Raw genomic sequence first — 103403 nt, 5'->3', positions numbered from 1 at the left:
CCACCCATCACAGGAGCCGACACCCGCGAGGAGTTGACCAGCCCGCCAGTCTGCGGAGCCGACGCGGTGACGTAGCTGCCGTCGCTGCCGTACAGCGAGCCGACCCTGTCCGCTGAGACGACGATCGGCTTCTCGATTGCCGCCTTAGGCGGAGGCGGTACCGCCCGCTCGCCCTGGCTGGCCCTGCCCGTGCCCTTACTCGAGCTCGTCGACCCGGCCTTGCCCTTGGACTTCGTCGAGGAAGAGCGCGGCGACGGAACCGCCTGTTCACCCTGAGAGCCACGTCCTGACCCGGACGTGGCGCTATTAGCAGCGACCACCGCATTCGCCAGATCTGAGACGGAGCCGGACAGGTCGTCGATCGACGTCGACACCGTGTCTGACATCGAGGTGACCGTCTGGCCGAGCTCGTTGCTGCCCTCAACCCAGCCCGCCGTCATGGCCTTGCCTACGTCGCCGACGTTCGCGACCACCTGTGTGAGGCTGCCCGACTGGCCGAGCGTCTGCGTCAGCGCGGACGTGGCCGACGTCAAGCCACTGGCCACGCCGTACCGCGTCTGATCGAGCACGGAGGTCACCTTGTCGACCTTTAGCGCTGCCTGCGGCGAGTACACCTCGAGTCCAAAGTCGGCCGCGACCTGGCCGAGCAACTGGATCGCCCTCGGCCTGAACTGCTGCTCATACGGGATAAACGCCTCTGTCGCGCCGGTGCCGCTGCTGCCTTCGCCGTACAGGACCGTCGGCTTCGACACCAGCGCAGGAGGCTGAGGACGCAGGCCGCCCGCAGCGTAGGCGGTGATCCCGCCTGCCGCATACCGGTCGATCGCGCCGGCTGCCCGGTTGCGCTGCTCGCTCGTCCGGTTGTTCTGGGTGATCCGCTGCTCGATCGTGAGAGTGACTGTCTTGTCCTTCACCGACGCGAGCGCCGCCTTGGCCAACTCGACTTGCGCCTTGAGTTGGGATATCTCCGCGTTCAGCCTGGACTTGCGCTCCTTGGTGAGGTCCGGGTCCTTCAGCTCCTTCTTGGCGTCGGCTAGCCGGGACTGGAGGGCCGCGATGTCCGTGGTGATCGACGACCGGTATTCCTTGATCAGCGCCGGGTCGCCGAGCTGACGCAGCGCCTCGCCCTTCGCCTGGAGGAGCTTCGTGATCTCGGACGTGATCTGCGAACGCCGTTCCTTGGTCAGGTTCGGGTCGTCGAGCAGCGTCATCGCCTTGTCGAGCTTCTGCTGAATGTCGGCGATGTCGGCCTTCAGCTTCAGCGACCGCGACGTCTCGTCCGCCTTGTTCTTGAGCTCGGTCAGCTTGTCGATCCCGGCGTTCGCGCCGGCGACGATCCGCTTGCCGAGCTCCTCCGCGCCGGGCACGTTCTGCATCGCCTGGCCGATGTTGCGGACCACCTCCAGGACCCGGATACCGATGCCGGTGATCGCGTTCGTCACCCCGGACATGCCCGCAGCGATGGTGGCACCAGCCCGCAGCGTCGCCGTAACCATCGTGCCGAAGAACGCGACCACCTTCGACAACCCGTTGATCGCCAGCGGGATAGCCGCCAGCAGGCCGTTCAAGACGGCGCCGATCGCGGTCCGGTTCTCACTGATCGTCCGCCCCAGCTCCGAAAAGGCGCTCCCAAGCTCCTTCAAGAAGCCCTTGATGTCGATCTGCCCGACGATGTCGCTGAACCCGCCCATCAGCGACGGGATCGAGTCACCCAGGTCCTTCAGCCCGCGGCCCAGGTCACGTACGAACTGCTCCAGTGGGACACGGGCCAGGCTGAACCCGCGCTCCAGGTTCGGCGCCACATCCTTGCCGACGTCGCGGGCCGTCGAGCGCACCTGATCCAGCACGGACAGCAGCGGCCGGCTCGACTGCGCCATCTCTCGCATCAGGTCCACGCCCAGGACGCGGAACTGCTCCTTCAGCTTCTCCGCTTCCCGGTTCGCCTCCTCCACACGCTTCTGGTGGGCTTTCGACCAGCTCTTGTCCACCTTCTCGACGAAGAACAAGCTTTGGACGCCGAGCGTGGTCAAGCCTGCGCCGATGCTGGTCACCATCGACGCCGCTGTCACGCTGCCGATCGCGGGACCGATCGCCACCGCCGCGGCGGCCAGTCCGGTCAGCATGGCGGGTCCAGCGGTCTTCGAAAGGCTTTCAGCGAACGACTCGCCCGCCGTGGCGCCGAAGTCCGCAAGCTTAGGCAGCGCCGACTTGGTGTCGACATCCACCTTGGCCTTCGCGGTCTGGCCGTCAATCTTGCTCAGCTCGGCGTCGATCGCCTTCAGTTCGGCCATCGCCAGCTTCACATCAGCCCGCACCAGCGGGTCGGCCTCCATGTGGCCCAGCTCTTCGAGCGCCTTCGCCACCTCAGCCGTGCGCGCCAAAGCCTCCTCGGCGCTGATGTCGATGCCGATCCGCTTCGACGACAGCGACTCCAGCTCCTTGCGTAGCTGCGCCATCCGAATGTCGGCCGCGGAGGAGTCCGCATCGATCTTGATTTTCGGGAGTCGCTTCGACGCCGCCTCGAGCCGCCTGCGCATCTCATCCGCGCTGCCGCCAGTCTCCAGAAGCTGCCTGGATAGGCCCTCGGTGCTGCGCTTGGCCTGCCCCATCCCTGCGACGTAGTCGGAGACTTTGGCTCGCAACGCGACCGAAACACTGCGATCCGCCATCGGGCCCCCCGCCAGTCAGGTCACGAAATGGGTCGAATGGGGCTGGTGAGCCATTGGAACGTGTCATCATCGCGCAAGGTCGGGGGCCATCGGCAACAGGAAGGGAATCCCCCATGCTCAAAGTTCAGCTTGCCACGCTTGGATGCGCTGGCGCTCTGGCCGCTGGCTGTAGCGGCTCCGGCGCTCCACAGTCAGCCCAGACCGCCACGGTCACGGTGACCGCAGAACCCACCGTTGCCACGGAGAAGCAGCCCGCACTGATAAAGATCGGCAGTCAGCACCCGTTTAATGACAGCGACAGCACCGGGACCATGACCGTCCTGAAATTCCGGCAGCCGTTCCCATCGCGCTTCCCGCCCGACCGCGCCGGCTACGAGTTCGCGGGCATCGAGATCCGCCAATGCTTCAAGACCATCAGCGCCAAGGAGGGAATTTCGGTCGGCTGGGAACCCTGGAGTCTCACCTACAAGAACGGCACGATCGTGGACCCGCCGAGTTCATGGTCTGCCGACCACTTCTCTGTACCGCTCTACCCGCGCGACCGACCTGTGCGTGCAGGGCAATGCGTTCGCGGATGGATCCCGTACGAGGTTCCCAAGGGCAAGAAACCGTCCACTGTCGCGTACACGCTGCCCGCCTCGGATACACAAGCTGCCATGCAGGTGGAATGGACTGTCCGCTAAGACGTCTGCTCGATCTGCCAGATCTTCGCCTGAGGGCGTAGTGAGCCCTTCTTGTCGGCTTCTTCCTGCGCCTCGATCCGGGCGTCGCAGGCGTAGCATCGCCGCGGCGTCGGAACATGGTAGGTGTGGGCTGGCCCGCCATCTTGCATGGCGGTCGTCTCTACGAGGTCCATCTTGCAGCCTGGGCATTTGCCTGCCAGCCAGCGCCTATAGGCCGCTGCCCAGGCGTAGTCCTCTTCCAGCCATTCGGCATCCCACACCGTTTCGATCTGGGTGATCTCGCCCGTGTCAGCATCCCTGTGAATGGTGGTGACGGCTCTCTGTTGCCGCCCCAGCAGTTTCGACCTGGGTACGCCCCAGGCCGCGGCTACTTCGAGTTCCTCTTGGAGCCCTGGAGCACTGCGGAGGCGGTGAACGAGTTTGGGATATCAAGCCCCAGGATGTTGACGGCGCTCGCCGCCTGGTACAGGGCGCTGTACTGCGCGGTGGTGAGGATGTCGACGAGTTCGCCGGCCTCCGCCTCGGTCATCGGGTGGGAGACGCAGCAGGCGGCGATCAGCGCCACCCCGTAGGTCTCCCAGTTGACGTCCACGTTCGGGCTCTGCTCGAGCTGCTCCTCGGTGGGCGGATGCCTGGCCACCAGATCTGAGTGCTCGCGCCTGGTGAGGCCGCGGAACTTGAACACTTCGGAGTGCTCGCGCATCTCGGCCTGCAGCGCCTGGATACGGCGCGCGATCTCGGCAGCCTCAGCGCTGCCGCCTGCCAGCGTGCCGGACGAGGGCTGATCACGCGCCGCCGCCAACTCCCGCTCGAGGTCTTCGAACTCGGCCTGAAGGTCTCCTGCGAGGCACAGGCTGACGGTCTTCTCTGGCCGCCTGACCTTGGCCTTGAGGTCGTCGACTGCGCTCACGCGGCCACCGTCACCTCTCGCAGGTACGGCCCGCTGGGGAAGAGCTTGGTCTGCGCGCGGTCGTAGCTTTCGGCCTCAGGCGCGATCTCCGAGGGCTCGCCGCAGGTCACGGTGTAGATGGCCACCTTCTGTCCTGCCGCGTACGCCGTGGCGTAGGAGATGCCGCGCCGGACCACGAAGTAGCCCGGGGTGCCGTTCGTCATGACGGACCACATGCGGTCATAGAGCGAGGTGTCGTCCCTGAAGAATTCGAGATCGATCTTGGCCTGGGTGCGGCCGGGACCGGTGAAGGTCTGGATCGAGGCGAGGGTGTCGCCCTTCACCTCGCCCTGGTCGATACTGATCTTCAGGCCGGACGCAGTGATCACCGTCTCACACGCAACGATGCCGACCGCGGTCAGCTCGGCAACCGTGGGCGCCGAAAGTACGGCCACGGTCGGTACGAACGTGGCCTTGGTGTTCCCGTCGCTCAAACGCTTCATTTTCGGCCTACTCCTTCACTTCACGGGCAGGCCGAGCGGCGGCCTTGCTGGTCTTGGTGTCGCCGGACTCCTCCGGCTGGGACTCGGCGAGCTCGGGCTCCTCGCCGGGGTCTGGAATGTGTTCGACGACTTCCACGAGGTGCTTCCAGAACGGGAGGGCCGTCTCGTCGATCTCGAACTCGCGGCAGGCGCGGTCACGCACCTTCAGGCGGGCCATCAGTACTACTTCCGGAGGATCGCGACGGACACGGTCGTGGTCGGCGAGAACGCGAGCGGGATCCGCCCGTCGGCCGGATCGACGTGGTCGGGCAGCATCGGGATCATCAGGTCGCTGGTGGCGCCGACCGTGTACGTCTTGACGGGCTTGGCGGCGCCGTACGCGGTGTTGCCGACCGGGGTGATCGTCCCGGTCGTGGACGCGCCGGCACCGTTCTTGATGTGGATGAAGCCGCCTTCGACGTACAGGAGCCGGTCTCCGCCGCCGGCGACGTTCGTGTACGACGGGGTCAGCCCGGCAGCGGTGATCGCCTGCGAGGTATCGATGTTGGCCATGCGGACTCTCCTCGGGGCATGCCAAAGGGCCCGCACACGCTGAGTGCCGGGCTGGATCAGATGGAAGAGGTCAGGTCAGTCGGAGCGGCTGAGCCATTGCGAGGTAGCCAGCCAAGTGGCGACAGAGGTGTCGTCGCGGCGCACCGGCTGCGAAGCCTCTTGGATGGCGGGCCACACCCGGCGTCCCGCCACCGTGGGGACGCCGGTCAGCAGGACGCCGGCGACCTTGTCGTGCGCCCACGCCGCCTGATCCGGGCTGCCGCCGACCGCGGTCAGCTGGTAGCGCAGGTCGGTGGGCGCGTTGTTGAGCACGTCACGCTCGAATGAGCTCTTGATCCCCGCGTCCGGGTAGAACACGACGTACGGCATGGCCGCGTCTGGCGGGGCTTGAGCCCAGTAGATCGCCAGCGTGATCGGGACGCCCGAGCGGACCATCGCCAGCAGCCCGTTGACGAGCGCCAGGGAAGGCAGCGTCACAGCAACTCCCTGACCATCTCGTCCAGGTCCTTGATGAACTTGGGCTCCTGCTTGATCACGGCCCGCGCGCCGTCCCAGTGGGGCGGCTGATTCCGCGAGCCGTATTCGAACCCGGGCCCCATCCCGCCCTGCGGCAGCCCGGACTCGGGTCCGACCTCCCAAAGGACTTCCTCGGCCGTCGGGATCTGCTCCGTGGTGATCGCCTTCGGGTAGTGCTTGCCGTGACGCCTCGCAGTCTCCGTGGCGTTCTCACGCCACTGATCCCGCAGCTGTTCCGCGTGCTTCTTCACGATGGGGTAGGTCTTGCGTGCTGCCTCGTGCTCGGCGTTGTCCAGGTAGCGGACGATGTCGAGGAGTTCGCTGGCGTCGAGATCGAACGACATCAGCCCTCCTTGTCCTCGACAAGCAGCCGCCTAGCGGTTGCCGTACCGGCGAGGCTGATGCCGATCACCTCGAGGTTGCGCCCCACCAGCCAGGAATCATCCGAGACGGTCACCCGCAACCGATCCTCGCGTTTCACCTGCCCAGAGGCGTCCCAGGGCAGCACAGCCACGTACTGGCCCAGCGTCACCTCACGTTCGCCCCACTCCGTCTCCGAGGAGGAGCGGGGCTTCACACGGCATCTGCCGGTGTAGATCGTGGTCCACGGCTGCACGAGCTGGCCCGTGTCGTTGTCGAGCACCGGGTCGCCGTCCTTGCGCTCTACCGTGCAGGTGTCCCGCATGAGCTGGAGCGCCGCGGTACGGCCGGCGGCCAGGACGCTTTCGACGCTCACGCCTGCATCACCGAGAACGCCCCGGTCCGATAGGTGCGCAAGGCGTCCTTGTGATCTCGGGTCATGGAGGCGCCGCCGACTGTCTCGGTGGCGAACGTCCGCGAGTAGTCGTCGATCGACTCCGAGCGGAGCCCGTCCACGTTGGTGACGTTGACGCTAGCCAGTTCCAGCACTACATCCACGATGTCGTCCGGGATCACCTGGTAGCCGTGGCTGTAGGTGAGGCGGACGCGGGGCGCCCACACGCCCAGGACGCGGCTCCATGGCCAGCCGGTGACGCGGGTCCGCACGTAGAAGGGGTGGCCGCGGGTGAGCTGGTTGCCGATCCGGAGGTAGTCGGAGCCTTCGACCATGGGCAGGTCTGGGGCGCCGAAGTCGCCCAGTTCGACCACGGTCAGCGGGTGCGTCTGGTCGACGACCAGTGGCCGCTGCGGCACGTTGAGGACGCGGTCCCCGCCAGGCATGTCGATCGTGTCGTCAGCGACGAACGACAGGGTTTGCCGGGTGTAGGCGCGCACCCGGGCCGATGCCCGCCGGATGGCCACCTCAGCTTGGGCTCCAGGGAGCGTCCGGCCGAGGTATGCCTCGAGGTCAGCGGTTGTGGCGAGCGGAGGCAGGGACATGATTGCCTCCGCTCACGTGTTGATGATCTCGTCCAGGCGGGCCAGGAGCGTGCTGCGGGGCTTGCCTCGTGCAGCCTCAGCTTCGGCGGCCTGCCGTGCCCGTTCGGGGTCGTCGCCGACCCAGGCCAGGACCTGTTTGGCGGTCCCCTCGATATTCAGGACCTCGCCCTGCTCGCCTTCCGGGTCGGTCTGTTCCGGCTCGCTGCCAGTGCCCGGGTCGGACGCGGCGGTGAGAGGGCGCACCGGGGCGTCCTGCGCCACGAGCTGATCGGCGAGCGCCCCGTCGATCTCCTGTCCCTGCTTGAAGCTGAAGCACACCATGCCCAGATAGGTCGTGAAGTCTGCCGTAGCGACGACCGTCATTGTGATTTCCCTCCGGGACAGGACGGGCCCATCGCGGGCCCGTCCTCACGGCCTATCAGGCGACGTGCTCGACGATGACGCCGCGCTTGAACAGGGCGGCGTCTCCGGTGAGGCTGTCGGACGGGACGCCGTAGTCGCCGACCCAGCTCCACGAGGTGGCCAGAACCTGCTGGAGGCGGTCCTGCGGCGGCCGGACGATCAGGGCGACGTCTACACCCGCCGCAGCGTTGATCATGGAGATCTCGGGCACGTCCTCGACGCCGGTCCCTGCGATGAGGGAACCCATGTTCTCGAACGGGGCCGCCACCAGGGCGTTGCCGCCGATCACGATGGGCCGGTGCACGTTCAGCGTGCCCGCAGAGCCGCCCAGCAGGGTCGGCGTCTCGTTGTTGCGGACCCAGTCGATGCCGCCGAACCGTCCGATCGACAGGTCGCGGAAGATCGGCGAGTCGACTCGGCCCTGCAGCGCCTGCTTGAAGTCGCTGTCGTCGAACAGCTGCGCCTCGGTGTCCGGGTCGATGTGGGCGACGTAGTAGCCGCTCAGGGTCGGCACGTTCATCTTGCGCAACCTTGCGACCGCGGCGCGGAAGAGCTTGAACGTGGCGCCGTCGTTGGAGGCGGCCAGGTCGAACGCCGACATCTTGGCGTTCGGCCGGACGCTGAACGGCGCGTTCGCCGCGACCACCCAGTCGCCCACGACATCGGCTCGGGCGGTGCCGAGCGTCAGGGTCTTGGTGGAGGTGTTGACGCCGGTCACCGTGTTGGTGGTGCCGGTGCCGGAACCGGCCGCGCCAATCGTCACGGTCAGCGGGTTGGCGCCAGAAACGGGGGTGGGGACGCCGTTGACCAGCACCGTCTCGAAGCCGTCCGTGGACTGCACCACGATGCTCGTGTCCGACCCTGCCGCAGCCGTGGCCCAGGTGCGGCCACCCGCGTACGCCTTGTACAGCTTGTTGCGGGAGACCTGGTTGATCGACTGGCCAGCATTGACGCCGAGCGTCTGCACGTCGGCCACGTACTTGCTGGCCAGCGCCATCGCCGAGTACAGCATGTTCGTGTCGACGGAGTTGCCGAACTGGTCCATGGTGACGGACCACTGCTCGATGCCGTACGTCGCGGCGGACACGTCCGAGCCGGTGATCGCAGTGGTCGCGGGAGCGAGCAGGCCCTTGCGGGTGAAGGTCTTGGTGTCGCCGACGTTGGCCATCCACGGCTCGACGTCAGCGATCATCGGGAACAGGAACTCGGGGATCAGCGCCTCGCGGAACACCCTGTCGAGCAGGCCGTTCTGCAGCATCGCCATGATTCCGGCGGGCACGTGTGACCGCACGTCATGGCGGCCGAGGTCGAACCAGGCCCGCGGGCGGGCGGTCTGCGTGGTCATGGATTACTCCTGTGTGATTTCGATGGACACGAGGTCCGGATGCTGCGCGGCCACCTGTTCGAGGCCGAGCAGAGCGGTTTGGGCGATAGCCGACACGGCAGCGCACACGCGGCCGTCCAAGACGTGGCCCTCGTGTCCGTCGACCTCGATGGAGGTATGTCCGTCGCCCAGCCGGGCGCGGATGCGGATCACCAGCGGGGCCGTACGCCCAGCTTCTGCAGCTCGGCGTCCAGGGTGGCCTTGTCGGCGGTGCGGAAGTCGAGCGGCCCGGGCTCCTTGCGGGATCCCTGCGATGGGTCAGGCTTGGGTTTGGGCTTCTTGGCCTGCTCCTCCGTCACCGGCGCCGACTTGCGCAGGTGCGGCTTGCGCTCGAGCAGCGCCTCCAGGTCGGCTTTGATCGACTCGACGTCAACCTCGCCGTCCTCGCCCGCGTAGTCGGCGAGCTTGAGGAAGGCGTGTGCGTCCTCGGGGTCGGCGAACTGGCCGGCGGCCATCGCCTTAACTTCGGCCTGCACTGCTCGAGCAAGAGCGGCCTGGACGCGGGCCTCTGCCGCTTCGGCGCGCTTGTCGGCCTGATCGGCGCGCTGGGTGAGCTTCTCGGTCTCGGACTTGTCCTTGTCCTCGAACTCGGCCAGCCTTTTCGCCTGCTCAGCTGCCTGCTTTCGCTGGTCAGCCAGGGCCTTCTTCAGGTCGGATGCTTCCTTCTTGGCCCGGTTGCGTTCGGCCCGGGTTTCGGCGAGCGCCTTCTTGCCCGCTTCGCCGAGGCCGTCGTCGGACTTCGCGTCCACTTCGGTATCGGCCTCATCGGCGGTGTCGGCGTCGTCGGTTTCCGTGGCGTCGGTGTCGCTGCTCTGCTCGGACGTCGCGTCCTCGTCGTGCCGCTGCAGGTCGAACCACGGGTTGTACATGGTGGACGTCGCGTCCATCGGGGTGGGTGCCATCGCGGCATGCCCTCTCATCGTGATTTGAGGGCACGCGGGAATGCGCACCCCGGGATCCTCGCGTCTGTGCGCGAGGAAGCTTCAGAGGATGTATCCGTGCCGTCTGAGCTGCTCGATCGCGGCAGCCCGGTCATCGGCGTTGTCTCGGATGATCTGCTCCGACGTCGGCCTGGCCTCACGTGGGCTGCGTTTGCGCCCGCGGATGCCGGTCCGGGTGAACTCGCGCTCCCCCGCGACGTAGACACCACGGCGGGCATTCACCACCCGGCCGATGTCCGCGCCGGCACGGATAGCCTCGGCCGCGGCCATGCCGAATGCCGCGTCCTGCTGCTCTCGGGTCAGCCCACGAAACACCTGCTGCGGCGTCTCGCCCGGCAGATCGCCCGTCCCGTCGTGGACGACCGCAAGGTGGTAGCAGTCGCAGCGGTCGTGCCGGGCGAAGCCCTCCGACCAGGGGTAGGTCTTGCCCGCCAGGACGATGCACCGGCTACACGAGGGCAGCCGCATCATACGGATGTAGGTGGTGAACCGCCGGTTCGCGGTGATCCCGGCGCCGACCGCGGCGCGGCCAGCGTCAGGGATCTCGGTAGCGATGATCCGGGTCAGCGACGCCAGACCGGAGCGCAGCGCCTCCTGATCGTCGGCGCCGCGTGCCACCAGGCCTGCCGTACGGAGTGCGGGCTGCATCAAGAGCGTCGCCAGGTCCCGGCCATCTGCTCCGCGTCCCGCGAACCCGAACGGGTCGACCTGCGCCCGCAACGGCCCGCTGGCGCCCTGCTCCTTCGCGACCAGCCGCAGGTACGGCATGGCCAGCCGCGCCGCCCTCAATTGGCCGCCGGTCAGCAGGTCCACGATCTGAGCGAGCAGATCCATCCACTGCTTGATCACACTGGCCGCCGCCAACTCGCCCCACAAGCTCTGCGCCTGCTCGGCGGTAGCGCGAACGATCTGCTGCTGGGCCACGTAGTGGGCGTCAGCCACCTGCTGCAGCGCCACCGTTCACCCCTGCCGGCTGGAGGTCGGGAGGCTGTGGTCCGACAGGCTCAGGAGGCGGCTTCGGGCCAGTCAACGCGGCCAGATCGCCCGCCATAACCCGCTCGAACGCCGACTCGGCAGCTTTGGTGTCCTCTTCCTGCATGCGGTCAATCTGCGCCTGGGTGTAACCGAGGTCCTCACGCGTCTGCCGCAACGGCACGATCTTGCTGGTGTACAGCTTCATCGCCGCGTCCGCCTTCTGCGCAACGGTCGGGGTAGAAGCGTCGCGCCACAGCGTCTCCAGACTCCTGGCGTCATCCGGCACCTCACCGTCGCGGATCAGCAACGCCAGGCGCATGACCTTCTCCCAGGAGCCGCCCCAAGCGCGCTGCTTGCGTTCGGCGCGCTTGACCAGCCGGGACTCGTCGGAGCGGATCGCGTCAGCGGAGGCAGGGTTGTCGGTGGCGTGGCCGAGGAACCTGGACGGCAGACCCGCAAGCGAGGCGACCATCATCGCCAGCAGCCGCAGCGTCTCGTGGAAGTTGTTCAGCGACGCCTCGGGGAACTGGCCGAGCTCGACCCCGTCATCTTTCTTGTTCTTGGCGATCGCCCAGATCCGGCCCGCGATCCGCTTCAACGCCGAGACGGGGCGGCCTTGCTCGTCCTCGAAGTCCTCCGGCCCGACGCCGATCGCGTACCGGCGCGGGATGGCGTGGAACTCGGCCGAGATCATCATGTCCGTGGCGATCTTGCAGGCGGCATCCGAGATCGGGATCACCGGCTTGAGCTCCGACACACCACCAGGCCGCTTCAACCGAGGCCGGTTCACGATCGGGACAACGCACACCTGTCCCAGGCCGTGATCGTCGCGAGGGTTGTCCGGGTCCTCGACCCAGTTGCTCTTCTCGTCCTTCACGAACCAGACAGTCGAGCTCGGCAGATAGAGGGTGGCGTGATCGATCTTGCGATCGTCGTCCTCCTCCACCCACCGCTTCACCGCCGCAGCAACCGCACGCGTACGCGGGTCATACTCGGCGTGCACCTCGAGCGGCGACTCCACCGTGATGATCGGCGTCTCAGCGTCGTCCTCGTTCGCGCCGACGATCACATAGCTGCGCTTCATCACCAGCGCGTCCACGTGCGCCTGCTGCGACTGCTCGTCCAGGTCGTTGGCCTGCCAGATCCGCCACAACCCGGCATCCGCGTCGGCCTGCTTACCGAACCGGAACCCCTCGACGTCGAGGCGCTCCTCCACGGAGTCCACGACCAGACGCGGCCACTCGATGACGACCTGCCGGACACGCTCATCCAGCTCCTGGATCAGCTCCGGCGCCATGTACGACAGGGCCTGCTCGCCCTCGTAGTACTCATCCAGCCTGCGGAGCTCCTTCAGCTCCTTGTCATGGCACTTGACGAGGTGCTTCAGCCACTCCATCTCCGAGCGGGCCATGCTCACCTCATCTCATGATGATCACCTTGGCGGGAGCAGTACGGACGCGGAACAAACCGGCGGCCTGGGCGTCGCCCGCAGCCTCATGTGCCAAGACAGAACAGACCGTGAGGTCGATCTTCTGGGTATGGCTGGCCTTCGCCAGCACGTACCGCTGGCCGGGCCTTGGAGCCTTCCGGGTGTTCCGGATGTGGATCGCAGTGAAGGGGCATCCGTCCTGGGTGAACGGTGAATCGGCTTTGCCCACGTCCACGTGCAGCCGCTCGCAGGCAGCGTGCATCTGCACCGGCCGGAACGTCGACCAGCGGATGACCACTCTGTCGCCGTACCGCTCCGCCCACGCGTCGATCTCCGACGCCCACCAGGGCGGGTCGATGTAGGCGCGCACAACCTTGAAGCGGGTCATCAACTCATCGAACGCCGCAGCCACCTCGAGGCGCGGCACCTGGCCGCCATAGGCTGCCGGGTCCCACACAGTCGGCCGGCGATCAGGGCCGAACGTCGGAGTGAACTGGTGGCCGTCCGCCGTCTCTCCGCGGATCCCGGTCCAGTCGTCGGAGTCCGACCCGTCCATGCCGAGCACGATAACCGAGCCGTCCGGCACGTCCCGTGCAAGCGCCCGTCGATCCCACGCATCCGCCTCGATGAAATGGCCCGCGCCGTACACGATCCTGTTGCCGAAGAACCGCTCAGCCTGCGCCGGATCACGCTCGATCAGGTCAGCTGCTTCGGCCTCGATCGAATCCAGGTCGACGTGGCCGCCGTTCTCCTTCAGAGCCTCGCCATACACAGCCCGGTGGATCTTCCTACGCTCGACCTTGTTCCGGTAGGACAGGTGCGGAGGAGGCTGGACGAACTGCCGGTAGATGTCCTTCGCCGACGACTCGAACTGCTGTTGCGCCACCGAATTCTCGGACGGATCCCAGGCGTTCGTCGTCAGCGACGCCCGCCCGCCCATGCCCGCGAGTCCGCGGTACTGGGTGTCGGCGACCTTGGTCATCTTGTTGGATATCGTCCACAGCCCGACCTCGTCCTGCGGCACGAAGGTGACCCGCTGGCCGAGTCGGGACTGTGCCGACGACGTCACCGTGTCGACCCGTCCGCCGCTCGGGAGCCGGATGAACTCCTCGCCCGTCTTCGGGATCAGATCCGCCAGCGGCCCCAGCTCGATCATCGGCCGGAGCGCGCCATAGATGTTGTCCGTCTGCTCCTCGGACACCGCGGTGATCTGGATCAGCGGCGTGGGCCACGACATGCCCATCGGCTCGCCCCGCTCGTACGGGTACTCCCAGCCACAGCCGCAGCCGAAATCGGAGCACGAATACCCGTCGTCGCGGCCAGCCCAGCCGGCGAACAATGCAGGCCCGACACCCTCGACGCAGACGTGCGCCGCAGTATGAGGTCCCTTGCCTAGCTTCTGCGGGCCGGCGAGCAGGCCACGCCGGTAGACGAACGCCGGACCCAGAATCGGATCCTCCGGCTGCCACACCGCATCGCCGCGCACCATGTAGAACGCGGCGAAGTACCGCAGCTGGTAGTCGTAGAGGGCGAATTGGTCGCCGCGGCGGAACCCATCCGGGATCACACAGTGCGCCTCGATCCACGCCGGCGCCACGAGCAGCGGACGCGGGCTACGCTCCCCCGCCATCGATGGCCTTCAACCGGTCACGCATGGACCTGGCCGACGCCGTGCGTGCTGTCTTCGCCGTCCGCTTCTCCGCCACCTCGTTGGCGGCGATCCGCCACCGGTTCCGCAGCATGCCCTGCGTCGACAACCCCAGCGAGTCCAGATACTGGCGAACCACCTTCTGGAGTTCGACCGACGACTTCGGCTGCTCAGCCCGCGCGAGCATCCTCACGCACATGGCGACCTCGTACAGCTGGCCCAACCGCTCCCACATGATCGCCTGCGGTTTGGTCCACAGGTCGGCCCACAGCTCCCACTCGCGGCCATCTGCCTCCAGCAGCGGCCACTCAGGCGGATCGCCTGGGCGCCCCTCCGCAGGGAGCGTCGTCCACGTCGCCGCATCTCCTGGCCGTTCACGCCGCAGCGCATTCGGGTCCGGCGGAGGGCCAGACACCACGCGAGCTCCACCTTTGGGCATTTCGCACTCCCTACCAGCCGCATCGCGCAGCATTGAGGAACGGCCAAGCATCGCGCGAGGCCGCAACATTTATGAATCAAGGTGACAGTCAGTCACCCTCTGAACCCGTCTGACCAAGGGCAGCGCTGGCCCGCGGTCCAGGACGTTTCCGCAGGTCGGGGCATCCCCCCACGTCTCCGCAGGTCAGAGGTCGTGCGTGATGGGTGTCGGTTTCAGCCGATGAGCGCCAGCTGTTCGCCTCCGCCGCGGTTGTTCTTGCGGGTGTTGCATTGGAGGTGTGCCAGTTGGACGTTCGCGGGGTCGTGTAGTCCGCCCTTGGTGAGTGGGATGACGTGGTCGAGGCTTGGGCTCATGGGGTCGGGCCATGCCAAGGCTGGGGCGACCCGCTTGCGGCACAGGCCACAGGTCCACTTGTCTCGTTCGGCTATCTCGGAGAAGCGGACTGGGTCTCCTGTGCTGGCCTGCTTCTTGAGTGCGCGCCTGCGGTGGTATCGCTCGCGGCGTGCGTCGCCCCATTCCTCTCGGACCTCTTTGCCGGCGGCACGGTACTTTCGGTGGGAATGGATCTTGCCGTGCGCTTCGCAGCAGCAGTACTGCCGCTTGCTCTTGGGCTGGAAGACCACGTCGCACTCTTCGAGCGCGCACGTTCGCTCTGGGTGCGGCTCAAGTAAGACCTGGCCTCGGGCAACGTCACTGCACCGCTTCGAGCAGTACTTAGCCTGCGATGCGCGGTATGTCATGTCCGCCTTGCAGATTGGGCACGACCGCGGAGTCCAGCGAGGAACGCCCGGACGGCGTCGCGCCCAGTCCGCGCATGACGTGCTGCAGCACTTGCTCTTGAGGGTGAGGTGAGAGATGTCGGCTCCGCATGCCAGGCAACTGCGCGATTCAATGGCGCGCTGCTCTCGGCGGCGGGCTCTCCGACCGCACTGGATGGTGCAGTAAATCGCCCGGCCTCTGCCGTTCCTTGGCGGGAGTGGTTCTCCGCATTCTTTGCATGCGGGCACGTCAACGGTAGGGTCCGTCATGTCGTCCTGGTCCAATCAGGTCGGCCACGCCCGGGGAGTGTTAGCGCACTCGCCCGGGTTCCTTATGGGGTTGTCACTCCAGCATCGCAGGTACCACCGACAAATCCGGATGGATCAGCCTTCGCTCTGCTCTCGCCCGTCGAGGCTGTGGTGGGCCAACCTCGATCGGCCCGCCTACCTGCCGGGTGGGATGAGGATGGCGTGGCCGCGCTGGATGCCGAGTACTTGCGCGACCTGCTCCGGGTAGTTGCGCAGTGCGGGCTCGCTCACGTACCGGATCTGGTCTACGGCGTGGCGGTCGTGCCGGCAGTCGTCGCAGAGCAGGTCTTCTTCGGTTGCCTTGCGGATGCAGCGGTACCCGTGGGGGCGCGTGCAGGTGCAGCGGAAGCGGGGATCGTAGGTGAGAAGGTCGGCGCTCGCATCCAAGCCGGTCAGGTGAGGGGCGGCAGGCATGAGATCGCCTTGGACTCGGAGTGGGTAGCAGCGTGTTCGCCGCCCCGGCTGAGTAGCTTGTGGCCCTCGTCGTCGAGGTCGTACACCTTCAGCTTGGCCTTGAAGCCGCGGATGGTCTTCACGATCTCGAGTCGGGCTGTGTTCTCCGGGTGGAGGCCTTCGCTGCGGCACCAGTCGAGGACCGCTCGATGCTCCGGGGTGTCCACCCAGTCGCGGGTGCAGCGGTTGCCTGGGGTGTCGAGGTCGTTCGGGTCGAACAGCATCACGGTGGTCATGTCGTCACATCGCGGCAGCGGGATGGCCAGTGCCACAGGTCGACGCAGTCGGGGCCGTCCTGCTGGCGTACGCCGGCGGCGAAAGACATTCCACCGGGGTGCAGCACGGTGAGGGTGACCGTCGTCGGCTCGGGTTCGAGATCGTAGGGCTGGGATCGGGTCACGCTCGTGACGATGGCGGCACGACACGGATCCCTGTATGTGAGGTAGTGGACGACGGCGCCCACGGTCGGCTCAGTCATCGCGCTATCTCCCCGATTCAGGACCCGCATCAGTGTCCGCCTGCCTGCTGGACCCCGAAGCCGAGCCACCCGTTGAGGATGGAGGCGTAGAGGATGCCGGAGAACAGCATCACGCTCGCCAGCCAGATGCCGACGTGGGTCAGCACACCGAGCCGCTCCTGGTTGGACTCTGCCTGCCACACGTAAAGCAGGCCGTTGACTGCGCCGATGCTGCCCAGGCCTGAGCAGATGAAGGCGAGGCCCAGCAGAATGTGGAACGCGACGTTGAGGAAGCTCATCGGTCACCTGCCGCCGAAGGCCAGCCGGGGCATGAGAAGTGGCCCGGCACGGGCACGTCCACATGCCCATCCCACTCGTGTGCCGTGTGTTGCTTGCTCATCGACCAGTCCCGGCATGCGGCGGTCGAGATGGGCGGCGTCCAGCCGAGAGCGATCAGCAGTTCGCTTGTGGCGTCCGAGATCCGCGGGACAGCGGCCAGCTCGGCGTCCTCTACGGACCACACGCACAGGTCCAGCGTGGCCTCAGGGATGTCGTGGTCTACACCCAGTTTCAACGTGAGGTTTCGGATGCCGTTGGCGATGTCGATGTCGCCGAGACGGACACGGTAGGTGCCAGGTCCGCCGGAAATACTGAGCTTGCGTTCGGTCATATGGTCTCCCGGAATGTGAGCGCCCCGAGCCGGGAGACTCGGGGCGCTCTGACCTGAGGTAGCGAACCGCAGGATCTTGGTGGGGTCTAGCTGTGGATCAGCCCGGTCTGGGCGAGTGTCAGCAGGAACAAGCCCGCGCAGAGCAGGACGAGCACCCATGACTTCTGTACGCCGGCGACGACAGCTGCAGAGAGGAAGGCGACGAGGGCGAGGAGTAGGAGGACGTCCATGTGGATCTCCGTTTCCTGGCGTAACGCTGCGTGAGGCCGGTCCCCGTGATGGCGGTTACCCGCCCGTGCGGACGGCCAAGTTTTCGCACGTCAGATCGTTGATTACCGAGTGTGATTAGCGGGCGTTCCAGCCGCCTGGTTGAGCCCGCCCAGTGGCCTGCTTGTGATGTAGCGAGCACAAGCCCCGCCCATACTTCGGGTCGTTCGGGTCGAGTCCGCGACGCTCGAGCTCTTTGCGGTCGATCGGGTGATGGTCGGCGTCCGTGGATGGCTCTGTGCAGCCCTGTTCGGCTGTGCAGATCGGGTCGCGGGCTAGCACGACCTTACGGAAGCGCTCGCGGTGCGTGGAGCCGTAGCCGCGCTGTGAGGCGCTGCCGCGGGCACGCTCGGCCTCTCGCTTGTGGTCGTCGCACCGGCCGCCCGAGCAGAGCTGAGGGCAGCCCGGTTTGCTGCACACGCGGAGGGCGGGCATCAGGTGTCCGCTATCTGGATCCAGCCGTCGATCACGGTCTCGGTGCGTCCGTCGATCTCAAGGTCGATCTTGTAGAACCAGGAGCTCGGGTACTGGGTCACGGAGGTCGGGATGACGATCTCGACCTTGCCCGTAGCAGCATCGACGATCGTGAGACCGGAGCCCTCGGACCGCTGAATGACTGTCGGATCATCGTCGTCGATCGACGTGTCCCGCTTGATGACGGCGGTGACCGTGCCCGAGCTGATGTTGAGCGGCAGGTTGTTCGCGGTGATCTGCCACTGCTTGGCCGTGTCGTCTCTCTGAGACATGGGCACGTTGACAGTCGAGGCCATGGCGTCCCCCGTTTCAGATGAGATGACCGCCGAGGTCTCGGTCGATCAAGTGTCCGCCCAACTCGCCGGAGACGATGGCGCCGCCGAGCGACGGGCCGATCAGCGTGCCGCCGAGGTGCGGCGGCAGCTCGGACGGGGCGTTGAGTAGCTTCGTGCGGGCGATCACCACGGCGTAGGTGTGCGCGACGGCGTTGGCCAGGTGAGCAGCCTCCGCTGTGCCGACCGCGGCGATGCTCGTGTCCGCTTGGACAGCGGCGACCTTGCTTGCCGTGCTGGACCCGTACACGGCTGTAGAGCACACGCAGGAGGCAGGCAAGGTCTTGGAGGCGATCGCGGTACCGAACGCGGCCAGAGGCGCTACAGACGTGCCGACAGCCACCTTGAACGCAGTAGAGGCGGAGACTGCGGTGAGGTAGCCGGTGCCGGCCGCGGGAGCCACCTTGCGGGCAGTGCCGGCAGCGGTGGTCGCCAGGAAGGCGCTGCCGAAGCTGGGAGCGACCTTCCTCGCCGTGCTCGCCGAAGTGACCGCGAGGCTGGCCGTACCGGATCCGGGAGCCTTCTTGCTCGCCGTGCTCACGCCCGCCGCGGCGATGGTGCTCGAAGCCGCGGCCTTCGCGGTCTTGGTTGGTGTGCTCGACGTGGCGACAGCGGCGAGAGGCGCCCTGGCTGCCGCTACCGTCACCTTCTTGGCGGTCGCCGAGCTGGAGGCTACGGCTGCACATCGTGCGGTAACGGGGGCGACCTTGACCGCGGTGGCCGTGCTTGTGATCGCCGCGGCGCTGTTGCCGGTGACAGCGTGGCCAGCAGCAGCGGGTGTGAGCATGACCAGCGCCATCACGGCGTTGGACATGCTGACCTGGGAGGTGGCCGTGTAGGAGTGGGCGCCGGAGGTGACGGTGGCGTTAGAGTCGGCGACTTCCTGGCTCAGCCAGGGTGACCCGGCTGCGGCGTTGTTGTTGAGGTCGACGATCTCGCTGAGTGCGGCGTCCGCTGTCCAGTCGGCGTTTTTCGCGCCGGCGTTGGTGGACCTGTCGGCGTAGAAGGCGACAGCCCACTCTGTAGCCGTCGCAGCAGTCACCGACGGGGTCGTGTGGGTGGTGCGGTTGACCGTCTCACCAGCTGAGGAGTGCTCGCCAGACGCGACCGGGGTCGTGGCATCGGTCCCCGAGTAGGCGACCATCGACATCGTGGTCTTGGCCGATGTCGTCCAGGACGGCGTGTACGAGGCCGGTTCGGAGCTCGCCACGCGCACATACAGGAACCCGCGGCAGTTGCTGCCCACAGGCGCGTCGAGCTGCGTCCAGCCCGACAGGGTGAAGCCGCTGATCGCGTCTCCGAAGACGGCCCACAGCAGCAGGCAGTCGCCGTTCTGCACACCAGTCGGGACATTGATCGTGGTCGATGTCGAGCCGACCGTGGTCTGCTGGGTGGTCGGGGTGCCGCGGCGGGCGATCGCCATGACTAGATGCCGGTGGCGTCCAGGACGATGGCGCTGGCCGCGACAGTGATCTGGCCCTGAGCTCCGAAGACCTCGGGGATCACCTTCTGGAAGTAGCCCTCGCCGCCGCCCACGGCAGTGATGTCCACGGCTGAACCGCCGCTGCTGGTCGACACCTTGAACGAGTTGGTCGTGGAGCTGACCACGTAGTAGACCGCGCCCTCGGTCAGCCCGGTCGGCAGGGTTTCGGCGAAGACGTTGAAGAGGATCACCCTGTCGCCGTCGGACAGGCCGTGAGCAACGGAGAACACGGCGTCGTTGGACAGTGTCGTGTCGACGCTGAAGAAGCCCTTCACGGTGCCGTTGAGCGGCGCCCAGCCGAGATAGCCCGAGGTGCCCGGCCCTGCCGAGTTCCAGAAGGTGAGGAAGCCGTACGTGCCGCTGGGGACGTCGAACGTGAGGGCGCCGGAGTTGGACTTCTGCCCGGACGCGGCAGCGCCCCACGTGACCGCCTGGCGGGCGTAAGCGGGAGAACCGCCCGTCGCCTCGGTGCTGGCCGGCGTGCCGCCCGTCCCCGGAGTGCCGTCCGAGGGCGGTGCGGTGGTGAGCGTGTTCACGCCGATGTACTTGATGCCAGCCGAGATGGACTCGTCGAGGCCATCCAGGGCCACGTTGCGGGCAGCGTCGTTGAACGGCATTGAGACCTCCTGGCAGGCGGAGCGGTTACGGGTTGGGCACGACGCCTGCGAAGGGTCGTCGAAGCGGGAGACGATCAGTCCGTGGCGGACTGGGCAAAGTTGATCGAGGCGATAGCCGGGCTCGTAGGCGCAGTGGCGTGGCCAGTAGCGGTCGTGCTCGCGGTGTGGCTGGTGATGCGCAGGCACAGGGATGCGTTCGGGCGGCTGATCGACCGGGTCAGTTCCCTGCAGTTTCCCGGCGGGCAGATCGACCTCAACGCGGTCGTTGAAGAGCGGAAGGCCGAGGTGGCCGAACTCGTCAACCGCGTTGCCGGGAAGGGCCTCGACTCCGAAGAACTCCGAGCCGCGGCTAGGGACCTTGCCGAGGCGGCGGAGGGGCTCGGCCGGGCCCGTACGGCTGCCGAGGCTTACCCCTGGCAGTACCTGTCGGCAGATCAGGGCAGGATTCTTGAGCTGCTCTCAGAGGGGACGTCGGACCCCGTGGAAATCGCTAGAAGGCTCGGGCTTGCGCCCGCCGCCGTGAGCTACGACCTTCGGCGCATGTACTCGGCGTTGGATCTGAAAGCCCTGCATGAGATGTCTTCGGCGGCCAAGCGGGACGCCGAATCATCGGAGAAGGACCGCACGGGCTGATCAGCCGTCTGCCTGGGTGCGCGGCACCCGGCCGAAGTCCTCGCCCACGATCGGAGCTTCTTTACCCCAGGCGACTGGCGATCACGCGAACGGCTGTTCGAGAATGCCGGGGTGGAGAAGCGCCGCGTCACCTTGCATAACTGGTTCAACGGGCCCGATGAGCCGGGCGGCCGAGTCTTCCCCCACGGCGACCCGCTCGACTACTGGACCGTCACCAAGATGCACGCCCGCTACCTAGCGCCAGCAGTACGGCCAGGGCCAGCGCCGCGGCGTTTCGACCTGCGAGCGTACGTGGTCGATTTGGACGGGTCCGAAGCGCTGCACCTGCCCGACCTGCAAGAGATCCTGCTGTACCAGGAGCCCGGCGGGTGGTGGTTCCTCAAGCAGGCGGACGAGAAGTACCTCAAAGGGATCGAGCAGTTCCGGCTGGAGTAGTACCGGGCGGTCCGGCCGACGTGCAGATCAAAACCGGCCGCCCGGAGGCTCAGGTGGCGCGCTGCGGCGCTTGGTCGAGGGCGAGCAGCCTTGCGATCGAAATGGCGCGGTGTCGCTGGGTTTCACTACGGCGTGGCCGTAACGCTGCGAGGGTCATGCTCTGACGCTGTCACAGCAGGTCAAGGCCGGTTTTGCGCACCGACGCGGACGGCTGCGCATGCACGCGTCTCTGCGCAGATATACGCGCAACGAGGCCACCAGCGATCGTTATGGGCTCGTGATGGACGGGCCTACTCGTCCCGGCGGTGCCAGGAATCCGCAGGCGTATGGAAATCTCAGGCGAGCTTCACTTCAACGCCGTAGCAGGCGCGCATGAGGAACTCCAGATGCTGGGCCACCTTGTCGGCCTGAACGCGGGCCGGGAACCGGCTCAGGGCCTGCTCTAGCAGGGCCTGACAGAACTCGCTCTCCCGGCCCGGCAGGTCACTGCCAACCCAGTTGCTGTCGTCCAGCGTGTAGATCATCTCTGCGTTGGAGTCCGAATACACCAGGCACGGCCGATGAGGTGGGATGAAGCCACGCCGTTCCAGCTCCGCTGCTGGCGCTATGCACAGCCTGGCGTCTTCAAGGTCCATCAGGATGCCCTTGACGATCGTCGCTGCCCGGTCAGGCTCGTCGGCGAAAGCCTCATCACGCATGAGTGCGGCCTGCAAGAGTTGCGCCGCGCCCGTCTTGGGGATCATCAGCGCTGCTCCTTGCCGAGCACCTCGGGCAGCTCCGCCATCACGCCACGCTCGCAGGCGTCTTGACTTCGGCGGCGTACGTGACGTCCACCCTGTCCCCGCATTCGGGGCAGGAGTACTCGTTCGTGACGCTGCGGGCGGTCTTCTGGACGAACCTTCCGAGGCGCAGGCGGGTGCCGCACGAGCAGACCAGCGCGAGTTTCAAACTGCTCGCGAAGATGCCCGGCTTGCCGGAGGCGAGCGCCTCGAGGTCCACGTCCTGCGTGAACGTGATCGTGAGCTGCGTGCGAGGCTTGCGCCTGAACGGGATGCGCATCAGTCACGCATCCCGAGATCGCGCTCCAGGCCTTCCGTCCACTGCCGCTCCTGGTGAGCCCGCTGCTTCTTCGCCCGCTCCGCAGTACGGAAGATCTTGGCGAACCGGGCCTCGTTCAACTCCGAGGTGGCAGCAATCGACATGACACACAGCGCGGCGAACACCATGAACAGCACGAAGGCGATGCCGACGAACCGCCAATCGCCGAACCACATCGCGCAGGCGGCCATGCCGAGCATGACCACAGCGGTCCAGATGGCGCGCTTCATGTACTTGGCGGACAGCTTCCGCAGGGCGTCGCGTTCGATGTCTGTGAGCTTTTCGTCAGGCATGACGGTCTCCACGGGGGGTTGCAGGGGGTCAAGGTGCGGCCCAGCCCTGACCCCCCGGAGAGGGCGGGCCGCACGATCGTGGGGGCGGTGTCGGCCCGGTCTTCCGCCTGGACCCTCGACCTTTCGGGAGACCAGGCCGACACCTGGGGGCTCTACGCAGCAACGGGGAAGTGACTGCGGAGCTCACGCCGCTCTCCCGCCGGAGAGAGGGCGCGTATCGGGATGTATAGGGGTATCTAGGCGGCGCGGGTGACCCGCTTGTCGGTGCCCGAGGTGCGCACCGCGGCCTCGTAGGCAAGCAGCTCGGCCGCGTCCACGTCAGCGAGATTGAACAACAGCCGGCGCGGCGGGCAGCCCTCCAGAGGCGCGAGGTAGCCCTTTCGGATCCACCCGTCGATCGCGCCCACGGATACGCCCTTCACCTCTGCCGCCTGGGCTCGGGTGACGTACCGTTCCCCGTCCGGACCGACATGGACTTGGAGGCGCATTTCCACCCCCCAGAAACGCGAAATGCCCGCCGCCGGGAATTCCGGTCAGCGGGCACAAAAGATCCGTCTGCGCCATAGTCTGCACCGCAGGTCAGGGGCTTGGCAAGCTGAGGATCATCGCGGCGTGTTGCGACACCCTAAACCTCACCGGGAGGCAGACCACGACGCACTCTCTTCGGCGAGTTGGCGGGCGTGGTCAACGAAGTAGAGCGGCCTATTGCGGCGACTTCCCGCCAGCGGCTTGAGTTGCCCACGGTGAGCCCACGCGCGCACCGTGGCTGAACTGAGGCCGAGCATCCGGGCGATTGCTGCAGCGGAAGCGACCTCCGGCGAGTTGGGCCGATTCAGCACCTTCGAGAGCGACGGCATGCGTTCACTGAGGTTCGCGACCGTGATCCATCGCGGATCGGGGGCACCGTGAGTCTTCCTCATGCAGGCGATGTGCCTCATGAGCGCGGGGGCTGCCTCGAAGTACTCGCTGTTGCCCTTGCGTAGACGCATGTACTGATCGTGTCTGCGCGCTTCCACCGATCGGTCGCCGGGTTCGAACGCAAGGATCTCATCAGGGACCAGGTCCGCGAATCGGTCCTTCGGGTTCATGGTCGTGCCGATCTTGATGAGTTCGCCTCGGCGGATGTAGTAGACGATGGACTGCTGCGCTTCTCCCCAGATTGGGAGGCCGAGGTCCGCGATAGGTTCCCGCTCCGACTGCCTCCGCGGCTTGCGGTTCGGCAGCTTGCCGAGCTTCGTAGCGATCGCGACAGCGGACTCGTCTATGTCAACACCGGCGGCAACCATCTCGCCGAGAATGGATGCGACCCTGCCGAAATCGGGATCGTCCACATCAATCAGGTCGAGGATCTTCGCCATGGTAGGCCGGATGCCTGCCTCCTCGTCGAAGAGGTCCTCTGGTGTGTAGCAGTTTCGCTGCTCGCGGCCAGGACTAATGTGTGACACGTCGACTCCTTGTTAGTCGGCCATGCCCCGGGACGGTTGCCGCCGTCGCCGGGGCCTCGTGCCCCTACAGTCTCTCAGGCCACACCGACAAAAGCCTCTGAACCCGTTTCCGCTACTCGGCGCTTAATCCCGGCGTGTCCGATCTGAGCAGCATCTCGCCGAGGCGGACTCTCTGCTCGGGTGTGAGCCGTACTGGCCAGACCGCGGGCAGAAGCATGACGTCGCCGTCGGGCATGTCGATGAGATCGACCGGGAACGGAGGAGAAGAGATCACGATGCACCCATTGTCCCACCTCAGGACGCCTTGCGGGTCTGCTTCGCCTCTTCGGCGAGGTCCTGGTACTCCGACAATTTGAGGACCCGTTCGCAGTCCCGCATGCGGCAGACGACCTTGTCCTCGCCCACCTTCCGCTCCAAGGTGAGCCCTCCGCACTCCGTACAGCGGACGCCCTTCAGCCGTTCGACGACCACCTCGGACGGGTCGTAGCGGACGAGCCTGCCGTACCAGGACTGCACCTCGCCGCCAAATGCTTGCGCCATCCCTTCGTGGGCGAGGATGCGTTCGGCGCGGGCGACCAGCCACGCCACGCCCAGCGTGATCGCATCCGCCAGATGGCCGGAGCGGGCCCACGTGTCGCGGCCTAGGTAGGCGCCCTTCCACGAGCGGAGCCAGCTCTCCATCTCGTCCAGGTCCTCGATCGTCGGCGAGAGCGTGCCCGGGTCGTCGGATCGGGACACCTTCGCCTGGTCGGTCTGGCCGCGGAACCCGTCCGACTCTCGCAGGTAGACGCAGGCGGCGCCGTCGAGCTTGGACAGCTTCGCCTTCACGTCGTAGACGCAGGACGGGCAGTAGACGGGCTCACCGTAGACGGCGTGTGGGAGACGCGGTTCGGCCGGCGCGATCGGCTCCTCATGCCAGATGAGCGGCGCATGCCACCCAACGACAGCCCGATGGTAGTCGGCGAGGTCGTGCTGGTGCTTGATGAGAGCGGCTTCGTGAGCGCGGACCTTGCGCCGCAGGCCGTTCATGCAGCTTCCGCAGCAAAGGGCTTCGAGGTCGATGAGCATGCTGGGCCTCCCCGATCAGTACGCTGTACGGGAGACCTCTGTGGCTGGAGAGTCTGGCGAGGGTGGAGTTGAAGGCGGTCCTGTCTTCGTGGGGGCAGGGCCGCCTTTGCCTTGTGATCAGCTTAGTGCTGAGAAACCGCAGGTGGCATTCCCGGCTAGCTGCGATTCCTCCGAATCAGCCAGCCGACAGCATCTCCCCCACCTAGCTTTAGTCCTGTGACTCTCGCCCCGTGCTTGGCCAAGACCGATCTGACTGCCGAAGAGCAGCGGTACCTCGATGAACTGCCAGATGGGGCGAACGTCGTCGAACCGGTCGCGGAGTGCTGGCTCTGGGATGGCCACCCAGGGCAACACATGACCCTCGGGCAGGCATGTGGTGATGAAGGCTTCGAGTGGTGGATCCGCTGGGGCGAGCAGGATCGTGGCGTTGAGCGAGTTGCGATGTGCCCGACTAAGGAACGCGGATCCGGCCGCCTGTGCTTGCTCCCCGCCGGGCACTGGGGAGAGCACGACTTCGGCGGATAGCCATTGGCTGCCGTAAAAGTCACTCGCTCTGCTGCTCTGGCCCGACGAAGGCCTGCGCCTGCTCGTCCCACACGAGCACGTTGGGGCTGTGGTCGAAGCACCAAGGGCCGCCCTCCCCGATGAACACCAGAGTGCCGTCCGGGGGCTGGCCACAGACGAGGCAGCGCAATGGTTCCGGCTCGGGTTCGAGAGCCTGACGGGTGATCTCCTCGGCCTCGGCGATCACCATGCGGGCTTTGGCCCGCTGGGACATGCGCTCCTCCCAGGTGCTCACGATAAGTCCGGGTAGACGCACAGATACTGCACCGATGGTCAGCACCGCTGGCGGCAGCAACATCAGCGCGCCAACGTACGCCCCAACGCCTGATCCCACGAGGACGGCGACGCCACCCTTGTTGATGACGCGTTTCGGTTTGGAGGGCGCGACGGGCGCCGAAGGAAGAGACTCCCACAACATGCTGCAATCCGGGCATCTCCACGGCTCGTTGCCGGCCGTGTCGGGGCGGGCGCACTGGTGGCTGCTCAAGGTGTCGTTCCTGCCGGAGCCCACCAGCTCAACGGCCATGAAGGGTGCTGTTCGGCGATATGGCCGCGAGCGTGGTCGGATACCTCGCCCAGCTTCGCGTGGAAGCGGTCGCCGCAGGAGCACTCGAACCTGCCCCACCCGGTCGGCTCCTCGCGGACGAACCCGTTGTCGTCCACCCACGTCCAAGTGTCCTGCTCAAGAAGCCAGAGGTCGGTCACGTCTCCTCCAGTAGATCGGTCTGTCCTTCAATCTCCCACGCGCGGCACTCCTGTGACGCGCTCGTCGGGCTTGAGCGGTCCTTCAGGCCAGCCGGTGATCGTCCGGGATCGACGGTAAACAGAACGAGCCCGGCGTGGTTGGGGTGCAGTCGCACGCTCCCGGATTCTCCTCGTGCCAGCGTTCCCAGGACGTGTACTGAGGGTCCCAGTAGCGGCGGATGCACTCCTCCAAGCTGAGGGCCGGTTTGGGGTTGGCCAGGGCGTCGCGGACAACCTGCTGGCGCTCCTGCTCCCACGTCTCCGCCGTGTACGGCGGCAGGCCCGCGTCTTTTCGCCTCCACACGAAGATCGAGTGCGGCTCGGATGTGCGCAGCGGCGGGCAGTTCTTCATGTTGCAGGCCAGGTGCGCGATCCGAAGATTGTCCAGGTCGTCACTGCCCTCAGCTCCGCCTCCACGCCAAAGGATGTGATCGACGCTTGGCGATACGGGATGGGGCCAGCGGACCGTATTGTCCACGTGGCGTCGGCAGAATCCGCACACCCAGCCGTCCCGGTCTCCGAGCTTGTTGCGGAACGCGGCCGTGAATCTCCGGCTCACGATTCCCGCTCAGGCCAGCCGTACTCTCGTGCGAGCCGCTCCATCTGTCGGCGGTTGGCGATGGTGTTCAGCCACAGCACCACACCGTTCGCGGCAACCATGACGACCACCACCGCGACGTTGACCAGAGCCCAGAAGGCGTCATCGCTCATGGTGTCGCACCTTCCATGACGCCTCTAGCCACCCGGGGATCTCGAAGTCTCCCCGGCATCCGCACGCGCACCCGTCCAACACACCCCGGTTGATCAGGCGCCGCGCCTTCGACAGAACCAGCTTGAACGGAACACCCAACGCGTCGGCGATCTCCGTAGTGTCCGCCAACCTCCGCTCGCTGTCGTGGACGGCTTGGACGGCCGCGAGGAAGGCTTCGTTGGGGATGTCGGATGTCTTCATAGGACGGTCCGGAGCCGCACGGGCACGATCTTGTGCAGGTTGTCGCGGACGAAGGCGTGCCACTCGTCCATGTCGACGCCAGTCGGGTCGGCCGGGGTCAGACGTTCGAACAGCCACGAGTCGACATCAGCGGACGGCGCGTCGATCTCGGCGAGCGGGCATTGGTGTCCGGCCACATGGCACTCGTGGCATTCCATGTCGGCCGCGGCATCGTGCCCAGCACAGACGAACGTCGGCCCGACATGCTCGTGGACGCAGCCCGTGATCAGGAGCCGTTGCGCGGCCACCAGGCAGCGCCTGCGGGACTCCGAGTGGACGCCGCTGCATTGCAAGGTGATCGGCCAGCCCTCGCTGACGTGCTGCCGGAGTCTGTCGAGTTCGGTCAACGCTCCTCCTAGGCCTGCAGCACTTCGGCCGCATGCGTGAGGACACTGGCGATCGTGACGCGGTCGACGTCGGGTAGGCGCCTATGGACTTCGCTGATCAGGGCTTCCCGAACGCCGCTGGACGGGACTTCGCCGGCGTCGGCGGCTCGCTCGCGGTTCAGTCCGAGCTGCCTGTTCAGGGAGTCGACGAAGGGCTGCATGCCGTTCTCTTCGCCGTGCGGCGTACGGTCGAGGACTTCCCCCCAGTCGCGGAACGCGCGGTGGACGTGCTTCATCGTGAGCAGTTCAGGCATCGTGCCCCTCCAGGAGATCACCCTGTCCTTCGCAGTCTCCTCCAGGACGGACCCGTGCGAGCCGTACCCGCTGCCGTGATGTGATGCCGAGCCGCTTTCGGCAGGTGGGTCCGAGTTCGTACCCGAGAGAAACGTCTTCGGTGAGGGGACGGTGGCAGCAGCGGCAGCGGGCAACCGTTCCGCTCCCGGGAACGGCTGGGACATCGAGGTCGAGGAGGCTATCCACGGCGACGACGCCAAGCCAGTCGCTCGTGCGTCTCGGCAGTTCGCCGCCAACTCTCCTCCGCCTTTCGCCAGTTCTCTTCGGCGACCTTCCAGTGGGCCGCCGCTGCTTCCCAACTCTCGGTTGCGGCGTTCCAGTTGCGGACGCTCTCCCGCCCCCACTTCTCCACGAGCACGAAGGCGACGACCATAAAGCTGAGTAGGGCGACGCCTCCGACAACCAGCCAGATCACGACGCGTCCTCCCGGACGTCCAGCCCTAGCTCTCCACGCAGGCGCGACAGCCTGTCCCGCTGCCAGCAGCTCAGACTGGACTCGCCTGTCAGGGCTCTCATCTGCTCGGTACCGGATTGGTGGACGGCGGCGAGGATGCGCAGCCACACCGCGTCCACCCACTTGGTGACGCTGTGGACGACATGGCGATCGGGCGTGGCTCCGTCTCTCCCGACACTGGACGGGCAGCCAACCTCTACCAGCGGGTAGGAGTAGCGGCCGATCAGCAGGTCGCAGCGAGGGTGTTCGTCGATGCCCGACCTGATCGCTGCTTCGGCTTCTCCGGGAGAGTCGAACTCGCCGAACGTCAACGCTGGATCGTGCGACAGGCACAGGATGCGGTAGGTGCTGCTCACCTCTGCTCCTCGGGTAGGGCTGACGCCTCCGGCGGCAGGCTGGAGAGGATCACGTCGTACGGATCACGTCGAAGGTAGTCGTCGTAGACGCGGGCGAACGGGCAGTCCACAAGGTAGACCTCAAGGCGGTACACCTGCTCAGGGTCGATGCCCTCGGAGCGGCACCACGCCAGGATGTGCGAGTCTCCACGCCATCGCTCGTCGCGGGCGTCGAACACCACGAGCGGCTCAATCGTGGAGGTCATCGTCTGGTCCTCCTGCGCTGGCGTCGGTGATACTCGGACTTGAAGCAGCGGCGCCGCGCCTTCTCGGCCAGGAGGTCGTCCAGGGTCTTGCCCACCACGATCACGTTGTTGAGCCATGACCTAGCGAAGCGTGTGGACTCTGCGGGCAGCACGATCGTGTAGGTCGGGAGCCACGACAGAGGCATTTCGAAGGTCTCATCTTGGGCGAACGTCAGGTCGCTGACCACGTCGCTTCCGATCGGCCGCCAATGGGGCTGCTCACCCTCCGGCGGCGTCACGGCGAAGTAGGCGGTCACGCCCTCCTGAAGGTTCGGCACCACCAGACGGCCTGAGGTCGCCTCGTCGACGAACGTCATCGTCGGCTCGGCGCCCAGGAACCCGTCGAACGTCGGGTCTGGCTCGTCTGGAGCCCACCGCATCGCCTCCTCCGACACGCTGCAGTCCTCCAGGCAGGCGTCGATAGCGGCCAGGACACCGTCAGAGTTGGACACGGTCACCATCCTCCTCCCCGCTGCCGTCGAGAGCGGCGAGAGTCCTGCACCTGAACGACCCGCAGCCCTGGCATACGCCGTCGTTGACGCACGGGTTCGGGGTGCGGTCGAGTACGTGACCGTCCACGTCGCAGCGGTGGATGTGGTGGAGTCCGCGGACCCGAGAGAGAGCCGCTTCCGCCGCCTTGAGCCGCTCCTGGACGGTTGGCCGGCGCGGCTCCACCTCCTCCCCCATCTCGACCCGGTGTGCCCGGTGTGCATCCCTCTGGACTCGCCCAAGGTCCTTCGGGTTGGACTCCCAGTTGCCGCACCGGCAGCGCAGGATCGACCCTCCGCCCGCCTGATGCCACTGGGTGGCGATGTGCTTACGGGCGCCCACGTCCGGCCTCCCCGCTTGCCTTGTCCGCCCACCTGTTGGCCGTGTGGCCGCAGTCGTACTCGACGCTGATCCGCCCGCGGTGTTCGCTTCTGGAGTCCCAGCGTCCCCGCTCACATGAGGGGCACGCCTTCCAGCATCCGTCCTCGTGGGCGCCGTCGACGTCTCCGCAGTCGCTGCATGCCAGCGTGCAGGAGGTGGAGTGGCTGCCGCCGCGGTGGCCGCACTCTGGCGCCGGGCAGGCAGGCCCGTTCAAGGTGACCATCAGGCGCTCCATCACCCACTCGGCTGCGGCGATCCGGTCACCGTCCGGGCGGGCATCGCGTTCAGGGCTCGGCGGACCCAACTCTGCACGGAGCGCCTCTGCCGCCTCGCGCAGACGGTCAAGGGCGGACTCGGCCTTCTCGGCGCGTTCCCGCCACGCCTGAAGTTCCTCGTCTCGTACGGCGGCGCACACTTCGGCCGCCTCGTTGCAGGTCGGCATTCGGAGCGCTGGTTCGCCGTCTCCGGCGATGAAGCGGATCGTCATCGTCTTGTCCACGCGGTCGGCGGGACTCAGGTCGGTGTCGCCGGCATACCGGCCGCGGACGAACCAAGGGGACGGGCCGGTGAATTTGGCAGCGAGCGCTTCGGCGTACCGCTGGCGGAGGTCATCGGTCACGGCGGGCCTCCTGTTCGGCTCGCGAGGCGGCCCTGGAGAAGGCCAGGTACGCACTGACCACACCAAGGATGAAGTAGGCCGCCGACTCAGGCCATCTGTGGATGAGCGCGAACCTCGCAGCCGCCTCGCACAGCATGTACGCGAGATCGGCGAGCAGCCCGAGGATGGTCAGCGACGCGGCAAAGCTCACCCGCTGGCGGAGGTCGTCAGCCATGGCGTCTCCTCCACGGCCAGAGCGCGCGAACGACCGCCTTGACGCGTCGCCATTCCATCGCCTCACGACGGGCTCGAAGCTCCTCCACCCAGAACTCCATCTCGCGATCCTTGGCCACCTCGTATGCCTCCGGGAAGTGAACTCTGAGGACGTTCCAGTCTTCGGGTGTCAGCTCCTGCACCGGCATGAGCGGCGGGATCGGCAACGCGCCCACCCTTGAATCCTGGACCCGCTCAGTGTCAGCGATGATCTGCGCACACCCGGCACAGTGTCTGGTCTCCTCATCCGACATCATCGCCCCCTCTCGGGCAGGGCGGCGCGGAGGCGTGCTGCGGCGGCCAACACGTTCGGGCCTCGGAACAGGTACTCGCGGAGGTCTTCAGCGGAGACGACGACCAAGCCCGCGCCGGCGAGTGCGTCTACGGCGATCCTGGCGGCGTATTCGGCCTCTGCTCCGGACAGGTACAGGAGGTGGCCGCGTTGCGCCTGCTCGAGCGCTGACGGCTTCAGGCGGAGCGCGAAGTGCTGACGTAGGGCGGCCTCGATCACCTTGGCGGTAGTCACGGTCTTCTCCGCTCTGCTGCGGTCCAGCCAGGCGTTGGCCTCCTCGATGTCCGCCTGCTGAGCGGCGGAGAGAACTTCAGGCTTCTTCCACACGGCCTTCTCCTATCTGGCGGGCGATACGGGCGGCGTCCTGTCCCGCATGCTGGCCCGCGAGAGCCCACTCCACGGGATCGACAGCGAGGATGGCGGCGGCAATCTGCTCGGCGGTCTCTCGCCGTACCTGGGAGGCGATGCCGGAGAGAGCGGCTTCCAGGGTTGCCCTTACCAGGTCCTCGCGGCCGGCTCCCGCCACCCAGGCGCACTCGTGAGCGCGGACAGCAGCCTGTACGGCATCCTCAGAGATCGTCGCCTTTGAGTCTGCTGACACTGTGTCGGCTCCCTCAAAGGGAGTCTCAAAGGCGGACTGGCGGGCTTCCTCGGGGATGTCGGCCATGTCAGAACCCCACCCTCTCCTTGATCCATGCCAGGTGGTCGATGGTCTTGAACGCGGCAGCGTCGTCCCACGTCTTTCGGGCGCGCTTGATCGCGTCCTTGCGCCAGCCGCGCTGGAACGGGCGCTCGTGCCGCTCCCCTTCGGTCCAGGAGTCGCCGCAGGCGCAGCACGTCCACGTGCAGCCGTACCAGGCGGCGTCGCGGCCGGAGAACCGGCGCCGCTGCTTGCAGGTCGGGCAGTAGCGGACAGCCCGTGACAGGTACTCGGGAGGTGTGCAGACGATCGCCGTGGGCGTCTCTCGCTGCTCTGGCGCGGTCACGACTCCCCCTTCGGAGCGTTGGCCAGCAGGTTCTCGGCGCTCTCGGGCAGCTCGTTCAGGCTGGAGCACCACTTCAGCGCGATCACGTACGCCGGGTCGACGTAGGCCCGCTCGTCGGTCGGCCCGATCCCCATGCGCCGCTCGGTGTCTTGGCGGACGAGGTCAGCCCACAGGAGCGCTTCCCGGTAGGCGGAGCACAGGGCGTACATGGCGGAGGTCAGATCAGCGAGAGGAGGAGGCGGGAAAGACATCTCAGCGCTCCTCTCGGTGCGGCAGGTACTTCATCGGCCGGTCCCCGCGGCAAGGCGCCAACGCCGGGTCGTCTGGGTGGACGCCGTTGGCCACGGCCATCTCCCGGTAGTCGTCGTACAGCTCGACCGTGGAATGGACACCGGAGTAGTCGGCGAAGCTCATGCGCACCGAGAGGTTGTCGGAGGCGCCGCGCAGCAGGAAGCCGGCGCACGTCTTCGGGTGCTCGCTGCCGGAGGTGTGGCAGGCGAACTTCGTGGTCGCCAGGTCGTAGGCGGTGCGGGCGGAGTGGCGGAAAGCCTCGGGCGGGAACACCCCGACAGGGGAGTCTCTCCGCCACGGGCAGGACGGGCAGGGGCGGGTCTGGAAGCAGCGACCGCCACCGACGAGGGAGACGACCTGCCACTCTCCGTCTCCACCGTCGTGGACACCGACCACTTCGGGCTTGTCGGCCATGGGTCAGCCCTCCCTGTAGCTGTCGAGGTATTCGTCGCCCTCACCCACGGTGCCGGCGAGGAGACGCTGAACGAGGGCGGCTTCCCACGAGCCGGGCCGCCCTTCGATGAGGGTGTAGGAGCCCTCGGGCTGGGAGGCGGCAACGGTGGCGAGGATCGCGGCCAGCCAGCCGGGGAAGTCGCCTTCGAGCGCCACGGCGGCTTTCAGTGCGTCTACGGCCTGGCGTCCATGCGGGGTGTCAGTGATGCGGGCCATCGGCTCAGCCCTCCTCGGAGGAGTCGGCGACGCGGGTGGCGTACAGCTGGTCGCGTGCGTAGGCGAGCGCCTCCCGGATGGCGATCTCAGCGGCCTTGGTCTGGGCGAGTGAGCCGCCGTTGGCGGACAGGTGCAGCGACCAGCCAGCGAGGACCTGGTCCATCAGCTCGGCGGGAACCTCGGGCGTGGTGTTGGTCATCGGTGGGACCTTTCTTGATCGCTTGGGGGTCTGGTCTTTGGTGCTCTCCTCCGCCTGCCGAGGCGTGTCCGGCCGTACCGGAAGAAGAGAGCTGGGGCAGGTCACGTCAGCAGCGTGTAGAGGATCGCGATGACGCCGACGGTGGCGAGGATGAGCACCAGCGCGAACACGATCATGTTGAAGGCGGTGGGTTCACGGCTCATCTGGTCGGCCCCTCGGAGGAGTCTGCGACGCTCGCTCCGCCGTCGATGTACTCCCAGATCCACTCTTCCCAGTGCTTGTGGGTCGCCTCGCTTCGCTTCTCGTCGGTCCACGAGTTCCACTCGGCGACAGGGATGCCGGTGTCGATGATGTCGGCCTGCTCGCAGTTCGCGATGCCGATGCTCAGGCTGACGCTGAGCTTGATCGTCTCTTCGTCGCTCATCACTGAATCCTTTGGTCGTTGAGCGTTGGGATACGGGTGGCCCGGCAGGGAGAGACGGGCCAGAGGGTCAGCAGCGGTTCTGGGCTCGCATCGCCTTGGCGGCGCGTTCACTGCCGAGGGTGATCGTGTCGATGTCCTCCCGGGCCTCAGGGTCACCCTTGGCGGCGAAACGCTTGGTGATACTCAGCGCTGCCACCTGCCGTTCAAGCTTTCGGCCCTCCGGGGTGAGAGCGTCGTCGGAGTTGTGGGCGTGACGGGACATGATCGGGATCTCCTTGGGTTGGGTGTTGGCCCGACAGGGAGAGCCGGGCCAGAGGGGGTCAGGCGCTCTGGAGCGAGTTGACGATCTGCTCCCACTCCGCCCGATCGGCGAGGATCAGCGTCTCCATCTCTCCGTCTTCCAGCCACGGCAGGTGACCGAAGAGCAGGGAGCGGCGGGATAGGTCTCGCATCAACACGCTCGCGGCCCACTCCTCGCCTCGCTCGCGCAGGATCTTCTTCGACGCGACCACGGCACAGGGGTCCACGAAACGGCTCTTGGCCGCCTCCGCCTGCCCCTGCACAGCGAGATCTGCGAGCTGTTCGGGTGAGAGCGTGGTCCGCATCTCGGTTCTCCTTGGTCGTCGAGGGGGTTGAGAGGGGGTCAGGCGTCGTCGTCTGGCGGGTCTTCATCGGCCTCATCGTCGTACTCCTCGTTGCACTCTTCGCAGCCGTCCTTCGGCTGGCCCTCGTGATCGGGACAGAGCTCAACAACTCGCAGGTCTTCCCGATCGGCGTCGGGGTCGTCGCTCTCCCGAATGATCTCGGCGAGTCGCTCGTTGGCCGCCTGGAGTGAGTAGAGGTCGTGCTCGGTGAATCCGCCGTCGTTCTCGGTCCAGATGCCGTACTCGGTCATGTCTGCTCCTTAGCGGTTGAAGTAGTCGGCGATGGCGTTGCGGAGGGACTGCATGGCCTCGCGCTTCGTGGGGATCGGGTCGCTGTGGCTGTACAGGTCGCTCGGAGTGGCGACGATCCAGCCGGAGAAGTCGGCGCCGTCGCGCTTGTAGAACCGCTGAGCGGTGGCAATGACCTCGGCGTCGTACCGCTCGTAGACGGTCTCGGCCACCTGGCGCGGGTGCTCAGCCTCGGCAGGGTCGGAGATCCAGAGGGCGATGACGCGACCGTTGCCGAGGTCCACGATGTGGACGTGATCGGCGTCGTATGGGACTCGATCGGCAGTCATGGTCTTCATCACTTCTCCCTGCAACTCACCTTGTTTCGATACTCAGTACCGTAATCGCTGAAACCGAGACGCGCAATAGAGTTTCGCTACTCAGTCTCATGATTTTTACTTGAGTCTCGCTACTGAGTTTCGTATCCTCATCCCATGGATGCTCTCGATCGCCTCGAACAGGCCGACGACCAGTGGACGGCCGCCGAAGAGACCGCCGCCAAACTCAAGGCGGAACTCTTCGATGCGTTCGCTGAAGCAGTCCGCGAAGGGCATACGCCCGACGACCTCGCCGCCCGACTGAAGGCCCGCAAGACGCCCAAGCAAGTCGACGCCGGGCTGACGTTCAGCGGCGCGTACATCCGCCGCAAGGTTCGCGAGAGCGGCGCTCCAGCACTGCGCACCGGACCGAAGCCCCGCCTGAAGCCCGCCGGCGAGTAGCCCGTCACACCGACTCCCCGAGCGCCCGTGCAGTGCAGCCCCGACAGAAGTCCTCACCATCTCGGGTGGACCAGCCGTACCGGAGGCTGATCTGCTGCTGGGCTGTCTCCACGTCCGAGACGTCGCGGACGTGGCACCAGGCGTCGCAGTCGTCGCCGTCGCAGCGGAACGCGATCCCGTCGAGGCTCATCGGGGCGCCTCCCCGAACTGCTCCAGGACCTTGGCGTAGGCGTCGTCCTTGACCGGCCAGAAGTCGCCCTTCGCGTCCTTGACGATCCAGTCGCCGAAGCGGACCCGCTCGTAGCCGGACGGCGTCCAGATGGTGAGCCCGTCCAGGATGTGATCTGCGTCGAAGTGGGGCTTGGCGTCGGCCCACTTCCACCACGGCCATATCAGCTGGCCGTTCTCGCGGGTGAGTTGACGGGCCTCGACCTCGACCGGCCCCTTGCGGTAGGTGCTCATTGCGTTCGGCTCCTCTCTCGAATGTCGACTTACAAGTTCTTGATCGACATCGTTTGTAGATCAAGAGTGCGATCCGCAAGGCCACAGAATCCCCTGTGGCCTCACGAGAACCGTGGACCCTTACACGGATGCCTTTTCGACCCCAGAGCCCGCCAGCGTCGATCCTGGACGGTCTCCCGGCGCCTTCGCGTCCGACGCCAGCTCTGCGAGATCGAACTCGCCGTCTTCGACACCCTCCACGAACGCCTTCACTTCGCGCGGCGTGAAAGCCAACGCGGTGTCCGGTTCATCGCGGTGGCACACCACCCAGCCGCCGTCTCTGCCCGTCGCCACCTGGACAGCGCCCGAGTAGGTGGCCACGTTCCCGGTCTTGACCGCGTCCAGGAACGCACGCCAGTCCGCGACCGAGAACCGCAAGACCGGCCCGTCCGGATGCTTGGAGTCGCGGACCCACACCTCGTCCTCGTGCGGGCACAGGCCCGCTTCCACGCACTCGCCGGCGCCACCGCTGACGGAGCTCTTGCGGTAGGCGACCTCGACGCACGCGGATGAGCCGTTGCACCTGCTTGACCTACGCCACATCGGCGCTCCTCTCGTTGATCGGGTTGAACAGTCGGTTGGCGGCGTCCCAAGGTCCACAGACCTCGGTCAGCTCCGCCAGGTCTTCCAGCACAGAAGGCTCCAGGTCCTCCTCGGCCTCCTCCACGGTCGGAGCCCACGACGTTCGGTAGGCCGTCTGGTCGGCCACCAGGCGAGCGATCGCCTCAAACGCGACGGCGTGGACTGCGACGGTCTTCTCGGTCTTGGTGTCAGCCATGGCTGGTGCTCTCCTCGGTCTGGTCGGGGGCGTACTCGCTGACGAAGTTGGAGTCGGCGACCATGAGGATCAGCGTCCATCGGCGCATCCCGATCAGCCGGTACCAGTGGGAGCGGTTCTCGTTGCGGCGGGCGGTGTCGGCGAGTTCGTAGCCCTGCCGCCTACGAAGGCTGATCTTGAGCACGGGTCTCCTCCGTGTCTGTTCGGTGTACGGCTGGTACGGGTGGGTCCACAGCGGGATGCACAGGGTGGGGACGGTCAGGCGGTCCAGGGTCGGCCGGCACGGTCATCCGGACTCCCCGTGCTCGAAACGGGCGGAACGGGCAGCGCGATAGGCGTCGGCCACGCGCTGGTCGAAGGTGTCGGAGATCCACATGCCTTCGCGAGTGAGTCCGCCCCATTCGGTGCCGCGGTTGGCCCACAGGACGTCCCGGGAGTCGTTGCCGACGATGCCGCCGTCCCAGCGCTCGATGACAACTCCGCCAACGGCGAGGGTGGCGGCTCCCTGTAGGACGTCGCCTTTCCAGAAGCTCAGGACTGTGTGAGTCGGGCCGCCATAGCCGGCCGCTTCGCCGGTTGCCTTATCGCTCAGCGCCACGACTCCGCGCCCGAGCGGGCCGAGAATCAGCATGCGCGCCCCAGCCCTAGACGTGTCGGCGAGCAGAGCGCCCGTGGGGTCGGCCGGCAGCCCACCATGCGGGATGACCGCGTCGCGGATCAGTTCGACGTCGAGCGATTCCTCCGTGCCCTTGACCTCGACCCACAGCCGGTCGGCAGGCAACCAGAAGTCAGGCAGGTACGGGCGCTTCTCGTCATCCTCGCCAACGAGGAAGCCCTGGACCTCGTACTCCCAGCGGATCCCGAGTTTGTCGAACAGGACGGCGTAGCGGGCCTCGAGCCGCGACCTGAAGCGGCAGCCTGCGTAGCGGGTTTCGATGGGCTGGAAGTTCATGCGATCTCCTCCACGGCTGCGTCCACAAGCTGGGGACGGCCGGTCTCCGGGTTGAGCGGGATCCCGTACGGCATGCCGTCCGCAGCTAACGCGGCCTCGATCTGCCGCTTGAAGTCGTCGGCGTTGTGCCGGGCGTCCGCGGCGCTCGCGTACGAGCCGTCGATGACGAGGGCGACGTCATAGCCGCCCCACCGGTTCGGCACAACGATCACGCGGAAGTGGTCCTCGCGGCGCTTGAACAGGTCGGCCGTGTGGTTCATTCGCCAGCCCCCATTGCGAGACGGATGCCAGCGCGTTTGGCGAGGTACTCGACGGCTTCCCTGAAGGAGATCTTCTTGTCCTTCTCGACCAGGCTGATGACGTCGCCACCGGAGGAGCAGTGCTGGCAGTAGTACATGCCGCGCTCCGGGATCAGGCTCCTGGAGAACGCGACCCGGGTCTCCGGGTCCAGTGACTCGATGCAGGGGATGACGAACTCTCCGTCGCCGCGCATCTCCAGCTCGTATCCGAGGTCCTGGGCGACGTGGGCGATGGGGTTGAGTTGCCGGATTCGGGCTATGTCCCAATCGGAGATGTTGGCGGTTGCCGACATTTCAGTGTCCTTTCAGTTCACGACGCGAAGGTCTGGGCGGCCCTGCGGAGCGGGCTGGTTCGGTGCCATGTCAACGAGGCGGCTGTAGTGCAGCTGGCTTGCCACGGTGATGGTCGCCCGGGGGCCGTTGCGGTTCTTTGCCACGATCAGGTCGGCTTCTCCCGCTCGAGCACATTCGGGGTCGTAGGCGTCGTCGCGGTGCAGCAGGATGATCACGTCGGCGTCCTGTTCCGTAGCCCCGCTCTCACGCAGGTCCGAGGCGACCGGTTTCTTGTCGGCGCGCTGCTCAGGGCCTCGGTTCAACTGCGACAGCAGCATGATCGGTACCTTGAACTCCATGGCCAGGAGTTTCAGTCCGCGGGTGATCGCGGCGATCTCCTGTTCACGGTTGGGGACCTTCGGCGGGGTGATGAGCTGCAAATAGTCGATGATCACGATGCCGATCGGACCTGTACGCGACAGCGTGCGCAGGCGGGCGCGGATCCTCTCGAGCGAGCAACCGGGCTGGTCGTCGATCGTGAGTGGAGCGCCGGAGATGTGGGCGGCGGCCTTGGCGATCCGCTCGAGCTCGAGTTCGTTCACCTTGTAGGCGCGGATCGTGCTCAGGTTGACCTTCGCCTCTGCGGACACCATTCGCTGAAGGACTTCCCGCTCCGACATCTCGAGCGTGAAGATGATCGTTCGGTGGCCGTCCCTGATCGCCGCAGTCCGTGCCACATCCACGGCCAGGGTTGACTTGCCGACCGATGGCCTCGCGCCCACCACGATGAGCTGGCCCGCCTGAAACGAGGTGAGCAGCATCTCGAGGTCCAGGTACGGCGGCGCGACCCCAGGCGTGACAGCGGGCGGGTTCTCGAGGTCGTCGAGCAACGCCATCATGCCTGCGGACACGTCGCCCGGTTCGGTGCCTACGCGGCGGGCCGCGGCCTCATCGATCAGTTTGCGGATCAGGTCTACGTCCGTCTCGGCGTCCCACGCTCTGCCTTCGGTGACCTGCAACGCGGTCGAGCAGGCCAGGTTCATGCGGCGGCGCAGCCCATCGGCGGCAATCCGCCGCGCGTGATACGACACCGACCCGGCCTTGGCGGCGTGCTCGATCAGCGACCCGAGGTAGGCGCCGCCGCCCACTCGCTCGAGGTGTCCGCGGGTCTGCACCTCGCCGAACACCGCCGCAGGGTCGACCGGCTTGCCGTCGCCGAGCAGGGCCATCGCCGCGGCGTACACGTACCCGGCCACGCTGAAGAAGTCGTCCACCTCGAGCAGCTCGGCGGCCTCCTCCAACGCCGTCTTCGACTGCATCACCGCACCAGCCACGGCCATCTCGGCGGCGAGAACGTCCTGGCCGGGCGCCCACCTCTCGAGCTCCATCGCGTCGGCCGTCATCGGGCAGTCCTGAAGTCGGCGCCCTCGAGCATGACCACCGTCGCCCCGTCACCGAGGCGAGAAGTGAGCCGCGGGCCGAGTGCTCCGTCGAAGTCGTCCATGTTCGAGGTGATCGCGGTCGGCCGGGCGTGCTGCCATCGTTCGTCGACGACGGCGAGCAGGTTCTCGCGCTGCCACTCGTTGATGCGGTTGGAGCCGAGATCGTCGAGGACGAGGACGTCGACTTCGCGCATCTCGCGCAGGCGGTCCCGATCGGCGGGCGGGCCGACGACGTCCTGCCATTCGGCCGGCGTGGCGATCAGGACGGTGCCTGCGTAGCCGACCTTGATGGCGCGCTCGAGCACCTCCCACACGTTCCAGGTCTTCGCGGTGCCGATGTCGCCGACGATGACGAGGTTTCGGGCGGTCTTGTCGAAGAGCCGACTCCCCCACTCGGCGACGTCGTCATGCAGGACACCGGGGCCGCTGAGCATGACTGGCCTGCGCTTACGGAAGGCCGCAAGTCGGCGCTGGCGGCGGTCTTCTGCCCACTCGTCGGCGGGCTGGGCGGAGTTCACGCTGTCTCCCTCTTGCTTTGAAAGGGGTTCTGACGAGGGCCTCGAGGCACGTGGGAGCCGGAGCCGTTGCCCTTGAGGCGCTGCTGTTCTTGGTTCTGCTTCTCCTGGCCGATGTCGATCCAGTTGCGCCAGGCGTGGAGCCAGTCGCGGCAGCGACGGTCGTTCTGCTTGGCGTGGTTGATGAACCGGAAGGTCTGCTGATCAAGATCGACGGTGTAGCTCTTGGACTTGGCCCAGGCACGCATCTGGGCGGTGACCGCGAAGTCGTCGGGGATCGGGATCTCAGGCTTGCGCCGGGATTTCTTCGTCTCCTGCCGCGAAGCGGCGTCCTTGACGGTGAAGAGAGAAGAATCACCAAGATCAGATTCTTCAACTACCTCTACATACTTAAAACCCTGGGATGACCCCCGGGGGTCATGCTGAGGATCGGTCTCGGCATCCTCAGCATGACCCCCGGGGGTCATGCTGAGATGGGGCTCCCGATTCTCAGGGTGCTTGTACCCGTCACCCTGAGAACCCTCAGCAGTCGAGTCGCCCTCGTTCTCAGGGTGCTTGTACCCGTCACCCTGAGAACCCTCAGCATGACCCCCGGGGGTCATGCTGAAGGTGTCGGTCTCAGGGTGACCCTCAGGGGTCATGCTGAGGGCCTCGCCGTTGATCGCCGCCGAGTAGACCGCGGTCTGATGCTTCTGCCCGCGCGCCACCTGAACGAGGAACCCCGACTCAAGGGCGATCTTGAACTTGTCGGCCATCTTCCGGGCGCTCCTTCCAAGCAGTCGGGCGAGATCATCGCGAGGGACCGAAACGCGACCGGTCGCGTCCATGTACAGGGCGAGCGTCATGAGCAGCACCCGCAGGGAGTCGTTGATCTGCGGGCTCCGCATGACCATGCGCAGCCAGTAGGCGCGGTACGTACCGTCACCCAGTAGGCCGGCTTGTTCGTCGTTCACGTAGGGCGGCTCTCTCTGGTCTTGCTGCTAGGGATGGGCTTACGAGAGCTGGACCCGTCTTCGGTGTCGCACCAGTCCCCCTTGTCACTTCCGTGGTGCTACATGAGTCATTCTATGCCTACTCCACATGTGGCGTTGGCCTATACGTCACGTTGCGATGTGGCATCATTTCTGGTAGGCCAACCGTGAGAACATGAAGGGGTGTCGGACCCGATGGGAGATGTCGTTGCCGCTCGCAAGGCATACGAACAGGCTCAGGAAGATGCCCGCGAGCTCGTGAAACGCGCCCGCCTTGACCTTGGCCGGGCGATACGCGATGCCCGCCGCCAGGACATTTCTCAGGACGCGATCGTTAAGGAACTCGGGCTGACCCGTGAGCAGGTCCGGCGCTTCCAGCGGGAGTTCGAGACCAGCGCGCCCTCCGACTCCTGACCTTCTGGCCTCCGAGTAAGAGGTCATGACGCCTCCCTGCAGGCGCCCTTGGGCTGCTCGTCCGGATCGTCGATGTCGTCCCACACGGCTACGGGAAGCCATCCGCGGGTCTGTGCGTAGCGGCGGGTCCTGGCGCCGGGAGGCGGCTGCTGGGTGGACAGTTCCTCGAACAGGTCGCGTACGCGGACCGCGGTGCGGGCGCGCACCTGCTCCTGGGACATCGCCTTGCGGATGGATGTCCGGTCCATGCCAAGCCGCTCGGACAGCACCTTCGTAGGCCAGCCCGTCAAGATGAGGGCTTGCAACCGTCGACGCGTCCCCGCCGCATCGATCTTGGAATTGGCGGGCAGGGCGGCAACGTCGATGCTGACATCCAGCAGCTTGCGGGCGAAGTCCGCACGCGCCCGCGGCCTGTCCGAGTTGATCAGCGTCGACAGGCTCCACACATTGACGCCGGCCATCTGGGCGATGGAGCTGACGCTCACTCCCGCCTTGCGCAGGCGGGCGACATGCTGGCGGACAGGTTCGGCGTCGGCCCACGGCTGCCACTGGCCGCTCTCGATCAGCATCGCGCGACGCTTGTTGTAGCGGCGGGTTGCCGCGCTGCACCTCGGGCAGCGGCAGCCGCCTTGGGTGTACCCGCTGTAGGTGCCGCACATTGTTGTCATCAGGTGCTCACCGCCCTCTTCGCGGCTGCCTCAGCCAGCCGCCGCTGCTTCCAATACGTGAGGCACGCGTTGCAGGTGTCCTGCGCGCTCTGGAACTCCTCCACAGGCCGCACGTGCTTGCACCTGGCGCACCATCTACGGTCGGTCTGCTCGGGCTTCAGGTCGACGGCGCGCAGCAGTTCCTCGACCAGGGCGAGGTCGCCTTCGTGGCGCGGGTCCACGCACGGGTTGCAGTCGCACGGGTCTTGGCCGTGCACCTGGCAGGCGGGAAGGGCGACGCAGGCGTGCCGTTCCAGGGCGATCCGGATCGCTACCCGCCCTGCAGTGCCGGCCTCGTCAGGTGTGATCTCGAGGATCGAGCCGATCGACTTCAGGCGAGTGTCGATCGGTGTCTTGGTGGTGCCGCGGTTCCTGACCATGTCGCGGTCGTTGGCGACACGCTCGTGCTGAAGCAGCCACTCGGCGTCGTGGCCGCCCATCGAGGAGGCATAGTTGGAGGCCATCACGCCACCCCCGTCGCGGCCCGCTCACGGGCGGTCCTCTTCAACCAGTTGCGGCGCTTGGCCGCCCGCTCGTCCTCGCCAAGCCCACCCCACACGCCCGCGGCCTGCTTGGTGTCGAACGCATACTCCAGACAGCGCATGCGGACCGGGCAGTGAGAGCAGAACTGCTGATTGACGATGTCCTCGCGGATGATCCGGTCCGGCAGGCGCTCCCCGTCGGGTCCGAACATCAGCCGCAGCGGCTGCCCCTTGCACGCGGCACGCTCGTGCCACTTCCAGTCAGGCACCGTTCACCTCCGTTCCGATTTCGTTCGCCAGCATCCGGTCGTGTTCGACGAGTTCCGCCGCCATCCGCCACGCGGCGAGTTCCAGCGCTACGGCCACCCGCTCGGAAGGTGTAGACGCCTTCGCCGCGAACCTCTTCAGGTGCGGGATGTGCTGGCGGATACGGTCAAGGTCGGTGGAGAGGTCAAGAGGCATCGGGCGCCTCCGCAGGAGAAGGCCCTACGTGACGCCGTACGCGTAGAGCGTCTTCGGCAGTGGTCTCCTGTACGGCTGGCGCCGACGCGAGACGAGCGAACGCAACCTCTCGATCGGCCCGCTCCCACCTGCGCATCAGGGTGCGCCGCTGCTTCGGGGAGAGCTGCACGTACCGGTCGTAGACGCCGACCACGCGCGCCTCAGGCGCCGTCCAGGTCGGGAAGCGGTCCTCATCCGAGACGACCAGCTCGCCGACCGGCACAACCGAGTACAGGTCGCCCTTTGGATACTTGGAGGCGTAGAACCTGGCATACTCCCGGTCCGTGGTGACATAGACCCGGTCCTGGTACTGCGTCAGCGGGTCGAACGCGTGCGACATCCCAGCCTTGTGGGCGTCGCAGATCTTGCAGCCGTCGACGAAGTTCGGGCTGCCGGGCAGGATCAGGTCGCCCGGTTCGAGTCCGGGGATGCCTCCGTGGAAGTAGATCGCCTTCATGCCGACACCTGCTCTCGCAGGGCGCGGTCATACCGTCGCGTGGTCTCCTCGCACACGCCCAGGCGTGCCGCTGCCTGCTCGCGTGTCTCGCCCCACGCGCGCAGCTCCAGGTAGTCCTCGATGCGGGCTGCCTTGGCAGCTTGACGGCCAGCCACGGCGGCAGTTATCGGGTCCTGCGGGCGAGGTGGAGGCCCGGCGTCGGGTTGCCCGGCGCGGTTCCAGCGCTGATAGCAGGCGACGCACCAGCCATGCGCCTTGTGCGGCCCGAATCGGTCACAGCATGAGCACCTGACGGTCCGGGAACTGGTCATAGGTGCTGCCCTCCTCTCTCGGGCTGGTCGCGTAGGGCGAACAGGGCGTGCGTCTCGATAGGCGTCATGTCATGCACCACCCGTTGTCGCAGGAGCCGTCTGTTTCGTCGCCGAAGAACGGCAGAAGGTCGGCGCCCTCGGGAACCACTTGCCGCAGCGGCGCACCAAAGCGGGTGAGGTAGACGTGGTCCTTGCCCAGCTCGTCGCGCCGCTCGTTGAGCAAGTCCTCCAAGTTGCACGCCTTCTCGAACAGTTCGGCTTCGTCGCGCCGCATGTCCTGCCACACGAGCGGCCGGTGAAAGGGGCAAAACCAGCAGCTCGATTTCCGCGGGGGGGGTAGGGGGCTGTCGCGGATGATGCGCAGGCAGTCCGACCGGCGCAGCTTCAGGTCAAGCAGCGGGTACACGAGCCGCTCGTGGGGTTCGACCTTGCGCGCGTTGGCGCGGTGGATCTCATCGAGGCTGATCCCGACACCGACCGTGGCGGGGTTGTCGGCGCTGGCGCCGTGCTGCTTCAACCACTTGCCGATGACCCGGATCTTGAAATCGGCCGTACAGCTACGCGTGCCCGGAGCTCCCGTGTCGGGCATGCGGACCGGGATCGGCAATGACCGCGACCCTTCACGGGTCAGCCTGCCGTACAGCGTCTCGGTCGTGCCGTCGCGCCGGACCTTGTGCAGCATCCGTAGGTCAATGCCGTGCTTCTCGGCGAACGGCAGGGCCACCTCGTGGAAGTACTGGATGGTGGCAGGGTGCTCGGAGTCGTCGCCCACGTTGGAGAACAGCCAGGTGTCGAAGTCCTGGCCGAGCTTCCCTTGCGCCTGGAGGACAAGGGCGGCCACGGACTGGACGCCACCGCCGAAACTGAAGGTTCGCAAACTCATAGCTGCGGTCCGCTTTCCTGAGATGTCGGCGGGTGGATCTCGAACAGGGCGTCCGTCACCGGCTCCACGGCGGGCGTGGGCGGTCGGTGCTCGCACACCAGGGCGTGCTGGGAGGGATGCTCGCCGCGGACGAGGGACTGTTCGCAGCACTTGGGGAGGCTCATGCGACCGCCTCGAACAGCGACGGCTGGAAGGCGCCCAGCGGCTTCCCGGCGGCCGGGTAGAGGCGGGCCAGGTACGCGCGGACGTCGGGCTTCCAATCGAGGCCGAGAGCCGAACCGAGGACCGCGGCGGCGACCGGAGGAGACACCACGTCCGCGGCCTGGAGGAACCGCTTGGAGCGCGACCCCTGCCACGGGTAGTCGATCGGGAACCCAGTCAGCAAACCCGCCTGCGCTTCGGTGAGTTGGGCGCCGTCCGAGACGCGCTTCCACGAGCGGGCCTTCTCCGTCAGACACCAGGACACCCGGTCCGCGGAGAACTCATTGCCGCCGGAGGTTCGCCGGTTGCCGCGAGTGTTCACGCGCTCGCCGGCAGGCCATCCGAGCGTCTGCGCCATGGTGGGTGGGGCGGCAAACGGCTCCACGGTGGGCACCAGTTCGTCCATGGGCGGCGCGAACCTTCCGGTGGTCCACAGCGACCGCATGGGCAGCCCGGACAGGTCGGGGGCGGAGTCGCGCGTGGCCACCAGGAACGTGCGGGTGCGGCAGCTCGCCACGCCCAAGTCATCGGCGGCCACGGTGGTCACGCCGAGATAGGTCCAGTCCGCGGCCATGGCCAGTTCGGCGCCGATCTCCTGCCAGATCGGCGCCACCCCGGGCACCTGCTCAGCGACCACCCACCGCACGTCCGGCAGCAGGAACGCGAACCGCAGCGTCTCAACCACCAGCGCCGACCGCGGGTCGTGCAGCTCGGCGAGCGCGTCGAAGTAGGCGCGCTCGCGGGTCATGCCTGCGAAGTAGTCGCCCAACAAGGTCAGCGCCGAACTGATGGCAGGGAAGTCCTTCATGCCGTTGCCGAGCCCGGAACGGCTGAAAGGAGGGCACGGCGGCGTGATCAGGGCCCCGGTCGTGGCGGGGAAATCGTCGGGGTGAAGGTCGGTCACGCTGGCTCGGGTACGGCGGAACCCCGCGGCGGTCGCCGTGGCACACGCATCCGCATCGATGTCGTAGCCGTCGATGCGCTGCTGAAGGCCGAGGATGCGGGCTCCCTGATCCATGCCGCCAGGGCCGGCAAACAGGTTGATGATCACCGGTCGTCCTCCTCGGGGAACACGTCGTGGAGGTCATCAGCCGTGGCCCGCCAGCGGTGGCCATCCGCCCGCAGGAGGGCATCCAGGACGGCGTCAGGGTTCTCGTCGTCGGCGGTCTGGCTGTAGCGGTCGTGGAGGTCGGCGTCCTCACGCCAAGCGGCACGCCGGCGCCGCACCGTCTCGGTCCAGCTCTTGACCGCGACGAACCCCAGCAGGGAGAGCACGAGCAGGGCGATGCCCATGAAGAGGCCCCAAGCGGTCACGAGTCCACCTCCGACGTCCCGGTGATGATCTGCTCCTGCCAGCGGCGAAGCGCCGTCTTCTCCTCGGTGACGGCCAGGAGATCGGCCTTGAGTTGGGCGTTCTCCCGCTCGGCCTCGAGCCGCGCCTGCTCATTGGTGTGAGCGGCGTCGAGAGCGGCGGCCAGTTGGCCCGTCAGCGCCGCGATCTGTGCCTGCTGGTGGCGGTCACGACTCCAGAGCAGCCAGGCACAGACCGCTCCGGCGACGGCGGCCAGGAGGAAGGCGTAGACGCCGGCCATCACTCGCCCACCGCCTCTCCGGCAGCAGTGGCGGGCAGCATGTCGGCGTCCGACATGTAATCGATCAGCACGGACATTCCAGCGCGGTCGCCGGAGGACACGGCGGTACGGATGGCCTGCTCAATCACCAGGCCAACCGCGCTCAGGGCGGAGCCCATGTGCTTCGCGGACTCGGCTACGGAGTCCCGCTCGGCCTTGAGGCGGTCCACCTCGCGCCGCCAGTCGCCGTCAGCCACCTCGTTCATGCGGCCTATAGCGGCGATACGCCGCTTGAGGTGATCCACCTCGGCGAGGAGCTCCATGCGGGCCGTCTCCAATGCCCACACGTCCGGGTTGTACGGCGCATCCGCTGAGCAGGAGTCCACGTTGAGGTCGCGGATCTCGGTGAGGCGGGCCTCGGACATCGGCTCAGCCATCCGATCCACCGCCGCTCTGCTCTGCCTGAGCGGCCAGCTGGGCGGCGACCTTGCGAACAGCCTCAGGGTCGATGCCGTAGCCGACAGCCCACTCCCACAGCCATTCGCCGATGCTGCCGCCGTCCTCCCACGCCAGCCACAGATCGCGGGCGACCGCGTCGGCCGCCTCCCGGCCTGCCCGGCCCTGGATTTCGCGCAGCAGGTGCGCGATCCCGTAGTAGGCGACCACGTGGCTGACCGATGTCCTGTATCGGTCGCGGTCGTCGGTCTTGATGTGGCCGTCGATGAGCATCGACTGGTGCATGAGCGCGAACGCCGTGTGGTGCTTGGCCATGACGGCGGCGGTGACGTCCTCTTCCCGCTTCGGGTAGGGCGCGATCTCTTCGAGCTTCATCGGGCACCGTCCGTCTCTGCCTGAGCGGCCTCAGCGGCGTCAGCAATGGCGACCAGAGCAGCAGCGAACCGGCGAGCCTCAGTGAACGAGATGTGCCCCGGAGCGCCACGGAACAGGACACTGTCCGCATCCTTGACGGGGCATGGCCACTTCGCGGTGCTGGAGTAGGCGACGACCTGCCAGCCGTCGGCGTCGTCGTCGAACGCGCCGCCCTCGAAGTCCAGCCCGAGGAACGACACGTCCGGGCGGGCCAGCACGATAGGGGTCTGCTCGCCCTCTACGACGACCGCTGTGAAGTGGCGCGGGGCGTCCTCTTCGCCGTCCAAGTTGGGGGCGACCTCGATATGGACGACGTTGCCTTCGCTGTGGGTTCTCACCCACGCGTCCAGGTACTTGCTGAACGCATTGGGCAGGATCAGCGTGTCGACGACCTTCTCGGGGGTGATGTCGCTCATTCGTCGTCTCCGTCCGCGCGGAGGATCGACGACAAGGTGGCTCGCGCCTCGTCGTCGAGGCCGACCATCACCTCTCGGCCGTCCTTGTCGAACAGCCGCAGCAGGGTCGCTCCCGTGTTGACCTCGACCTCCACCAGGAAGGTGTCGGCCGCGACCCTGACCGGCTCCTCCCGGACCGCGGTGTCTGCGAGGACGGCCGACGTCACCATCTCCGCGCTGGACGCCGGCCGGATCAGAACCTCGCGCTGGTTGTAGTAGTCGCCGGCGGTCTGCGTCAGGAACACCTCGGCCGCCTCTTCGGCGCCCATGGGGTGGCTGGGCTGGTTCTGGCCGACATACGGGGCCGGCTCGCCGTCCACGAGAACCCGCCACTTGCCGTGCCCGGTGGAGCGCGGCATCAGGATCAGGCCCTCATCGAGGAGGCAGTCCTCCAGCGCGGAGGCGGCATCCACCTCGTGGCCGGAGCCATCGTCTTCTTCCTGCTGCCACGCCTTGATGGCGCGGGCTACAGCCTCACGGCGGAGCTGGTACGGGTTCTTCTCCCGGACATCGGGAGTCTCGGCGCTCATCGCGCGGTCTCCTTCGGGTAGGGGTGGAATCGGGGGTTGGGGCCGAACGGGATCAGCTCGTCGGCCACCGGGATCACGGCGGGGTGGGAAACACGCCGGCGGGTGAAATCCAGGACGGGCTGAGCGGCGGCGACCAGGTGGGCCAGCCCGGACCAGCCGGTGAACGACCCGTGACGGCAGTGGCGTCCGGAGTGGCGGGCCAGTAACCCGCTCATGAGGTGCCTCCGGTCCGCTCCTCGTTGATCGCGCCGTTCCAGTCGCCGAACGCCTGCGCAGGCCCCTTGGCGGGTTCGGCGACCGGGGACTGCTTCTTCGGGTCGCAGCGTTCGCCGTGCTCGACTACCTCCCGGCCCGCGTGAACCCACCCGCCGTCAGCGGTCTTGACGATCGGCATGCTGCACGAGCGGCACAGCACCGACAGCGGAGGCAGCGGCGCAACCGTTGGCAGGTCGGCGTTGTCGCTGGTGTGCTGCTGAAGCTGCCGGATCTCGGCGATGAACTTCTTCGCGTCGCCGATCTTCGACTGGAGGAGGTTGATCTGCTCCTGCCAGTCGGCGATGTCGGCGTTCGCCTTCTGGATCTGCGGGTCGAACGTGTTGTTGAGGAGGTCCACGACCGACTTCCGGTAGGAGAGGGGCCGGTCCAGGACGTTGGGGGTGGTGGTCAAGGTGTTCTCCAAGGGTCAGATGAGGTGGGCGGGCCGATGGGTGCCCCCGATAGGTCACCCACCGACACGTCAGGCGGGATGGTCTAGATCGGTCGGCGAGCCGTGCTCGAACTCGGCTCGGCGCCGGGCGTAGTCGTCGAGTTGGGTCTGCTGGCACCCGCGACAAATGCCGCAGGGCAGGTCGTCGGGCTCGCGTGTGGTGCAGCCGACCGCGCCGGCCGGGCAGTCGTGGCCGGCCGGCTTCCGCTCGAAGCACCACGGGCAGAAGCGCATGTCCTGGACGCCGTTCATGACGCCACCAGCGCAAGGTCAGGCTGCGCCAGGTCGCGGCCAGGCGGTACGGGCTGGATCTTGTCCACCCACGGCTCGCATCGGTGGTCGGCCTTCCACTGGTCGGCGTCGTTCTCGGTGAACGGCCCTTCCTCGTCGTCGCCCCACTCCTCCGACATTCGGCAGTCGCAGGTCTGGCAGACCGCATCCCACGACAGCTCAGCCTGAGTCGGCTCGGCCACGCCGCGGCAGACCGGGCAGTACACGCGCTTGACGTGCTGGCCGCCAAGCGTCAGCCCTTCCCAGACGACCCATCCGGCACTCCGCGCGCCATCGGACTGGGAGCCCTTCGCGCCAACCGGCCAGGCGTAGGCGGCTCGGCAGTGCTGGCAGGAGATGTCGGCCATCACGCCACCTCTTCCAGGTAGAAGGGCGTCGAGCCGCACCCGCACAGGAACGGGCCAGGCCGCGGCGGAGCCCATCCCGGGCAGTCGACGTGACCGAACCGCTCCATCGCCTCGATGAAGGCGCCGTCCTGGTTGATCAGCTCCCACGAGGTGCAGGCGATCACCGGCAGCAGCACTCCCCCGGCGTGCGAGGCAGCGGGAGCGGCCCGGTAGCCGCCTTCGTCGTCCAGCAGCACCCAGCCGAGCCGGTAGTGCAGGACCGGCAGCTCGGACGGGCGGGCGACACCGTGGCGCAGTTTCAGCCCGAGCCGTTCGGCGTCAGCCACCTGGGCGTTGTCGATGTGCGCGTGGCAGGCGTGGCATCCACGGAGCAGGTTCGCCGCGGTGCCGGCGGTCGTGTTCTTCGGCCCGACCCCGCCCGACCCCTTGCCGCGGCGGTGCGCCGTCTCGGTCGCCGGCGCACTGCCGAAGCAGACCAGCCCGATCTCACACAGGCCCTTGCTGCGGTTCTTGGCGTAGACGATCGCATTCTTGGGCGCGGTCTCCGGGCGGCTCTTCGCCTTCCACGGCTTCAGGACCTGCTTGAACCCGTTGCTGCGGTTCATCGGCTTCTTCGCCGTCAGCGGCGACTTGCGCGGCGGCATCGGCGAGCGCTTCATCAGCCTCGCCCCGCAACCTGGTAGGCGGTACGAACAGAGTTCGCGAGCGCCATCACGACCATCGCCTGGTCGCGTACCACCCGGAGCAGGTCCTGCGCCGCCTCGCGCTTGGCCACGGCCAGGTCGTAGGCGCGGCGCTGCACGGCCACCTGGCCGTCCACCCAGGCGTCCCGCTCCGCCGTCGTGTAACCGCCGCGGGTCACCTTCGGGCACTGGCCGGAGAACAACGCGGCGCGACGAGCCGCCTCATACGTGTGCTTGGCGTCCACCTCAACGTCCCGGACCCTGGCCAGCGTCAACTGAGCGCTGGCCAGATCGTTGACGAGCTGCCGCAGCCGGTCCTCGATGCCGGTCGGTGTGGTCAGGTCACTCACCTGGGTCACCCGCCTCAAGGGCAGGGCGGAGCAGGTCGCCCAGGACGGGCTCCAGATCGCCGGACCTCCACGCCTTCCACGCCAGCTCCTGGGCGCCCGGCCCGGCGGTGAACGCGAACTTGCCAGTCGGCTCTCCACGGGTCACGTCCGCAACCTTGATGCGGGTGCCCGCGGCGTCCTTCAGGTAGCCGTTGCCGTCGATCCGCTTCAGCAGCTTCTTCAGGTAGTCGGGGCGGATCCGTTTGACGAGCAGGTGCGGGAGCTGGTCACGGACGAACGCCAGCAGGTTCTCGTCCTTCAGCGCGTCGTCCGACAGTTCCTCGACGAACTCTTCGGGCGCGTCGTTGGCGACGATCGCCGCAACGGTCTTCATATTGACCTGCGTGTGCGGGGGCCCGTCGTAGATGGCGATCGACCCGAGTTCGGTGCCGTCGGGGAGCTTGACCGCCAAGCCCTTGATCTCGTCCTTGCGGAGCTCGGCGAACTCCTTCTCGGCGTCCTTGCGGAGCTGCTCGTATCCGGCGGTGACGATGTCCACCAGCACCTTGGCGGCGCCCACCTTCAGGGCGTGCGACTTGGCGTTCACGCCGCCTCCTGCCCGCTGAGCTCGGCCTGCCGCTGCTTGATGGCCTCCATCAGCCGGTTGCCAGTGTCGGAGTCGAGAGAGCGAGCCTTGAACTTGTCGAGCACCTCCTGACGCAGACCGCCGATCTGGTCGGCGGTTGCAGCAGCCACGCGCTTCCCGAAGGCATCCACCCAGCCGTCATCGACGCTCACCTGCGGCGTGGGCTGCGCGGGCTCTGCCAACGAAGCGTCCAGGTCGCGGTCAATCTCGTCGTTGCCGAGCGAAACCTGCTTCTCGACGCCCTCCTGCACGTCGTGTCCGGCGGCCTCACCCTCAGGCATCACGAGCGTGCCTATGACCAGCGGCTTGGTCTGCCCCTTGTTGTAGAGCGACAGGCCGAACTGGTCGCCGAGCGGGATCGCGGCCCGCTTCTTTGCTAACGACAGGGCCGACTTCATCGCCAGGTCGTGAGCATCGCCGCGGGTCTGGTTCTGCGCGGTGGCAGTCGAACCGTCCTCGAAGTGGCAGACCTCGACGCCGTTCTCGTCCTTGACGATCAACCGGTAGGTGGCCTTGTAGCAGACGTCCCACCGACCGGTCTGCTTGCCCGTCTGGTCATTGACGCGGGGCGTCTCGAAGACGCACTCCAGGCTGAGGATCTCGGTATCGAAGTTGCCGAACCCGAAGATGCGGATCAGGTGCGCGAGGACGTCCTGTTGGGACACATGTGAGTGGCCCTTGCCGTCCTTCAAGACGCGGTTGGTGTTGATCGGCTGCAAGAGCTGGTCAACCTGCGCACGAGTGAAGCCCATCAGTCGTCGTCTCCCTCGTCGTTGGGGGTGTCGTCGTAGTCGCCCTGCGAGTCGCGGAACTCCCGCTCAGCTCCGTTGCCGATCTCGGGGCCCTGCCCTACCGGGAGGCGCGAATGGTCGGCCAGGACGTCGCCCTTGTGGGCGGCCAGCTCCGGCTCGGCCTTGATCCGGTGGGCATGGGCATCGACCGCTTCGCTCCACAGCTCCCAGTGGTCGAGCGCCTTGCGGGACCGCACCGCCTGCGTGATCGCGAGCTCGCGGACCACCTGCTCCGGCAGTCTGAGCCGGGCCGCGGCTTCTCCCACGGACAGCCAGTGGGCAGACACGGACGTCACGAGGCGGCTCCCACGCCAGCCGCGGCATCGGCGGCCCGGACCAGGAAGTCGAACACCTCGGCATCCGTGGCGACGTCGTTGGAATCGCCGAGCAACATCACCAGGCGGTGCAGCGGCAGATCCTCCGGCCGGCACAGCGGCGCCTCGACCTCGGCCAGGATCCGCGCCGCATCCACCAGCAAGCGGAGGCACGGATCGAGGGCTTCGTAGTCGAGGATCCTGATCGACAGCCACACCCGCGGCTGCTCTCCCGCCGCGATGGCGAGTGCGCCCAGTTGGTCGACCTCGCCGTCTGGCGTCTCGAAGCGCCCTGTGACCCGACCGCGGCGCTCGAGCACGCCGACCGTGGCGTTCAGGATCGTCTCGGGCGTCATCATGCCGACACCTGCCCGTCTTGCTCGGCGATCCGGGCCAGCCTCAACCTGCCGGGGGCGGCCTTCACGGGCTCGGTGGCGTCGTAGGTGCGCCACCACATGAGCGACTGCACCTCGCGCTTACCTGCTGCCAGCGCCTCCTCGGCGGTGGCTGGGATGAGCTTGGTGATCAGCAGTTCGCGGCCGTCGTCGAGGAGCAAGTCCCCCACCATCAGGTCCGCGGCCACCTCGGGCGTCAGCTTGATCACCGGGCACCGCCCCACGCCTGCCACGGGCCGCCGCCGACACGCCACACGATGTGCGCGTCCGCCGGCAGGCCCTGACTCTCCTGGTAGGCGAGGGTGCGGGAGCACTCCAGGTGGGCCTCGGCGATCCCGTCGCAGCGCTCCACTCCCAGTGCCTGGTCGCCCTCGGAGTCCAGGCAGGTGTACGTGACCCGGAACTCGGCGACGCCGGCGAGCCGGTCGACCGTCGTACTCTTGTTCATGACTCTCGCTCTCTTCTCGTAGCTCTTGAGCGGGTGGTCTGGGCCCTCGTCCGGTTGCCTCCGGGCGGGGGCCGTCTTGCGGTCAGGGGGTGGATGCCATCTCGGCGGCCTCGGCCAGCGCGTCATCGATGTCGAGCAGCAGGCACCGAACGGCGAACCCGACCGCCACCGCCTCGTCGAACTGCTGCGTCGGCGTCATGACTCGCCTCCGAACAGGGCGTAGTCGGGCTCGGGCGCGTACTCGGCGGCGTAGTAGACGTCCCAGACCTCCTCGAACAGAGGCAGGTCCTTGCGCGTCCAGGCGTACGTCTCGCGGACGGAGCCAGAGGCGGTGTCCTCCGCTCGCTTCTCCGGCAGAGTCCGTCCTTCGGCCTGCGCCACCTTCACCACGCGGCGGCCGAACCAGGACTGCGCCGACTTGATCCGCGCCTGGTTGAGCCCCTTGGACTTGAGGAAGTCCGGCACGTACAGAGGGAGGTTGGCGTGATCGATCTCCGGCTCTTCGCCCAGCCCGATCGCGGCCTGGATCCGCATCTTCAGCCGGATCCACTCGCTGTCGAGGTAGCCCTCGGCGGCGGCGAGCATCTCGATCCGAGCTTTAGCAAGGTGCACCCGGTCCATGGCGTCGGCCCGCTGCTCGTGCGTGGCGATTTCCTCGATGTTGAGGAGGTAGGCGCGCACGTCCTTCGCGACGTCGGAGCCGGTCAGGATCTGGCCGATGTTGAGGATCGCCTTGCGGTTGAACACCGCGACCCGGCGGGCCTGAGGGGACAGTTTGAGAGTGTCACCGATGACACCCTCAAATTCGGCCCGAGCGAGCACCTTGTAGCCGTTGTTCTCCAGCTCGCGCCGGTTCCGCTTCACGATCTGGTCCACCGCTTCGGGCGAAACCTCGTAGTAGCCGGCGACCATGTCGGTCGTAGCGTGGACACCGTCCGGCAGGAGGCTGAGCGCCTTGACCTTGTCGAGGACATCGACGCGGTCTGCGTGCTGTGCTCGCAGGGACGGGCTCTCGATGAGGGCGAGCTCGTTCACGCTGCCGCCTCCCCCGCCTTGCGTGCCTTGGCCTCGCGTGTCTTGCGGCTCTTCATAGCCAGGGCCTGCATGTACGCCTTCCGGGCGGACGTGGCGCGGCGCTTGCGCTCTTCCACGGGCAGCGTGCCGTCGGGGTCGACCTGCTTCTCGAAACGGGCGAGGAACGCGTCGCGGCCCGGCTTGGTCCTAGCAGACGGGTCCGCGGTGTTGGCCCACGAGGTGTGGGCGCCCATGCGTCCGCGGAGGGTGCGCTCTGCGGGTGTCATGACGTCCGCTCCGCTCCGCAGCCTCGGCAGTAGCTGGGGTGGTAGTCCGGGTCGTTCCGTGTTCCGCACGTCTTGTTGCCGACCTTGTTGCCGCAGGTCCACCACTGCGATTTCGGCTTCTTAGGCGCTTGGGGACTCATGCGGACTCCAGCTCTTGATCAGCCGCCTCAGGGGCAGCCATGAGCACGACCTTCTTGACCCGAAGCACGCGGGCGATAGCGCCGATCACCTTGTCGCTGGCGCCTCTGGCGTTGGTTTCGATGTTGCGGATGTGGTTGGGGTGGATGACCAGGTCTTCCTCCTCCTTGAGGAGGCGGCACAGGTCTTGCACGGAGAGTTCGCTGCGCCTTCGGATGGCCCTCATCGCCGGGCCGTTGTGCTCTCGGGGACGTTGCTGTGGTGCCATGCCGAAAAGATTAGGCGTGATCAGGCGTGAAATCAAGCCTGATTTCTGAGGCGTACGGGATTTCAGGCACGATCAGGCGTAACCGCATGCCAGAGTCATGTAACCCCGGCCCAACTCACGCCTAGTCACGCCTGGATACGCCTAGCTTCGTCGGGCAAGATGAAGCACATGCACAGCCAAGAGGACTGGCAGCGCGTCGCAAAGGCGGTCGTAGAGCGCCGCAACGACCGTGGCTGGACACAAGTAGACATCGCAGTCACGGGCCCACTCTCTGTCGACCGCGTCCAGGCGATCGAAGGCGCACGGAGCACTCGCTACAGCCCGCGCACTATCGCCAACCTCGAGCGCGCACTGGAATGGCAGAAGGGCAGCGTTCAGGCGATCCTGGACGGCAAGGAGCCCACGCCGGCCGAATCCGCGGGAACGCAGCCGTCCGCCCCCGAGGTCGACGCACCAACCGCTATCGAGCTTGGCCCCGACGCTGCTGCCGCGACACTTAAGGCCCTTCAGCAGATCACCGAAACGCTGAAGCGTGAGCGCGAGGAGCGTGAGATCCGCGACAGGGAAGAGCGGGAGGCGCGGGAGGCTCTGAGGCGGCAACTCTCTGAAGTGAGCGCGAAGCTTGATCGGCTAGAGAGCGCCGTGGACGGAAAAGAAGAGCGCGATTCTGCCTGAAGGGCTTGGAAATTCGCAATTTGCGTAACAGGATGATTACAGGGTGTAGACCGAAACGTGTCGGTCGGCGTCTACTGAATACCCCTGTTAGTCCCGAGGCGAGGGATAACAGCTGTTACCTCCCGGAGGTTGACGTGCACCACAGCATCCCTGGCCCAGCGGACGACCCCATCGAGCACCTCAGGCGACGGGCTTCCGCAATCTGGACGAGGCATGCCGCCCCCCCAGAAGTCCGTGAAGCACTAGCAGTCGCCCGAGCCGAACACGACCTCGGCCGAGGGACCGTTCCTGCCGAACTGTCCGACGCAATGCGCGCCCGGCCCGGCGACCCGATCCCCGTCCGGCTTGCCGTTCACGGCAAGGTCGTCACAGTAGCGATCCACCCCACAGGCGCGATCGATCCCACCCGGGAAGCCGCGGTCTGGTCATACATCCGCGACCGGGTCAGACTCCAGGAGGTAGCGTGATCCACTACTTATTGCGCCGCGAACCCCTCGCCTACCGCGAGGTAGGCGCTCTCGCCTACGACCAGACCGGCGAGTTCCCCGTCATCGTCGTCAACGCCGACCAGCAGCACGACGCGGCCATAGCCTCGATTCGGTCCATCCGCGAGGCCCGCGAGGCCCGTCAGAGCTGATCCCCAAGCGCCGACCGTTTGCCTGCCTCCCGAGCTCGCTCGTCAGCCGTGGAGGCGGCATACCGGTCGACCATCTGCCGTGAACGCCACCCGGCCAACCGCATCAGCTCCTCCTCGCTGATGTTCTGCTTGGCGTAGTGCGCCCATGAGTGCCTGAGCATGTGCGGGTACAGCCGATCGATACCCACAGCGCTGCTGCGCCGGCGCAGCATCAGCTTGACGCCGTCCACGCCGAGCACTCCCTTGTTCTTCTCGCTCAGCCACAGCTCCGGCCGGTCCGCCCACCGCTGCCCTGCTCGCACGCGAAGGTATCGGTCGAGTGCAACAGCGGCCTTGCGCCCGATGGTGACGGTGCGCCCGCGACGCCCCTTGCCCATGACGTAGATCTCGCGCATGTCCAGGTCGACATCCTCGACCTTCAGCCCGGCCATCTCTCCGCGGCGGATTCCGGTGTCCATGAACACGTAGAAGATGGCCTTGTCTCGGCGCTGGATGAACTCCTTGCCCTCGCAGTCCTTGAGGAGGGCACCCAGCTGCTCTCTGCGCAGCACGGGCACCGGCTGCTCGGGGACGACAGGTGGCTTCATTCCGGCCATCGGGCTGGGCAGTTCCTCCTCGGCCGACCACCACTTCCAGAATTGCTGGATGCTCCGGTACTGGTTGTTCGCATAGCCGGCGGCTCGCGCGTCAAGGATGGATGCGATCCACTCCTGGATGTCCTGCTTCGTTACGGCTTCCCAGTCGTCGGGCGCATCGTCCCGGGCGACGAGCCACGCGGCGAGGCGCTCGGCGGCGTCGGTGTAGATACGGACCGTGTTGTCTGACTTGTTCTCAGCACGCAGGTGGCGCCTGAACGAGGCGATGGCAGGCGCGAAGGCGCGGGCCGACTCCGGCAGATCCATGTGGGGAGGATAGACCCGCACCGTCATAGGCGAGGGGTTACTGAGCGCTATAGTTCCGTGACCACAAAAAGGCCCCCACCTGTTTTCCCAGGTAGGGGCTAGTTTTGTGGACGGTACTGGGTTCGAACCAGTGACCCCTCGCTTGTAAGGCGAGTGCTCTACCGCTGAGCTAACCGTCCCGAGCGGCACTACACCTTACGACACCAACGGCTCCGGGCGCACATCCAAAACCCAGCCGGGGCCGAGTTCCGGACGGCCGGCCGCGCGCCAGCCGAGGAGGGCGGCTCCGAGCATGCCGGCGTCCACGCCGAGCGCCGCGGGCACCAGCGGCGGTGCGTCACGGAAGGCCAGGCGCTTGACCAGGCGCGTGCGCACCGGGTCGAAGAGCGCGGGACCCGCCTCCGCGAGACCGCCGCCGAGGACGATCTGCGAGGGGTCCAGCAGCAGCGTGTAGGTGGCCAGCGCGAGCGACAGCGCCTCGACCGCCTCGTCCCAGACCTCGATGGCGATGGGATCATCGGAGGAGACCACCTGCTCGGCCTTGACCGGCTCCTCGAGCCCCGCCCGCAGGCTGTAGCGGCGCCCGACCGAGGCCGCCGAGGCGTAGGTCTCCAGGCAGCCGAACTGCCCGCAGGCGCACTGCTCGCCGTCGGGGAAGACCGGGATGTGCCCGATCTCGCCACCCCACCCCGAGGCCCCGCCGTACGGCTCGCCGCGCAGGATCATGGCACCGGCGATACCCGTGCCGATGGGCAGGAACAGGAAGTCGGAGACGCCTCGCCCGGCGCCCAGGACGCTCTCGGCGAGCCCGCCGGTCTGGACGTCGTGGCCCAGCATGACGGGGATGTCCAGCATGGTGAAGTCCGCGGCGGGCACGTCGCGCCAGCCCAGGTTCGCCGCGTAGACCGCGGTCGACGGTGAGACCAGGCCGGGTACGGCCAGCCCCACGCCCACGGGTACGCCGTCACCGGCGGCGGCCAGGTCGCTGATGAAGGTGCGGATCGTGGCCACGACCGCATCCGGGCCATCGGCTCGGGGGGTCGGGCGACGCTCGCTCAGCAGGACGGCGCCGGACTCGCTGACGAGGCCGCCCTTCATGGACGTGCCACCCACATCCAGCGCGACGACGAACGAACTCATTGCGGACACGAAAGGAGACGATAGCGCAGGTCAGCAAATGTCCGGAAAAATCTCGTCAAGCTCGTCCCAACACGCGATTCAGTGCGGCCTCCACCTCGGCGGACAACCCGGGTGGAGCGCCAACCTCGGCGGGCCCGAAGGCCCGCGCCAGCCGTACAGATCCGCATGAGCGGCATTCGACCTCGCCCAGCCGGCAGATCAGCGACTGGGAGCCGCAGGTGGCGCACGAGTCGAGGTCGAGGTCGTGCAGCCGTTGACAGTCCGGGCAGATGAGCACCTGGGTCTCCTGGCGCACCCCGCGCTTCCACGGGCTGGCGCCGCGGACCGGGTCCGTCTGCCGGGCCCCGCAGCGGTAGCAGGGCATTGTTCCCTCCGTTTACGAGATGTCGGCGAGTGCCTTGAGGTAGTCGGCGACGTTCCGGGCTTCACCGATCGGGTTGACCACCGACCAGCGGATCACGCCCTCGCCGTCGATGATGAAGGTCCCCCGTCGTGCGAGCCCCTTCGTCTCATCGAACACACCGTACGCCCGCGCGACCTGTCCGTGTGGCCAGAAATCGGAGAGCAGTGGGAAGGCGTAACCCTCCTGATCCGCCCAGGCACGGTGGGTGAAGATGGAGTCCACCGAGACTGTGAGGACCTCAGCGTCGGCGTCGAAGGCACGCAGCGCCGACAGCTCGCTCTGACACACACCGCTGAATGCCAGCGGGTAGAAGACCAGCACGACCTTCCTGCCACGGAAGTCGGAGAGCCGAACGGGAGTGCCGTGCTGGTCCTGCAGCTCGAAGTCCGGAGCGAGGTTCACGGACCTCAGGCTAACGCTTGCCCTTTGGTGCGACGAGTCTGGTCCCCGACCAATCGGGTGCGGCGGAGATGCTGCTCGTCTGCGAGAGACCCGCGGTAGCGGCATCCTCCCCGATGTCGCTCGGCTCCACGTGGCCGTCACGGCCGGCCTTCGGAGTCAGCAGCCAGATCTGGCCGCCCTCTGCGAGTGCTCGCATGGCATCACTCAGAACGTCGAAGAGGTCGCCGTCCCCGTCGCGCCACCACATCAGCACCACGTCGACGACATCGTCGGTGTCCTCATCGAGCAGTTCGTTGCCGGTCAGGCTCTCGATGGACTCGCGAAGCTCGTCGTCGCAGTCCTCGTCCCAACCGATCTCCTGCACCACCTGACCCGACTTGAGGCCGAGTCGTTCGGCCAGGCCGCGCTCGTCCTGCGCCTGACCCGCGGTCGCGCTCACTTGTATCCCTCCTGGTATGGGTGTATCGCTTCGGGACAGTCCACACGCTGTGACCCTCAGTCGTCAACGGTCGCCACGGGTACGGCCTTCGGCGAGCCGAACTCAACCGGACAAAAACGACAGGCGAACCTGACGTTGCGGGTTGTCGACGTTCAGGTCAACGAGGGCGACGGACTGCCAGGTGCCCAGCGCCATCCGCCCGTCCAGCACGGGGATCGTGGCGTACGGCGGAACCAACGCAGGCATCACGTGTGACCTGCCGTGCCCACGCGTGCCGTGGGCGTGACGCCACCGGTCGTCGGCGGGCAGCAGGTCGTCCATGGCGGCCAGCAGGTCGTCGTCGCTGCCCGCGCCGAGCTCGATCACCGCGATCCCGGCGGTGGCGTGCGGGACGAACACGTGCAGCAACCCGTCACCGCCCTGAGACCGCACGAACTCCGCGCACTGCCCCGTGATGTCGTGCACTGTCTCGTGGGTCCCGGTGGTCACGGTGATGATCTGCGATCTCACACGGAGATTCTACTGGTGCACCACGACACAATCCGGGCCGGGAAATACCAACCCCGTATGGCCGTCGTCGAACCGCACGATGTACGGCGGGCCGCCGTCCGTGCCCTGTACCTCGATGATCTCGCCGCCCCGGTCCCGTTCCCCAACGGTATTCCCGTGCATCAGGAGCCGGTCTCCTACCGTCGCGTTCATACCTCCAGATTGGTACGGCGAAGCGCATTCTAAAAGCCCTCCCCCGCAGGAGGGAGCCCATTTGCTGACCGAAAAGTTACGCTGCGCAGATGCGCCGTTCCGGCCGCCGCGGCCGGATGGCCCCTGGTCACGGTGGCGACCGTCCTGCTGGACACAGCTGGTGTCCGTGTGACCCGCGATAGGCAGGAGGGACCTGATGTACCGCCTGCAGGACCGGCGCGGCCACCGATGCCGAGCTGCCCAGCCCGACCGTCACCAAGGCAGCCGGCTCCAGCCGGAGCAACGTCCTCGGACCGCGCCCGGCGCGGGGGCCAGAGGCACGATTCTCATGGTCACGAACCCGGCGGCTAGACTGACGCGGCCCATCGCGCCCCGGCGGGTGTCACCCTCGCCGCTTCGGGGGATGCTTCAAGGCATGTAGGCGAAATTTCGTAGGTTTTCCCGTCTTGTTAAATTGTGCCGCCGATGTACTCTTGGCGTTTGATTCGTCCGACCATCGGTGGTCTAGGCCATCGGCACCATCCCTACCAGTGGGGACACCCCGGTTACCGGTGAGTAGAGATGCACTTTCTACGACCAGCGACCAGGATGGAAGGCGACCCACACCAAGACATCAGTCCACCTCGGAAGGCGAGACCCAGTGGCTTCCGGACGCCAGCGTTTCTCGATCATCAGCGACGGCCTACCCAGCCAGCTGCCTGATGTCGACCCCAGCGAGACCAACGAGTGGCTCGAGTCGCTCGACAACGTCGTCAAGACGGAGGGCCGCACCCGGGCCCGCTACCTGATGCTCCGCATGCTGGAACGCGCCCGCGAGCACCAGGTCGGCGTGCCGGGCCTGCGCAGCACCGACTACATCAACAGCATTCCCCCGGAGCGCGAACCGTGGTTCCCGGGTGACGAGCACGTCGAGCGCCGCATCCGCGCCTACATCCGCTGGAACGCGGCGATCATGGTCTCCCGGGCCAACGCCCGGACCAACGTGGGTGGCCACATCGCCACCTACGCCTCGGCCGCCTCGCTCTACGAGGTCGGCTTCAACCACTTCTTCCGCGGCAAGGACCACGGCGAGTCGGGCGACCAGGTCTTCTTCCAGGGCCACGCCGCGCCCGGCATCTACGCCCGCGCCTACCTCGAGGGCCGACTCAACGAGGCGCAGCTCGACGCCTTCCGGCAGGAGCTGTCGCACGGCTTCCATGGCCTGCCCTCCTACCCGCACCCGCGGCTCATGCCCGACTTCTGGGAGTTCCCGACCGTCTCCATGGGCCTGGGCCCGATCGGGGCGATCTACCAGGCGCGCTTCAACCGCTACCTGCTCAACCGCCAGATCAAGGACACCTCGCGCAGCCACGTATGGGCGTTCCTGGGCGACGGCGAGATGGACGAGCCGGAGTCGCTGGGCGCGATCGGCCTGGCCGCCCGCGAGGAACTCGACAACCTCACCTTCGTCATCAACTGCAACCTGCAGCGCCTTGACGGCCCGGTGCGCGGCAACGGCAAGATCATCCAGGAGCTGGAGACGTACTTCCGCGGCGCCGGCTGGAACGTGATCAAGGTCGTCTGGGGCCGCGACTGGGACCCGCTGCTGGCCGCCGACGTCGACGGCGTGCTGGTCAACCAGATGAACACCACGCCCGACGGCCAGTTCCAGACCTACTCCGTCGAGTCGGGCGAGTACATCCGCGAGCACTTCTTCGGCACCGACCCGCGCCTGCGCAAGATGGTCGAGCACCTGACCGACGACGACATCCGCAAGCTGTCGCGCGGCGGCCACGACTACCGCAAGGTGTACGCGGCCTTCAAGGCGGCCCGCGAGCACGTCGGCCAGCCCACGGTCATCCTGGCCCAGACCATCAAGGGCTGGACCCTGGGCAAGGACTTCGAGGCGCGCAACGCCACGCACCAGATGAAGAAGCTCACCAAGGCCGAGCTGAAGGAGTTCCGCGACCGGCTGTACCTGCCGATCCCGGACTCGGCTCTGGAGGCGGACCTGCCGCCGTACTTCCACCCGGGCGAGAACGACCCCGAGATCGAGTACATGAAGGAGCGGCGCGCGGCCCTGGGCGGCGTGCTGCCCAAGCGCGTCGTCCGCGCCAAGGCGGTCAAGCTGCCCGGCGACGAGGTCTACAGCCAGTTCGGCAAGGGCTCGGGCAAGCAGCAGGTGGCCACCACCATGGCGTTCGTGCGCCTGCTGAAGGACCTGATGCGCGACAAGGAGATCGGCCACCGCTTCGTGCCGATCATCCCGGACGAGGCGCGCACGTTCGGCCTGGACGCGATGTTCCCGACGGCGAAGATCTACTCGCCGCACGGCCAGACCTACGAGGCGGTCGACAGGGAGCTGCTGCTGTCCTACAAGGAGGCCGTCCAGGGCCAGATCCTGCACGAGGGCATCAGCGAGTCGGGCTCGATGGCCTCCACCATCGCCGCGGGCACCGCCTACGCCACGCACGGCGAGCACATGATCCCGATCTACATCTTCTACTCGATGTTCGGCTGGCAGCGCACCGGCGACCAGATGTGGCAGATGGGCGACCAGATGGGCCGCGGCTTCCTGCTGGGCGCCACGGCCGGCCGTACCACGCTGAACGGCGAGGGCCTGCAGCACGAGGACGGCCACACGCCGCTCATCGCCTCGACGAACCCGGCCGCCGTCTCCTACGACCCGTCCTGGGCCTTCGAGGTGGCCCACATCGTCAAGGACGGCCTGCGCAGGATGTACGGCGAGCAGCCCGAGGACGTCTTCTACTACCTCACGGTCTACAACGAGCCGTACCTGCAGCCGGCCGAACCGGCCAACGTGGACGTGCAGGGCCTGCTGAAGGGCCTGTACAAGTTCGCCGACTCACCCCGCCAGGACGGCCCCAAGGCCAACATCCTGGCCTCGGGCGTGGCGGGCCCGTGGGCCATGGAGGCGCAGCGGCTGCTGGCCGAGGAGTGGGGCGTCTCGGCCGACGTGTGGTCGGCGACGTCCTGGACCGAGCTGCGCCGCGACGCGCTGGCGGCCGAGGAGCACAACCTGCTCAACCCCGACGCCGAGCCGCGCGTGCCGTACGTCACCGAGACGCTCAAGGACGCGCGGGGCCCGTTCGTGGGCGTCAGCGACTACATGAAGGCCGTGCAGGACCAGATCTCGCAGTGGGTGCCGGGTGACTGGTCCTCGCTGGGCACCGACGGGTTCGGCCTGTCCGACACGCGCTCCGCGCTGCGCCGCCACTTCCACGTGGACGCCGCCTCCATCACGCTGGCCGTACTGACCGCGCTGGTCAAGCGGGGCGAGCTGGACGGCGAGGTGCTGCGCGAGGCGATCGCCCGTTACCACCTGAAGAACGGTGTCACCGAAGCCGGCGGCGCCGAGAGCAACGACACCCAGTCGATGGGCGTCTGACGCAGGACCCGCTTCACGCGCCGGCCGCCCGCCCGGGCGGCCGGCGCGCCGAGCAGGCGCCGCTAGCCGCGGACGATCGACCAGGACGCGTCGGCGGTGATCGCCGCGTACTTGGTGCCGCTCGGCAGCGACACGCGGCCGTGGTAGGCACCGGCCTTGCTATGAGCCTGATCGTCCAGGACGAGTCCGACGTGCCCTTGAGGGCGGCCAGGCGATCGCCGCGGGATTACCTGGCACGGCCCGGGGCAAAGATTTTCGCGGAACCGCGTCATGGGGTGCCGCCTCGCCCGTGTGGAAGGGTGAGGCGGCACGTCCAGGAGGGGTGCGTGCCGCCTCCCTGCTTCTCGCCGTATGGTTAGGCATACTTCCCCCTGAGAGCCGAGGGGAAAATTGTGCCTATGCGTCGCGTACTGACCGCCGTCACGCTGACCGTGGCGGTCGCCGCCTGCTCCAGCCAGCAATCGCCGCAGCAGCAGGCCACTTTGCCCAGCCCTACGGGCTCCGGGGGCATCGCCTGGGGTCCGTGCACCGACGTCACCCGGCCGGGCGGCCAGACGCCGGGTCAGCAGCAGAGCACGATGCAGTGCGGCAAGCTGGCGGTGCCGCTGGACTACACCAAGCCCGACGGGGACAAGATCGAGATGGCCGTCATCAAGATCCCCGCCACCGGCCCGGGCAAGCGGATCGGTTCGCTGGTGTTCAACTTCGGCGGGCCCGGCGCCTCGGGCGTCGACACGATGGCCCAGGCCGCCAAGGCGTTCACCCATCTCAACACCCAGTACGACCTGGTCAGCTTCGACCCGCGCGGGGTGCAGCGCAGCGCCGGGGTGCGCTGCGGCAGCAGCGCCGACATGGACCGCTGGGTGTCGATGGACACCCTGCCCAACAACGAAGAGATGCGGGCCAAGAGCCAGGCCTCCAACAAGGAGTTCGCGCAGCTGTGCGAGCGCGACTCGGGCAAGGTGCTGCCGTACGTCGGCACGGTCAACGCCGCGCGCGACATGGACCGCCTGCGCGCCGCCGTCGGCGACGAGAAGCTCAACTACTTCGGCATGTCGTACGGCACGCAGCTCGGCGCGGTGTACGCCACCCAGTACCCGAAGCTGGTGGGCCAGATGGTGCTGGACGCCCCGCTGGACCCGAGCGTGAACTTCGAACAGCGCAACCTGGCGCAGACAGCCGGCTTCCAGCAGGCCTACGAGAGCTTCCTGAAGTCGTGCGTCAAGGACGGCTGCGCCTTCGGCAAGACCGTCCACGAGGCGGACGCCAACGTCAACAAGCTGATGAACGACCTGGTCACCCAGCCGATCAAGGTCGGCACCAGGGAGCTCACTCAGGGTCTGGCCTCCACCGCCGTGCCCGCCGGGCTGTACTCGCAGCTGAGCTGGCCGTTCCTGGAGCAAGCGCTGTCACAGGCGCTCAGGGGCGAAGGCGAGGGGCTGATGTACCTGGCTGACTCCTACACCGGGCGCCAGCAGGACGGCACCTACTCCACGGAGATGACCAGCTTCCCGGCGATCACCTGCGTCGACTCGGCGGAGCGGCCGAGCGAGGAGACGCTGCGCAAGTCCGAGGCGGCCTCGCTGAAGATCTCACCGCTGTTCGGCAGCGAGGGCGCGGGCGGGCTGTGCCGGGTGTGGCCGGTGCCGGGCAGCGACCAGGCCAGGCACGTGGACGCCACCGGCTCGGGGCCGATCGTGGTGGTGGGCGGCACGGGAGACCCGGCCACGCCGTACCAGTGGGCGCCCAAGCTGACCGCCCAGCTCAAGACCGGGACGCTGGTCACCTACAAGGGCGAGGGGCACGGCGCGTACCTGTCGGGCGACAAGTGCATCCAGCAGGTCGTCGACTCCTACCTGCTCCAGGGCACGGTGCCGAAGCAGGGCGTCACCTGCGGCTCGAAGTGACCCCTGGACGCGCCGCCGCTCGGCGGTCGGCGGCGGGCCCAGGGGTGTGAGGTCGTTCCAGCCCCCGGTCGTGCGGGGCCCGGCGGGGAAGGCGCCGGCGCCCGCCCGGGGGCGCACGACCGTCTAGGACCTCGGGTGGAACACTCCGAAGAGGTTGCCCGAAGTGTCGTGCAGGTAGGCGAAGTCGGTGCCCGCGCCGTCGCCGATGACCTTACTGACGACCTTGCCGCCGAGTGACTCGGCCTGCGCGCAGGCCGCTTCGACGTCGGCCACCTTGACGTGGAAGACCGCGTGGCCGGGGAACTCGCCCTTGGAGTTGAAGATGCCGCCCGACGGGCTCTCCCCGCCCGGATAGGTGATCATCCGGTAGTCCATGACGTCGGTCGCGCTCGACGCGATCGACCAGCCGAACAGCCCACCGTAGAAGCGCTGCGCGCCGTCGGGGTCGTCGGTCGCCACCTCGAACCACGTCACCGTGTTGTCCATCACGCCCTCCTCCAATTATTTCGAACAAGAGGACGATATCTGGCGGGAGCGACAACCCTATGTCGGTGTTTTCGAGCGACTAATCGAGCACCGTGCCGTGGACGATCATCTCGGGCACGTCGCTCGCGAACCCCTCCAGCGGCCTGTCGGGGGCACGCTCGTCACTCACCACGGCGGCGGCCATGCGGTCGAGCCGGAAGACGCGCACGTCATCGCGCAGACGGCACCAGGCCACCAGGTACCAGAAACCGCCGCGGCCACCCATGAACACGCCCGGCTCGACCTCGCGTGAGGTGAGCGCGCCGTTCTTGTCCACGTAGTCGAGCTTGAGCACCCGCCTGCGCAGCAGCGCCTCCTCGATGGCGCGCGAGATGCCCTCCCCGCCCAGCGGCAGGATCTCGACGCCGGGGTCGGCGGGCGTCATGTGCATGACGCGCCGCGCCAGCTCCCTGGCCAGGTCGCCCTCGGGGCCGGGCATGGCGGCCACGACCTTGCGCAGCGCGCTGCGCGCCTGCCGGGCGAAGGGCTGCTCGCCGGCCTGGCTGAGCGCGACCGCGATGGCCACCGCCTCGGCCGGGGTGAAGTTGAGCGGGGGCAGCGACATCTTCTTGTCGATGGCGTATCCGCCCGTGCGGCCGGGCTCGGCGTAGATGGGGACCCCGGACTCCTGTAACGCGATGATGTCGCGTTCGATCGTGCGCTTGCTCACCTCGAAGTGCTTGGCCAGCTCCCGGGCGGACCTGGCTCTGGGGGAGATCGCGCGCAGCTCCTCGACCAACGCGTAGAGCCGATCGGTACGGTTCACGCTTGCGACGTTACGCCGCGCCACCGACAATCGGCAGGCGCAGGCTGACGGCCAGGCCGCCCTCGGCCCGCGGCTCGGCGGTGACCGTTCCGCCGTGGGCGACGGCGATGGCGCGCACGATCGACAGCCCGAGCCCGGCACCACGTACCGACCTGATCCGCTCGCCCTGCTGCCGGTGGAACGGCTCGAACAGCTCCTCCACCTCGTACGGCGGGACGGTCGGCCCGGTGTTGGCCACGGTCAGCTCCCCGTCCTGGCGCAGCGTGATCCAGATGTCGCCGTCCCGCGTGTTGTACTTGGCGGCGTTCTCCACCAGGTTGAACACGCACCGCTCCAGCAGCAGCGGATCCCCCTCCACCAGCGCGGGGCTCAGGTCCTCGTGCACGGTGATGGACGGCTTGCGCAGCGGCTGGTCGAGCACGGTCTTGACGACGTGGGTGAGTTCGACGGGCCTGCGCACGGTCAGCTCCTGCTCGGACTGGGCGAGCAGCAGCAGCCCCTCGATGAGGCGCTCGTAGCGGGCGTTGGTGCCCAGCAGCGACCGGGCCGTCACCTTGAGGTCCTCGGAGGCGTGCGGCTCCTCCAGCGCGACCTCCAGCACGGTCCTGTTGATGGCCAGCGGGGTGCGCAGTTCGTGGGAGGCGTTGCCGATGAAGCGGCGCTGGGCGTCGAAGGCGCGGTGCAGCCGGTCGAGCATGCCGTCGAAGGTGTCGGCCAGGCGTTTGACCTCGTCGTTGGGACCCTTGAGCGCGATCCGCTCGTGCAGGTTGCTCTCCGACAGCCGCTCGGCCGTCTCGGTCACCCGGTCCAGGGGTTTCAGCGCCCGGTCGGCCACCAGGTAGCCCAGCACCAGCGCGACGATCCCGACCAGCACCATGGTGACCAGAGAGCTGCGCAGCGTCTCGCTGAGCACGCTGGCCGCCGCCCGCCCCACGTCGGTCTGCTGGGTGATCGAATCGACCATCGTCGGCATGCCGGGGATCTGCTGGACCTTCTTGATGTCGAGGGTGAACTGCTGGCTGAGCGCGCGGGCGGTCAGCGCGTAGTTCAGCCACACCAGCACCGACCCGGCCACGAAGAACAGCCCGCCGTACAGCAGGGTGAGCCGCATGCGCAGCCCGAGCCGCTTCACAGCCGGTACCCCTTGCCCGGCACGTTCTCGATCGGCTGCGGCTCGCCGAGCTTCCTGCGCAGCGAGGTGAGTGTCACCCGCAGCACGCCGGTGCCCTCGGCCGCGTACTCGTCCCAGACGTTCCTGCGCAGCTCGGCCGAGGTGACCAGGCTTCCGTGCGCGAACAGCAGCTCGCGCAACACGTCGAACTCCTTGCGGTTCAGCGTGATCTCCCCCCCGTCCCTGCTCACGGTACGGCGGGCCGGATCGAGCCTGATGCCCGCCCGTTCCAGCACTCCCTGGGGCTTCCTGGAGGTACGGCGGGCCAGCGCCCGCACCCTGGCCACCAGCTCGGCGAACGCGAACGGCTTGACCAGGTAGTCGTCGGCGCCCAGGGCGAGCCCGCCGACCCGGTCGTGGACGAGCCCGGCGGCGGTCAGCATGAGGATCCGGTTGCGGTTGACCAGCTCGCCGCAGACCTCGTCGCCGTGCACCTCGGGCAGGTCGCGGTCCAGCACCACCACGTCGTAGTCGACGTAGGAGGCCCGCTCGAGCGCCTGCCTGCCGTCGTAGGCCACGTCCACCGCCATCGCGTGCAGCCGCAGGCCGCGCGCCACGGCGTCGGCCATCTCTTCCTCGTCCTCGACCACGAGCACCCTCATGCCGACGAGCGTCCCGCAGCGGGTGTTAGCCGCGGGTAAGGCGGCTTATCCGCGTTTAGCACCGGGTCCGCTTTCGTGGCCGCATCGAAAGGAGAGGTCGATGAGGTTGCGATTGATGCCGGCCGTAGCCGCTCTGGCGTTCGCGCTGGCGGCGTGCGGCTCCCAGGCCGCGGGCAACGGCCGGCCCACCGCCTCGGCGAGCGCCGATGCGCGCGAGGCGGCCGGGCTCAAGTTCGCGCAGTGCATGCGCGAGCACGGCGTGGACATGCAGGACCCCAAGCCGGGCGAGGGGATCCGGATCCTGTCCCGCAAGGGGGATGAGCAGAAGGTCCAGAAGGCGCAGGAGGCGTGCAAGCAGTACATGAAGGACGCCGTCGGCGAGAAGGGCAAGGGCATCGACCCCAAGCAGCAGGACAAGATGATGAAGTTCGCGCGGTGCATGCGCGAGCACGGCATCGACATGCCCGATCCGTCCGCCGACGGACGCGTCGAGATCAACATCCCGCCGGGCACGCCCGAGTCGAAGGTCAAGCAGGTCCAGCAGGCGTGCAAGGAGTTCGCGCCGGGCGGGCTGCTGTCATGAAGAAGGTGATCGCCGGCGTGGGTCTGCTGGGGGTGGCGGCCGCGCTGGTCGTCTGGAACCTGCGCGGCACCGCGGCGGCCCCCACCACCAGCGCCGCCACGCGGACCGCCCCCGCCACCGCGGCGGTGACCAGGCAGGACCTGGTCGACACCAAGACCGTCGACGGCTCGCTGACCTACTCGGGGTCGCGCCATGTTCTGGGGGATGCCACGGGAACCGTGACGTGGGCTCCGGAGGAGGGCGCGGTGATCCGCCGGGGACGCCCCCTGCTACGCGTCGATCGCCGTCCGACCGTCCTCATGTACGGCAAGCTGCCGCTCTACCGGACCCTGGGGACCGGCGTGAGCGACGGTCCCGACGTCGAGCAGCTGGAGCGGAACCTGGCGGCGCTCGGCTACCAGGTGACCGTGGACCGGCACTTCTCCTACGCCACCTACCTGGCCGTCAAGAGCTGGCAGGAGGACCGCGGCCTGCCGGAGACCGGGCGGGTGGACGCCGCCCAGGTGGTGTTCCTGCCCGCCGCGGTCCGGGTGACCGGCGTGCGGGCGGAGGCGGGCGGGCGGGTCAGGCCGGGGCAGGAGGTGCTGGTCGTCAGCGACACCGAGCGGATCGTCCACGTCGACCTGGACACCGGCGACCAGGAGCTGGCCAGGAAGGGTGCCAGGTGCGCCGTCACGCTGCCCGGCGGCGAGCGGGTCGCAGGGAGGATCACCACGGTGGGCACGGTGGCCAAGGCGGTGCGCGGCCAGGACCGCACCACGATGGACCTGGAGGTCACGCTGCGCAAGACCCCGCGCACCCGGCTCGACCAGGCGCCCGTGGACGTCGAGCTGAGCGGGCCGCCGCGCAGGAACGTGCTGGCCGTACCCCTGGAGGCGCTGCTGGCGACGCGCACGGGCTTCGGCGTGGAGGTCGTCTCGGGCAGCTCGTCCAGCATCGTGCCCGTCCGGGTCGGAGTGTTCGGCGGCGGGATGGTCGAGGTGTCCGGCGGCGGGCTGGCACCCGGGATGCAGGTGGGGGTGCCGGCGTCGTGAACATCGTAGAGCTCGCGGGCGTGTCCAAGGTCTACGAAGGGAACGTCCAGGCGCTGCGCGGGGTGGACCTGACGATCGCGGCCGGGGAACTCGTGGCCATCGTCGGGCCGTCGGGGTCGGGCAAGTCCACCATGCTGCAGCTGATCGGGACCCTCGACCTGCCCACGACCGGGACCGTGCGGATCGCCGGGTACGACGTCGCCGCGCTGTCGGATCGGGAGCTGTCGGCGCTGCGGTCGCGGCGGCTCGGGTTCGTCTTCCAGCAGTTCCACCTGGCTGCCGGGGTGCCGGCGCTGGACAACGTGGCCGACGGGCTGCTGTACAGCGGGCTGCCCCTGCGGGTACGGCGGGCCCGGGCCGCCGTGGCGCTCGAACGGGTGGGGCTCGGGCACCGGCTGCGGCACCGGCCGCACCAGCTGTCGGGCGGGGAGCAGCAGCGGGTGGCGGTCGCCCGGGCGGTCGTCGGGGATCCGCCGCTGCTCCTGGCGGACGAGCCCACGGGAAACCTGGACTCGGCCTCCGGCGCGGAGGTCCTGCGGATCCTTTCCGGGCTGCACGAGGCCGGGACGACGGTCGTGGTGATCACCCACGACGCGGAGATCGCCGCCTGGTGTCCCCGCCAGATCCGCGTCCGCGACGGCCACCTCCTCCCGGAGGCCTCCGCATTCGGTGCCGGTTCCGGTTCTTCTGATCTTTCCGATGGAGTCACGAGATGAGCGAGCTGCGACCGGCGCGGCTGGGGGCGGCGGACGTGCTGCGGGTCGGCGCGGCGGGGTTGCGGACCCGGCCGGCCAGGGTATTCCTGTCGGCGCTCGGGATCGCGATCGGCATCGCCACGATGATCGCCGTGGTCGGCATCTCCTCGTCCTCCCGCGAGCAGCTGCTGCGCCGGCTCGACCGGCTCGGCACGAACCTGCTCACCGTCTCACCCGGCCGGACCCTCTTCGGCGAGGACGCGGAGCTGCCCGCCACGTCCGTCGCCATGGTCAGGCGCATCGACGGGGTCCGCACCGCGTCCGCCACGGGCAAGGTGGACGCCACGGTCCGCCGTACGAGCCTCATCCCTGAGGCGGTCACGGGCGGCATCGCCGTACAGGCCGCGACGCCCGAGCTGCTGACGACGCTGGAGGGCGCCGTCGTCGAGGGCGCCTGGCTGAACGCCGCCACGGCCCGCGAGCCGGCCGTGGTGCTCGGCGCCGAGGCGGCCACGAGGCTCGGCCTGAACCGCACGGGGCTGCGGGTGTGGCTGGGCGAGCGCTGGTTCACGGTGGTCGGCATCCTGGGGCCGATGCCGCTCGCGCCGGAGATCGAGCGTTCCGCCCTGGTCGGCTTCGCCGCCGCGCAACGCTATCTGGCCTTCGACGGGCATCCGACGACGATCTACGAGAGGTCCGCGGACGAGGCCGTGGAGACGGTACGCGGGCTGCTGCCGCGCACGGTCAGCCCCGAGCATCCGGAGGAGGTCGACGTCAGCCGTCCCTCGGACGCGCTGGCCGCCAAGGCCGCCGCCGCGGGCGCGTTCACCAGCCTCCTGCTCGGGCTCGGCGCGGTGGCGCTGCTGGTGGGCGGGGTGGGCGTGGCCAACACCATGGTCATCTCGGTCCTGGAACGCCGCAAGGAGATCGGCCTACGCCGCTCCCACGGCGCCACCCGCGGCCAGATCCGCACCCAGTTCCTCACCGAATCGCTTCTCCTGTCCACGCTGGGCGGTACGGCAGGCGCCCTCCTCGGCGCCCTCGCCACCACCCTCTACGCCCTCGCCCACGCCTGGCCCACCACCATCCCCGCCTGGTCCATCGCCGCCGCCCTCGCGGCCACCTTCACCACGGGCACGTTCGCCGGCCTCTACCCCGCCGTCCGCGCCTCCCACCTCTCCCCCACCACCGCCCTGACCACGACCTGACCGCTTGTCGCGGCGGGGAGTGGCGCCGCTGGAGTGCCCTGGACGGACCGCAACCCGGTGCGGCGGGTGGCGGCAGGGCGGCGGCAGCCGTACAGGAAGCTAGGCCAGAAGCTCGGCAACAGGCCGGGTGTTGAGGATTCTGGCGGTGGGGATGCCGCAGCGGGCGGCGCGTTCGCAGCCGTGGCGTTGCCAGTCCAGTTGCCCGGGCGCGTGGGCGTCGGAGTCGACGGCGAAGACGCAGCCCATCTCGAAGGCCTGACGCAGGAGGCGTTTGGGCGGGTCGAGGCGGTCCGGGCGGGAGTTGATCTCGACGGCGACGCCGAAGCGGCGGCAGGCCTCGAAGACGAGCTCCGGGTCGAACTCCGACTCAGGGCGCAGGCCGCCGCGCCGGGTGCCCGCCTTGACGATGCGGCCGGTGCAGTGCCCGAGGATCGTGACGACGGGGTTGGCGATGGCCGTGACCATGCGCCGGGTCATCTCGTGGCGGTTCATCCGGAGCTTGGAGTGCACGCTCGCGACCACGATGTCCAGCCGTTCCAGCAGGTCGGGCTCCTGGTCGAGGCTGCCGTCCAGGTTGATGTCGACCTCGATGCCCGTCAGGATCCTGAAGGGCGCGAGCCGCTCGTTGAGTTCGGCCACGACGTCGAGCTGGCGGCGCAGGCGGTCGGCCGACAGGCCGTTGGCGACCTTGAGGCGGGGCGAGTGGTCGGTGAGCGCCAGGTAGGAGTGGCCGAGCTGTTTGGCCGCGGCGGCCATCTCCTCGATCGGCGAACCGCCGTCCGACCAGTCGGAGTGGCTGTGCAGGTCGCCCTTGAGCGCCGACCTGATCGCGCTGGTCTCCTCGTCGAGGTCCGTGTCGGCGGTGGCGCGCAGCCTGCGCAGATAGGTGGGCACCTGCCCGTCGAGCCCCTCGGTGATCACCAGGGCGGTGACCTTGCCGATGCCGGGCACGTCTGCCAGCCCGCCTGAGCTGACCAGTAGCTCCAGGTCCTCGCGTGGCAGTTGCTCCACCGCGTCGGCGGCCCGGCGGAAGGCGCGCACGCGAAAGGTGGGCTCGGCGGCCCGCTCGAGCAGGAACGCGATCTCGCGAAGCGCCTCGACAGGATCCATATCCCGATTAAACGGCACCATTTTGAACTCCTGCCCGTTAAGCGGAGATAAAGCGACCCGTTGTAGACGGGCAACGGCCACCGCTAGGCTGTTCGGCCGACCGACTGGAGCTCGATGGAAACACCCCTCCCTCCCCCGCCCCCTCCCACCCCGGCGATCAAGGCGTCCAAGGTGATCGCGCTGTCCGCGATCGGCGTCGTGTCCCTGGTTCTCGTCGGCTACTGCGCGGCGCAGCAGAACGAGGAGGTCACCGCCGACTGCGTGGACATGAGCAACCAGCAGACGGACGGCACCTACGAGATCGTGGACGACCAGTTCTGCGATGACGACGCCAACGGCCGCGCCGGCTTCTACGGCGGCTCGCACGGCGCCTACCACTGGTACTACGGCGGCACCAGGATCGGCACCCGCGTCTGGCGCGGCTCCACCTTCCGCCCCTCGGACGTCAACATCTCCAGCCGCACCGGCCGCGACATCCAGCGCGGCGGCTTCGGCAGCCACTGGGGCGGCGGCGGCTGATGCGCCGCGAGCACGGGACGCCCAGGGACGGCTGGGAGAAGACGATCGAGAGCCAGGGCCTGGCCTACCACCGGGCCGCCCACCCCGAGGGACTCGCCCGCCCCTACTGGGACGAGTCGGTCCACTACGTCTTCTCCCTGGAGGAGATCGAGTCCCTGGAGGAGCAGGTCGAGGAACTGCACGGCATGTGCCTGCAGGCGGTCGACCACGTGATCACGACGGGCCGGTTCGCCGACTTCGCCATCCCCGAGTGGGCGCACGAGGAGGTGGCCAGGTCCTGGCAGCGGCGCGACCCCTACGTCTACGCCCGCTTCGACCTGCGCTATGACGGCACCGGCCCGGCCAAGCTGCTCGAGTACAACGCCGACACGCCGACGGCCCTGGTCGAGTCGTCGGTCGTACAGTGGTTCTGGCTCAAGGACACGCACCCGGAATCCGACCAGTGGAACTCGGTGCACGAGCGCCTCGTCGACCGCTGGAAGGAGGTACGGCTGCCGCCGGGCCCCACCCATTTCGCCTGGACAAGCCTGGACGAGACGGGCGAGGAGGCCATGACGCTGGCCTACCTGCAGGAGACGGCCGAGCTGGCCGGGCTGGGCACGATCGCGGTGGCCATGGAGGACATCGGCTGGGACGCGCTCAACCGGCGTTTCGTGGACCTCGAGGAACGCATGATCCGCTCGGTGTTCAAGCTCTACCCGTGGGAGTGGATGCTCGACGAGCCGTTCGGGCGGCACGCCGTACGGCATTCGACGTGGATCGAGCCGCTGTGGAAGACGCTGCTGTCGAACAAGGCGCTGCTCGCCGTCCTGTGGGAGCTGTTCCCCGGCCATCAGAACCTGCTGCCCGCGTATCTGGACGGCCCGCGCGACATGTCCGCCTATATCGCGAAACCGTTGCTGGGCAGGGAAGGCGCGTCCATGCGGATCGTCGCGCCGGGCATGGATCTTGAGACGCCCGGCGAGTACGGTCGGGAGGGCTACATGTACCAGGCGTTCGAGGCGCTGCCCGAGTTCGAGGGGCAGCGGCCCGTGCTGGGTGCCTGGGTCGTCGCCGACGAACCCGCCGGCCTGGGCATCCGCGAGACCACCGGACTGATCACCGATGACACCTCCTCCTTCGTCCCCCACCGCATCCACCCCAGCGAATAGAGCCCTGACATGACCCTCGTCGAGACCCTCGCCCGCGGTGCGGGCGCCATCGCCGCCTACGCCGCCGTCGGCGTCGTCCTGCTGATCGTCGGCTTCTACGTGATCGACCTCGTCATCCCCGGCAAGCTGAGCACGATCATCAAGACCGAGCGCAACGCGAACGCCACCCTGCTGGCCACCTCGACGCTGGTGGCGGTGGGCCTGATCGTGGCCGCCTCCATCTGGTCCTCCGGCGGCAAGCTCACCGAGGGCCTGGCGGGCACCGTGGTGTTCGGCCTGGTGGGCATCATTGTGCAGGCCGTGGCGATGCTGGTGTTCGACTCCGTGGTCGGGATCAAGGTGCGCGAGCTGGTCAAGGAGCAGGAACTGCAGCCCGGCGCCCGGCTCCTGGCGGCCACCCACATCGCGATCGGCCTCATCACCGCGATAGCCGTCATTTAACGACATATGTCGATATGGCACAGCTATATCGACATAAGCCTGCACAACCTCATGACTGGCGCACCTCTGGCGACCTGGCACTCTTAATGCTGTGAGCGATCGGACGCGCGAGGACACCACGAGAAGGCTGGAGCGGGCCATGGGCGCGCTCGGCACGGCCGCCATGGCCCGCATGGACGACAAGCTCGCCTGGTTCCGCGCGCTCAGCGCGGAAGACCGCTCCTGGGTCGGGCTGGTCGCCCAGGCGGGCATCGCCTCGTTCGTGGAGTGGTTCCAGCACGCCGGCGAGGACCGCCCCACGCCCAGCATCGAGTTCTTCGGTACGGCGCCGCGGGAGCTGAAGCGCTCGATCTCCCTGCAGCAGACCGTCGACATCATCAGGATCGTCGTCGAGGTGGTGGAGGCCCAGACCGAGGACCTGGCCGCGCCGGGCGGTGAGGACCAGCTCGAGCAGGCGATGCTCCGCTACACCAGGGACGTGGCCTTCGCCGCCGCGCACGTCTACGCCCGCGAGGCCGAGGCCAGGGGTTCGTGGGACGCCCGGCTCGAGGCGCTGATCGTGGACGCGCTGGTGCGGGGCGAGGTCGACGACGGCCTGCACTCCTGGGCCGCCGCGCTCGGCTGGACCTCCTCCCCCGTCGTGGTGATCGCCGGGCAGGCGCCCGGCGACGACCCGCGGGCGGTGATCGACGGGCTGCGCGAGAAGGGCCGCCGCATCGGCATGGACCTGCTGGCGGGAGTCCAGGCCGACCGGCTGATCGTGATCGTCGGCGGCGCGGACAGCGTGGACGACGCCGCCAAGCAGGTGGTGGCCCGCTTCGGCCCCGGACCGATCGTCATCGGGCCGGAGGTGGCCGACCTGCACGCCGCCGCCAGCTCCGCCAGGGCCGCGCTGGCCGGGCTGAAGGCCTCGTCGGGCTGGCCCGACGCGCCCCGGCCGGTGCACGCCGACGAGCTGCTGGCCGAGCGGGCGCTGGACGGCGACGAGGACGCCAGGCAGCAGCTGGTCGAGCACGTCTTTCTGCCTTTGGCAGGCACGCCGCTGCTGGATACCCTTGCCACGTACCTGGAACAGGGCACCTCGCTGGAGGCCACGGCCCGGCTGCTGTTCGTCCATCCGAACACCGTCCGCTACCGGCTCAAGAAGATCACCGAGCTGACCGGCTACCAGCCGACGGAGGGCAGGTCCGCCTTCACCCTTCAGGTTGGCCTCATCCTCGGCAGGCTCTCGGAGGGCGCCGCGACCTGGCGCGCCCTAACGTAACAAGCCTGAAACCCCCACTGTGGGGTTTCTACAAAACACCTGGGACAAAGTTCGTACGGATCTCTATCCGCGTGTCGAACCCCTACAGGGCATGGTGGATTTCGTGCTTGTACTCGTCGCTCCGGGCCAAGGCGCCCAGACTCCGGGCTTCCTGGCCCCCTGGCTCGAACTGCCCGGTCTCGCCGACCAGCTGGCCGCCTGGTCCGAGGTCGCCGGGCTGGACCTGGTCGCCTACGGCACCACCGCCGGCGCCGACGAGATCCGCGACACCGCCGTCGCACAGCCGCTCCTGGTGGCCGCCGCCCTGGCCGCCGCGCAGGCGCTCGGCGCCGAGCCCGACCTGCTGGCCGGCCACAGCGTCGGCGAGCTGGCCACGGCCGCGCTGGCCGGGGTGATCACCTCCGAGCAGGCGCTGGCTCTGGTCCGCGAGCGCGGCCAGGCCATGGCCAGGGCCGCCGCGGTCACCAAGACCGGCATGACCGCCGTACTGGGTGGCGTGGAGGCCGACGTGCTGGCCGCCCTCGACAAGCACGGACTGACCCCCGCCAACATCAACGGCGCCGGCCAGATCGTGGCCGGCGGAACACTCGAGCAGCTGGCGGCGTTCAAGGAAGAGGCACCTGCCAGGGCGCGGCTCATCCCGCTCTCGGTCGCCGGTGCCTTCCACACCGAGCACATGGCTCCTGCCGTGGCGGACATGCGTGCCGCCGCCTCGGCCATCACCCCGTCCGACCCGGAGGTCAAGCTGCTCCAGAACGCCGACGGCCAGGTCGTGACCAGCGGCGCCGAGCTGATGGACCGCCTGGTCGCCCAGGTCAGCGCCCCCGTCAGGTGGGACGCGTGCATGGCCACGATGGCCGACCTGGGCGTCACCAAGATGATCGAGCTGCTGCCCGGCGGCACGCTGACCGGCCTGGCCAAGCGCGGGCTGCGGGGCGTCGAGACCGTGGCGCTGAAGACCCCCGACGACCTCGACGCGGCCAGGGAGCTGATCAAGTGAGGATCCCAGACATCGCCCCAGGCGCCCGGGTGCTGGCCCTGGGCCACTACCAGCCCGCCAACGTGGTCACCAACGACGACCTGACCAAGAACATGGACACCAACGACGAGTGGATCCAGTCCAGGGTCGGCATCAAGGAGCGCAGGGTCGCGGGTCCCAGCGAGAGCCTCGAGGACATGGCCACCCAGGCCGGCGGCAAGGCGCTGGCCGCCAGCGGCCTGTCCGCCGACGACGTCGACCTGGTGATCGTGGCCTCCTGCACGCTGGAGACCCAGATCCCGAACGCCTCCGCCGTCGTCGCCCACCGCCTGGGCATCAATTCCCCGGGCGCGTTCGACGTCAACGCGGCCTGCGCGGGCTTCTGCTACGCGCTGGCCACCGCGAGCACGGCCGTGCGCAGCGGCGCCGCCCGCCACGTGCTGGTGATCGGCGCGGAGAAGCTGTCGCAGTGGGTCGACTGGACCGACAGGTCCACCGCCGTGATCTTCGCCGACGGCGCGGGCGCCGCGGTGGTCGGCCCGTCCGACGAGCCGCGCATCGGCCCGGTCGTGTGGGGCAGCTCCGGCGACAGGTCCGAGGCGATCGCGATCGCCGACCGCGACGGTTCCCTCCGCCAGGAGGGCCAGACCGTGTTCCGGTGGGCCACGACCGCGCTGCACCCGGTGGCCAAGGAGGCCTGCGAGCGCGCCGGCGTCGACCCGTCGGAGCTGGCGGCGTTCGTGCCGCACCAGGCCAACCTGCGCATCATCGAGGCGATCGCCCGCAAGCTGGGCGCCGACCAGGCCGTCATCGCCCGCGACATCGTGCACGCGGGCAACACCTCGGCCGCCTCCATCCCGCTCGCGCTGTCACGGATGCTCGAGCGCGGCGAAGTGCGCTCCGGAGGCCTGGCCCTGCTGCTCGGCTTCGGTGCGGGCCTGACCTACGCGGGCCAGGTCATCGAGATTCCATAGGATCCTGTACGGCTTCCGCCGTACCGGCACAGCTTGTGCGGCGTCAGCCGTACAGAACCCAGAAAGAATCAAAGGAGAACCAGGACATGGCGACCGAGCAGGAGATCCTCGAGGGCCTCGGCAAGATCATCAACGAGATCACCGGCATCCCGGCCACTGAGGTAACCCCCGAGAAGAGCTTCGTCGACGACCTCGACATCGACTCGCTGTCGATGGTCGAGATCGCCGTGGCCGCCCAGGACGAGTTCGGCGTGGAGATCCCCGACGACCAGCTCAAGAACCTGAAGACGGTCAAGGACGTCCTCAACTTCATCCAGAACTGAAGTCCACCCAACTGATCGAAAGGGAGCGCAAGAACGTGAGTGCGAACCGGGTACGTGTCGTCGTCACCGGGCTAGGCGCGACGACGCCCGTCGGTGGGGATGTCACCTCATCCTGGTCGGCGCTCCTCGCCGGTCAGTCGGGTGTCCAGACACTGGCTGAAGACTGGATCGACACCGTCCCCGTGAAGTTCGCGGGGACGGCCGCGGTCGACCCGGCCGAGATCCTGCCCAGGCCCGAGGCCCGGCGGCTCGACCGCAGCGAGCAGCTGGCCATGGTGGCCTCCCGCGAGGCCTGGCAGGACGCGGGCGCCCCCGAGGTGGCGCCCGAGCGGCTGGGCGTCGTGGTCTCCAGCGGCATCGGCGGCATCAGCACCACGCTGTCGGCCTACGACACCTACAAGGAGCGCGGCTGGAACCGGCTGTCGCCCTTCACGGTGCCGATGCTCATGCCCAACGGCCCCGCCGCCTGGATCGGGCTGGACCTGGGCGCCCAGGCGGGCGTGCACGCGACCGTGTCGGCCTGCGCCTCCGGCGCCGAGGCCATCGGCTACGCGATGGACATGATCAGGTCCGGCCGCGCCGACATCGTGGTCGCCGGCGGTACCGAGGCCGCCATCCACGGGCTGAACATCGCCGCCTTCGCCGCCGCGCGGGCGATGTCCACCCGCAACGACGACCCGCAGGGCGCCTCCCGGCCGTGGGACCGCGACCGTGATGGGTTCGTACTCGGCGAGGGCGCCGGCATCGTGGTGCTGGAGTCCGAGGAGCACGCCAAGGCGCGCGGCGCGCGCATCTACGCCTACGCCTCGGGCGTCGGCTACTCGGCCGACGGCCACCACATCACCCAGCCGGAGCCCGCGGGCCGGGGCATCAGCATGGCGATGACCCACGCGCTCAACGACGCGGGCATCATCGGCCAGGACGTCAAGCACGTCAACGCGCACGCCACCTCGACGCCCGCCGGCGACGTGATCGAAGTGCAGGCCGTGGCCAAGGCCATCGGCACGCACCCGCTGGTCACCTCGACCAAGTCGATGACCGGCCACCTGCTGGGCGGCGCGGGCGGCATCGAGTCCGTCTTCACGATCAAGGCTCTGCAGGAGCGGATCGTGCCCGCCACCATCAACCTCGACAACCTTGACGACGGCATCGACGTGGACCTCGTCCACGGCAAGAACCGTGAGCTGCCCTCGGGCGACATCGCGGCCGTCAACAACTCGTTCGGGTTCGGCGGCCACAACGTGACCGTCGTGTTCAAGAGTGCTTCGTGACCGTGCTCGACAACCGGGGGGTGACCCAGGGCTCCGAGCAGGAGCCCGCTGATCCCCGCGATCCTGTCGTCCGTCTCACCGCGCTGCTCGACGAGGGCTCGCTGCGGTTGATCACTCCAGAGGACAAGAGCGGCGTACTGGCCGCCATGGGCCGCGTCGAGGGTGTTCCCGTCGTCGCGTTCTGCAGTGACGCCCGCTTCCAGGGCGGCGCGATGGGCAGCGAAGGTTGCGAGCACATCGTGCACGCCTACGACGTGGCCGTCCGTGAGCGGGTGCCGGTCATCGGGATCTGGCACTCCGGTGGTGCGCGACTCGCCGAAGGCGTCGAGTCGCTGCACGCCGTCGGCCGGGTCTTCGCCGCTATGACCAAGGCCTCCGGCGTCGTGCCGCAGATCTCCGTGGTGGTCGGCCCGGCGGCCGGCGGCGCGGCCTACGGCCCGGCGCTGACCGACCTGGTGATCCTGGCCGACGCCGGCCGGATCTTCGTCACCGGCCCCGACGTGGTGCGCAGCGTCACCGGCGAGGACGTCGACAGCGCCGCGCTGGGCGGCCCCGAGCCCCACAGCAAGCGCTCGGGCGTCGTGCACATCGTCACCAAGACCGAGACCGACGCCTACGTCAAGGCCCGCCAGCTGGCCACGCTGCTCGGCCACCAGGGGCGGGTGCGCACCTCCAGCGTCGAGGAGGTCGACTTCTCCTCGCTGCTGCCGGAGTCGGCGCGCCGCGCCTACGACGTCAAGCCGCTGGTGAACGGCCTGCTGGACGAGCCCGGCATCGAGCTGCACCCCAAGTGGGCGCCGAACATCGTCACCTCGCTGGGCCGGCTCGGCGGCCGGACCGTCGGTGTGATCGCCAACAACCCGCTGCGGCTCGCCGGCTGCCTCGACGCCACGTCCGCCGAGAAAGCCGCTCGCTTCGTTCGTATGTGTGACGCCTTCGGCGTGCCGTTGGTTGTCCTGGTGGACGTGCCCGGTTATCTACCTGGCGTCGGCCAGGAGCACGACGGCGTGGTCCGCCGCGGCGCCAAGCTGCTGCACGCCTTCGCCGAGGCCTCGGTGCCGCGGGTCACGCTGGTCACGCGCAAGGCGTACGGCGGGGCCTACGTCGCGATGAACTCCCGCGCGCTGGGCGCCACCAAGGTCTTCGCCTGGCCGACGACCGAGGTCGCGGTCATGGGCGCGGTGGCCGCGGTGCGCATCCTCAAGCGGCGCGAGCTGGCGGCCGCTCCCGAGGAGGAGCGGGCCGAGCTGGAGCAGCGCCTGGCCGCGGAGCACGAGAAGCTGGCCGGTGGGCTCGACAGGGCCCAGGAGCTGGGCGTGATCGACGAGGTCATCAAGCCGGAAGAGACGCGCGGCGCGATCGCCAAGCTGCTCGCCCACGCCACCCCCGCCAGGGGCGCCCACGGCAACATCCCGCTCTAGGTTCTCCGGATCCCGCGAACAGGCCCCACATCGCCAATGGTGATGTGGGGCCTCTTCGGTTCGATGTCCCTGGTGCCCGGGTCGCGTGCGCCGTTGCGGCGAGCTACCGCTCCACCACGTGGGCAACGCCTGGGCGCGCCCTCAGCAGGCGACGGTGGGAGGCGGGTGGGGCGGCTTGCCGTACAAAAGCACTAAACAGCAGCGTGCAGCCAACGCACCGGCGCGCCGTCGCCGGCGTAGCGGAACGGCTCGAGCTCCTCGTCCCAGGGGCGGCCGAGCATCTTGTCCAGCTCGTCCTCCAGCGAGCAGCGGCCCTGGGCGGACATCAGCATGACCGTGCGCAGCCTGTCCTCGGGGATCATGATGTCACCGGCCGCGCCGATGACCGCGCTGAAGGCGCCGAGCGTGGGCGTGTAGGCGTGGCGGGAGCCGTCGACGCCCGGCGAGGCGTCCTCGGTGATCTCGAACCTGATCCGCTGCCAGCCCATGAGGGAGGACGTGATGGCGGCCGCTATGCCGGGGTGACCCTCCCACTCCGCCTGCGCGCGCAACACGTTGGGCGCGGCTGGTTGCGGCGTCCACGTCAGGTCGACGGGCACGCCGAGGACACCCGCGACCGCCCATTCGATATGAGGGCACAGCGCGGGCTGAGCCGAGTGGACGTAGAGCACGCCACGAGCAGTCACCGGACCTCCCGATCGGTACGAGGTGCGCCTTCCCCAACGGCCTCGACTCGAGATGATCACAAGTGACTAGGGAGAGACTACCGTCGGTCGCAATCCGACACCAGAGGGGGGCCATACCAAGTTGTTGCGAAGGTGACACGTGACGCACGGACGATCGCGGAAAGATACCGCCTCATGGACCTCCAATCCGTCGGTGAGGCGCTCATCCGGCCAGGTCAGCTCCTGACCGACCGCAGCGCCCTGTCCGCGACCGCCCGCTGGACCCAGGCCGTGGCGGAGGCGGACGGCTTCTGCGTGATCCATCTGTCGCCCGGCGTCGATCCCTGCGAACTGACGCTGACTCTGCGGGAGAAGGGATTCCGCGCCTCGCCCAACCACATCATCACCGGGCAGCCGCTGTTCTTCGGCGGGCCCGCCTCGCGGCCGTTCCCCACATCCAAGGTCGCCTTCAAACCGGCCAGGGACCGCAACGCGGCCATGGTCGCGCTGCTCGACACCGGGGTGGCCGAGCACCCGTGGTGGGCGGACAGCCGCTGGTACCGCGACCTCGGCAAGGAGGCGGCCGACGCGTCCGAGGGCGCCCAGGCCGGGCACGGCACGTTCATCGCCGGGCTGCTGCTGCGCGCCGCGCCGGGGGTCGCGCTGAAGGTGAACCGGGTGCTCGACGGCGACGGCGTGGGCGACGAGGCCGGCGTGGTGCGCGCGCTGAACCGGATGCGCGACCGCCCGCCGCAGGTGCTCAACCTGTCCTTCGGCTGCCACACCTTCGACGACAGACCGCCGCCGCTTCTGTCCGACGCGCTGGGGGCGCTCTCCGATACGGTCGCCGTCGCCTGCGCCGGGAACACCGCCTCCGACCGGCCGTTCTGGCCCGCCGCGCTGCCGGGGGTCATCGGCGTGGGCGCGCTTGACCAGGCCGGGGAGCGCAGGGCGCCGTTCTCCGGTTTCGGGCCGTGGGTGGACGCCTGGGCTCCCGGCGAGTGGCTGACCAGCAGCTTCCCCGGGTTCTCCGGCTACGCGGCGTGGAGCGGCACGTCCTTCGCCACCGCGCTGGTCGCCGGGGCCGTGGCGGCACGGGCGGGTGACCGTACGGCCAAGCAGGCGGCGGAGGAGCTGATGCGGGACTCCCGGCAAATTCCCGATCTGGGAGTTGTCATCCCGTCGACTCTGTAGAGTTTACGCTCAGTCCTCGGCCCATCACGAGGAGGCAGGATCGCCTCCCGTGCGCACGGCGAAGGAGGCTCGCATGCGCGATCCAGCGGTATTGCTCGACGCGGCGGCCGACGGCGACCATGCGGCGTGGGTCGAGCTGACGAACCGGTTCGGTCCTCGCCTGTGGGCCGCCGTCCGCGCGTGCGGGCTCGGCGAGGCCGACGCGGCGGACGCCGTGCAGGGCGCCTGGCTGCGGCTGCTCGAGAGCCTGCACACGATCAAGGATCCGGCGGGCGTCGGCGCCTGGCTCACCACCACGGCGCGGCGTGAGGCACTGCTGATCCTCCGCAAGGAAGTGCCCGGGCTCCCTTCCTACCTCCCCGTGTCCGAACCGGATCCCGCCGCCGAGGTCCTCGACGCCGACATCGGCCAGAGGCTCTGGCAGGCGGTCTCCGATCTTCACGAACCCTGCAGGTCGATGTTGAGGCTGGTCGCCGTCGGCGAGCGGCAACTCGCGACCCGGTTGGGGCTCCCACCAGGCAGCGTCGGGCCCACCCGGGCCCGCTGCCTGGAACGGCTGCGCACCCTGATCTCACCACAGGAGACGGTGCAATGAGCAACGACGAGTATCTCCTGGCGGCGCTCCGTCTCGCCGCCGGCAACGATCCGATCCCCGCGCACGTGTCCGCCACGGCGCGCAACTCCTACGCGCTGCGGGTGCCCCACGCGGTCACCGCCACGCCCGTCGAGTCCCCCTCCGGGAGCGGCGTCCGCGGGGGCTCCGGGCCGGGCCTGATCCGCTTCTCGGCCGCCGACCTCGTCTTCGACCTGGAGATCAGCGTCGGCGACGGGCTCATCGACATCGCGGGGCAGGTCTTCCCGCCGCCAGGCGAAGGCGCCCACGTCGAGGTCCGCACGCCCCATCTCACGCTTTCCCGGCCGCTGGGGCTGACCGGGCAGTTCGCCGCGACCGGGCTGCCACCCGGTTGGCTCAGCGTCGTCTGCCACCGGCGTGACCATCCGCCCGTCCAGACCCGGTGGGTGCGCATACGACCGTGACGTCCGAGAACGCCCCCTCGAACCACTCACGGCAGACCCCGCGGACCGCCCCGGGGTCCTTCACGCTGCCCATCACCTACGACGCCGCCGCTCCGCACATCCCGGCGGCGCGACCCACGATCGACGGGATGCGCCCGGTCTCCACGGGGCACGACTCGGCGGGGCTGGTGGGGGCCGCGGAGATGGCCGTGGTGCGGGCGATCATCGATCCGGCGAAGGCGCTGCGCGAGGCCCGGTCCGTGCTGGCGCGCGCCGCACGCGAGCAGGACGTCGAGGCCGCCGTGGTGGCGCTGCGCGGGATGGCGCTGGCCGCCAGGGAGCTGGGCGACCTGCACGGCGCCGAGCGGCACCTGCGGCGGGCGATCGCCACGGAGGGCGCCCCGGCCGAGCGCGTCGCGCAGGCCAGGCTGTCGCTCGTCACGGTCAGGACCGAACGCGGCCACCCGCTGCAGGCGCTCAGGGTGGCGGCCCTGGCCTGGGCCTACCTGTCGCCGCTCGACCGGGCCAAGCTCGACACGCAGCGCGCCGTCGCCCTGGCCCACCTGGGCCGCCACGTCGAGGCCGTGGCCGCGTGCGACCGTTCGCTCGAGGCTCTCGCGGCGGCGCCGGCGAGCATCGACAACCGCAGGTTCCTGGCGGGTGGCCTGCTCAACCGGGGTCTGGTGCACGCCTACCGCGGCGACTGGGACACCGCGCTGACCGACATCACCGCCTGCCGCGAGATCTCCTCCGAGGCGGGGCTCGACTACCTCGGCCGGCTCGCCGCCGCCAACCTGCCCTTCCTCGCTGTACGGCGGGGCGACCTGGCGACCGCGTTCGCCCGCTACCGCGAGGCGGAGGACACGCTGTTCGGCTTCCCTGAGCGCCTGGCCACGATGCGGGCCGACTTCGCCGGGGCGCTGCTGGCCGCCCACCTGCCCGGCGAGGCCAGGGCCATGCTGAGCCTGGCCGTACCCGATCTGGAGGCGTCGGGCGCGCACGTCGCGCTGGCCGAGGCCCGGCTGAAGCTGGCCCAGGTCGAGCTGCTCACCGGCGACGCCAGGCAGGCGCTGGCCGTGGCGCGGCGCGCCGAGCGGGAGCTGGCGGACCAGGATCGCGACGCGTGGCTGCCGCTGGCCAGGGAGGTCGTGCTGCGGGCCCGGCTGGATCTGGAGGAGCACACCGGCGCGCTCCTCGACGACCTGGTCGCCTGCGCCGACGAGCTGGAAGCCGAATCCGCCCACTTCGCGGCCTCCGCGGCTTTGCGGCTGGTGGCGGCCGAGGTGGCGCTGGAGCTGGACGACCATCCCACCGCCTCCGCCCAGTTGGACCGGCTGATCTGCGACGACCGGCATCGCGAGGCCGCGCCCCCGGACGGTTCCAGTCTCACGCAGCTGGCCTCCGCGGCGCAGGCCGCCCATCTGGACCGGCCGTCCTCGCGGGTGCCTGCGCTGGTCAGGCAGCACGCGCTGGCGTTGGAGGCGGCTCTGCAGGAGGACACGGCCAGTGCCTTCCGTGCGGTGCGCGACGGGCTGGCGGAGGTGGGGTGCCAGGTCGACGCGTTCGACGACCCGGCGCTGCGCGCGCACGTGGCGCGGGCGGGCGAGCGGCTGGCCGGCTTCGGGCTGGGTCTGGCGATCCACGGCGGGCTGGCCGAGGAGGTCTTCGAGTGGGCCGAACGCTGGCGGGCCGTCGCGTCCTCCTCCGGCCCCGGCGTCGCCGACCTTCGCCGGGTACGGCGGGCGCTGGGCGACGCCGCGCTGGTGGAGTACGTGGTCGACGGCGGACGCCTGCTGGCCGTGGCGATCACCGCGCACGGTATCGTCCTGCGGCGGCTGGCAGCCGTGGGCGAGGTCACCGACGCGGTCGTCCAGCTGCGTTACGCCATGCGGCGCACCAGCCTGCGCGACGCCGCGCACGCCGCCGACCACGTGGCGGCCGCGGCCTGCGAGGTCGACCGGCTCGTGCTCGGGCCGCTGCGGGCGGAGCTCGACGGCCGGCCGCTGGTGATCGTGCCCGCGGGTCCGCTGCACACGCTGCCGTGGGCGGCCCTGCCGTACCTGCACGACAGGCCGGTGAGCGTGGCGGCGAGCGCGGCGGGGTGGCTGCGGGCGCGTTCCGCCGTGACCGCGCGGGTGGCGCCGCTGGTGCTCGGGGCTTTCGGGCCCGGGCTCGAGTACGCGCAGGCCGAGGTGGATCGGGTGGTCGGCGGCTATGCGGGCGGGGCCGTGGTGCCCGGGCGGCGCGCCGACGTGCATGCCGGGCTGGCTCGGGCGGACGTCTTCCACCTGGCGGCGCACGGGGTGTTCGACGCGCGCAGCCCGCTACTGTCGGGGATCACGCTGGAGGACGGGCCGCTGATGGCCTACGACCTGCTGCGCCTGCCCAGGACGGCCGACCTCGTCGTGCTGTCGTCCTGCGATTCGGGGATGGCCCGCACGCCCGCCGAGGGCGCCCCGCTCGGCCTGGCGGGGACGTTCCTCTCGCGCGGTACAGCGTGCGTCGTGGCCGGCATGATCCCGGTCCGCGACGACGAGGCCCTGGCGGTCATGACCCTCTTCCACGAACTCCTGGCCGCCGGCCGACCCCCCGCCCACGCCCTGGCCGCCGCCTCAGCCAAAACCGGCGTCCAAGCCTTCACCTGCTTCGGCGCCGGCGACCTCCCCATAACCACCCCCTCCCACCCCCGAGCCCCTCACACCGGGTAAACGAAAAGCACACAACAGCCCCCACCACAACGCGATCGTCCCCTGCGTCCACCGCACCGGGGACGACGAGAAGGCGAACAGCGTCCGCCCGGCCCCCGTACGGCGCTCGCATTCACCGCGCCGGGGTCGGCGAGAAGGTGAGCGGCGGTTGTCCGGCGCGATGTGCGGCGGGCAGGGGGGCCGTGGTGCCCGGAGAACGGAGCGCCGTGGCGGCGGGCAAGTGGCACCGACTCGCCGGAAGCGCCGGGCGCGGGCCCTCAGCCGGAGTACGGCGGGCGGCCGGTTGCGGCGGCCCGCCGTACAAGAGCCGTATGAGAAGAACTGAACCTGACAAAGAAGAGCTGAGCTCAACGTGAAGGGCTGAGCTCAGCATGAAGGGCTGGACTCAACGAGAAGGGCTGAGCTCAACCGGTGGCGACGGGACGGGTGGGGTCGGAGACCCAGTTGGACCAGGAGCCGACGTAGAGGGCGGCGTGGATGCCGGCGACCGCGAGGGCGAGCACCTCGTGGGCGGCGGTGACGCCGGAGCCGCAGTAGGCGCCGACGCGGTCGCCGGCGCCGAGGGCGGTGAAGCGTTCGCGCAGCGCCCGCGAGGACAGGAAGCGCCCGTCCGGGCCGACGTTCTCGGTGGTGGGAGCGCTGACCGCGCCGGGGACGTGGCCCGCGACCGGGTCGATCGGCTCCACCTCGCCCCGGTAGCGCTCGCCCGCCCGGGCGTCGAACAGCGTGCCGTCGACCGCGAGGGCGGCGGCCTCGTCGGCGGTCAGGATCGGCATGCCGCCGGGCCTGGCGGTGAAGTCGCCCTCGACGACCTCCGGCTCGTCCTTGGTCAGCGGGCCCTGCAGGCCGCCGTCGAGCACGCGGACGTCCTGGTGGCCGTAGTACCGCAGCGTCCACCAGGCTCGCGCGGCGAACAGGTTGCCCTGGCCGTCGTAGACGACGACGCGGCGGCCGTTCGAGACGCCGAGGCGGCGCATCGCGGCCTGGAAGGTCGCCGCGTCCGGCAGCGGGTGCCTGCCGTCGGGGCCGGGCGGCGCGGCCAGGTCGGCGTCGAGGTCGCAGAAGACCGCGCCGGGGATGTGCCCCTCGCGGTAGAGCCCGAGCGCGGGCGGCCCGCCGAGCCGGTAGCGGACGTCGAGCAAGGTCGCGTCGCCGAGGTCGTCGAGCGTGATCAGCGGGCTCATCGGGTGGTTACCTCCAGGAAGGGCACGTACTGCTCGGCCGCCGTCATCGATCCGTGGAAACCGGTGAACAGGGCCTCGATGCGGTGACTCGCCGAGGCGATGATGACCAGGTCGGTGTACGGCACGGCCACGACGTCGCCGATCCGTTCCAGCCACGCCTCGCGGACCGTGGGTCCGAACCAGCCCGACTCGACCGCCTCCTGGCGCGACACCACCCAGGCGTCTCCAGCCAGGGTCTCACGCCAGGCCTCGAGTACGGCTGGCGCGGCCCCGTTCTCCGCGTAGACGTGGCGGGCCCTGGCCTCGCCGCCCAGCAGGGCGACGCCCTCCATGAGCGCCGGGGTGGTCTCGGCGTCGATCTTACGGGCGGCGTTGACCATGCCGTGGTCGGCGGTCACGTACAGGGCGGAGCCGGGCGGGAGGGCTTCGGCCAGGCGTTCGGCCATGCGGTCGACGATCTCCAGGTGGCGTAGCCACTCCTCGCTGCCCCATCCGGCCAGGTGGCCTGCCGCGTCGAGGTCGCCGTAGTACACGGTGACGTGGGCGCGGGGTTCCTCGAGGGCCCGCCGTACTGCTGCTATGCGGTCGTCCACGGAGTCGGCGGGCAGGTAGCGGACGCCGCGGAAGACGGCCTCGGTCAGGCCGGTGCCCTCGAGCTCGGCCGGTCCGACATATCCGGCGGTGATGCCGGCCGCGGCGGCGCGCTGGTAGACCGTGGCCGCCGGCTGCCACACGGCGGGATCCATCATCGCCCCGCCGGGCAGGGTCCAGCGCAGGCAGTTGAACAGGTGGCCCGCGCCCGGCACGGCCAGCATCAGGCCCAGCATCCCGTGCTCACCCGGCGCCATCCCGGTGCCCAGCGAACACAGGCTCGTCACGGTCGTCGCAGGGAACCCCGCGGTCAGCGTCCCGCCGTCCAGGCTCGCCAGGAACGGCGCCCTGTCGCGGTGCGCCCGCAGCAACTCGGCGCCCAGCCCGTCGACCAGGAACACGCACACCCGGTCCACGGCCGGCAGGCCAAGCGCGTTACTCCCGCCGCCGCCCAGCGCGGCCAGCATCGACCCGGACGCGTCGGCCAACGACCCCAACCCGTACCGCGGCACCACCGGCTCGCCCATGCGCCGATCCTAACCTCCCGCGCCCTTCCGGCCGCGTGGGCCGCCTTCGGGTCACGACCTTGCCGGGCTCTCGTTGGTGCACCTCATGGGGCTACTCGAGCTAGGCGCTGCGTCGGGGCTTCCTAGCGCACGGCTCTGCGCTGTGGCGGCGGATCTCGGGCTGGGCACCGACAACATTGCGCCGGTCCTCGCCGTACCCCCTCTCGCCGCACCGGCGCTGCGTCGGGACGTCCTACGGGCACTGGTCTGCGGGAACGCCGTGACGGCGGGTCTCGGGCTGGGGCGAGATCCAAGCACGTGAGGTGGCTCCGGCACAGTCACCGGAGGCGGGCACGTGAGGTGATCCCGGCACGGTCACAGGAGGCAGGCACGGGACGTGGCGCCGGCGCAGTCACAGGAGGCACGCGCGGAATCGCGGTGGGCGGGCGTGGCCGGGGCGGGCGGGGGGAGGCTGTGCGGAAACGGCGCGCGGTGTCGCCCCCAAGCGCGGGAGGGGGAAAGGCCGCGCGGATCAGGAGGCGGCGCGGGCGGTGGCTTCGGAGAGGGACTTGGCGAAGGCCAGGACGTGGGAAACCGCCTCGGGCCCGTCGGCCGCTTCGCTGACCCGGAGCGAGAGGTCGTCGGCCGTGATGGCGCCCGTGTAGCCGTGGTCCGCCTCGCAGTTCTCGTCGCCGCACGTGGCGGGTTCGAGGTCGACGTGCGAGATCGCGCCCCAGCCGATCGTGAGCGTGGCCTCCGTGGGCGCGACACCGGGAACGTAGGAGGCGGGGTCCGGCACGACGCGCGTGACCGCGACCGACTGGACGCGGCTGAGTCTGACCGCCTCCGTGGTGGTGGAGGCGTGGGAGGTGGAGACGCCCTCGACCGCCGGGTGCTCGTCGGTGTGGCAGACCAGCAGCCTGGTGGTCGACAGGACCAGGACGGTGACGTGCCTGCGTACCTCCATCGCCGGGTCGAAGGTGGCCTCGTGGTGCACCACGAACGCGGTCACAGCCTCCTTGCCCAGCGCGGATTCGACCGCGTCCGTGACGAGGTCGGGGTAGTAGCCGCTGCGCTCGATCGCTTCGCGCAGGCCCGCGGCGGAGACTCGGGTTTCCCTCATGGCTCCATCCTGCCAGGACCGCGCAGTGCGCTCACCCACAGGACATAACGCTAGATAACATCTTTAATCCAATTAACGCGGAATGGCCAAGCCAACAATTACCCCCTGTCGCCTCTTTCCCCGGTTTGTGATCACGCAGACGTGGCTATCGGTTAGGGCGGAGACCAGGCCTGCTGCGCTAAATGCGGGCATTCTTCTATGAATATCGTCGGGGGAAATGAAATGAACTACGAACGCCTCCGTAGCCTCACCGCCACGACCGCGTTCCTGGCCGGACTGTCCTTCGTGACCTGCGGTACGCCCGCCCGCGCCGCCGTGGCCTGCGCGATCTCCGCGACGAACGTGGGCTCGTGCGTCGAGGGCAGCAGCGGCATGATCACGCTCAACAAGTCCGACGTGCGCGGGCTGAAGCTCGACTTCGACATGTACATGTGGAACCTCAAGCCGGACGAGAACACCACCGCCGAACCCACTTTCTGCCTGGCCAAGGCCACGACCGGCTGCGACATCGCGGTGGCCGTGCCCGGCCGCGTGATCCCCGACAGCGTGGTCGCCCCCGGCTACACCTACATCCCCGGCAAGCAGCAGGACCACGCCGTGGACATGACCGCCAAGCGGCACGTTGCCGTGGCCATCTCCGACTCCGGCATGCTGACTCTTTCCGTACGCTTCACCGACACGGGCCCGCTGGTGCCGGTGGTGAAGAACCTCAACGTGGCGAAGTTCTCCCCGCCGACCAGGGTCAGCTGGGCCGCCACGGGGAACGGCGCGAAGGTCGACCAGGCGACCGGCGACACCCTGACCGGCGCGCTCGACGCCCTGGTGCGGCTCATGCCCGGCAACGCCGCCCCGGGCACGCCCCCGAAGGAGTGCACGACAAACTGCGCCATCAGCATCAACGACGGCTACATGGTCGTCACCAACCGCACGCCGTAGCCCTCCTTCCGCTTCATGCAGCTCTCCTCCAGCTTCATGCAGCTGTCCTTGAGGTTCATGTAGCTCTCCTCCAGCTTCATGCAGCGCTCCTTCAGGTTCACGTTGTACGGCGGAACGTTCACGTTGTACGGCGGGCCGCCGCAACCGGCCGCCCGCCGTACTCCGGCTGAGGGCCCGCGCCCGGCGCTTCCGGCGAGTCGATGCCACTCACCCGCCGCCACGGCGCCCGTTATCCGACCACCACGGCCCCCCCGCCCCGCCGTACAAGGCGCCGGACGACCGCCGTACACCTTCTCGCCGACCCCGGCGCGGTGAACGCACGCCACCGCACAGAGGCGCCGCCCTCAGCCCTACACCTTCCTCACCAACCCGACGCCCGCAAGCGTGCTCGTGGCGTGCTCGGTAGGTGCGTTCGTGGGCGTGCTCGGTTGGCGTGCTCGTGAGGAGTCCACGCGGTCTGCTTGCTCGCCGTACAAGGCGCCGGACAACGGCCGCACACCTTTTCGCCGACCCCGGCGCGGTGACGCTGTGCGTGGGCGGCGGGTGGGGTTATGAAAGGCGGCGGGGGGCGGCGTCCAGGCGGGGGCCTGTGGGGGCGCGGAGGTGGGCTCGGGCGGCTAGGACGATGACGCCTGACTCGCCGACGAGGACCTGGTCGAGGTCGAGTCTGGCCACCTCCGGCAGGTCGCCGGCCAGGCGGCCGACGCGGACCAGGAGGTCTTCCAGGGCGTCCACGGCGACGGGCGGGTAACCGTACTCGCCGAAGAGCAGGGGCGCGGCCCGCACTGACCTGACCAGACCGGCGGCGTCCTCGGCCGTGAGTGGGGCGAGGCGGAACCCCTGGTCGAGCAGGAGCCGCGCGGTGACCTCGCCGAGCCCGAACGACACGACAGGGCCGAAGGCGGGGTCCTCGACCACGCTGACCACGGTCGGCACCGCCGGCTGGGGCGCCATGCGCTGGACGGCCAGCTCCACGTCGTCGCCGAGCTGGGCGGCGAACTCGGAGTAGGCATGGCGGACGCTGTCGGGTCCCGCCAGGCCGAGCCGTACGGTGCCCGCGCGGCGGGAGGCGTCGGGGTCGGCCACCTTGAGCACGACCGGCCAGCCCAGCCGCCCGGCGGCCTCGACCGCCTCGTCGGGCGAGCGGACGATGTCGGCGGGCCAGACGTCGAGCCCGTAGCAGGTCAGGAGCTGGGCGGCGTCCCATTCGCCCTCGGTCATCTCCCCGACGAGAGCCCTGGCGCGCGAGGTGGAGATGTCCTCCAGCGCGGGCGGCGGCACGAGCGGTTGCGCCCGCCATTGGGCATATTTCGCGACGTGGGCTAGGGCTCTGACCGCCTCCTCAGGCGCGGCGTAGGAGGGGATCGAGCCCCGCGACGGCGTGGCCCCGTCGCCGACCCGCAGATCGGGATGCATCCCGAGATACCCCTCGAAGGTGGCAAGCACCGGCTTGCCCGAGTCGCGCGAGACCCGCAGCAGTTCGGTCGCCACGTCGGAGGCCGCGCCGGGGATCGGCGGCATGTAGACCACCACGGCCGCGTCCACCTCGGGGGAGCCGAGCTCGCCGGCGAGAGCCGTACCGAACTCCGCGGCGCCGGCGGCCGCGCCGAGGTTGACCGGCGGGCGGGGCTCCAGCCCGGCCGTGATGCAGGCGTCGACGGCGAGCAGCCCGAGCGCGTCGGAGTTGGTGACCAGCCCGACCCGCGGCCCGGCGGGCAGCGGCTGGTAGGCCAGCAGCTGGCCGACGTCGAAGAGCTGGATCAGGTCGTCCACCCGGATCAGCCCGGACTGCGAGAACAGCGAGCTGATCGCCGAATCGGGCAGCCGCAGCGACTCGGCGGAGTGGCTGCCCGGGGTGCCGCCGCTCTTGACCACCACGATCGGCTTGTCGCGGGAGATACGGCGGGCCAGGCGGGTGAACTTGCGCGGGTTGCCCAGGGACTCCAGGTAGAGCAGGATCACCTCGGTCGAGGGGTCCTCCTCCCAGTACTGCAGCAGGTCGTTGCCCGACACGTCGGCCCTGTTGCCCGCCGAGACGAACGTGGAGATGCCCATCCCCCGCTGCGCCACCCGCTGCAGCAGCGCGGTGCCGAGGGCACCTGACTGGCTGAAGAAGCCGACCCGGCCCCGGCCCGGCACGGTGGCGGCCAGCGTGGCGTTGAGCCTGACCGCCGGGTCGGTGTTGGCGATGCCCAGGCAGTTGGGCCCCACCACCCGCAGGCCGTACGCGCGGGCGATGCGGGCCAGCTCGTCCTGGCGGGCGCGCCCCTCGGCGCCGGTCTCGCCGAAGCCGGAGGAGACCACGACCAGCCCGTGCACGCCCTTTTCCGCGCATTCCTTGACGACGTCGATCACGCCGTCCGCGGGCACGGCAACGACGGCCAGGTCGACGTCGCCGTCGATGGCGTTGACGCTCGGATAGGCGCGCACACCCGCCACGGCCCGCACCTCACGGTGCACCGGATAGACGGGCCCGGTGAAGTCGGCGGCCAGCAGGTTGCGCAGCACTGTCTGGCCGACGCCGCCCGGCTCGCGGGAGGCGCCGATGACGGCGACCGAGCCGGGTGACAGCAGCCGCCCGATGGACCTGGCCTCGGCCCTGTGCTCGCGGGCCGTGGTCACCTCGGCGGCCGTCTCGGTCGGGGTCAGGTCGAGCGTCATGCGCACGACGCCGTCGGCGAAGCGGCTCTCGGCGGTGTATCCGGCCTGGCGCAGCACGCCCATCATCTTCATGTTGGCGGGCAGCACGTCGGCGATGAAGCGCTGGATGCCGTTCTCGCGGGCGGTGGCGGCCAGGTGCTCGAGCAGGACGGAGGCCACGCCGCGCCCCTGGTGGGCGTCCTCGACGAGGAAGGCAACCTCCGCCTCGGCCTCGTCGGTCCTGTCGTAGCGGATGACGGCCACCATCTCGGTGCCGATCGTGGCGATCAGCGCGACCCGGTTGACGTAGTCGACGTTGGTGAACCAGGTCACTTCCTTGTCGGTCAGCCGCGGCCTCGGCCCGAAGAACCGGAAATAGATCGATTCGTCCGACAAGCGGGAGTAGAAGGCGAGGAGTCGATCGGCGTCGGCGGGCCTGATGGGCCGCACGTGAGCGGTGCCGCCGTCGGCCAGGACGACGTCCGCCTCCCAGTGAGCCGGATACTGAGCCTCCACAGTCCCGAGGGTACCTGCAGGCGCTATTGGGCAACGCTTGTGCATCGAAGGGTGCCAGTGTCCGAGGTCCGGCCCACGGGCAGGCTGGGAGCTGTTACTTTTGCCGTGGCCAGGCTCGTTCTGAAGGCAGCAAGGTGGTGGCATCATGACGCGGGTCGTCGTGGTGGGCGATCTCATGACCGACGCGGTCGCGCGCGCCCGTTATGCGCTCGCCAGAGCGAGCGACACTCCGGCGATCGTGACGATGCACGGTGGCGGCTCCGGGGCGAACATCGCCTCCTGGTTGGCCGTGGAAGGCGCGGAGGTGGCGTTCATCGGCCGCCGTGGCGCCGACATCACCGGTCGTAACCGCGACATGGAGCTGATGGGCTACGGCGTCGACGCCCGTCTGGTCATGGATCCTGAGCGCCCCACCGGCACCTGCGTGGTGCTCGTCACGCACAAGGGCGAGCGCACGATGCTGTCCGACCCGGGTGCCAACGCCGCGCTGTCGTCGGAGGACCTGCCGCGCGACCTGTTCAACGGCGGCGGCCACCTGCACCTGTCCGGCTACACGCTGATCAACGAGGGCTCCCGCGACGCCGGGATGGCCGCGCTGGACATGGCGCGCCGGTCGGGGATGTCCATCTCGGTCGACTGCTCCTCCTCCGCGCCGCTGGAGCGCACCGGGGCCGAGCCGTTCCTGGAGTGGACGAACGGGGCCAAGCTGCTGTTCGCCAACGCCGACCAGGCGCGCGTCCTGACCGGGCGCGACGAGCCGGAGGCGGCGGCCAAGGTGCTGACGGCCTGGTTCCCGCAGGTCGTGATCAAGATGAACGCCGACGGCGCGCTCTGGTACACCAACGGGCGTCCCGACCCGGTGCACGTCGCGGCCGAGCCGGTCGACCGGATCATCGACGGCACGGGCGCCGGTGACGCCTTCTGCGCCGGGTTCCTGCCGTCGTGGCTGGAGGGCAAGCCGCCCGCGGAGTCGCTGTCCGCCGGGTGCCGCCTGGCCGCCAAGGCCATCGCCCACCTGGGCGCCCGCCCTCGCCTGTAGATTCCTCATCCCGTACGGCAGGCCCGCCACCGTCGATCCCGTGGTGGACGACTACGGGGGTCAGCTGACCGTGGCCAGCGCCAGCGGCAGCACGGCGGGGGCTCCCGCGTGCCGGACCAGGGCAGTGGCCAGCGTCATCGTCCACCCCGTGTCGATGCGGTCGTCGACCAGCAGCACCGGGCCGCCACACCCGGCGATCGCGGCTCCGAGCTCGCGCGGCATCGCCAGCGTGCCGCGGACCGCCTGGACCCGCTTGGCACTGTTGAACTGCTGGCCGGGCGGCCCCGAACGGTAGCCGAGCTCGCCCAGATACGTCAGCCGCCCCACGGACGCCAGCCGCTCGGCGAACCCGCGCACGAGCTGCGGCCGCGAGGCGGAGGGCACGTTGACCACGGCCACGGGCCGTTCCTGCCAGTCCCACGACGACAGCACCTGGATCACCGCCTTGAACATGTCGTCGGCCATCGCCTGGTCGGGCCCGTTGAACAGCTCGCGCAGCCGGTTTCCCCAGCCGATGTCGGTCAGGCGGCCGAGCGCCCGCCCCGGCTGTGCGCCCAGCTCGGGCTTGATCCTGCCGGACAGGTCGGCCAGGCCGCTCGGCCACTGCCTGCGCGCCTCCACCTCGACGCCGGGCCTGCCCAGGCGCTCCCGGGCGGCGTCGACGGCCTGGCCGGCAACCTCGGCCGATCGGTGGTTTCCCGTGCAGTTGTCGCAGCGCCCGCACGGCGCGGCCGCGTCGTCGTCGAGGTGGCGCCGCAGGTACTCCTCGCGGCACTCGGTCGTCGTCAGGTAGCCGAGCATCGCCTCCTGCTCGGCCCGGCGCTCTGCGGAGATGCGGGCGTAGCGCTCGGTGTCGTACTCCCACTCCTGGCCGGTGGCCTGCCAGCCGCCCTTGACCCGCCTGACGGCGCCGTCGACGTCGAGGACCTTCAGCATCATCTCCAGGCGGCTGCGGCTCAGGTCGACCGCGGTCTCCAGCGCCGGGGTGGACATCACGCCGCCCTCCTCCAGCGCCGCCAGCGTGGCCCGGACGACGGACTCCGGCGGGAACGCCAGCGAGGCGAAGTAGGCCCAGATGTCGCGATCCTCGGTGCCGGGCAGCAGGATCACCTCTGCCCGCTCCACGCCGCGGCCCGCCCTGCCGACCTGCTGGTAGTAGGCGACGGGCGACTGGGGCGCGCCCACGTGGACGACAAAGCCCAGGTCGGGCTTGTCGAAGCCCATGCCGAGCGCGCTGGTGGCCACCAGCGCCTTGATCTTGTTGTTGAGCAGCGCCTCCTCGGCCTCCAGCCGCTCGGCCGGGTCGGTCTGACCGGTGTAGGCGGCCACCTCGTGGCCCTGCTCGCGCAGGTAGCCGGCGATCTCGTGGGCGGCGGCCACGGTCAGCGTGTAGACGATCCCGGAGCCTTGGAGCTCGCGCAGGGTCTGGGCCAGCCATGCCAGCCGCTGCTCCGCCGTGGCCTGCCGTACGACGCTCAGGTGCAGGCTGTCTCGCTCGAGCGGGCCGCGCAGCACGACGGCCTCGTCGACCCCTGTCGCCTCCAGCTGCTCGGCCACGTCGCGGGTCACCCGCGCGTTGGCGGTCGCCGTGGTCGCCAGCACCGGGATCCCGGGCGGCAGCTCGCGGAACAGCGTCGCCAGCCTGCGGTAGTCGGGGCGGAAGTCGTGGCCCCAGTCGGAGATGCAGTGCGCCTCGTCGACCACGACGAGCCCGGCGCTCTCAGCCAGCTCGGGCAGCACGTTGTCGCGGAAGTCCGGGTTGTTCAGCCGCTCGGGGCTGACCAGCAGCACGTCGACCTCGCCGTCGGCGACCCTGCCGTAGATCTCCTCCCACGCCTCCGGATTGGCCGAGTTGATCGTCACGGCGCGGATGCCGGCCCGCTCGGCGGCGGCGATCTGGTTGCGCATCAGCGCCAGCAGCGGCGACACGATGACGGTCGGGCCCTCGCCCATGTCGCGCAGCAGCCCGGTCGCCACGAAGTAGACGGCCGACTTGCCCCATCCGGTGCGCTGCACCACGAGGACCCGGCGTCGCTCCACGACCAGCGCCTGGATGGCGGCCCACTGGTCGTCGCGCAGCCGCGCGTGGTCCCCGGCGAGGGCGCGCAGCCGCTCCTCGGCCTCGTCCCGCAGCATTCCGGCATCAGGGGCGTCAATCATGTGCTCCTTGTTACCACCTCCCGCCGACGCTTTTCTCCACTTGCCTGTTTGCTCGCTGCTGTCGTACGGCGAAGCCGCCCCACCACCACCCGCCGCACTCCGGCTCGGCACTGTCCAGGAGACGCTCCTCCGGTGATGCGGGGTTGCGCGCCGTTACGCCGCTTCGTCACCCATTTCCCGCAGGGGCGGTGGGGTGGTGTGCGGGGTCATCCGGCGCCCTGTGCGGCGGGCGAGGGGGACCGTTGTGCCCGGGAAATGAAACGCACAGGGCGCCGGGGACAGGGGGACCGTGGTGCCCGGGTCACGAGGCGCCGTGACGGCGAGAACCGGCGCCGACTCGCCGCGAGCGCCGGTCGCGGGCCCTCGGCGGACGACGGCGGGCGGCCGGTTGCGGCGGCCCGCCGTACAGGATCACCGTGGAAGATCAGGCCAGAGACAACCTGAAGTGTCAGGATTTATCACCATGTTCGGCGAAGGCGTTGACGGTGACGCGGTGCATGCGGCGTCGTTCGGTGTAGTCCGCGACCGCGTAGTGCTGCGTGGGACGGTTGTCCCAGAAGGCCAGCGTGCCCGGCGCCCACCTGAGGCGGCACTGGAACTCGGGCGAGCGGATGTGGTCGATCAGCATCGGCAGCAGCGCCTCGTTCTCCCGGTCGGAGAGGCCGACCAGGCGCGTGGTCGAGGCCCGGTTGACGAACAGCGCCTTGCGCCCCGTCTCGGCGTGCACCCGGACCACGGGACGCTCGAGCGGCGGCCACTTGGCCTGGACCTCCGCCAGGTCGAAGGGGTGCCCCTTGGAGATGGCCTTCTTCATCGACATCGTGATGTCGTGCACGGCCGTCAGCTCGTCACACAGGCGCTGCAGCGGCTTCGACAGCGACTCGTAGGCCAGGTAGGTGTTGGCCCAGCAGGTGTCGCCGCCCACGCTCGGCAGCTGGACGCAGCGCAGCAGTGACCCCATCGGCGGCGTCGGCTCGAAGGTGTTGTCGCTGTGCCACTCGTCCCCGCCCTCGCCCTTGGGGGAAGTCTGGTCGAGCACGTGGATGGGGCTGCCGGAGTCCTTCTTGAAGGCCGGGTGATTGAGCGTGCCGAAGTTCAACGCGAACTGCAGGTGCTGCTCGTCGTCGATGTGCTGATCGCGGAAGAACAGCACGAGGTGCTTCAGCCACCCCTCCCGGAGCGTCGCCACCTCTTCCTGGGCAAGCGGTTTGCGCAGATCAACGCCCGTCACCTCGGCGCCGATGTGCTTGGTCACGGGGTGAAACTCAATCATGCCCGGACCATATAACCAAGCAATTGCTTGGTCAAGTACGATTCGTGTCGCGGGCACCCGTGCTTCTTCGGCACAATGTTCGACATGGCCCGACGCACGACAGCACCCCCGCCGGAGGATTTCGAGGAGCGGATCGTCGACATCGACGTGTCCGCCGAGATGCGCGCCAGCTATCTCGAGTACGCCTACTCGGTGATCTACCAGCGCGCCCTCCCCGACGCCCGCGACGGTCTCAAGCCCGTCCAGCGCCGCATCCTCTATTCGATGAGCGAGATGGGGCTGCGTCCCGACCGGGGCCACGTCAAGTCCTCGCGCGTCGTCGGCGACGTGATGGGCAAGCTGCACCCCCACGGTGACAGCGCCATCTACGACGCCCTGGTACGGCTGGCACAGCCGTTCTCCATGCGCCTGCCACTGGTCGACGGCCACGGCAACTTCGGCTCCCCCGACGACATGCCGGCCGCCATGCGTTACACCGAGGCCAGGCTCGCCCCGCCCGCGATGCTCATGGTGGAGTCGCTGGACGAGGACACGGTCGACTTCAAGCCCAACTACGACGGGCAGGAGACCGAGCCCACGGTCATGCCGTCGGCGTTTCCGAACCTGCTCGTCAACGGCACCACCGGCATCGCGGTCGGCATGGCCACGAACATGGCGCCGCACAACCTCGGCGAGGTCGTGGCCGCCGCCCGGCACCTGATCAAGAAGCCGGAGGCCACGCTCGACGAGCTGATGCGCTTCGTGCCCGGGCCCGACCTGCCGACCGGCGGCTCGATCATCGGCCTGCAGGGCGTCCGCGACGCCTACGAGACCGGGCGCGGCACGTTCCGCATGCGCGCCAAGGCCACCGTCGAGCAGATCACCCCGCGGCGCAAGGGCATCGTCGTCACCGAACTGCCCTACAACGTCGGCCCCGAGCGCGTGGTCACCAAGATCAAGGAGCTGGTGACCTCCAAGAGGCTGGCCGGCATCAGCGACCTGAAGGACCTCACCGACCGGCACAAGGGCCTGCGCCTGGTCATCGAGATCAAGAACGGCTTCATCCCCGAGGCGGTGCTTGAGGAGCTCTACCGGCTCACGCCGATGGAGGAGACCTTCGGCATCAACAACGTCGCGCTCGTCGACGGCGAGCCGCGCACGCTGGGCCTGCGCGAGCTGCTGCAGGTCTACGTCGACCACCGCCTCGAGGTCGTCCGCCGGCGCTCCGAGTACCGGCGCCGCAAGCGGCAGGAGCGCCTGCACCTGGTCGACGGCCTGATCATCGCGCTGCTCAACATCGACGAGGTCATCCAGGTCATCCGCTCAAGCGACGACTCCGCCCAGGCGCGCAGCCGCCTGATGGACGTGTTCGAGCTGTCGGAGATCCAGGCGGCCTACATCCTCGACACGCCGCTGCGCCGCCTCACCAAGTTCGACAAGCTCGAGCTCGACAGCGAGAAGTCGGTGCTGAGCGAGGAGATCGCCGAGCTGACCGAGATCCTGTCCTCCGAGACGCGGCTGCGCCAGGTGGCCTCGGGCGAGCTGGCCGAGGTGGCCAAGAAGTACGGCACACCGCGCCGTACCGTCCTGCTCGAGTCGTCCGGCGTGGAGCGCAACGCGGCCGTGTCCCTGGAGGTGGCCGACGACCCGTGCCTGGTGATGCTGTCGTCCACCGGACTGCTGGCGCGCACCAGCGACGCCTCTCCCCTGTCGGGCGAGGGCGAGCGGTCCGCCCACGACGTGCTGGTCTCGGTGGTGCGCAGTTCCGTCCGGGGCAACGTGGGGGTGGTGACGTCGCAGGGCCGCATGATCCGGGTGAACGTGGTCGACTTGCCCACGCTGCCCCCGTCGGCGAACCCGCCGTCGGTGTCGGGCGGTCACCCCGTGTCCGAGTACGTGTCCCTGACCCCTGACGAGATCGTGGTCGGGCTGGGGTCGTTGGATCCCGACGGGCCCGGGCTCGCCGTCGGCACCGCCCAGGGCGTGGTCAAACGGGTGGTGCCCGAATATCCGGGCAACCGCGACGACTTCGAGGTGATCACCCTCAAGGACGGCGACCGCGTGGTCGGGGCCGTCGAGCTCGAATCCGAGGACCACGACCTGGTGTTCATCTCCTCGGACGCCCAGCTGCTGCGCTACCCCGCCTCGCAGGTCCGCCCGCAGGGGCGCCCCGCCGGAGGCATGGCCGGGATCCGCCTCGACGGCGACGCGTCCGTCGTCTGGTTCGGCGTGGTCGACCCCGCGCGCCCGGCCCAGGTGGTCACGGTGGCCGGCTCGGCCACCGCCCTGCCGGGTACCCAGGTCGGCGGGGGCAAGGTGTCCGACTACGCCGAGTTCCCCGCCAAGGGCCGCGCCACCGGCGGCGTCCGCGCCCAGCGCTTCCTCAAGGGTGAAGACGTCCTGCTGCTCGCCTGGGCGGGTCCGGCCCCGGCCAAGGCCGTCTCGGCCACCGGCAAGCCCATCCCGCTCCCCGAGGAGATCGGCCGCCGGGACGGCTCGGGAGTCCGCCTCACCCACACCATCGGCGCCATCGGCGGCTCCCTCGGCGCCTAAGGACAAGGCCCTCGCCTTCGGCAGCGCTTCGCGCTTGTCAGCTGTGGGCTGTTCTTAGTGGGGGGCCGAGCCCCCCACTACCCCCTGGCAGGGGCGCGCCCCTGCACCCGCGCCGACCTCGCCTCCGGCTCGGGCTGTGATTGATTAGGTGCGGGGGCTCCGCCCCCGCACCCCACACGCACCTCCGGCGCGATCCCCCGCCCGAACCCGCCATGGCGGCCGGGGCCATCTGCCGAGTCGGAGACCGGGCTTTGTCGCATGGAAGAGGGCATCTTCATGGTGAGATGTAAGGGGACGACGAGGGGAGCGTGACATGGATCAGACGCAGATCGCCCGGGTCGCTGAAGAGCTGTACCAGGAGATGGAACGGGGCGAGCGCCCCGAGCTGAAGATCGAGACGTTGGCGGGCCAGATCGTCATGCAGGCCGCCCCCTCTTGGCAGAACAGCTTCATCGCATCCCGGGTTGAGCGGCAGCTCGCAGCAGCGTACGAGCCGGGGAGCTATGTGTTGCAGGAGGCTGGAGTCCTCCTGCCCGACGGGTCTGAGCCGCGCCCCGACGTCGTGGTCCTGCACGGACTGCCCGCATCGAACGGCCGGTTGACCGCTGACCTGGTGGACGTGGTGGTCGAGGTGGCCTCCCAGAGCAACAGCGACAACAACTACGTCACCAAGCGACGCCTTTACGCGGCGGCAGGCATCCCCGAGTACTTGATCATTGACCCCGGCAAGGGCGTGTGTACCTATCTGGCCAAGCCCCGGCACGAGGGGTGGGCATCGATGACGGGATATGACTTCGGCGAAGCGATCAAGCTAGCCGGAGCTGTCATCGAGACCTCCGGTCTTCCCCGCGTGAGCTGACGACGATCAGGTCTGCCGGCGGAGTGGTGTCACCATTCTGAGAATCCGGGCGCCTGCTGCCATACGACGGTGTGGTGCCGGGTGCTGGGGAGGCCATTGATCCTGGACGCGTCGCTGTAGTGTTCCTGCAGCCCTTCCAGAGTCAGCCACGAGTCCATGGTGAGGAACTCGACAGGTTCAACGGATTCGGCGGTCCTCTTACCGCCATCGTGGCGCGCGTTCGATGCGGGCCGGGCGACGATGACGTCAGCGCGTCGCACGAACAGCGCATGGGAGACCTGCCCGCGTCGCCGCGCCGCGGGCAGGGTGGAGACCGCGAATTCGGTCAACGCTGTGATCGCCGCGCTCGCAGATGGGGCGGGTCTGCGTGTCATCGCGATGAACGGTGCGGTGGTGCCGCTGGGAGCAGGGACCCAGAAGGTGAATCCGCCGGGCGCGGGCGTCCATTCTGATTCCTCACGCGAGGAGTACAGCCGGTCTCCGGCCTCCTGCGCCGACGGGTTGGAGAAGAACGCCTCCATGCCGTCCGGCTCCGCCCAGCGGTCGACGAA

General features: G+C 68.6%; 152 protein-coding genes and 1 tRNA gene (2 of these 153 running past the window's edge). 30 read left to right on the top strand and 123 right to left on the bottom strand.

Translation table 11 applies throughout. The features are described 5' to 3' along the window. Positions 1-2669 carry the 5' portion of a coiled-coil domain-containing protein gene (locus tag ACIBHX_RS02070; RefSeq protein WP_397063350.1) on the bottom strand. Its footprint begins 178 nt before the window's first position, so 2669 of the gene's 2847 nt are visible here — the first part of the coding sequence; it begins with the start codon at positions 2667-2669; its stop codon lies off the left edge, out of view. A gap of 113 nt (positions 2670-2782) precedes the next feature. Between ACIBHX_RS02070 and ACIBHX_RS02065 the strand changes: the two genes are divergently transcribed. Beyond that, positions 2783-3352 carry a hypothetical protein gene (locus ACIBHX_RS02065; RefSeq protein ID WP_397063348.1) on the top strand — a complete coding sequence of 190 codons (570 nt, stop codon included), beginning with the start codon at positions 2783-2785 and terminating at the stop codon, positions 3350-3352. On the opposite strand, the gene ACIBHX_RS02060 is transcribed toward ACIBHX_RS02065, so the two are convergent. The 27 genes from ACIBHX_RS02060 to ACIBHX_RS01930 all read right to left on the bottom strand — a co-directional run bounded on the left by ACIBHX_RS02060 (position 3349) and on the right by ACIBHX_RS01930 (position 20209). Continuing rightward, the gene (locus ACIBHX_RS02060; RefSeq protein WP_397063346.1) at positions 3349-3612 is read right to left on the bottom strand and encodes a hypothetical protein; all 264 of its coding nucleotides are present in this window, start codon (positions 3610-3612) and stop codon (positions 3349-3351) included. The two genes, ACIBHX_RS02065 and ACIBHX_RS02060, sit on opposite strands and share 4 nt — an antisense overlap. 107 nt (positions 3613-3719) lie before the next feature. Continuing rightward, a complete protein-coding gene (locus ACIBHX_RS02055; protein ID WP_397063345.1) occupies positions 3720-4262 on the bottom strand; it encodes a hypothetical protein in 543 nt (180 codons plus the stop codon). Continuing rightward, a complete protein-coding gene (locus ACIBHX_RS02050) occupies positions 4259-4744 on the bottom strand; it encodes a hypothetical protein (protein ID WP_397063343.1) in 486 nt (161 codons plus the stop codon). Before ACIBHX_RS02050 ends, ACIBHX_RS02055 begins: the two co-directional genes overlap by 4 nt. 7 nt (positions 4745-4751) lie before the next feature. Further along, entirely contained in the window at positions 4752-4961 is a 210-nt protein-coding gene (locus tag ACIBHX_RS02045; protein ID WP_397063341.1) for a hypothetical protein, read from the bottom strand. A gap of 5 nt (positions 4962-4966) precedes the next feature. Then, positions 4967-5296 (bottom strand): hypothetical protein, encoded by a 330-nt coding sequence (locus ACIBHX_RS02040; protein WP_397063339.1) that lies wholly within the window; start codon positions 5294-5296, stop codon positions 4967-4969. Positions 5297-5371: 75 nt separating this feature from the next. Continuing rightward, the gene (locus ACIBHX_RS02035; protein WP_397063337.1) at positions 5372-5773 is read right to left on the bottom strand and encodes a hypothetical protein; all 402 of its coding nucleotides are present in this window, start codon (positions 5771-5773) and stop codon (positions 5372-5374) included. After that, entirely contained in the window at positions 5770-6156 is a 387-nt protein-coding gene (locus ACIBHX_RS02030) for a hypothetical protein (protein ID WP_397063335.1), read from the bottom strand. Before ACIBHX_RS02030 ends, ACIBHX_RS02035 begins: the two co-directional genes overlap by 4 nt. Continuing rightward, positions 6156-6548: a DUF6093 family protein gene (locus ACIBHX_RS02025; RefSeq protein WP_397063333.1), complete on the bottom strand. Its 393-nt coding sequence runs from the start codon at positions 6546-6548 to the stop codon at positions 6156-6158. Before ACIBHX_RS02025 ends, ACIBHX_RS02030 begins: the two co-directional genes overlap by 1 nt. Next, positions 6545-7171: a hypothetical protein gene (locus ACIBHX_RS02020; protein ID WP_397063332.1), complete on the bottom strand. Its 627-nt coding sequence runs from the start codon at positions 7169-7171 to the stop codon at positions 6545-6547. Before ACIBHX_RS02020 ends, ACIBHX_RS02025 begins: the two co-directional genes overlap by 4 nt. A 12-nt stretch (positions 7172-7183) precedes the next feature. Next, entirely contained in the window at positions 7184-7534 is a 351-nt protein-coding gene (locus ACIBHX_RS02015; RefSeq protein ID WP_397063330.1) for a hypothetical protein, read from the bottom strand. Positions 7535-7589: 55 nt separating this feature from the next. Continuing rightward, positions 7590-8918, bottom strand: coding sequence for a hypothetical protein (locus tag ACIBHX_RS02010; RefSeq protein WP_397063328.1), 1329 nt, complete (start codon positions 8916-8918; stop codon positions 7590-7592). Between the two features lie 3 nt (positions 8919-8921). Continuing rightward, positions 8922-9110, bottom strand: a complete 189-nt coding sequence (locus ACIBHX_RS02005) for a ribosomal-processing cysteine protease Prp (RefSeq protein ID WP_397063326.1) — start codon at positions 9108-9110, stop codon at positions 8922-8924. Next, entirely contained in the window at positions 9107-9859 is a 753-nt protein-coding gene (locus ACIBHX_RS02000; protein WP_397063324.1) for a hypothetical protein, read from the bottom strand. The genes ACIBHX_RS02005 and ACIBHX_RS02000 overlap by 4 nt, the downstream gene beginning before the upstream one ends. Before the next feature lie 81 nt (positions 9860-9940). Further along, the gene (locus ACIBHX_RS01995) at positions 9941-10855 is read right to left on the bottom strand and encodes a hypothetical protein (protein ID WP_397063322.1); all 915 of its coding nucleotides are present in this window, start codon (positions 10853-10855) and stop codon (positions 9941-9943) included. Further along, the gene (locus ACIBHX_RS01990) at positions 10833-12269 is read right to left on the bottom strand and encodes a phage portal protein (RefSeq protein ID WP_397064998.1); all 1437 of its coding nucleotides are present in this window, start codon (positions 12267-12269) and stop codon (positions 10833-10835) included. The genes ACIBHX_RS01995 and ACIBHX_RS01990 overlap by 23 nt, the downstream gene beginning before the upstream one ends. Before the next feature lie 22 nt (positions 12270-12291). Then, positions 12292-13932, bottom strand: coding sequence for a hypothetical protein (locus tag ACIBHX_RS01985; protein WP_397063320.1), 1641 nt, complete (start codon positions 13930-13932; stop codon positions 12292-12294). Continuing rightward, complete coding sequence (locus ACIBHX_RS01980; RefSeq protein ID WP_397063318.1) at positions 13916-14368, bottom strand: hypothetical protein; 453 nt, start codon at positions 14366-14368, stop codon at positions 13916-13918. The genes ACIBHX_RS01985 and ACIBHX_RS01980 overlap by 17 nt, the downstream gene beginning before the upstream one ends. Positions 14369-14601: 233 nt before the next feature. Beyond that, positions 14602-15012 (bottom strand): HNH endonuclease, encoded by a 411-nt coding sequence (locus tag ACIBHX_RS01975; protein WP_397063316.1) that lies wholly within the window; start codon positions 15010-15012, stop codon positions 14602-14604. 579 nt (positions 15013-15591) lie between these two features. Next, positions 15592-15870, bottom strand: coding sequence for a hypothetical protein (locus tag ACIBHX_RS01970; RefSeq protein ID WP_397063314.1), 279 nt, complete (start codon positions 15868-15870; stop codon positions 15592-15594). Continuing rightward, positions 15849-16145, bottom strand: a complete 297-nt coding sequence (locus ACIBHX_RS01965; protein WP_397063313.1) for a hypothetical protein — start codon at positions 16143-16145, stop codon at positions 15849-15851. Before ACIBHX_RS01965 ends, ACIBHX_RS01970 begins: the two co-directional genes overlap by 22 nt. Further along, positions 16142-16387 carry a hypothetical protein gene (locus ACIBHX_RS01960; RefSeq protein ID WP_397063311.1) on the bottom strand — a complete coding sequence of 82 codons (246 nt, stop codon included), beginning with the start codon at positions 16385-16387 and terminating at the stop codon, positions 16142-16144. The genes ACIBHX_RS01965 and ACIBHX_RS01960 overlap by 4 nt, the downstream gene beginning before the upstream one ends. Positions 16388-16416: 29 nt before the next feature. Then, positions 16417-16665, bottom strand: coding sequence for a hypothetical protein (locus ACIBHX_RS01955; RefSeq protein ID WP_397063309.1), 249 nt, complete (start codon positions 16663-16665; stop codon positions 16417-16419). Beyond that, positions 16662-17036 (bottom strand): hypothetical protein, encoded by a 375-nt coding sequence (locus ACIBHX_RS01950; RefSeq protein ID WP_397063307.1) that lies wholly within the window; start codon positions 17034-17036, stop codon positions 16662-16664. Before ACIBHX_RS01950 ends, ACIBHX_RS01955 begins: the two co-directional genes overlap by 4 nt. An 86-nt stretch (positions 17037-17122) precedes the next feature. Continuing rightward, positions 17123-17266, bottom strand: a complete 144-nt coding sequence (locus tag ACIBHX_RS01945; RefSeq protein ID WP_397063305.1) for a hypothetical protein — start codon at positions 17264-17266, stop codon at positions 17123-17125. Between the two features lie 471 nt (positions 17267-17737). Then, entirely contained in the window at positions 17738-18049 is a 312-nt protein-coding gene (locus tag ACIBHX_RS01940) for a hypothetical protein (protein ID WP_397063303.1), read from the bottom strand. A gap of 37 nt (positions 18050-18086) precedes the next feature. Next, on the bottom strand, positions 18087-19532 hold the full coding sequence (locus ACIBHX_RS01935; RefSeq protein WP_397063301.1) for a hypothetical protein: 1446 nt from the start codon (positions 19530-19532) through the stop codon (positions 18087-18089). A gap of 2 nt (positions 19533-19534) precedes the next feature. Next, positions 19535-20209, bottom strand: a complete 675-nt coding sequence (locus ACIBHX_RS01930; protein ID WP_397063300.1) for a hypothetical protein — start codon at positions 20207-20209, stop codon at positions 19535-19537. An 81-nt stretch (positions 20210-20290) separates the two neighbouring features. On the opposite strand from ACIBHX_RS01930, the gene ACIBHX_RS01925 reads away from it, so the two are divergent. Then, complete coding sequence (locus ACIBHX_RS01925; protein ID WP_397063298.1) at positions 20291-20842, top strand: hypothetical protein; 552 nt, start codon at positions 20291-20293, stop codon at positions 20840-20842. 111 nt (positions 20843-20953) lie between these two features. Next, on the top strand, positions 20954-21277 hold the full coding sequence (locus tag ACIBHX_RS01920) for a hypothetical protein (protein WP_397063296.1): 324 nt from the start codon (positions 20954-20956) through the stop codon (positions 21275-21277). Between the two features lie 335 nt (positions 21278-21612). Here the strand turns inward: ACIBHX_RS01920 and ACIBHX_RS01915 are convergent, their stop codons facing one another. The 32 genes from ACIBHX_RS01915 to ACIBHX_RS01760 form a co-directional block, all read right to left on the bottom strand. Beyond that, a complete protein-coding gene (locus ACIBHX_RS01915) occupies positions 21613-22020 on the bottom strand; it encodes a hypothetical protein (RefSeq protein ID WP_397063295.1) in 408 nt (135 codons plus the stop codon). A gap of 40 nt (positions 22021-22060) precedes the next feature. Next, entirely contained in the window at positions 22061-22336 is a 276-nt protein-coding gene (locus ACIBHX_RS01910; protein ID WP_397063294.1) for a hypothetical protein, read from the bottom strand. After that, on the bottom strand, positions 22336-22668 hold the full coding sequence (locus tag ACIBHX_RS01905) for a hypothetical protein (protein WP_397063292.1): 333 nt from the start codon (positions 22666-22668) through the stop codon (positions 22336-22338). The genes ACIBHX_RS01910 and ACIBHX_RS01905 overlap by 1 nt, the downstream gene beginning before the upstream one ends. A gap of 236 nt (positions 22669-22904) precedes the next feature. Continuing rightward, entirely contained in the window at positions 22905-23156 is a 252-nt protein-coding gene (locus ACIBHX_RS01900) for a hypothetical protein (protein WP_397063290.1), read from the bottom strand. Between the two features lie 144 nt (positions 23157-23300). Beyond that, positions 23301-24026, bottom strand: coding sequence for a hypothetical protein (locus ACIBHX_RS01895; protein WP_397063288.1), 726 nt, complete (start codon positions 24024-24026; stop codon positions 23301-23303). 199 nt (positions 24027-24225) lie between these two features. Beyond that, the gene (locus ACIBHX_RS01890; RefSeq protein WP_397063286.1) at positions 24226-24387 is read right to left on the bottom strand and encodes a hypothetical protein; all 162 of its coding nucleotides are present in this window, start codon (positions 24385-24387) and stop codon (positions 24226-24228) included. A 20-nt stretch (positions 24388-24407) separates the two neighbouring features. Continuing rightward, entirely contained in the window at positions 24408-25181 is a 774-nt protein-coding gene (locus tag ACIBHX_RS01885) for a hypothetical protein (protein ID WP_397063284.1), read from the bottom strand. Between the two features lie 544 nt (positions 25182-25725). Continuing rightward, on the bottom strand, positions 25726-26271 hold the full coding sequence (locus ACIBHX_RS01880; protein ID WP_397063283.1) for a hypothetical protein: 546 nt from the start codon (positions 26269-26271) through the stop codon (positions 25726-25728). 261 nt (positions 26272-26532) lie between these two features. Then, positions 26533-26793 carry a hypothetical protein gene (locus ACIBHX_RS01875; RefSeq protein ID WP_397063281.1) on the bottom strand — a complete coding sequence of 87 codons (261 nt, stop codon included), beginning with the start codon at positions 26791-26793 and terminating at the stop codon, positions 26533-26535. A 251-nt stretch (positions 26794-27044) separates the two neighbouring features. Then, a complete protein-coding gene (locus ACIBHX_RS01870) occupies positions 27045-27200 on the bottom strand; it encodes a hypothetical protein (protein WP_397063279.1) in 156 nt (51 codons plus the stop codon). Between the two features lie 237 nt (positions 27201-27437). Further along, positions 27438-27827: a hypothetical protein gene (locus ACIBHX_RS01865; protein ID WP_397063277.1), complete on the bottom strand. Its 390-nt coding sequence runs from the start codon at positions 27825-27827 to the stop codon at positions 27438-27440. A gap of 8 nt (positions 27828-27835) precedes the next feature. After that, positions 27836-28120, bottom strand: a complete 285-nt coding sequence (locus tag ACIBHX_RS01860) for a hypothetical protein (protein WP_397063276.1) — start codon at positions 28118-28120, stop codon at positions 27836-27838. Next, a complete protein-coding gene (locus ACIBHX_RS01855; protein ID WP_397063274.1) occupies positions 28113-28346 on the bottom strand; it encodes a DUF6011 domain-containing protein in 234 nt (77 codons plus the stop codon). The genes ACIBHX_RS01860 and ACIBHX_RS01855 overlap by 8 nt, the downstream gene beginning before the upstream one ends. Continuing rightward, a complete protein-coding gene (locus ACIBHX_RS01850; protein WP_397063272.1) occupies positions 28339-28575 on the bottom strand; it encodes a hypothetical protein in 237 nt (78 codons plus the stop codon). Before ACIBHX_RS01850 ends, ACIBHX_RS01855 begins: the two co-directional genes overlap by 8 nt. Beyond that, entirely contained in the window at positions 28572-28970 is a 399-nt protein-coding gene (locus tag ACIBHX_RS01845; protein WP_397063270.1) for a hypothetical protein, read from the bottom strand. Before ACIBHX_RS01845 ends, ACIBHX_RS01850 begins: the two co-directional genes overlap by 4 nt. Continuing rightward, the gene (locus tag ACIBHX_RS01840) at positions 28967-29215 is read right to left on the bottom strand and encodes a hypothetical protein (RefSeq protein WP_397063268.1); all 249 of its coding nucleotides are present in this window, start codon (positions 29213-29215) and stop codon (positions 28967-28969) included. Before ACIBHX_RS01840 ends, ACIBHX_RS01845 begins: the two co-directional genes overlap by 4 nt. Then, positions 29212-29706, bottom strand: coding sequence for a hypothetical protein (locus tag ACIBHX_RS01835; protein ID WP_397063266.1), 495 nt, complete (start codon positions 29704-29706; stop codon positions 29212-29214). The genes ACIBHX_RS01840 and ACIBHX_RS01835 overlap by 4 nt, the downstream gene beginning before the upstream one ends. 365 nt (positions 29707-30071) lie before the next feature. Next, positions 30072-30743 (bottom strand): hypothetical protein, encoded by a 672-nt coding sequence (locus ACIBHX_RS01830; protein ID WP_397063264.1) that lies wholly within the window; start codon positions 30741-30743, stop codon positions 30072-30074. Next, positions 30733-30957 carry a hypothetical protein gene (locus ACIBHX_RS01825; RefSeq protein ID WP_397063262.1) on the bottom strand — a complete coding sequence of 75 codons (225 nt, stop codon included), beginning with the start codon at positions 30955-30957 and terminating at the stop codon, positions 30733-30735. Before ACIBHX_RS01825 ends, ACIBHX_RS01830 begins: the two co-directional genes overlap by 11 nt. Next, the gene (locus ACIBHX_RS01820; protein ID WP_397063260.1) at positions 30950-31249 is read right to left on the bottom strand and encodes a hypothetical protein; all 300 of its coding nucleotides are present in this window, start codon (positions 31247-31249) and stop codon (positions 30950-30952) included. Before ACIBHX_RS01820 ends, ACIBHX_RS01825 begins: the two co-directional genes overlap by 8 nt. Next, a complete protein-coding gene (locus tag ACIBHX_RS01815) occupies positions 31249-31614 on the bottom strand; it encodes a hypothetical protein (protein WP_397063258.1) in 366 nt (121 codons plus the stop codon). Before ACIBHX_RS01815 ends, ACIBHX_RS01820 begins: the two co-directional genes overlap by 1 nt. Next, complete coding sequence (locus ACIBHX_RS01810) at positions 31598-31954, bottom strand: hypothetical protein (RefSeq protein ID WP_397063256.1); 357 nt, start codon at positions 31952-31954, stop codon at positions 31598-31600. Before ACIBHX_RS01810 ends, ACIBHX_RS01815 begins: the two co-directional genes overlap by 17 nt. Position 31955: 1 nt before the next feature. Continuing rightward, entirely contained in the window at positions 31956-32273 is a 318-nt protein-coding gene (locus ACIBHX_RS01805) for a hypothetical protein (RefSeq protein WP_397063254.1), read from the bottom strand. Continuing rightward, positions 32270-32524: a hypothetical protein gene (locus ACIBHX_RS01800; protein ID WP_397063252.1), complete on the bottom strand. Its 255-nt coding sequence runs from the start codon at positions 32522-32524 to the stop codon at positions 32270-32272. Before ACIBHX_RS01800 ends, ACIBHX_RS01805 begins: the two co-directional genes overlap by 4 nt. Before the next feature lies 1 nt (position 32525). Continuing rightward, positions 32526-32978 carry a DUF6283 family protein gene (locus ACIBHX_RS01795; RefSeq protein ID WP_397063250.1) on the bottom strand — a complete coding sequence of 151 codons (453 nt, stop codon included), beginning with the start codon at positions 32976-32978 and terminating at the stop codon, positions 32526-32528. A gap of 3 nt (positions 32979-32981) precedes the next feature. Then, positions 32982-33233: a hypothetical protein gene (locus ACIBHX_RS01790; protein ID WP_397063248.1), complete on the bottom strand. Its 252-nt coding sequence runs from the start codon at positions 33231-33233 to the stop codon at positions 32982-32984. Positions 33234-33237: 4 nt separating this feature from the next. After that, positions 33238-33432, bottom strand: coding sequence for a hypothetical protein (locus ACIBHX_RS01785; protein WP_397063246.1), 195 nt, complete (start codon positions 33430-33432; stop codon positions 33238-33240). Positions 33433-33631: 199 nt separating this feature from the next. Further along, positions 33632-33856 (bottom strand): hypothetical protein, encoded by a 225-nt coding sequence (locus tag ACIBHX_RS01780; protein ID WP_397063244.1) that lies wholly within the window; start codon positions 33854-33856, stop codon positions 33632-33634. A 67-nt stretch (positions 33857-33923) separates the two neighbouring features. After that, positions 33924-34118, bottom strand: a complete 195-nt coding sequence (locus ACIBHX_RS01775; RefSeq protein WP_397063242.1) for a hypothetical protein — start codon at positions 34116-34118, stop codon at positions 33924-33926. A gap of 58 nt (positions 34119-34176) precedes the next feature. Beyond that, on the bottom strand, positions 34177-34461 hold the full coding sequence (locus ACIBHX_RS01770; protein WP_397063240.1) for a hypothetical protein: 285 nt from the start codon (positions 34459-34461) through the stop codon (positions 34177-34179). Between the two features lie 38 nt (positions 34462-34499). Then, the gene (locus ACIBHX_RS01765) at positions 34500-34751 is read right to left on the bottom strand and encodes a hypothetical protein (RefSeq protein ID WP_397063238.1); all 252 of its coding nucleotides are present in this window, start codon (positions 34749-34751) and stop codon (positions 34500-34502) included. Positions 34752-34760: 9 nt separating this feature from the next. Next, complete coding sequence (locus tag ACIBHX_RS01760) at positions 34761-35087, bottom strand: hypothetical protein (protein ID WP_397063236.1); 327 nt, start codon at positions 35085-35087, stop codon at positions 34761-34763. Between the two features lie 135 nt (positions 35088-35222). Between ACIBHX_RS01760 and ACIBHX_RS01755 the strand changes: the two genes are divergently transcribed. After that, entirely contained in the window at positions 35223-35507 is a 285-nt protein-coding gene (locus ACIBHX_RS01755) for a hypothetical protein (protein ID WP_397063234.1), read from the top strand. 4 nt (positions 35508-35511) lie between these two features. Here the strand turns inward: ACIBHX_RS01755 and ACIBHX_RS01750 are convergent, their stop codons facing one another. The 9 genes from ACIBHX_RS01750 to ACIBHX_RS01710 form a co-directional block, all read right to left on the bottom strand. Then, positions 35512-35697 carry a hypothetical protein gene (locus ACIBHX_RS01750; RefSeq protein WP_397063232.1) on the bottom strand — a complete coding sequence of 62 codons (186 nt, stop codon included), beginning with the start codon at positions 35695-35697 and terminating at the stop codon, positions 35512-35514. After that, positions 35694-35969: a hypothetical protein gene (locus ACIBHX_RS01745; protein WP_397063230.1), complete on the bottom strand. Its 276-nt coding sequence runs from the start codon at positions 35967-35969 to the stop codon at positions 35694-35696. Before ACIBHX_RS01745 ends, ACIBHX_RS01750 begins: the two co-directional genes overlap by 4 nt. Positions 35970-36089: 120 nt before the next feature. After that, entirely contained in the window at positions 36090-36551 is a 462-nt protein-coding gene (locus tag ACIBHX_RS01740; RefSeq protein ID WP_397063229.1) for a DUF397 domain-containing protein, read from the bottom strand. Beyond that, entirely contained in the window at positions 36541-36786 is a 246-nt protein-coding gene (locus tag ACIBHX_RS01735; RefSeq protein WP_397063227.1) for a hypothetical protein, read from the bottom strand. Before ACIBHX_RS01735 ends, ACIBHX_RS01740 begins: the two co-directional genes overlap by 11 nt. Next, positions 36779-36970 carry a hypothetical protein gene (locus ACIBHX_RS01730; protein ID WP_397063225.1) on the bottom strand — a complete coding sequence of 64 codons (192 nt, stop codon included), beginning with the start codon at positions 36968-36970 and terminating at the stop codon, positions 36779-36781. Before ACIBHX_RS01730 ends, ACIBHX_RS01735 begins: the two co-directional genes overlap by 8 nt. A gap of 102 nt (positions 36971-37072) precedes the next feature. Next, a complete protein-coding gene (locus tag ACIBHX_RS01725; RefSeq protein ID WP_397063223.1) occupies positions 37073-37738 on the bottom strand; it encodes a hypothetical protein in 666 nt (221 codons plus the stop codon). Next, a complete protein-coding gene (locus tag ACIBHX_RS01720) occupies positions 37735-37998 on the bottom strand; it encodes a hypothetical protein (RefSeq protein ID WP_397063221.1) in 264 nt (87 codons plus the stop codon). The genes ACIBHX_RS01725 and ACIBHX_RS01720 overlap by 4 nt, the downstream gene beginning before the upstream one ends. Then, entirely contained in the window at positions 37995-38330 is a 336-nt protein-coding gene (locus ACIBHX_RS01715) for a CHC2 zinc finger domain-containing protein (RefSeq protein WP_397063219.1), read from the bottom strand. The genes ACIBHX_RS01720 and ACIBHX_RS01715 overlap by 4 nt, the downstream gene beginning before the upstream one ends. A 12-nt stretch (positions 38331-38342) precedes the next feature. Further along, a complete protein-coding gene (locus ACIBHX_RS01710; RefSeq protein ID WP_397064996.1) occupies positions 38343-39611 on the bottom strand; it encodes a replicative DNA helicase in 1269 nt (422 codons plus the stop codon). Between ACIBHX_RS01710 and ACIBHX_RS01705 the strand changes: the two genes are divergently transcribed. Next, complete coding sequence (locus tag ACIBHX_RS01705) at positions 39517-39726, top strand: hypothetical protein (RefSeq protein WP_397065035.1); 210 nt, start codon at positions 39517-39519, stop codon at positions 39724-39726. The genes ACIBHX_RS01710 and ACIBHX_RS01705 overlap by 95 nt on opposite strands. Here the strand turns inward: ACIBHX_RS01705 and ACIBHX_RS01700 are convergent. The 33 genes from ACIBHX_RS01700 to ACIBHX_RS01540 form a co-directional block, all read right to left on the bottom strand. After that, positions 39710-40270 carry an ATP-binding protein gene (locus ACIBHX_RS01700; RefSeq protein WP_397063218.1) on the bottom strand — a complete coding sequence of 187 codons (561 nt, stop codon included), beginning with the start codon at positions 40268-40270 and terminating at the stop codon, positions 39710-39712. The genes ACIBHX_RS01705 and ACIBHX_RS01700 overlap by 17 nt on opposite strands. Next, entirely contained in the window at positions 40267-41220 is a 954-nt protein-coding gene (locus ACIBHX_RS01695) for a hypothetical protein (protein WP_397063216.1), read from the bottom strand. Before ACIBHX_RS01695 ends, ACIBHX_RS01700 begins: the two co-directional genes overlap by 4 nt. Positions 41221-41385: 165 nt before the next feature. Continuing rightward, positions 41386-41679: a hypothetical protein gene (locus ACIBHX_RS01690; protein ID WP_397063214.1), complete on the bottom strand. Its 294-nt coding sequence runs from the start codon at positions 41677-41679 to the stop codon at positions 41386-41388. After that, a complete protein-coding gene (locus ACIBHX_RS01685) occupies positions 41676-42221 on the bottom strand; it encodes a hypothetical protein (protein WP_397063212.1) in 546 nt (181 codons plus the stop codon). The genes ACIBHX_RS01690 and ACIBHX_RS01685 overlap by 4 nt, the downstream gene beginning before the upstream one ends. A gap of 98 nt (positions 42222-42319) precedes the next feature. Then, a complete protein-coding gene (locus ACIBHX_RS01680; protein ID WP_397063210.1) occupies positions 42320-42823 on the bottom strand; it encodes a hypothetical protein in 504 nt (167 codons plus the stop codon). Next, positions 42823-43110: a WhiB family transcriptional regulator gene (locus ACIBHX_RS01675; RefSeq protein ID WP_397063208.1), complete on the bottom strand. Its 288-nt coding sequence runs from the start codon at positions 43108-43110 to the stop codon at positions 42823-42825. Before ACIBHX_RS01675 ends, ACIBHX_RS01680 begins: the two co-directional genes overlap by 1 nt. Continuing rightward, positions 43103-43303: a hypothetical protein gene (locus ACIBHX_RS01670; protein WP_397063207.1), complete on the bottom strand. Its 201-nt coding sequence runs from the start codon at positions 43301-43303 to the stop codon at positions 43103-43105. Before ACIBHX_RS01670 ends, ACIBHX_RS01675 begins: the two co-directional genes overlap by 8 nt. After that, the gene (locus tag ACIBHX_RS01665) at positions 43293-43799 is read right to left on the bottom strand and encodes a hypothetical protein (protein ID WP_397063205.1); all 507 of its coding nucleotides are present in this window, start codon (positions 43797-43799) and stop codon (positions 43293-43295) included. The genes ACIBHX_RS01670 and ACIBHX_RS01665 overlap by 11 nt, the downstream gene beginning before the upstream one ends. Beyond that, positions 43796-43954 (bottom strand): hypothetical protein, encoded by a 159-nt coding sequence (locus tag ACIBHX_RS01660; protein ID WP_397063203.1) that lies wholly within the window; start codon positions 43952-43954, stop codon positions 43796-43798. Before ACIBHX_RS01660 ends, ACIBHX_RS01665 begins: the two co-directional genes overlap by 4 nt. A 220-nt stretch (positions 43955-44174) precedes the next feature. Continuing rightward, positions 44175-44993, bottom strand: coding sequence for a phosphoadenosine phosphosulfate reductase (locus ACIBHX_RS01655; RefSeq protein WP_397063201.1), 819 nt, complete (start codon positions 44991-44993; stop codon positions 44175-44177). Further along, the gene (locus ACIBHX_RS01650) at positions 44990-45157 is read right to left on the bottom strand and encodes a hypothetical protein (protein ID WP_397063199.1); all 168 of its coding nucleotides are present in this window, start codon (positions 45155-45157) and stop codon (positions 44990-44992) included. Before ACIBHX_RS01650 ends, ACIBHX_RS01655 begins: the two co-directional genes overlap by 4 nt. Then, positions 45154-46245 (bottom strand): DNA cytosine methyltransferase, encoded by a 1092-nt coding sequence (locus ACIBHX_RS01645; RefSeq protein WP_397063198.1) that lies wholly within the window; start codon positions 46243-46245, stop codon positions 45154-45156. The genes ACIBHX_RS01650 and ACIBHX_RS01645 overlap by 4 nt, the downstream gene beginning before the upstream one ends. After that, positions 46242-46508: a hypothetical protein gene (locus tag ACIBHX_RS01640; RefSeq protein ID WP_397063196.1), complete on the bottom strand. Its 267-nt coding sequence runs from the start codon at positions 46506-46508 to the stop codon at positions 46242-46244. The genes ACIBHX_RS01645 and ACIBHX_RS01640 overlap by 4 nt, the downstream gene beginning before the upstream one ends. Next, complete coding sequence (locus ACIBHX_RS01635) at positions 46505-46786, bottom strand: hypothetical protein (protein WP_397063194.1); 282 nt, start codon at positions 46784-46786, stop codon at positions 46505-46507. The genes ACIBHX_RS01640 and ACIBHX_RS01635 overlap by 4 nt, the downstream gene beginning before the upstream one ends. Next, positions 46786-47202 (bottom strand): hypothetical protein, encoded by a 417-nt coding sequence (locus tag ACIBHX_RS01630; RefSeq protein WP_397063192.1) that lies wholly within the window; start codon positions 47200-47202, stop codon positions 46786-46788. Before ACIBHX_RS01630 ends, ACIBHX_RS01635 begins: the two co-directional genes overlap by 1 nt. Continuing rightward, positions 47195-47596 carry a hypothetical protein gene (locus ACIBHX_RS01625; RefSeq protein ID WP_397063191.1) on the bottom strand — a complete coding sequence of 134 codons (402 nt, stop codon included), beginning with the start codon at positions 47594-47596 and terminating at the stop codon, positions 47195-47197. The genes ACIBHX_RS01630 and ACIBHX_RS01625 overlap by 8 nt, the downstream gene beginning before the upstream one ends. Continuing rightward, positions 47593-48051 (bottom strand): hypothetical protein, encoded by a 459-nt coding sequence (locus ACIBHX_RS01620; protein ID WP_397063189.1) that lies wholly within the window; start codon positions 48049-48051, stop codon positions 47593-47595. The genes ACIBHX_RS01625 and ACIBHX_RS01620 overlap by 4 nt, the downstream gene beginning before the upstream one ends. Further along, the gene (locus tag ACIBHX_RS01615) at positions 48048-48620 is read right to left on the bottom strand and encodes a hypothetical protein (RefSeq protein ID WP_397063187.1); all 573 of its coding nucleotides are present in this window, start codon (positions 48618-48620) and stop codon (positions 48048-48050) included. The genes ACIBHX_RS01620 and ACIBHX_RS01615 overlap by 4 nt, the downstream gene beginning before the upstream one ends. After that, on the bottom strand, positions 48617-48835 hold the full coding sequence (locus ACIBHX_RS01610; protein ID WP_397063185.1) for a hypothetical protein: 219 nt from the start codon (positions 48833-48835) through the stop codon (positions 48617-48619). The genes ACIBHX_RS01615 and ACIBHX_RS01610 overlap by 4 nt, the downstream gene beginning before the upstream one ends. After that, a complete protein-coding gene (locus ACIBHX_RS01605) occupies positions 48832-49287 on the bottom strand; it encodes a hypothetical protein (protein WP_397063183.1) in 456 nt (151 codons plus the stop codon). The genes ACIBHX_RS01610 and ACIBHX_RS01605 overlap by 4 nt, the downstream gene beginning before the upstream one ends. Before the next feature lie 69 nt (positions 49288-49356). Continuing rightward, the gene (locus tag ACIBHX_RS01600; RefSeq protein WP_397063181.1) at positions 49357-49578 is read right to left on the bottom strand and encodes a hypothetical protein; all 222 of its coding nucleotides are present in this window, start codon (positions 49576-49578) and stop codon (positions 49357-49359) included. Next, positions 49575-49964, bottom strand: coding sequence for a hypothetical protein (locus ACIBHX_RS01595; RefSeq protein ID WP_397063179.1), 390 nt, complete (start codon positions 49962-49964; stop codon positions 49575-49577). The genes ACIBHX_RS01600 and ACIBHX_RS01595 overlap by 4 nt, the downstream gene beginning before the upstream one ends. Further along, on the bottom strand, positions 49964-50623 hold the full coding sequence (locus ACIBHX_RS01590) for a hypothetical protein (RefSeq protein ID WP_397063177.1): 660 nt from the start codon (positions 50621-50623) through the stop codon (positions 49964-49966). The genes ACIBHX_RS01595 and ACIBHX_RS01590 overlap by 1 nt, the downstream gene beginning before the upstream one ends. Continuing rightward, entirely contained in the window at positions 50623-50997 is a 375-nt protein-coding gene (locus ACIBHX_RS01585) for a hypothetical protein (RefSeq protein WP_397063175.1), read from the bottom strand. The genes ACIBHX_RS01590 and ACIBHX_RS01585 overlap by 1 nt, the downstream gene beginning before the upstream one ends. After that, positions 50990-51583, bottom strand: a complete 594-nt coding sequence (locus ACIBHX_RS01580; protein ID WP_397063173.1) for a hypothetical protein — start codon at positions 51581-51583, stop codon at positions 50990-50992. Before ACIBHX_RS01580 ends, ACIBHX_RS01585 begins: the two co-directional genes overlap by 8 nt. Beyond that, positions 51580-52374, bottom strand: a complete 795-nt coding sequence (locus ACIBHX_RS01575; RefSeq protein WP_397063171.1) for a Rad52/Rad22 family DNA repair protein — start codon at positions 52372-52374, stop codon at positions 51580-51582. The genes ACIBHX_RS01580 and ACIBHX_RS01575 overlap by 4 nt, the downstream gene beginning before the upstream one ends. Beyond that, positions 52374-52709, bottom strand: coding sequence for a hypothetical protein (locus tag ACIBHX_RS01570; RefSeq protein WP_397063170.1), 336 nt, complete (start codon positions 52707-52709; stop codon positions 52374-52376). The genes ACIBHX_RS01575 and ACIBHX_RS01570 overlap by 1 nt, the downstream gene beginning before the upstream one ends. Next, the gene (locus ACIBHX_RS01565) at positions 52706-53086 is read right to left on the bottom strand and encodes a hypothetical protein (RefSeq protein WP_397063168.1); all 381 of its coding nucleotides are present in this window, start codon (positions 53084-53086) and stop codon (positions 52706-52708) included. The genes ACIBHX_RS01570 and ACIBHX_RS01565 overlap by 4 nt, the downstream gene beginning before the upstream one ends. After that, a complete protein-coding gene (locus ACIBHX_RS01560; RefSeq protein WP_397063166.1) occupies positions 53083-53331 on the bottom strand; it encodes a hypothetical protein in 249 nt (82 codons plus the stop codon). The genes ACIBHX_RS01565 and ACIBHX_RS01560 overlap by 4 nt, the downstream gene beginning before the upstream one ends. Beyond that, the gene (locus ACIBHX_RS01555; protein WP_397063164.1) at positions 53328-53570 is read right to left on the bottom strand and encodes a hypothetical protein; all 243 of its coding nucleotides are present in this window, start codon (positions 53568-53570) and stop codon (positions 53328-53330) included. Before ACIBHX_RS01555 ends, ACIBHX_RS01560 begins: the two co-directional genes overlap by 4 nt. Positions 53571-53765: 195 nt before the next feature. Next, the gene (locus ACIBHX_RS01550; protein WP_397063162.1) at positions 53766-54605 is read right to left on the bottom strand and encodes a hypothetical protein; all 840 of its coding nucleotides are present in this window, start codon (positions 54603-54605) and stop codon (positions 53766-53768) included. Further along, positions 54602-54871 (bottom strand): hypothetical protein, encoded by a 270-nt coding sequence (locus tag ACIBHX_RS01545; RefSeq protein WP_397063160.1) that lies wholly within the window; start codon positions 54869-54871, stop codon positions 54602-54604. The genes ACIBHX_RS01550 and ACIBHX_RS01545 overlap by 4 nt, the downstream gene beginning before the upstream one ends. A gap of 136 nt (positions 54872-55007) precedes the next feature. Beyond that, on the bottom strand, positions 55008-55313 hold the full coding sequence (locus ACIBHX_RS01540; protein ID WP_397063158.1) for a hypothetical protein: 306 nt from the start codon (positions 55311-55313) through the stop codon (positions 55008-55010). 132 nt (positions 55314-55445) lie between these two features. Between ACIBHX_RS01540 and ACIBHX_RS01535 the strand changes: the two genes are divergently transcribed. Both ACIBHX_RS01535 and ACIBHX_RS01530 read left to right on the top strand, forming a co-directional pair. Next, entirely contained in the window at positions 55446-55952 is a 507-nt protein-coding gene (locus ACIBHX_RS01535; protein WP_397063156.1) for a hypothetical protein, read from the top strand. A 463-nt stretch (positions 55953-56415) separates the two neighbouring features. Next, positions 56416-56589, top strand: coding sequence for a hypothetical protein (locus ACIBHX_RS01530; protein ID WP_397063154.1), 174 nt, complete (start codon positions 56416-56418; stop codon positions 56587-56589). Here ACIBHX_RS01530 and ACIBHX_RS01525 read toward each other — a convergent pair. The 8 genes from ACIBHX_RS01525 to ACIBHX_RS01490 form a co-directional block, all read right to left on the bottom strand. Continuing rightward, a complete protein-coding gene (locus ACIBHX_RS01525; protein WP_397063152.1) occupies positions 56580-57518 on the bottom strand; it encodes a tyrosine-type recombinase/integrase in 939 nt (312 codons plus the stop codon). The genes ACIBHX_RS01530 and ACIBHX_RS01525 overlap by 10 nt on opposite strands. Positions 57519-57598: 80 nt before the next feature. Then, positions 57599-57670 (bottom strand) — tRNA-Val (locus ACIBHX_RS01520). A gap of 16 nt (positions 57671-57686) precedes the next feature. Further along, positions 57687-58631, bottom strand: coding sequence for an ROK family protein (locus ACIBHX_RS01515; protein WP_397063150.1), 945 nt, complete (start codon positions 58629-58631; stop codon positions 57687-57689). 55 nt (positions 58632-58686) lie between these two features. Next, positions 58687-58995: a hypothetical protein gene (locus ACIBHX_RS01510; RefSeq protein ID WP_397063148.1), complete on the bottom strand. Its 309-nt coding sequence runs from the start codon at positions 58993-58995 to the stop codon at positions 58687-58689. Positions 58996-59007: 12 nt separating this feature from the next. Beyond that, positions 59008-59436 carry a peroxiredoxin gene (locus ACIBHX_RS01505; protein ID WP_397063147.1) on the bottom strand — a complete coding sequence of 143 codons (429 nt, stop codon included), beginning with the start codon at positions 59434-59436 and terminating at the stop codon, positions 59008-59010. Between the two features lie 10 nt (positions 59437-59446). After that, the gene (locus tag ACIBHX_RS01500; RefSeq protein ID WP_397063145.1) at positions 59447-59875 is read right to left on the bottom strand and encodes a DUF3052 domain-containing protein; all 429 of its coding nucleotides are present in this window, start codon (positions 59873-59875) and stop codon (positions 59447-59449) included. A gap of 102 nt (positions 59876-59977) precedes the next feature. After that, positions 59978-60385: a secondary thiamine-phosphate synthase enzyme YjbQ gene (locus ACIBHX_RS01495; protein ID WP_397063143.1), complete on the bottom strand. Its 408-nt coding sequence runs from the start codon at positions 60383-60385 to the stop codon at positions 59978-59980. Positions 60386-60394: 9 nt separating this feature from the next. Further along, complete coding sequence (locus ACIBHX_RS01490; protein WP_397063141.1) at positions 60395-60577, bottom strand: DUF1918 domain-containing protein; 183 nt, start codon at positions 60575-60577, stop codon at positions 60395-60397. A gap of 640 nt (positions 60578-61217) precedes the next feature. On the opposite strand from ACIBHX_RS01490, the gene aceE reads away from it, so the two are divergent. Together aceE and ACIBHX_RS01480 are read left to right on the top strand one after the other, a co-directional pair. After that, a complete protein-coding gene (gene aceE / locus ACIBHX_RS01485) occupies positions 61218-63965 on the top strand; it encodes a pyruvate dehydrogenase (acetyl-transferring), homodimeric type (protein ID WP_397063139.1) in 2748 nt (915 codons plus the stop codon). A gap of 398 nt (positions 63966-64363) precedes the next feature. Further along, positions 64364-65872 (top strand): alpha/beta hydrolase, encoded by a 1509-nt coding sequence (locus ACIBHX_RS01480; protein ID WP_397063137.1) that lies wholly within the window; start codon positions 64364-64366, stop codon positions 65870-65872. Positions 65873-65995: 123 nt separating this feature from the next. On the opposite strand, the gene ACIBHX_RS01475 is transcribed toward ACIBHX_RS01480, so the two are convergent. From ACIBHX_RS01475 to ACIBHX_RS01460, 4 genes are all read right to left on the bottom strand, one after another. Beyond that, entirely contained in the window at positions 65996-66358 is a 363-nt protein-coding gene (locus tag ACIBHX_RS01475) for a VOC family protein (RefSeq protein ID WP_397063135.1), read from the bottom strand. A gap of 79 nt (positions 66359-66437) precedes the next feature. After that, the gene (locus ACIBHX_RS01470) at positions 66438-67163 is read right to left on the bottom strand and encodes a helix-turn-helix transcriptional regulator (protein WP_397063133.1); all 726 of its coding nucleotides are present in this window, start codon (positions 67161-67163) and stop codon (positions 66438-66440) included. A gap of 10 nt (positions 67164-67173) precedes the next feature. Continuing rightward, a complete protein-coding gene (locus tag ACIBHX_RS01465) occupies positions 67174-68295 on the bottom strand; it encodes a sensor histidine kinase (RefSeq protein WP_397063131.1) in 1122 nt (373 codons plus the stop codon). Then, positions 68292-68936 (bottom strand): response regulator transcription factor, encoded by a 645-nt coding sequence (locus ACIBHX_RS01460; protein ID WP_397063129.1) that lies wholly within the window; start codon positions 68934-68936, stop codon positions 68292-68294. Before ACIBHX_RS01460 ends, ACIBHX_RS01465 begins: the two co-directional genes overlap by 4 nt. 100 nt (positions 68937-69036) lie before the next feature. Between ACIBHX_RS01460 and ACIBHX_RS01455 the strand changes: the two genes are divergently transcribed. The 4 genes from ACIBHX_RS01455 to ACIBHX_RS01440 are packed head-to-tail and all read left to right on the top strand — an operon-like array spanning position 69037 to position 72456. After that, positions 69037-69519, top strand: a complete 483-nt coding sequence (locus tag ACIBHX_RS01455; protein ID WP_397063127.1) for a hypothetical protein — start codon at positions 69037-69039, stop codon at positions 69517-69519. Beyond that, positions 69516-70553 (top strand): peptidoglycan-binding protein, encoded by a 1038-nt coding sequence (locus ACIBHX_RS01450; RefSeq protein ID WP_397063125.1) that lies wholly within the window; start codon positions 69516-69518, stop codon positions 70551-70553. Before ACIBHX_RS01455 ends, ACIBHX_RS01450 begins: the two co-directional genes overlap by 4 nt. Further along, positions 70550-71269, top strand: coding sequence for an ABC transporter ATP-binding protein (locus ACIBHX_RS01445; protein ID WP_397063123.1), 720 nt, complete (start codon positions 70550-70552; stop codon positions 71267-71269). The genes ACIBHX_RS01450 and ACIBHX_RS01445 overlap by 4 nt, the downstream gene beginning before the upstream one ends. Beyond that, the gene (locus tag ACIBHX_RS01440; RefSeq protein WP_397063121.1) at positions 71266-72456 is read left to right on the top strand and encodes an ABC transporter permease; all 1191 of its coding nucleotides are present in this window, start codon (positions 71266-71268) and stop codon (positions 72454-72456) included. Before ACIBHX_RS01445 ends, ACIBHX_RS01440 begins: the two co-directional genes overlap by 4 nt. 99 nt (positions 72457-72555) lie before the next feature. Here the strand turns inward: ACIBHX_RS01440 and ACIBHX_RS01435 are convergent, their stop codons facing one another. Then, positions 72556-73566 carry a PHP domain-containing protein gene (locus ACIBHX_RS01435; RefSeq protein WP_397063119.1) on the bottom strand — a complete coding sequence of 337 codons (1011 nt, stop codon included), beginning with the start codon at positions 73564-73566 and terminating at the stop codon, positions 72556-72558. A gap of 114 nt (positions 73567-73680) precedes the next feature. Between ACIBHX_RS01435 and ACIBHX_RS01430 the strand changes: the two genes are divergently transcribed. The 9 genes from ACIBHX_RS01430 (at position 73681) to ACIBHX_RS01390 (ending at position 81909) form a co-directional block, all read left to right on the top strand. After that, positions 73681-74085 carry a hypothetical protein gene (locus ACIBHX_RS01430; protein WP_397063117.1) on the top strand — a complete coding sequence of 135 codons (405 nt, stop codon included), beginning with the start codon at positions 73681-73683 and terminating at the stop codon, positions 74083-74085. After that, entirely contained in the window at positions 74085-75236 is a 1152-nt protein-coding gene (locus ACIBHX_RS01425) for a glutathionylspermidine synthase family protein (protein WP_397063115.1), read from the top strand. Before ACIBHX_RS01430 ends, ACIBHX_RS01425 begins: the two co-directional genes overlap by 1 nt. A gap of 9 nt (positions 75237-75245) precedes the next feature. After that, a complete protein-coding gene (locus ACIBHX_RS01420) occupies positions 75246-75677 on the top strand; it encodes a DUF350 domain-containing protein (protein WP_397063113.1) in 432 nt (143 codons plus the stop codon). A gap of 139 nt (positions 75678-75816) precedes the next feature. Continuing rightward, positions 75817-76941 carry a PucR family transcriptional regulator gene (locus ACIBHX_RS01415; RefSeq protein ID WP_397064995.1) on the top strand — a complete coding sequence of 375 codons (1125 nt, stop codon included), beginning with the start codon at positions 75817-75819 and terminating at the stop codon, positions 76939-76941. 103 nt (positions 76942-77044) lie between these two features. Next, a complete protein-coding gene (locus ACIBHX_RS01410; RefSeq protein WP_397063111.1) occupies positions 77045-77941 on the top strand; it encodes an ACP S-malonyltransferase in 897 nt (298 codons plus the stop codon). After that, positions 77938-78894, top strand: coding sequence for a beta-ketoacyl-ACP synthase III (locus tag ACIBHX_RS01405; RefSeq protein ID WP_397063109.1), 957 nt, complete (start codon positions 77938-77940; stop codon positions 78892-78894). Before ACIBHX_RS01410 ends, ACIBHX_RS01405 begins: the two co-directional genes overlap by 4 nt. 86 nt (positions 78895-78980) lie before the next feature. Next, positions 78981-79217 carry an acyl carrier protein gene (locus ACIBHX_RS01400; RefSeq protein ID WP_397063107.1) on the top strand — a complete coding sequence of 79 codons (237 nt, stop codon included), beginning with the start codon at positions 78981-78983 and terminating at the stop codon, positions 79215-79217. A 35-nt stretch (positions 79218-79252) separates the two neighbouring features. Continuing rightward, on the top strand, positions 79253-80488 hold the full coding sequence (fabF, locus tag ACIBHX_RS01395) for a beta-ketoacyl-ACP synthase II (RefSeq protein WP_397063106.1): 1236 nt from the start codon (positions 79253-79255) through the stop codon (positions 80486-80488). After that, a complete protein-coding gene (locus tag ACIBHX_RS01390) occupies positions 80485-81909 on the top strand; it encodes a carboxyl transferase domain-containing protein (RefSeq protein WP_397063104.1) in 1425 nt (474 codons plus the stop codon). The genes fabF and ACIBHX_RS01390 overlap by 4 nt, the downstream gene beginning before the upstream one ends. A 191-nt stretch (positions 81910-82100) precedes the next feature. Here the strand turns inward: ACIBHX_RS01390 and ACIBHX_RS01385 are convergent, their stop codons facing one another. Then, the gene (locus ACIBHX_RS01385; protein ID WP_397063102.1) at positions 82101-82595 is read right to left on the bottom strand and encodes a DUF3145 domain-containing protein; all 495 of its coding nucleotides are present in this window, start codon (positions 82593-82595) and stop codon (positions 82101-82103) included. 174 nt (positions 82596-82769) lie between these two features. Here ACIBHX_RS01385 and ACIBHX_RS01380 point away from each other — a divergent pair, with 174 nt between their 5' ends. The 4 genes from ACIBHX_RS01380 to ACIBHX_RS01365 all read left to right on the top strand — a co-directional run bounded on the left by ACIBHX_RS01380 (position 82770) and on the right by ACIBHX_RS01365 (position 87493). Beyond that, positions 82770-83768, top strand: coding sequence for a S8 family peptidase (locus ACIBHX_RS01380; protein WP_397063100.1), 999 nt, complete (start codon positions 82770-82772; stop codon positions 83766-83768). Between the two features lie 73 nt (positions 83769-83841). Further along, positions 83842-84363: an RNA polymerase sigma factor gene (locus tag ACIBHX_RS01375; protein WP_397063098.1), complete on the top strand. Its 522-nt coding sequence runs from the start codon at positions 83842-83844 to the stop codon at positions 84361-84363. Further along, complete coding sequence (locus ACIBHX_RS01370) at positions 84360-84806, top strand: hypothetical protein (protein ID WP_397063096.1); 447 nt, start codon at positions 84360-84362, stop codon at positions 84804-84806. The genes ACIBHX_RS01375 and ACIBHX_RS01370 overlap by 4 nt, the downstream gene beginning before the upstream one ends. Continuing rightward, on the top strand, positions 84803-87493 hold the full coding sequence (locus tag ACIBHX_RS01365) for a CHAT domain-containing protein (RefSeq protein WP_397063094.1): 2691 nt from the start codon (positions 84803-84805) through the stop codon (positions 87491-87493). The genes ACIBHX_RS01370 and ACIBHX_RS01365 overlap by 4 nt, the downstream gene beginning before the upstream one ends. A 404-nt stretch (positions 87494-87897) precedes the next feature. On the opposite strand, the gene ACIBHX_RS01360 is transcribed toward ACIBHX_RS01365, so the two are convergent. The 3 genes from ACIBHX_RS01360 to ACIBHX_RS01350 form a co-directional block, all read right to left on the bottom strand. Continuing rightward, positions 87898-88677 (bottom strand): sulfurtransferase, encoded by a 780-nt coding sequence (locus ACIBHX_RS01360; protein ID WP_397063092.1) that lies wholly within the window; start codon positions 88675-88677, stop codon positions 87898-87900. Next, on the bottom strand, positions 88674-89795 hold the full coding sequence (locus tag ACIBHX_RS01355; RefSeq protein WP_397063090.1) for an alkaline phosphatase family protein: 1122 nt from the start codon (positions 89793-89795) through the stop codon (positions 88674-88676). The genes ACIBHX_RS01360 and ACIBHX_RS01355 overlap by 4 nt, the downstream gene beginning before the upstream one ends. 511 nt (positions 89796-90306) lie before the next feature. Next, on the bottom strand, positions 90307-90897 hold the full coding sequence (locus ACIBHX_RS01350) for a DUF5998 family protein (protein ID WP_397063089.1): 591 nt from the start codon (positions 90895-90897) through the stop codon (positions 90307-90309). A 222-nt stretch (positions 90898-91119) separates the two neighbouring features. Here ACIBHX_RS01350 and ACIBHX_RS01345 point away from each other — a divergent pair, with 222 nt between their 5' ends. Continuing rightward, positions 91120-91833: a hypothetical protein gene (locus tag ACIBHX_RS01345; protein WP_397063087.1), complete on the top strand. Its 714-nt coding sequence runs from the start codon at positions 91120-91122 to the stop codon at positions 91831-91833. A gap of 549 nt (positions 91834-92382) precedes the next feature. Here the strand turns inward: ACIBHX_RS01345 and ACIBHX_RS01340 are convergent. Then, a complete protein-coding gene (locus ACIBHX_RS01340; RefSeq protein WP_397063085.1) occupies positions 92383-95034 on the bottom strand; it encodes a GNAT family N-acetyltransferase in 2652 nt (883 codons plus the stop codon). A 100-nt stretch (positions 95035-95134) separates the two neighbouring features. Between ACIBHX_RS01340 and ACIBHX_RS01335 the strand changes: the two genes are divergently transcribed. Continuing rightward, on the top strand, positions 95135-96028 hold the full coding sequence (locus tag ACIBHX_RS01335; protein ID WP_397063083.1) for a carbohydrate kinase family protein: 894 nt from the start codon (positions 95135-95137) through the stop codon (positions 96026-96028). A gap of 60 nt (positions 96029-96088) precedes the next feature. Here the strand turns inward: ACIBHX_RS01335 and ACIBHX_RS01330 are convergent, their stop codons facing one another. Together ACIBHX_RS01330 and ACIBHX_RS01325 are read right to left on the bottom strand one after the other, a co-directional pair. Then, positions 96089-98188 carry a RecQ family ATP-dependent DNA helicase gene (locus ACIBHX_RS01330; RefSeq protein ID WP_397063081.1) on the bottom strand — a complete coding sequence of 700 codons (2100 nt, stop codon included), beginning with the start codon at positions 98186-98188 and terminating at the stop codon, positions 96089-96091. A gap of 448 nt (positions 98189-98636) precedes the next feature. Next, a complete protein-coding gene (locus tag ACIBHX_RS01325) occupies positions 98637-99461 on the bottom strand; it encodes a TauD/TfdA dioxygenase family protein (protein WP_397063079.1) in 825 nt (274 codons plus the stop codon). 84 nt (positions 99462-99545) lie between these two features. On the opposite strand from ACIBHX_RS01325, the gene ACIBHX_RS01320 reads away from it, so the two are divergent. Both ACIBHX_RS01320 and ACIBHX_RS01315 read left to right on the top strand, forming a co-directional pair. Next, positions 99546-101993, top strand: coding sequence for a DNA topoisomerase (ATP-hydrolyzing) subunit A (locus tag ACIBHX_RS01320; protein WP_397063077.1), 2448 nt, complete (start codon positions 99546-99548; stop codon positions 101991-101993). 313 nt (positions 101994-102306) lie between these two features. Further along, on the top strand, positions 102307-102852 hold the full coding sequence (locus tag ACIBHX_RS01315; protein WP_397063075.1) for a Uma2 family endonuclease: 546 nt from the start codon (positions 102307-102309) through the stop codon (positions 102850-102852). A 29-nt stretch (positions 102853-102881) separates the two neighbouring features. Here the strand turns inward: ACIBHX_RS01315 and ACIBHX_RS01310 are convergent, their stop codons facing one another. Continuing rightward, positions 102882-103403 carry the 3' portion of a hypothetical protein gene (locus tag ACIBHX_RS01310; protein ID WP_397063073.1) on the bottom strand. 204 nt of this gene lie beyond the right edge of the window, so 522 of the gene's 726 nt are visible here — the last part of the coding sequence; its start codon lies off the right edge, out of view — the gene reads right to left on this strand; its stop codon occupies positions 102882-102884.

Source organism: Nonomuraea sp. NPDC050536 (assembly GCF_044457685.1).
Classification (GTDB): domain Bacteria; phylum Actinomycetota; class Actinomycetes; order Streptosporangiales; family Streptosporangiaceae; genus Nonomuraea.
Note: the sequence above shows the minus strand (reverse complement) of the source record. Positions and strands in the feature narration are given on the sequence as shown.

Coding starts and splice junctions, on each gene's coding strand:
- ACIBHX_RS02065 (WP_397063348.1), top strand. CDS start 2,783: ATGCTCAAAGTTCAGCTTGCCACGCTTGGATGCGCTGGCGCTCTGGCC.
- ACIBHX_RS02050 (WP_397063343.1), bottom strand. CDS start 4,744: ATGAAGCGTTTGAGCGACGGGAACACCAAGGCCACGTTCGTACCGACC.
- ACIBHX_RS02045 (WP_397063341.1), bottom strand. CDS start 4,961: ATGGCCCGCCTGAAGGTGCGTGACCGCGCCTGCCGCGAGTTCGAGATC.
- ACIBHX_RS02040 (WP_397063339.1), bottom strand. CDS start 5,296: ATGGCCAACATCGATACCTCGCAGGCGATCACCGCTGCCGGGCTGACC.
- ACIBHX_RS02030 (WP_397063335.1), bottom strand. CDS start 6,156: ATGTCGTTCGATCTCGACGCCAGCGAACTCCTCGACATCGTCCGCTAC.
- ACIBHX_RS02020 (WP_397063332.1), bottom strand. CDS start 7,171: ATGTCCCTGCCTCCGCTCGCCACAACCGCTGACCTCGAGGCATACCTC.
- ACIBHX_RS02015 (WP_397063330.1), bottom strand. CDS start 7,534: ATGACGGTCGTCGCTACGGCAGACTTCACGACCTATCTGGGCATGGTG.
- ACIBHX_RS02010 (WP_397063328.1), bottom strand. CDS start 8,918: ATGACCACGCAGACCGCCCGCCCGCGGGCCTGGTTCGACCTCGGCCGC.
- ACIBHX_RS02000 (WP_397063324.1), bottom strand. CDS start 9,859: ATGGCACCCACCCCGATGGACGCGACGTCCACCATGTACAACCCGTGG.
- ACIBHX_RS01990 (WP_397064998.1), bottom strand. CDS start 12,269: ATGGAGTGGCTGAAGCACCTCGTCAAGTGCCATGACAAGGAGCTGAAG.
- ACIBHX_RS01985 (WP_397063320.1), bottom strand. CDS start 13,932: ATGGCGGGGGAGCGTAGCCCGCGTCCGCTGCTCGTGGCGCCGGCGTGG.
- ACIBHX_RS01970 (WP_397063314.1), bottom strand. CDS start 15,870: ATGCCTGCCGCCCCTCACCTGACCGGCTTGGATGCGAGCGCCGACCTT.
- ACIBHX_RS01965 (WP_397063313.1), bottom strand. CDS start 16,145: ATGACCACCGTGATGCTGTTCGACCCGAACGACCTCGACACCCCAGGC.
- ACIBHX_RS01960 (WP_397063311.1), bottom strand. CDS start 16,387: ATGACTGAGCCGACCGTGGGCGCCGTCGTCCACTACCTCACATACAGG.
- ACIBHX_RS01955 (WP_397063309.1), bottom strand. CDS start 16,665: ATGAGCTTCCTCAACGTCGCGTTCCACATTCTGCTGGGCCTCGCCTTC.
- ACIBHX_RS01950 (WP_397063307.1), bottom strand. CDS start 17,036: ATGACCGAACGCAAGCTCAGTATTTCCGGCGGACCTGGCACCTACCGT.
- ACIBHX_RS01945 (WP_397063305.1), bottom strand. CDS start 17,266: ATGGACGTCCTCCTACTCCTCGCCCTCGTCGCCTTCCTCTCTGCAGCT.
- ACIBHX_RS01940 (WP_397063303.1), bottom strand. CDS start 18,049: ATGTCTCAGAGAGACGACACGGCCAAGCAGTGGCAGATCACCGCGAAC.
- ACIBHX_RS01935 (WP_397063301.1), bottom strand. CDS start 19,532: ATGGCGATCGCCCGCCGCGGCACCCCGACCACCCAGCAGACCACGGTC.
- ACIBHX_RS01930 (WP_397063300.1), bottom strand. CDS start 20,209: ATGCCGTTCAACGACGCTGCCCGCAACGTGGCCCTGGATGGCCTCGAC.
- ACIBHX_RS01915 (WP_397063295.1), bottom strand. CDS start 22,020: ATGATCCCCAAGACGGGCGCGGCGCAACTCTTGCAGGCCGCACTCATG.
- ACIBHX_RS01910 (WP_397063294.1), bottom strand. CDS start 22,336: ATGCGCATCCCGTTCAGGCGCAAGCCTCGCACGCAGCTCACGATCACG.
- ACIBHX_RS01905 (WP_397063292.1), bottom strand. CDS start 22,668: ATGCCTGACGAAAAGCTCACAGACATCGAACGCGACGCCCTGCGGAAG.
- ACIBHX_RS01900 (WP_397063290.1), bottom strand. CDS start 23,156: ATGCGCCTCCAAGTCCATGTCGGTCCGGACGGGGAACGGTACGTCACC.
- ACIBHX_RS01895 (WP_397063288.1), bottom strand. CDS start 24,026: ATGGCGAAGATCCTCGACCTGATTGATGTGGACGATCCCGATTTCGGC.
- ACIBHX_RS01885 (WP_397063284.1), bottom strand. CDS start 25,181: ATGCTCATCGACCTCGAAGCCCTTTGCTGCGGAAGCTGCATGAACGGC.
- ACIBHX_RS01880 (WP_397063283.1), bottom strand. CDS start 26,271: ATGGCCGTTGAGCTGGTGGGCTCCGGCAGGAACGACACCTTGAGCAGC.
- ACIBHX_RS01870 (WP_397063279.1), bottom strand. CDS start 27,200: ATGAGCGATGACGCCTTCTGGGCTCTGGTCAACGTCGCGGTGGTGGTC.
- ACIBHX_RS01860 (WP_397063276.1), bottom strand. CDS start 28,120: ATGCCTGAACTGCTCACGATGAAGCACGTCCACCGCGCGTTCCGCGAC.
- ACIBHX_RS01840 (WP_397063268.1), bottom strand. CDS start 29,215: ATGACCTCCACGATTGAGCCGCTCGTGGTGTTCGACGCCCGCGACGAG.
- ACIBHX_RS01825 (WP_397063262.1), bottom strand. CDS start 30,957: ATGGCTGACGACCTCCGCCAGCGGGTGAGCTTTGCCGCGTCGCTGACC.
- ACIBHX_RS01820 (WP_397063260.1), bottom strand. CDS start 31,249: ATGTCGGATGAGGAGACCAGACACTGTGCCGGGTGTGCGCAGATCATC.
- ACIBHX_RS01810 (WP_397063256.1), bottom strand. CDS start 31,954: ATGGCCGACATCCCCGAGGAAGCCCGCCAGTCCGCCTTTGAGACTCCC.
- ACIBHX_RS01800 (WP_397063252.1), bottom strand. CDS start 32,524: ATGTCTTTCCCGCCTCCTCCTCTCGCTGATCTGACCTCCGCCATGTAC.
- ACIBHX_RS01795 (WP_397063250.1), bottom strand. CDS start 32,978: ATGGCCGACAAGCCCGAAGTGGTCGGTGTCCACGACGGTGGAGACGGA.
- ACIBHX_RS01790 (WP_397063248.1), bottom strand. CDS start 33,233: ATGGCCCGCATCACTGACACCCCGCATGGACGCCAGGCCGTAGACGCA.
- ACIBHX_RS01785 (WP_397063246.1), bottom strand. CDS start 33,432: ATGACCAACACCACGCCCGAGGTTCCCGCCGAGCTGATGGACCAGGTC.
- ACIBHX_RS01780 (WP_397063244.1), bottom strand. CDS start 33,856: ATGAGCGACGAAGAGACGATCAAGCTCAGCGTCAGCCTGAGCATCGGC.
- ACIBHX_RS01775 (WP_397063242.1), bottom strand. CDS start 34,118: ATGTCCCGTCACGCCCACAACTCCGACGACGCTCTCACCCCGGAGGGC.
- ACIBHX_RS01770 (WP_397063240.1), bottom strand. CDS start 34,461: ATGCGGACCACGCTCTCACCCGAACAGCTCGCAGATCTCGCTGTGCAG.
- ACIBHX_RS01765 (WP_397063238.1), bottom strand. CDS start 34,751: ATGACCGAGTACGGCATCTGGACCGAGAACGACGGCGGATTCACCGAG.
- ACIBHX_RS01760 (WP_397063236.1), bottom strand. CDS start 35,087: ATGAAGACCATGACTGCCGATCGAGTCCCATACGACGCCGATCACGTC.
- ACIBHX_RS01755 (WP_397063234.1), top strand. CDS start 35,223: ATGGATGCTCTCGATCGCCTCGAACAGGCCGACGACCAGTGGACGGCC.
- ACIBHX_RS01750 (WP_397063232.1), bottom strand. CDS start 35,697: ATGAGCCTCGACGGGATCGCGTTCCGCTGCGACGGCGACGACTGCGAC.
- ACIBHX_RS01745 (WP_397063230.1), bottom strand. CDS start 35,969: ATGAGCACCTACCGCAAGGGGCCGGTCGAGGTCGAGGCCCGTCAACTC.
- ACIBHX_RS01740 (WP_397063229.1), bottom strand. CDS start 36,551: ATGTGGCGTAGGTCAAGCAGGTGCAACGGCTCATCCGCGTGCGTCGAG.
- ACIBHX_RS01735 (WP_397063227.1), bottom strand. CDS start 36,786: ATGGCTGACACCAAGACCGAGAAGACCGTCGCAGTCCACGCCGTCGCG.
- ACIBHX_RS01725 (WP_397063223.1), bottom strand. CDS start 37,738: ATGAACTTCCAGCCCATCGAAACCCGCTACGCAGGCTGCCGCTTCAGG.
- ACIBHX_RS01720 (WP_397063221.1), bottom strand. CDS start 37,998: ATGAACCACACGGCCGACCTGTTCAAGCGCCGCGAGGACCACTTCCGC.
- ACIBHX_RS01715 (WP_397063219.1), bottom strand. CDS start 38,330: ATGTCGGCAACCGCCAACATCTCCGATTGGGACATAGCCCGAATCCGG.
- ACIBHX_RS01690 (WP_397063214.1), bottom strand. CDS start 41,679: ATGACCTCTTACTCGGAGGCCAGAAGGTCAGGAGTCGGAGGGCGCGCT.
- ACIBHX_RS01685 (WP_397063212.1), bottom strand. CDS start 42,221: ATGCTGATCGAGAGCGGCCAGTGGCAGCCGTGGGCCGACGCCGAACCT.
- ACIBHX_RS01680 (WP_397063210.1), bottom strand. CDS start 42,823: ATGGCCTCCAACTATGCCTCCTCGATGGGCGGCCACGACGCCGAGTGG.
- ACIBHX_RS01670 (WP_397063207.1), bottom strand. CDS start 43,303: ATGCCTCTTGACCTCTCCACCGACCTTGACCGTATCCGCCAGCACATC.
- ACIBHX_RS01665 (WP_397063205.1), bottom strand. CDS start 43,799: ATGAAGGCGATCTACTTCCACGGAGGCATCCCCGGACTCGAACCGGGC.
- ACIBHX_RS01655 (WP_397063201.1), bottom strand. CDS start 44,993: ATGAGTTTGCGAACCTTCAGTTTCGGCGGTGGCGTCCAGTCCGTGGCC.
- ACIBHX_RS01650 (WP_397063199.1), bottom strand. CDS start 45,157: ATGAGCCTCCCCAAGTGCTGCGAACAGTCCCTCGTCCGCGGCGAGCAT.
- ACIBHX_RS01635 (WP_397063194.1), bottom strand. CDS start 46,786: ATGGCCGGCGTCTACGCCTTCCTCCTGGCCGCCGTCGCCGGAGCGGTC.
- ACIBHX_RS01630 (WP_397063192.1), bottom strand. CDS start 47,202: ATGGCTGAGCCGATGTCCGAGGCCCGCCTCACCGAGATCCGCGACCTC.
- ACIBHX_RS01625 (WP_397063191.1), bottom strand. CDS start 47,596: ATGAAGCTCGAAGAGATCGCGCCCTACCCGAAGCGGGAAGAGGACGTC.
- ACIBHX_RS01620 (WP_397063189.1), bottom strand. CDS start 48,051: ATGAGCGACATCACCCCCGAGAAGGTCGTCGACACGCTGATCCTGCCC.
- ACIBHX_RS01615 (WP_397063187.1), bottom strand. CDS start 48,620: ATGAGCGCCGAGACTCCCGATGTCCGGGAGAAGAACCCGTACCAGCTC.
- ACIBHX_RS01610 (WP_397063185.1), bottom strand. CDS start 48,835: ATGAGCGGGTTACTGGCCCGCCACTCCGGACGCCACTGCCGTCACGGG.
- ACIBHX_RS01600 (WP_397063181.1), bottom strand. CDS start 49,578: ATGAACGGCGTCCAGGACATGCGCTTCTGCCCGTGGTGCTTCGAGCGG.
- ACIBHX_RS01595 (WP_397063179.1), bottom strand. CDS start 49,964: ATGGCCGACATCTCCTGCCAGCACTGCCGAGCCGCCTACGCCTGGCCG.
- ACIBHX_RS01590 (WP_397063177.1), bottom strand. CDS start 50,623: ATGAAGCGCTCGCCGATGCCGCCGCGCAAGTCGCCGCTGACGGCGAAG.
- ACIBHX_RS01575 (WP_397063171.1), bottom strand. CDS start 52,374: ATGGGCTTCACTCGTGCGCAGGTTGACCAGCTCTTGCAGCCGATCAAC.
- ACIBHX_RS01565 (WP_397063168.1), bottom strand. CDS start 53,086: ATGATGACGCCCGAGACGATCCTGAACGCCACGGTCGGCGTGCTCGAG.
- ACIBHX_RS01555 (WP_397063164.1), bottom strand. CDS start 53,570: ATGAACAAGAGTACGACGGTCGACCGGCTCGCCGGCGTCGCCGAGTTC.
- ACIBHX_RS01545 (WP_397063160.1), bottom strand. CDS start 54,871: ATGACACCCGCAGAGCGCACCCTCCGCGGACGCATGGGCGCCCACACC.
- ACIBHX_RS01535 (WP_397063156.1), top strand. CDS start 55,446: ATGCACAGCCAAGAGGACTGGCAGCGCGTCGCAAAGGCGGTCGTAGAG.
- ACIBHX_RS01525 (WP_397063152.1), bottom strand. CDS start 57,518: ATGACGGTGCGGGTCTATCCTCCCCACATGGATCTGCCGGAGTCGGCC.
- ACIBHX_RS01515 (WP_397063150.1), bottom strand. CDS start 58,631: ATGAGTTCGTTCGTCGTCGCGCTGGATGTGGGTGGCACGTCCATGAAG.
- ACIBHX_RS01510 (WP_397063148.1), bottom strand. CDS start 58,995: ATGCCCTGCTACCGCTGCGGGGCCCGGCAGACGGACCCGGTCCGCGGC.
- ACIBHX_RS01490 (WP_397063141.1), bottom strand. CDS start 60,577: ATGAACGCGACGGTAGGAGACCGGCTCCTGATGCACGGGAATACCGTT.
- ACIBHX_RS01480 (WP_397063137.1), top strand. CDS start 64,364: ATGCGTCGCGTACTGACCGCCGTCACGCTGACCGTGGCGGTCGCCGCC.
- ACIBHX_RS01475 (WP_397063135.1), bottom strand. CDS start 66,358: ATGGACAACACGGTGACGTGGTTCGAGGTGGCGACCGACGACCCCGAC.
- ACIBHX_RS01460 (WP_397063129.1), bottom strand. CDS start 68,936: ATGAGGGTGCTCGTGGTCGAGGACGAGGAAGAGATGGCCGACGCCGTG.
- ACIBHX_RS01455 (WP_397063127.1), top strand. CDS start 69,037: ATGAGGTTGCGATTGATGCCGGCCGTAGCCGCTCTGGCGTTCGCGCTG.
- ACIBHX_RS01450 (WP_397063125.1), top strand. CDS start 69,516: ATGAAGAAGGTGATCGCCGGCGTGGGTCTGCTGGGGGTGGCGGCCGCG.
- ACIBHX_RS01440 (WP_397063121.1), top strand. CDS start 71,266: ATGAGCGAGCTGCGACCGGCGCGGCTGGGGGCGGCGGACGTGCTGCGG.
- ACIBHX_RS01435 (WP_397063119.1), bottom strand. CDS start 73,566: ATGGATCCTGTCGAGGCGCTTCGCGAGATCGCGTTCCTGCTCGAGCGG.
- ACIBHX_RS01430 (WP_397063117.1), top strand. CDS start 73,681: ATGGAAACACCCCTCCCTCCCCCGCCCCCTCCCACCCCGGCGATCAAG.
- ACIBHX_RS01425 (WP_397063115.1), top strand. CDS start 74,085: ATGCGCCGCGAGCACGGGACGCCCAGGGACGGCTGGGAGAAGACGATC.
- ACIBHX_RS01420 (WP_397063113.1), top strand. CDS start 75,246: ATGACCCTCGTCGAGACCCTCGCCCGCGGTGCGGGCGCCATCGCCGCC.
- ACIBHX_RS01415 (WP_397064995.1), top strand. CDS start 75,817: ATGGGCGCGCTCGGCACGGCCGCCATGGCCCGCATGGACGACAAGCTC.
- ACIBHX_RS01400 (WP_397063107.1), top strand. CDS start 78,981: ATGGCGACCGAGCAGGAGATCCTCGAGGGCCTCGGCAAGATCATCAAC.
- ACIBHX_RS01380 (WP_397063100.1), top strand. CDS start 82,770: ATGGACCTCCAATCCGTCGGTGAGGCGCTCATCCGGCCAGGTCAGCTC.
- ACIBHX_RS01375 (WP_397063098.1), top strand. CDS start 83,842: ATGCGCGATCCAGCGGTATTGCTCGACGCGGCGGCCGACGGCGACCAT.
- ACIBHX_RS01370 (WP_397063096.1), top strand. CDS start 84,360: ATGAGCAACGACGAGTATCTCCTGGCGGCGCTCCGTCTCGCCGCCGGC.
- ACIBHX_RS01360 (WP_397063092.1), bottom strand. CDS start 88,677: ATGAGCCCGCTGATCACGCTCGACGACCTCGGCGACGCGACCTTGCTC.
- ACIBHX_RS01355 (WP_397063090.1), bottom strand. CDS start 89,795: ATGGGCGAGCCGGTGGTGCCGCGGTACGGGTTGGGGTCGTTGGCCGAC.
- ACIBHX_RS01350 (WP_397063089.1), bottom strand. CDS start 90,897: ATGAGGGAAACCCGAGTCTCCGCCGCGGGCCTGCGCGAAGCGATCGAG.
- ACIBHX_RS01345 (WP_397063087.1), top strand. CDS start 91,120: ATGAACTACGAACGCCTCCGTAGCCTCACCGCCACGACCGCGTTCCTG.
- ACIBHX_RS01340 (WP_397063085.1), bottom strand. CDS start 95,034: ATGCACAAGCGTTGCCCAATAGCGCCTGCAGGTACCCTCGGGACTGTG.
- ACIBHX_RS01335 (WP_397063083.1), top strand. CDS start 95,135: ATGACGCGGGTCGTCGTGGTGGGCGATCTCATGACCGACGCGGTCGCG.
- ACIBHX_RS01330 (WP_397063081.1), bottom strand. CDS start 98,188: ATGATTGACGCCCCTGATGCCGGAATGCTGCGGGACGAGGCCGAGGAG.
- ACIBHX_RS01325 (WP_397063079.1), bottom strand. CDS start 99,461: ATGATTGAGTTTCACCCCGTGACCAAGCACATCGGCGCCGAGGTGACG.
- ACIBHX_RS01320 (WP_397063077.1), top strand. CDS start 99,546: ATGGCCCGACGCACGACAGCACCCCCGCCGGAGGATTTCGAGGAGCGG.
- ACIBHX_RS01315 (WP_397063075.1), top strand. CDS start 102,307: ATGGATCAGACGCAGATCGCCCGGGTCGCTGAAGAGCTGTACCAGGAG.